This window comes from Pseudomonas sp. ANT_J12 (genome assembly GCF_008370045.1).
Classification (GTDB): Bacteria; Pseudomonadota; Gammaproteobacteria; order Pseudomonadales; family Pseudomonadaceae; genus Aquipseudomonas.
In genome coordinates this window covers 1-111,782 of record NZ_VOBN01000008.1, presented here as the reverse complement: position 1 = coordinate 111,782, position 111,782 = coordinate 1, and the positions used below count along the sequence as shown (strand labels likewise).

Sequence of the window (111,782 nt, the reverse complement as noted above, 5' to 3'; positions counted from 1 at the left end):
GTATTTCATGATGTTCTCCATAACCCATCAGCCACAAAGCCATCATGCACGACCGGTCGTTCGATCCTGGGCGACACGACGCACGGGCTCGGGCTGGTTACGTTGGCGATTGGCACGGGTGCGCCCAAGGCGCACGGGTGTCGACGTATTGCATGACAAAGCGATAACCAACTTAAGAGTATAGATCGGCCTGAGTGACTGGCCCGGACCGGTGACCATCGGTGCTGAAAATGCGCAGCTAGAATGATCGGGGTCAGTCTGAATGTTGGAGAACCGAAATGCTCAGCAAAAACATCATTTGCCTCTGGTACGACGGCGCCGCGCTGGAGGCCGCGACCTTCTACGCCAAAACCTTCCCGGACAGCACGGTGGACGCGGTGCATCGCGCGCCGGGCGACTATCCGGCGGGTAAGCAGGGCGATGTCCTGACCGTAGAATTCACCGTGATGGGCATCCCCTGTCTCGGGTTGAACGGCGGCTCCGGGGTCAAGCACAACGAGGCGTTTTCGTTCCAGGTCGCGACCGACGACCAGGCCGAAACGGACCGCTTGTGGCATGCGATTGTCAGCAACGGCGGCAAGGAAAACGTCTGCGGCTGGTGCCAGGACAAATGGGGACTGTCCTGGCAAATCACCCCGCGCATCCTGTCGGCCGCGATCACCGACCCCGATCAAGCGAAGGCCAAACGGGCATTCGACGCCATGATGACCATGGGCAAGATCGACATCGCGGCGATTGAGGCGGCGCTGAAACCCCTGTAGGAGCGAAGCTTGCTCGCGAAGGCGTCAGGCCTGACACACCGCGTCATCGTTCTTCGCGAGCAAGCTTTGCTCCTACGGCGAAGGTGTCGGCCTGACATACCGCGTCATCGTTCTTCGCGAGCAAGCTTTGCTCCTACGGCGAAGGCGTCGGACCTGACACACCGCGTCATCGTTCATCGCAAGCAAGCTTTGCTCCTACGGCGAAGGCGTCAGGCACGACTCGGTCGTAGCCATTGACGAGAAAACGGGTACGACGGGTTCAACCGGGCAGGTTGCGAGAGAGGACAACCCTGCAGTTAAAAACTGCAGGGAGAGTTGGCTTTTAGCCTTGACTGGAGACCGGCTAATGGGAGTCCCCATTATTTATGGGGAAACACCACTTCACTCCAAAGCCTCAATGCTCCATTCCCCTTGCCAATCCTTCGCGACGTACCGAACCGGCACGAACATGCCATACGCTTCCAGGTAGGCGTAAAAAGCGGTGCCCTGGCCGAGGTGGTAGTCATCACCCGTACAGCTGAACACCTTGGCAGTCCCTGTCAGGCTCGGGTAGTACGCGCTAGCGGGCTTTTGTGATTCGACGTCGCAAGTGAACCGGTCGTCGACCGGCACCAAACCTTTGCCATAGTGCTCTGTGGGGCGCTGCACGGTGTAGCTCAGGAGCGCGCCGACCGGCATATTTGCCCAATCGCCTTCGAAGCGCAGGTCCGAGAGGGCGCTGTCTTCAATTTCTATCAGATCGGCGACAGTCGTGAATTTACTGTCAGCCAGTTTTATCAAGCCGCGGAAACTAACGTTGGCCCGTTGCTCTCGTCCGCTTTTAAAGCGCTCAAGCAATTGATTAACCGACGCCTCTGGCAGGTATCTGGCGTCCCGTCCCTTGTACCGCACACCGACCTCTGAAAACTGTTTCGGCTCGGACATGTCCTTGAACACCAAGCGCAGGTGCTGAATGCTTTTTTCCGGTTTGGGCATCTTCAATGCCGCGATGGCTTTCAATACCGGGGCAGTAACGACGGGGACAGGTAGTTCAAAGGATGACTGCTCACGCCCTTCGAAATGTGCGTATTGATCCAGCGACTGCGGCGTACCACAGCCCAGCTCAAGCAACCGGCGCTCGTCAGCTGAGAGGCTTTGCAAGCGGATGGCTTCAGGATTTGTTTTCATCTCCCCCGCGATCACGCGACTGCGCTTATCCAGGTAGAAACTGCTCAGCGCCGTCAGTTCTTGCCGCGAGCAGTTGGCTGTCCACCGCTGGCGTACCTGCCCATACAGGCTGGTTTGGTCAGGTAGCAACAACTCGGCGGGCGGCACTCGAGCCGTCCAGAACGTCACTTCATCACCTTTTACCTTCAGGCTGGCGCGGTCGATCATCTGCCAATCCTGATGCTCCGGGGCCGAGAACACTCGCCATTCGGGCGATGCGGTCTGGGCGCAAACCTGCTTGAACTGAGCGCTTTGCAGGTATTGGCTCTTTTGTTCCGCCGGTAATTGCCAGGATTCCTCTGTGCGACCCCGCGGATCGATGGCAAACCGCGACATTCCGCCTTTGCTGCGGTAGGCCATTTGCGCATCAGGCTGCTTGCAGTCCGCGTCGAAACGCGCCAAATAGCGGTCTTCCGACCCCAGTGATGACACCACGACATAGGTGATTCGGTCTCGTTCGCGGATGATCGAATTAGGCTCGGGCGTTTCCACCAACACACTGTTGAACACCGCGAGGCCTGGTTGCGGGGTTTTAACAGGTGTGGGTTTTGTCGTCTGGCATCCAGAGAGGATCAGCGCAACGGTGAACAGTGAGAAACGGCGGAAGGGGTGGAGCGTGGCATCCATGCGGGCGTACTACATTGATTGAGTGATGGCATATTAGCATGAGCCTGTAGGAGCAAAGCTTGCTCGCGAAGGCGTCAGGCCTGACACACCGCGTCATCGTTCATCGCGAGCAAGCTTTGCTCCTACGGCGAAGGTGTCGGGCCTGACACACCGCGTTATCGTTCATCGCGAGCAAGCTTTGCTCCTACGGTGAGAGCGTCAGGCCTGGCATACCGCGTCATCGTTCTTCGCGGGCAAGCCTCGCTCCTACACAAAAATCAGCCCCGATTCCTTGTAGGAGCAAAGCTTGCTCGCGAAGGCGTCAGGCCTGACACACCGCGTTATCGTTCATCGCGAGCAAGCTTTGCTCCTACGGCGAAGGTGTCGGGCCTGACATACCGCGTTATCGTTCATCGCGAGCAAGCTTTGCTCCTACGGTGAGAGCGTCAGGCCTGGCATACCGCGTCATCGTTCTTCGCGGGCAAGCCTCGCTCCTACACATAAATCAGCCCCGATTCCTTGTAGGAGCAAAGCTTGCTCGCGAAGGCGTCAGGCCTGACACACCGCGTTATCGTTCATCGCGAGCAAGCTTTGCTCCTACGGTGAGAGCGTCAGGCCTGGAATACCGTGTCATCGTTCTTCGCGGGCAAGCCTCGCTCCTACACATGAATCAGCCCCGATCCCTTGTAGGAGCGAAGCTTGCTCGCGAAGGCGTCAGGCCTGACACACCGCGTCATCGTTCATCGCGAGCAAGCTTTGCTCCTACGGTGAGAGCGTCAGGCCTGGCATACCGTGTCATCGTTCATCGCGAGCAAGCTTTGCTCCTACGGCGAAGGTGTCAGGCCTGACACACCGCGTTATCGTTCATCGCGAGCAAGCTTTGCTCCTACAGGGTCATGGGATAAACCGATACCCAACCCCCGTCTCCGTCACCAGATGCCTTGGCTGCGAAGGATCCACCTCGACCTTCTTCCTCAACCCTCCCATAAACACCCGCAGATACGGCGTATCCGTCGTATGCGACGGCCCCCACACTGCTTTCAACAGTTGCAAATGGGTCAACACCCGATTCGGATGCGAGCAAAGGTGTACCAGCAGCCGATACTCCAGCGGCGTCAAATGCAGCGGTGCGCCGGAGCGTTCCACTACCCGGCGTTCGATGTCGATGCGCACGTCGCCAAAGCTCAGCACTGAACTGTTATCGGCCTCTTTCGCCTGCCGGCGTAGCAAGGCGCGCACTCGGGCGAGCAATTCGCCGGTGCCAAACGGCTTCACCAGGTAATCGTCAGCGCCGGTGTCGAGGGCGAGGATTTTGTCCGATTCGGCGCCTCGGGCGGACAGCACGATGATGGGGACCGGCGACCAGCTGCGCACGTCGCGGATCAGGTCGATGCCGTCGCCATCGGGCAGGCCGAGGTCGAGGATGATCAGGTCCGGGCGGCGGGTGCCGGCGTCGATGAGACCGCGGTGGAAGGTGTCGGCTTCATGTACGTCCAGGCCTTCGGCTTGCAGGGCCATGCGCACGAAGCGGCGGATTTCCTTTTCGTCCTCGATGATCAGGACGTGGGGCACAGAGTCGGTCATGGCTGTTCCTCGTCAGTCTGCGGGGCGAAGGATTCGATAACGGGCGGGGTTTCGCGGGGCAGGCGCAGCGTGAAGCGCGCGCCGCCTTCGGGCCGGGTGGCGCCGACGATGGTGCCGTCATGAGCCTGGGCGATGGCCCGGCAGATGGCCAAACCCAGGCCGACGCCGGGGATTGCGCTTTCCTTTTTGCCGCGCATGAATTTGCTGAAGATCGCTTCTTCGTGACCCTGGGGCAGGCCCGGGCCTTCGTCGGCGACCCACACTTCGATCGTATCGGGCGTGGCCGAGGCGCCCAGGTTGATAGTGGTGGCGGGCGGGGTGTATTTGACGGCGTTTTCGATCAGGTTGATCAGGATGCGCTCGATCAACACCGCGTCGATCCTTACCGGCGGCAAGTCATCCTCCAGGGCGACGTGCACGGTTCGCCCGCCGAGGATCGGCTGCACGGCACGCAAGGCACTGCCGACCACGTCTTCCACCGGTTGCCACTGCCGATTCAACACCACTTTGCCGGACTCCAGTCGCGCCATGTCCAGCAGATTGTTGACCAGGGTGTTCATGCGCAGCGCCGATTCACCCACCGCCGTGGCGATCTCGGCCGCTTCACCGGTCAGCGGTGGCTGGGTCAGTTTGAGCGCTTCGGCGAGGCCGACCATCACCGACAGCGGCGTGCGCAAATCATGGGAAATCGCCGACAGCAGCGAGTTGCGCAAGCGCTCGGATTCCATTTGCACGGTCGTGTCCTGGGCCACGTTGATGTAGTGAATCCGTTCGAGGGAAATGGCCAGCAACGACGCGCAGGTATCGAGTAAACGCCGCTGTTCCGGCACCACCAACCGCGTCGTGTCCCGGGGTTGCACGGCGAGGATGCCGCGCACGCGCATCGGCGCCGACAACGGCAGGTACAGCGTGGTGCTGGAGGGCAGGGTATCGGTGCCGTAACCGGCCGGTTCGGTTTTATCGAATGACCACTGCGCAATTGCCAGATCGACTTGCGGGGCATCGCCAGTGACCATCGGCGCCAGCAATTTGTTGTTGTCATCGGCCACCAGCAACGCCGAGCGGGCGCCGAATTCGGCGCTTAGAAATTGCGCGCTGATCTCGGCCACCTGTTCGGTAATCAGCGCGGCGGACAGCAGACGCGACATGTCATACAGCGCGCGCATGCGGTCTTCGCGCCGTTGCGCCACCCGTGCCTGGTACGTCAGGCCGGCGGTCATCTGCCCGATCACCAACGCCACCACCAGCATCACAACGAAGGTCACCAGGTACTGCACATCGGCAAACGCGAAGGAAAAACGCGGCGAGACAAAGAAAAAATCGAAGGCGCCAACGGACATGAACGCCGCCATCACCGCCGGGCCACGACCGAAGCGCACGGCGACGGCGACCACCGCCAGCAGGAACAGCATGACGATGTTGGCCTGTTCGAGAACGTTCGCCAGCGGCAAGGCGATCAGCGTTGTCGCCGCGCAGATCCCGGCGCTCCACAGATACGTCGACCACAGAATCGGACTTTCGCGGGTTTCAGGCTTGCTCTCCGGGCGCTGGCTGGAGGCAGGCAACGACACTTGAATCACATCCAGATCCGCGCCCAGCGCACCAATCCGATCCGCCAGCACCTGGCGCCAAAACTTACGCCGTGGACGTTCGTCACGTCCCAGCACCACCTTGGACAGATTGTGCATGCGCGCATATTTAACCAGCGTTTCGGCAATGTCCTGACCCGCCAGGGTCGAGATCTGCGCGCCCATGTCCTGGGCCAGTTTCAAAGTCGCCAGCACCCGACGACGCTTGGCCTCGGGCAGGCGCTGCAAGGCCGGGGTTTCGACAAACACCGCATGCCACGGCACGTTCAATTGCGCGGCCAGGCGCGCCGTCGAACGCACGGTTTTCTCCGCCTGTTCATGGGGCCCGATGCAGGCGAGTAGCGAGTCGCGGGTGCCCCACACCGGTTTCACCGCGCTGCTTTGGCGGTACTGCAACATGTCGCTGTCGACCCGGTCGGCGGTGCGCCGCAGCGCCAGTTCCCGCAGGGCGATCAGGGCCTTTGCGAAAGAAATTCTGCACCGCGCGCTCGGCCTGTTGCGCGAGGTAGACCTTGCCTTCCTTCAAGCGCTGCAACAGATCGTCGGGCGGCAAGTCGACGATCACCACCTCGTCGGCAGTATCGAATACATGGTCGGGCACGGTTTCCCACACCCGAATACCGGTGATGCCACCGACGATATCGTTGAGGCTTTCCAGGTGCTGGACGTTCATGGTCGACCAGACATCGATCCCGGCGCTGAGCAGTTCTTCCACGTCCTGCCAGCGTTTCGGATGCCGCGAGCCGACGGCATTGGAGTGGGCGAGTTCGTCGATCAGGATCAGCCCCGGCGCGCGGGCGAGGGCGGCGTCGAGGTCGAATTCGCTGACGGTGCGCTGCTTATCGATGACCCGTTTGAGCGGCAGCACTTCGAGGCCTTCGATCAGCGCCTGGGTTTCGGCGCGACCGTGGGTTTCGATCACACCGATCAGCACCTTGATGGCTTGCGACTGCGCGGTATGGGCGGCGGCGAGCATGGCGTAGGTCTTGCCGACCCCGGCACTGGCGCCAAAGAAAATCTTCAGCCGACCGCGTTTGGCTTGCGCTTCCTCTTCGCGAATCCGGGCCAGTAGCTGGTCCGGGTCAGGACGTTGTTCGGCCATCACCCTCACCGTGTGTGAGTTGCCGCTCAGTGGGCGGCGTCGAGCGCCAGGTTCAGGGCCAGCACGTTGACCCGAGGCTCGCCGAGGAACCCGAGCAGCGTGCCTTGAGCATACGCGCCGATCAGTTGCCGGACCTTCTCCACCGGCACGTTACGCACCCGCGCCACCCGCCCGGCCTGATACAACGCGGCGGCCACGCTGATCTGCGGATCAAGACCACTGGCGGAACTGTAGACCAGGTCAGCTGGCACCGTGGCGTTGTTGCCGGGATCGGCCGCGTGCAAGGCTTCGATCCGGCCCTTGACCGCGTCCATCAGCGCCGGGTTCAGCGGGCCGAGGTTCGAGCCACTGGAGGCTTGCGCGTTATAGGGCATGGGGCTGGTGGCAGACGGGCGGCTCCAGAAATACTTCGGATCACTGAAGCCTTGGCCGATCAACAGCGAACCGACGGTTTTGCCGTCGCGCTCGATCAGGCTGCCGGCCGCCTGATGGGGAAACACCAACCGCGCGATGCCGGTCGTCACCAACGGATAAGCCAGGCCGGTGAGCAGTGAAAAGACAATCAACAGGGTCAACGCCGGACGTAACTGAGTGCTCATGACAAAGCTCCCTCAAACCAGACCGACAGCGGCCAGGGCCATGTCGATGATTTTGATGCCGATGAATGGAACGATGACCCCGCCCAGCCCGTAGATCAGCAGGTTGCGCCGCAACAGCAGGGCGGCGCCGACCGGGCGGTATTTCACGCCTTTGAGTGCCAGCGGGATCAGGAAAATGATGATCAGCGCATTGAAAATCACCGCCGACAACACCGCCGAATTGGGGCTGGTCAGGCCCATGATGTTCAGCGCCGCAAGCGATGGATAGGTGGTGACGAACGCCGCCGGCACGATGGCGAAATACTTGGCCACGTCGTTGGCAATCGAGAACGTGGTCAGCGAGCCCCGGGTCATCAGCATTTGTTTACCGGTTTCCACCACTTCGATGAGCTTGGTCGGGTTGCTGTCCAGATCGACCATGTTCCCGGCTTCCTTCGCCGCTTGGGTTCCCGAGTTCATCGCCACCGCGACATCGGCCTGGGCCAGCGCCGGGGCGTCGTTGGTGCCGTCGCCGGTCATCGCCACCAGGCGACCTTCGGCCTGGTAGCGGCGGATCAGGTCGAGTTTCTGTTCCGGTGTGGCTTCGGCCAGAAAGTCATCAACCCCGGCTTCGGCGGCGATGGCGGCGGCAGTGACGCGGTTGTCGCCGGTGACCATCACGGTCTTGATCCCCATGCGGCGCAGTTCGACGAAACGTTCCTTGATCCCGCCCTTGACGATGTCCTTGAGCTCGATCACGCCCAGCACTTTGGCGCCATCAGCTACCACCAGCGGTGTGCTGCCCCGGCGCGCGACGTCTTCGACGATGGTTTGCACGGCGTCGGGGAAGTGACCGCCGAGACTTTGCACATGGCGCAGGATCGCTTCACCGGCGCCTTTGCGCAGTTGGCGCGTGCCCATGTCGACGCCACTCATGCGGGTCTGGGCGGAGAAGTGCACGAAGTGGGCGTCGAGTGCGCCGATGTCCCGTTCGCGCAGGTTGAAGCGTTGTTTAGCCAGCACCACGATGCTGCGGCCTTCGGGGGTTTCGTCGGCGAGGGAGGCGAGTTGCGCTACATCCACCAGATCCGCTTCCTTGATCCCCGGCGCCGGCAAAAACGCCGAGGCGTGGCGGTTGCCGAGGGTGATGGTGCCGGTCTTGTCCAGGAGCAGAACGTCGACGTCACCGGCCGCTTCCACGGCGCGGCCGGAGGTGGCGATGACATTGGCTTCCATCATGCGGCTCATGCCCGCCACGCCGACCGCCGACAGCAGGCCGGCGATGGTGGTGGGGATCAGGCACACCAGCAGCGAGATCAGCACGGTGATGGAAACCGGCGTCCCGGCCTGGGCCACCGAGACCCCGAACAGGGAGAAGGGCAGCAGCGTCACGGTCACGCCAAGGAAGACGATGGTCAGCGCCACCAACAGGATGGAGAGGGCGATTTCATTCGGGGTCTTTTGCCGCTTGGCGTTCTCGACCATGGCGATCATGCGGTCAACGAAGGTTTCGCCGGGGTTGGTGGTGACGCGCACGACGATCCAGTCCGACAGCACGCGGGTACCGCCGGTCACGGCCGAAAAGTCGCCGCCACATTCGCGAATCACCGGCGCCGACTCACCGGTGATCGCCGACTCGTCCACCGAGGCCGCGCCTTCGATCACTTCGCCATCGGCGGGGATGATCGAGTCGCCGAGGTCGCCGGCCTCGACCACCACCACATCGCCTTTGCACAGACCGCTCGATTGCGCCAGTTGCCACTCGGCGCCGTAGTGCGGTTCGCGCAGTTTTTTGGCCCAGGTTTCCTTTTTCAGGTCCCGCAACGAGGCCGCTTGAGCCTTGCTGCGACCTTCGGCCAGGGCTTCGGCAAAGTTGGCGAACAGCACGGTGAACCACAGCCACAGGGCAATCGCCAGGATAAACCCGGCGCTGGCCTCGCCCTGGCCGCGCAGGGCCTGGACCCACAGGGCGCTGGTGATGATCGCGCCGATGTAGACGACGAACATCACCGGGTTGCGCCACTGGATTCTGGGGCTGAGTTTGCGCACCGATTCGACGAGGGCCGGGGTAATGAGTTTAGGGTCGAACAAGGAGAACGCTTGGCGGGTCATGGTCGTGGTCTCACTTGATCAGGTTGAGGTGTTCGACGACGGGCCCGAGCGCGAGCGCCGGCACGTAGTTCAGCAAACCGACCAGCAACACCGTGCCGATCAGCAGCGCCACGAACAACATGCCGTGGGTCGGCATGGTGCCGCCGGTGACCGCCAGGCGTTTCTTCGCCGCCAGGCTGCCAGCGATGGCGAGCACCGGGACGATCACGCCGAAGCGGCCAAACCAGGCAACGATCGCCAGCATCGTGTTGTAGAACGGCGTGTTGGCCGACAACCCGGCGAAGGCGCTGCCGTTGTTGTTGGCGGCCGAGGAGAAGGCGTAGAGGATTTCCGAAAACCCGTGGGCACCCGGGTTGGCGATCCCCAGCCGGCCGGCCTCGGCCATGACCGCGATGGCGGTGCCGAACAGCACCAGCAACGGCGTCACCAGAATCGCGATGGCGACCATTTTCATCTCGTAGGCTTCGATCTTTTTGCCCAAATATTCAGGTGTGCGGCCAATCATCAAACCGGCGATAAACACCGCGAGAATTGCGAACACCAACATTCCGTACAGCCCCGAGCCGGTGCCGCCGAACACCACTTCACCCAGTTGCATCAGCACCAGCGGCACCGCGCCGCCCAGTGGGGTGAACGAGTCGTGCATGGCGTTGACCGCTCCACAGGACGCGGCGGTGGTCACGGCGGCGAACAGGCTGGAGGCGCTGATGCCGAAGCGCAGTTCCTTGCCCTCCATATTGCCCGCCGCTGTGTCGATGCCCAGCGCGGAAAACTGCGGATTGCCCAGTTGTTCGTAGTGGGTGACGGCGATCACCGCGACCACGAAGATGATCGTCATCGTCGCCAGCAACGCCCAGCCTTGGCGGATGTCACCGACGATGTGGCCGAACACGAAGCACAGCGCGGTCGGGATCAGGAAGATCGCGATCAGTTGCAGGAAATTGGTCAGCGCGGTGGGGTTCTCAAACGGATGCGCCGAGTTGGCATTGAAGAAGCCGCCGCCGTTGGTGCCGAGTATCTTGATCGCTTCTTGCGAGGCGACCGGGCCCATGGCGATGGTTTGCTTGTCGGTGCTGGCGGCCACGGTGACGGGGCTGCCCTGAGCGTCAAGTTTCGGTTGACCGGCGTCGTTGAGTACTGGCGCCTGGTACTGCATGACTTCCAGCGTCGAGACGTCCTTGTAGGGGTCAAGATTCTGGATCGCGCCTTGGCTGACCAAGAACAACGCGAAGATCAGCGACAGCGGCAGCAGCACCCACAATGTGATGCGGGTCAGGTCAGCCCAGGCATTGCCAATGCTGTTGGCGCTGTGGCGGGCGAAGCCGCGAATCAGCGCCACCGCCACGACGATGCCGGTGGCGGCGGAGAGGAAGTTCTGCACGGTCAGCGCGAGCATTTGGGTCAGGTAGCTCATCGTCGATTCGCCGCCATAACCTTGCCAGTCGGTGTTGGTGACGAAACTGGCGGCGGTGTTGAACGAAGAGTCTGGCGTCACGGCGCCGAAGCCTTGGGGGTTGAACGGCAGCACGCCTTGCAAGCGTTGCAGCGCGTAAACAACCAGCAATCCCAGGGCGTTGAACAGGATCAGGGCGAGGGCGTATTGCAGCCAGCTCATCTGCGCTTCGGGCGTGACCCCGGCCAGGCGATACAGCGGCGATTCAATACGCGCGCCGAGGGCAAACCGACCCTCCATCACCGTGGTCAGCCAGCGTCCGAGGGGCCAAGCCAACAGACCCAGCACCAGCAAAAAAGCCCCGAGGAGGATCCAGGCTTGCGTGGTCATAGGAAGTCCTCCGGAAAGAACAGCGCGGCGACCAGGTACACCAGCAACCCGGCCGCGATGATGCCGCCGAACAGATAGAAACCGGTCATGACCGCCTCCTGTTGAGCGCCGCGCAGCCACGGGCCAGACCGATCAGGCTGACGAAAAGCAGCGCACCGAGTACCACAAAGATAAAGTCCATGGCGTTTCCTCCTGCATTGAGGAAAAGCCTAGAGGGATGGCTGGTAAGTTGTTATCAGGATTGGGGGCGGGGGGATAAAGATCTTATAAAGACGTGCGGGAGGAGCTGTTTTTTGCAGGCTGGGGACGACTTTTGTGGTCAAGGAATGTGTTTGTGGCCAAGGGAGCCTTTTGTGGCTAGGGGGCTTGCCCCCGTTGGGTCGCGAAGCGGCCCCCTACTATTTTTCAGGCTAACCGAGTCGCCTGGTTATACGACTGCTTCGCAGCCGAACGGGGGCAAGCCCCCTCGCCACAAAAGCCGCTCGCCACAGAAGCTGTGTTGCGGGCTACAACAGCGGCTCGGCACACACCTCCCGAATACACCCCCGCAACCAGCGATGCGCCGGGTCGGCATCGAGCCGGGGGTGCCAGAGCAGGGACACGGTGATCGGCGGGATGGCAACCGGAAGGGCGAAACTGTGCAGGCCGGCACGCAGGCTGGCGGTATGGCGTTCCGGCACGCTGGCGATCAGGTCGCAGGAGCGAACCAGCGCCAGTGCGGTAGAGAAACCGCCGACGACGGTGACAATCTCGCGCTCCAGCCCGAGCGCAGCCAAGGCGTCATCAATCGCCGTCGGCCCTTTCTCCGGGCCCCGTCGCGACACGCCGATGTGCCGGCCAGCCGCATACCGGGCCGGGGTCATGTCGCCCTGGCTTAGCGGATGCTCCAGGCGTACCACGCCAATAAAACGGTCGCGGAACAACGCCTGCGCTCGCAGCTCCGGCGCCATCGACGTTCCGACCACGCCGGTCTCCATGTCCACCGTCCCATCGCGCAAGGGTGTGCTGTCCTTGTTCGGTTTCTGCACGAACAGCAACCGCACCCCCGGCGCTTCTTCGCTGATGCGAGCCAGCAGGTCCGGGCCGAACGTCTCCACAAAACCGTCACTGGTGCGCACGGTGAAGGTGCGCACCAATTGCTGCAGATTGAGCTGCTCGACGGGGCGCAGGATCGCTTCGGCGTCTTGCACCAGTTGACTGACTCGTTCGCGCAATTCGAGCGCGCGGGGCGTGGGCACGAGGCCGCGGCCGGCCCGGACCAGCAGCGGATCGCCGGTGGTTTCACGCAAGCGCGCCAGCGCCCGGCTCATCGCCGACGGGCTTAGCCGCAGTCGCTTGGCGGCGCGCGTGACGCTGCCTTCTGTGAGCAGAACATCCAGGGTGATAAGCAAGTTGAGATCGGGCATCGACATGTGGCGACGTTAGCACGGGATATGGCGTCTGGTGCACAAGTAATGTGCAAACGGTGCGTCTTCCGCCTTGTCAGGACGGGCCGTACGCTGTGGACAGCCAGCCAAGGAGCTCACCTTCATGACCCACCCCGATCAGACCCTCGCCGCCAGTGCACAACGGACACCTTCGGTGCGTTGGGTGCTCGCCAGCCTGTCGTTGTCGATGCTGTTGTCATCGCTGGGCACCAGCATCGCCAATGTTGGTTTGCCGGCGTTAGCCGAAGTGTTCGGCGCGTCCTTTCAGGCCGTGCAGTGGATCGTCCTCGCCTATCTGCTCGCCATTACCACCTTGATCGTCAGCGTCGGACGGCTCGGTGACCTCATCGGCCGCCGTCGCTTGCTGCTGACGGGCATCGCGTTGTTCACCCTGGCTTCAGCCTTGTGCGGCCTTGCGCCCTCGCTTTGGTTGCTGATCAGCGCCCGCGCCTTACAGGGCCTCGGCGCCGCGATCATGATGGCGCTGACCCTGGCGTTTATCGGCGAAACGGTGCCGAAGGAAAGGACCGGTAGTGCCATGGGCTTGCTGGGGACGATGTCGGCGATTGGCACCGCGCTTGGTCCATCCCTGGGCGGCGTGCTGATCGCCGGGTTCGGCTGGCAGGCGATATTCCTGATCAACGTGCCGCTGGGGATTCTGACGTTCTCGCTCGCCTGGCTGTATCTGCCAGCCGATCGTCGAGAGCCGAAGCGTGGTGGTTTCGACCCTGTGGGCACGTTGCTGCTGGCGTTGACGCTGGCTGCCTATTCCCTCGCCATGACCCTGGGCCGGGGCAGTTTTGGTGTGCTCAATGTGGCGCTGCTGTGCGTGGCTGTTTTGGGCACCGGCCTCTTCGTGTTCGTCGAGTCGACGGTGGATTCGCCGTTGATCCGTTTGGCGATGTTCCGCGATGCATCGCTGAGCGGGAGCCTCGCCACCAACGTGTTGGTGTCGACGGTGATGATGGCAACGCTGGTGGTCGGGCCGTTCTACCTTTCCCGTGGGCTTGGACTCAACCTGGCCGTGGTCGGTGTGGTGATGTCGATCGGTCCGGTCATCTCCGCGTTGAGTGGCTTGCCGGCGGGGCGGGTGGTTGACCGGTTCGGCGCGTCGGGCATGGTCATCCTCGGGCTGGTCGCCATGGCGGCGGGTTCAATTGCGCTGTCCGTGTTGCCGGCGTGGTTCGGTCTGGCAGGCTACGTGACGGCCATCGTCATCCTGACCCCGGGTTATCAGCTGTTCCAGGCCGCCAACAACACCGTGGTGATGCTGGACGTACCGTCGGAGCAGCGCGGCGTGATGTCCGGCCTGCTCAGCTTGTCGCGCAATCTCGGGTTGATCACCGGTGCCTCGGTGATCGGTGCCGTGTTTGCCTTCGCTTCGGCGACGACCGACCTGACGACGGCCGCCCCCGAAGCCGTCGCTGCCGGTCTGCGGATGACGTTTGCGGTGGCCGCCGCGCTGATGGTCGTCGCGCTCGCCATTGCATTGGCCAGTCGCGGACGCCGGGCCTGATCAGCCCCAGGTTTTGCCGAGCGCCTCCAGATCGGCCTTTTGCAGATCCTGCGGGCTCATGGCGATGCGGAATTTGCAGCTGGCCTGGAAGTTGAGAAAGAACGGTTCGGAGAAACGCGGGATGTCGGAGGCGTCCTGCACGTCGATCAGCAAAATCCCGCCGCGCTTGCCGTCCTGTTCAGTGAAGTAGACCGTTTCGGGTTTAAGGCTTTCCAGCACGCGCCCGATGATTTCACCGACTTTGCCGGCGCGCACCAGCGTGTTGAAAGGTTCAGGTGGGAACTCGACCGTCAGTAGCATTTTCATGATGGGGTACTCGGTTGAAGTGGCTGCTCCTTATCAAGATCCCGGCTCCGGATTGCTCTGTGTGGTTAAGGATAGTTAAGCCGCAGGGCGCCCTTGGGCAGGGTTACGGACGGTCATCACACCGCTCGCCTCGATTGACGGATATTTTGTTGTGCAATACAACTAAATAACTGTTTCCCAGGAGGTGTGCGCCGTGACCGATTCCAACCTGATCCACCACGTTCGTTCGGCGTCGCGCCTGATGGTGCGAGAGTTGGGTTTTATGCAGGCGACCCTGGCGGCGACCGACTATCCGCCGTCCTCCGTGCACACCCTCGTGGAACTGGGCAACCGCGAATCGCTGACCGCCGTGGAACTGGTGGCGCTGCTCGGCCTGGAAAAATCCAGCGTCAGCCGCATGGTGCGCAAGCTCATCGAGGCCGGCGAGATCGAAGAAGTGCCGAATGAGCAGGACGCACGTTCGAAAAAACTGCAACTCACGGACCAGGGCCGCCAGACCTTGCGCGCGGTGGATGCCTTCGCCAACCAACGGGTCGGTGCCGCCATGACGCACTTGAGCCCGGCGCAACAACAGGCCGTCAGTGAAGGCCTGGGCCATTACGCTGTAGCCCTGCAATCCCAACGCCTGGGCACCGAACCGCCCAAGGTGACGTTGCAGATTGCTCGGGGCTACCGTCCCGGCATCATCGGCCGCATCGTCGAAATGCATGCCTGCTACTACGCCAAAGTCGCGAACTTCGGTCAGCCGTTCGAAAGCCTGGTCGCCTCCGACATGGCCGAATTGATGGGGCGTCTGCACAACCCGCGCAATGAGGTGTGGGCGGCGCTGGACGGCGAACGCATCGTCGGTTCGATTGCCATCGATGGTGAAGGCGAAGAGGGGGGCGCGGTGCTGCGTTGTTTCATTCTGGATGACAGCGCGCGGGGCCAAGGCGCCGGGAAGCGCTTGCTGGCTGAAGCCATGCGGTTTTGTGACGAATGCGGTTTTACGGCAACGCGGCTGTGGACGTTCAAAGGTCTGGATGCGGCGCGCAAGCTGTATGAAGACGTGGGGTTCACGTTGGAGCAGGAGCAGGAAGGGGAGCACTGGGGTGGGCGGATTACCGGGCAATGGTTTGTTCGACCAGGGCCGGGCAATCCGCCAATCTGAATTAAACCCGGGAGCTAAACGCTCCCAGGCATGTCGGTGCAATCAGCGGCGATCCAGCCACACCGTCTGCGCGTTGCAGAACTCCCGCACACCGAAGTGCGACAGCTCACGGCCAAAGCCGCTTTTCTTCACGCCGCCGAAGGTGACGCGCGGGTCACTGGCGCAGTAGCCATTGATGAACACGCCGCCGGTTTCCAGCTCGTCGGCCATCTGTTTGGCGAGATCGAGATTGCGCGTGTAGATCGTCGACGCCAGGCCGAACTCGCTGTCATTGGCCAGCGCCACGGCATGCTCGGCATCCCGGGCGGTAATGATCGAGGCGACCGGGCCAAACAGTTCCTGTTTGAACGAGGTCATCTGGTCGGTGACGTTACTGAACACGGTCGGCTCATAAAAGTTGCCAGGGCCTTCAGCCTTTTGGCCGCCCAGCAGCAAGGTCGCGCCTTCTTCCAGGGTGTCGCGGACTTGCTGGTCCAGCTCATCGCGCAGATCAAAACGGGCCATGGGGCCGATGTAAGTGGCGCTGGACTGCGGATCGCCGACCACCAGTTGGCGCGTCGCCTCGACAAACTTGCGGGTGAATTCTTCGACAACGCCTTGCTCGACGATCAAGCGCTTGGCTGCCGCGCAGACTTGCCCGGTGTTCTGGTAGCGGCCAATCACGGCGGCTTTGACGGCGTCGTCGAGGTCAGCGTCGTTGAGCACAATAAACGGATCGGAACCGCCCAGTTCCAGCACACACTTCTTCAGGGCGGCACCGGCCTGGGCGCCGATGGCCATGCCGGCGCGCACGCTGCCGGTGAGGGTGACGGCGGCGATGCGTGGATCTTTGATCGCCGTGGAAACACCCTCCGGCGTGACGTTGATCACTTCAAACACACCGTCGGCGAAACCGGCGCGTTGGAACGCGTCGCGCAGCAGATAAGCGCTACCCATGACGTTGGGCGCGTGTTTCAGCACGTAGGTGTTACCGGCGATCAGCGCTGGAACGGCGCCACGCAGCACCTGCCAGATCGGGAAGTTCCACGGCATCACGGCCAGAATCGGCCCCAGCGGACGGTATTCAATGCGCGCCTTGCCACCTTCAACCAGCGTCGGCTCGGCACTGAGCATGGCGGGGCCGTGTTCGGCGTACCACTCGCACAATTGCGCACATTTTTCGATTTCACCCCGGGCCTGGGTGGTGGGCTTGCCCATTTCCAGGGTGATCATGTGTGCCAGGTTTTGCGCGTCATCTCGTAGGGCTTGAGCCAGGGCGATCAGCGATTGCGCGCGCTGTTCGACCGGCGTGCGGCGCCAGGCCTTGAACCCGGCGGCGGCGCGGGCAAGGGCGGCGTCCAGTGCCGCGGCGGATTCGAAAGGGTAGTGACCGATCTGCTCGCCCGTGGCGGGGTTGATCGAAATCGCATGGGTGTGACTGGAAACCTGGGTCATGGCACCGTCCTGCTGGGTGGGGATGCGCTCAGGTTACGGCGGTGGTAGTTTTCTGGAAACTGAATAATACTGAGCGCAACGTTCACGTTTGGAGAATGACTTGGATCTGGTCCAGCTCGAAATTTTCAAGGCCGTCGCCGAGCACGGCAGCATCAGCGCGGCGGCCCAGCACATCCACCGGGTGCCGTCGAACCTGACCACGCGGATCAAGCAACTGGAGCAGGATCTGGGGGTTGACCTGTTTATCCGCGAGAAAAGCCGCTTGCGCCTGTCGCCGGCCGGCTGGAGTTTTCTCGACTACGCCCGGCGCACCCTCGACCTGGTCCAGGAAGCCCGGGCCACGGTGGCCGGTGAAGAGCCGCAAGGGTCTTTCCCGCTGGGTTCGCTGGAGAGCACGGCGGCGGTGCGGATTCCCGAGCTGTTGGCCGCCTACAACCAGAAGCACGCCAAGGTTGAGCTGGACCTGTCCACTGGTCCTTCGGGGACCATGATCGACGGTGTGCTTTCGGGGCGATTGGCCGCCGCATTCGTCGATGGCCCGGTGCTGCACCCGGCGCTGGAAGGCGTGCCGGCGTTCGAGGAAGAGATGGTGGTGATCGCACCGCTCAACCATGCGCCGATCCACCGCGCGCGGGACGTCAACGGCGAAAACATCTATGCGTTTCGCTCCAATTGTTCGTACCGCCACCACTTCGAAAGCTGGTTCAACCAGGATGCCTCGGTGCCCGGCAAGATCTTCGAGATGGAGTCCTATCACGGCATGCTCGCCTGCGTCAGCGCCGGGGCCGGGCTGGCGCTGATGCCCCGCAGCATGCTCGACAGCATGCCCGGCTGCACCACCGTGAGTATCTGGCCGCTGTCGGAATCCTTCCGTTATTTGCGCACCTGGCTGGTGTGGCGTCGCGGCACGGTGTCGCAAAGCCTGACCATGTTTGTGCGTTTGCTGGAGGAGCGAGGTGTGGTCCAGTCAGCCATTTGAAAGGGAAGTTGCAGCGGCGATACCAATTTGCCACTACGTCCGTTAGAGTATGCGCCGCTCGGGAGACGGATCCCGGCTTCTTCTAATGGAGTTACACCGTGAATTACCTCAGTAAAGTGGTTGCCGTTGTTTTGTTCGGTCTGGTTTTGGCAGGTTGCACCGGCACCGCGATGAAGACCCAGCACTATGACAGCAGCCAATACACTGTCCTGGGCCACAGCGAAGCGACCGCCACTGGCATGCTGTTGCTCGGTTGCATCCCGATCAAGCAGAACAACCGTTTCGTTCGCGCACAAGACGCGGCGATCAAGGCCAAGGGCGGCGACGCCATGATCAACACCCAGGTGCAGGAAAACTGGTTCTGGGCCTACGTCCTGACCGGTTACACCACCAAGGTTTCGGGTGATGTGATCAAGCTGAACAACGTTCAGTAAGCACAGTGCCTCGCCGCTTGGCGAGGGTGCTTGAAACGTGAAAAAGCCCGGTTCAGCCGGGCTTTTTAGTCTGTGGCGTTTGGCGGGGCATGCCATCAAGGCCAGGATCGATACGCCATGAAAAAGCCCGCACAAGGCGGGCTTTGGAATGTGAGTAGGTGGCCGGTGCTGGTCTCCGGCTTACGAGATTTATCAGGCCTCTCACAGCAACGTTTTGTGCGTCACTGCCTCACACGGCATAAGGGCTGGATCTCAGCGCGGAGATCTTTCTAACCGTGTACCCTTCGGAGCGCGCCCCACGCGTTCTCGCTATCCTCTTGCGCATCAGTCTGCGTCTTCACCTACCACTTCAGAATAGCCCATCACCTGATGCCCGGCGCGGGCGTTTTAGATCGATTGTGCCCAAGCGAAAGCGCCGCAGGACAGAAAAACGCTAATCGGGGTTTGCGACATCCGTCTGGAGTCAAGTAGTATACGTTTCATATGCATTTCATATCGGGTGGATTTGTGGGAATCGTCAAAATTTCAGAAGACATGCATGAGAATCTGCGCGTCGCCAGCAATGCGCTGAGCCGCTCGATCAACGCTCAGGCCGAACACTGGATGCGCATCGGGATGCTCGCCGAGCTGCATCCCGATCTGGACCACAACGCCATCTGCCGTTTGCTGATCCGTGCCGAACAAGCCGGCGGCCTCGATTTGCAACAGGTATGCGCACTCGCCGAAGCGTCGCCCGCCGTCGCCGGAGCCGTGCAATGAACCGTGCAGTGAAAGCAGGCGTCCCGATCAATTCCCCGGCACAAATCGCCCAGTCCGGCATCGCCGGCAAACTCGCGGCCGAAGTGCTGGCGATGATCACGCCGCACATCAAGGCCGGGGTCACCACCGACGACATCGACCGGATGTGTCACGACTACATCGTCAACGTGCAAAAAGCCATTCCCGGCAACGTCGGCTATCACGGTTTTCCGAAAACCGTGTGTGCCTCGGTCAACGAAGTGGTGTGTCACGGCATCCCGTCGCCTCAGGTGCTGAAGGACGGCGACATCGTCAATATCGACATTGCCGTGGTCAAGGATGGCTGGTACGGCGACACCAGCCGCATGTACTTCGTCGGCGAACCGAGCCCGGAGGCGCGCCGCCTGGTGCAGACCACCTATGAAGCGATGTGTGCCGGTATCCGCGTGGTGCGCCCCGGCGCGACCCTGGGCGACATCGGCCACGCGATCCAGAGTGTCGCCGAGCGCGACGGTTACAGCGTGGTGCGCGAGTACTGCGGGCATGGCATCGGCAAGGTCTACCACGATGAACCGCAGGTCTTGCACTACGGCTATCCGGGCCAGGGCCTGAAGCTCAAAACCGGGATGATCTTCACCATCGAACCGATGCTCAACGCCGGCAAACGCCACGTGAAAACCCTGGCGGACGCCTGGACGGTGGTGACCAAGGATCTGTCGCTGTCGGCGCAGTGGGAGCACATGGTGGCGGTGACGGATGACGGCTTCGAAGTGCTGACCTCTTGGCCGGATCAGGTTGAAGGCTATCCGGCACCCTGAACAACAGGCAAAAAAAAGCCGCCGGTTAAGGCAGCCATAAAAAAAGCACGCGGTGTATGACCTGAGTATTGACGCCCTCAGGTTACAGAATGATGACGTTTAATAGACTTGCGGCACGATCAGTTCCGGTGGCGTCGGGTTGCGCGAGTAATCTTCCTGGCGCACCCGTTGCGGCAGCTGGATAGTCGGCTGTTCGACTTCTTCATAGGGCATTTGCCCGAGCAGGTGGTTGATGCAGTTGAGGCGGGCCTTTTTCTTGTCGTCGGCTTGCACCACCCACCACGGCGCCTCGCTGATGTGGGTGCGTTCAAGCATGATCTCCTTGGCCTTGGTATAGGCTTCCCAGCGCCGGCGGGACTCCAGGTCCATGGGGCTGAGTTTCCATTGCTTGAGCGGGTCGTGGATGCGGCTGAGAAAGCGCAGGTTCTGTTCCTGGTCGGAAATCGAAAACCAGTATTTGATCAACTGAATGCCGGAACGGGCGAGCATCCGTTCGAACTCCGGCACCGTGCGGAAAAACTCTTCGTACTGATCGTCATTGCAAAACCCCATGACTTTTTCGACCCCGGCGCGGTTGTACCAGCTGCGGTCGAACAGCACGATTTCGCCGGCTGCCGGCAGGTGCGAGACGTAGCGCTGAAAGTACCACTGGGTTTGTTCGCGATCATTCGGGGCGGGCAGGGCGGCGACACGGCAGACCCGAGGATTGAGGCGCTGGGTGATGCGCTTGATCACACCGCCCTTGCCGGCGGCATCGCGGCCTTCGAACAGAATCACCACCTTGGCCCCGGTCTTGACCACCCAGCTTTGCAGCTTCACCAGCTCGCCTTGCAGGCGGAACAATTCGCTGAAATAGCGGCGTCTCTCTTCCTTTTCGCTACCTTCGTCGACGTGACCGTCAAACAGCTCATCGAGGTTGTGGCCGTCCTCGAGCAGTTCCAGTTCCAGCTCTTCGTCGCTGTGATCGAGCAGCTCGCGGTGGATTCGCTGTATCAGGGTGTCGTTGTTCGCAAGCATGGTGGGACGCTCCCGTGGAAGATGGCGTGGGCGATGGTATTCCGGGAGATATGACGAAGTCGTGACGAAACAGCCGTAGGACTTTGCGCAGGCGCTGTCATCTTCGTGTCACCTAGGCCATGGCAAGCTCTTCACAAACCGTCTTCCAGGCTCCGATGGCGGGCCGATGAATCTGCCAGGAATTCCTACCATGAAAGGTGACGCCTCTCTGTTTGCGGCCATTGACCTGGGGTCGAATGCGTTTCGCATGATGATTGGCCAGTCGGTCAAACGGAACCAGCGGTTCGTCATCCAGGAAGTGAAAACCCTGCGTGAACCGGTGCGGCTGGCCGAGGGATTCCAGGGTGGGGCGCTCGATGAGCTGGCGCTGGATCGCGGTTGGCAGGCGCTCGCGCGATTTGGCAAGAAGCTGCGTGGCTTTGAGTCGTGCCGGGTACGGGCCGTGGCCACCAGCGCGGTGCGCGAAGCCGATAATGCGCAGCTGTTCCTGGCCAGCGCCGAGCGGCACCTGGGGTTTCGGATTGACGTGATCACCGGGCAGGAAGAGGCACAACTGGTGTACGCCGGTGTGGCCCACACGCTGCCGGGTGCAGAGAGTCAGCGGCTGGTGGTGGACATTGGCGGCGGCTCCACTGAGTTGATTCTGGGCCGGGGCACTCAGCCACTGATCACCGAGAGCATTGCCATCGGCAGCGGCACCTTCGGCTCGCGCTACTTTCATGGCGGTCGCATCACCGCCCAGGCTCTGCTGGAGGCCGAACGCGTGGCCTCGCTGCAATTCGAAAAAGTCGCCCGGCGTTATCGCGCATTGGGGTGGCAGCAGACCATCGGCTCGTCCGGCACCGCGCGGATGCTGGCCAAAGTGCTCAAGGCCAACGGCTTGAACGACGATGACCAGAGCGGCATCACCTACGGCGGATTGTTGCGCCTGTCGCTGCGTCTGCTCGAAGTCGGGCACGTCAAACAACTCAAGCTGGCCGGGCTGCAACCCCATCGGCTGAGCATCCTGCCCGGCGGCCTGGTGGTCATGCTGGCGGCGTTCAAGGTGTTTGGCATCTCGCACATGACACCGTCCGAGCCGGGGTTACGGTTCGGGGTGATGCATGGCTTGATGAGTCAGCATTGATCACGCGGGGCGAATCGAGCTCACTTCAGAGCCAGTCGAATAGTCCGTTCGCGTGTTGCCCAGGCGGTCGCGGAAGGTGAAGTGACTGAGGATCAGGCACAGCGCGAGGCCCAACATATCGGCGACAAAGTTCTGGTAGGCGGCGCTGAACGGGATGCCGTTCTCCCGCGGGTCAACGTACATCTCGTTGTACGCCGAGAGGAACACCACGATGATCAATCCGCCCCAGGGACTCCACGGGATGCCGGTTTTCAGCGCATGGAAATTGTCTCGCAGGGACTGCTTGAAAAACCGCGTCGGAATCGTCACGTAGCCCAACAGCAGTGCGGCGCACAAGCCGTACAGGAAATGGCAGAAGTTGTAGCTCCAGACGATGATGTTGAACGCGTTGAGCTGCACCAGCCAGAACGTGATGAAGATCGCCAGGCACAGCAGAAGCGGGGTGTGGGTCGAGCGTTGGGTGAACAGCATTGAAGCTTCCTTGAGGGGGGATTGATCCTTGGGGGCAATGCTACCGGAGTCTTGCTTCATTGATCGCGGCTAAATACAGCTGGCGGTATGCGTCCACCAGTTGATCCAGGGTGAACGCGAGGTTTCGTCCACTCGGATTCGGCAGAATCCACACCGCCGCGCCGCCAAAGGTCTTGGGCTGCAACCCCCAAGCAATCTCCCGTTGGCCAGTTAACGCGCCATACGCGGCCTTGCCGAGAAACGCCACGAAGCGCGGTGCATAACGCGTGATCTTCTGTTCGAAGTCCGCGGCGACAGCGCTGAATTCCTTTAATGACAGTTGATCGGCGCGCGCCGTGGGGCGATCAACCACGGCGGTTAATCCACACTGGTACTGCAAGATCGTCCGATCATTTTCCGGGCGCACTTCCTGCGGAGTAAAACCGGCGAGATGCAGCGTGCGCCAGAAGCGATTACTCCGGCCGGCAAAATGATGACCCTGGGCCGCCGCCATCATCCCCGGATTGATGCCGCAGAAAATCACGGCGAGTTGCTCGGCCAGAATGTCTTCGAGTCCCACCTTAAAAGCCCCTCATCCGCACATGACGCTGACCGCATTGCGCGCCAGTTCCGTCAATTCAGCCCGGGATTTGCCCGCTCGCGCGCGTATCGAAATGCTGTGCAGCAGGGATGACGCGAGGACCGCCAGGGCCGCCGGGTCGGCATCGGCTTTCAATTCGCCGGCAGTGACTGCCGTTTGCAGACGCGCCTCAAGATCGGCATCCAGCCGGCTCAGCCGATCGGACAGCACGTCGCGTATTTCCTGATCCTCGACCGCTTCGGTGGTGGCCGTGCCAATCGCAAAACAGCCTCGCGGTTGGCCCTCGCCGGAAAAGTAGATTGATAACTGGCCCTCATAAAAGCGCATCAACGCTTCGCGCAAGGTGAGTGAGGTGTCTGTCAGCGCCTCGTGCATGTCGGCGGCGGCAAATTCCCAATATTGCTCGAGCGCCTTGATGTACAGCGCGTGCTTGTCGCCGAACGCGGCATAGAGGCTGGGGCGATTCATGCCCGCCGCCGTGGCGATGCTGTCCAGGGACGCGCCGGAATAACCGGTATTCCAGAACACCCCGAGCGCCTGTTGCAGCGCAGTCTGCGGGTCATACGCGCGAGGGCGGCCGCGACCTTTTCCCTCGGTAATCTTTTTTTGTGCCATGTCGTATAAAACTCTTGATGAATGATGGGCTCGCCGATATTCTTACATCATCGCACAAAAATAAGGAACCAAAAATTCCTTGGCTTGAAGGTTTGTTGAAGCGGAGCTCGAACAGGGTGTTGCGGCGACGAAACAGGCGCGGTGGAGCGATCCTCCCGGCCGCGCACGGTATGGCTGTTGATGTGGATGCTGTCCCCAATTTCCCGGTTACAGGTGTATTCGATCATGACCAAACAGTTCGATCTCTCAGCGTCACCCGCCGTCGAGCATCCAGGGCCGGACGCGCCCATCAGCAAGCCGCTCAAAGAGAAACTGCGACCTTGGCTGATAATCGGTGTGCCGGTCATTTTCGCCGCCGTCGGCTATGCCCATTACGTCGCGGGCGAGTCCTTTGTTTCGACTGACAACGCTTATGCCCGGGTGGCCAAGGCCTCGATCAATGCGCGAATTTCCGGGCAAGTGGTGGACATCGCGGTCGAGGACAACCAGTCGGTTCGCAAGGGCCAGGTGCTGTTTCGGATCGACCCGAAACCCCTGCAGATCGCGGTTGACCGTGCCCAGGCACAGCTGAGCATGGCGCGGCTGCGCATCGATGGACTCAAGGCCAGTTACCGCCAGCAACAGGCTGAGCTGCAATCGGCCAAAGAGTCGGCGGATTTCGACCAAAAGGAATTTGCCCGCAAGAAAGCGCTGGTCGCGACCGAGTTCGTCTCTCGGGCCATTTACGAGCGCGCCGACACCGACCTCAAAGTGTCCCGGCAACGTATCGCGTCGATCGAACAACAGATCGCCAGTACCGTCGTCGCGCTGAACGGTGATCCCAACATCGATGCCGACAACCACCCGACAGTGCATGAAGCCAGGGCGCAGCTCGACGAAGCACAGCTCTACCTTTCCTACGCCACGGTGTATGCGCCGGACGATGGCATCGTTGCCAAGGTCGACGATTTGCAGGTGGGCAACTACGTCAACAACGGCGCGCCAGCCTTTGCGCTGCTGTCCGACCGCCAGGTCTGGGTCGAGGCCAATTTCCGCGAAACGGAGGTGACGCACATGCGCCCCGGCCAGGAAGCCACGATCCGTATCGATACCTACCCGGATCACCTGTTCAAAGCCCACGTCACCAGCATGAGCCCCGGCGCCGGCGCGGACTTCGCCTTGCTGCCGCCGGAAAACGCGACCGGCAACTGGGTCAAGGTCGTTCAGCGCGTACCGGTGCGACTGGAACTCGATGAGGTGGATCCGGCGCTGCCGCTGTTCTCCGGCACCAGCGCCACGGTCAAGGTCGATACCGGGTTTCGCACGCCTTGGTGGCATCCGCTCAAATCGTTGCTGACGGCGGGGTGATGGCTGATGAACACGGGAATCTTAAGGTTCGCCGCGCTGTTGGCGATCTATATGCAGTCGGCGAACCTGCCGCTGCCGAACTCGGCGCTGCGGTTTATTCAGGCCAGCCTGTCGATGACCGACGACCAGGCCGGCTGGATATTCACCGCGTACCTCGCTGCCAGCGCCATTACCTTGCCGGTTGCGCAGTGGCTCGCCGGGCGCTTTGGCTTGAAGCGTGTGTACCAGGCCGCGTTGGCGATTTTCGTCCTCGGCTTGCTGCTCGCCACAGCGGCGACCACCTCGCTGGAGTTCGTTGGCGCACGGATGGTTCAAGGCGTGGCGAGTGGCGTACTGGCACCGCTGTCGATGGCGATTGCCCTGGAGACATTGCCCGCAGCGCGGCGGGCAAAATTCGCCACGGTGTTCACCGCCATTGTGTTGTTGGGCATCGCCACCGGCCCGAGCATCGGCGGTTGGCTCAGCGAGTATCACGGCTGGCGTTCGCTGTTCTACGTCAGTGTTCCGTTGTCGGCGTGGATCTTTCTGGTGGTGACGCTGTTGCTGGCCAAGAAGAAAGCCGAGCAACGTCCAACGTTGGATTTCTTCGGCGTCGGCACCTTCACCCTGGGCATGATCGGCCTGCAAATGTTCCTCGATCGCGGTGAGCGCCTGGACTGGTTTGCCTCGCCCGAAATCTGGCTGGAAGCGGTGGCGGCGGCACTCGGGCTGTACCTGTTCGTCGTGCACGTACTGACCGCGAACACCCACTTTCTCAACAAGGGATTGTTCCGGGACCGCACCTTCGTGTGCTCGACGATCATCTTTTTCGCCCTCGGTTTCGTGCTGCTGTCGACCATGGCGCTGACGTCGCCGATGCTCGACGAGATTCTCGGCTACCCGCCAGTACTGACCGGCTGCCTGACGATCCCGCGCGGCGTGGGGCTGGTTGGGGCCTTCCTGCTGATGGGCCGTGTTCCCGCACACCTCGACCAACGATTCTTCGTGGCGGCGGGCATCGCGCTGGTGGTGTATGGCAACTGGCTGATGCTCGGCTATTCGCCGTTGATGGACTGGCCGCCGGTGGCGATGGCGGGTGCGATCCAGGGTGTCGGCCTCGGTGTGCTGATGCCGGCGATCAGCAAGGTGGCGTTCAACACACTCGACCCCAGGCTGCGCCCCGAAGGCAGCGGTTTTTTCAATCTGACCCGTGTCTACGGCAGCACGATTGGCGTGGCGGTGGTGCAAACATTCTTCTTCAACAACACCCAGGCGATGCACTTGGCGCTGGCCAGCCACATCACGCCATATCGCGGCCAAGCCCATGGGATGTCCCAGCAGGCACTGGGCGGGCTCAACGAAATGATCACCGGTCAGGCGGCGTTTATCGCGGTCATCGACCAGTTCAAGATTTTGATGGTGGCCATGCTGGTGGTGAGCCCGCTGGTTCTGTTTCTTCGCAAACCGGTTCCGACCTTCTAACTTGTCGTGGAGTCTGCCCAATGAAAACTCATGCGCTTTTCAGCAACAGACATCTGGTCGCGGCGATGTCGTTCCTGGTGTTCCTCTCCGCCTGCACCGTTGGCCCGGACTTTAAAACCCCAGCGCCGAGCGAGTCGCAGCACTATGACCAGCAGGCCGAGCAGCGACTGGCCCGGCAGATTGTCCTTGGTAAAAAACTCGACGGTGATTGGTGGACGGCGTTCCGTTCGCCCAAGCTCGATGCGCTGGTGCGGCGCGCCATCGACGGCAATCTTGAGCTGGTGGCGGCGGATGCAACGATTCGGCAAGCGGCGTCCTCGGTCGCGGCGGCGGAGGGCGCCTTGTATCCGCAAGTCGATTTTGCGGCGCAGGCCGGTCGCCAACGCACCCACAATGCCCCCGAGGCCTCGGTTTCCAACTTCTACGCAATCGGGCCGCGGGTCGGCTTCGACCTGGACGCTTTTGGCGGTAACAAGCGGCTGGTGGAACAGCAGCAAGCGTTCACCGAGCTGCAAAAACATCGCTTTGAGGCGGCGTACCTGACCCTGACCGGCGACGTCGCGAGCCAGGCACTGTTGCTGGCCTCTGCCAACGCACAGATGCAAGCGGTTGAAAAGCTGCTGGCCAATGACGCGAAGAACCTCGACCTCGTGCGCCGGGCAAACGTTAGTGGTGCCACCACCCAGATCGATGTGTCGCTGGCTGAAACCCGGCTCGCCCAGGACCGCACGCTGTTGCCGCCCCTCGCGCAGCAGCGTGATTCGGCGCGCCACGCGTTGTCGATCCTGACCGGCAAAGGTCCGGGTGACTGGATTGCGCCGGAGTTCGAACTGGCCGAATTTACCTTGCCGTCCAACGTGCCGGTCAGTCTGCCTTCTGAAATGGCCCACGACCGCCCGGATGTCCTGCAAGCCGAGGCCGAGCTGCACATGGCCAGCGCGGCGGTGGGCGTGGCGACCGCCAATCTCTATCCCCGCATACAACTTTCCGCGTCGCTGGCCCAGGCCGCTTCCGGCAATGGCGGCGCTGCACTCTGGGGTTTCGCGGCGGGGCTCACGGCGCCGATCTTCAATGGCGGCACGCTCAAGGCTGAACGCCAGGCCGCCGTCGATGGCTACCAGGCGTCCCTCGCGGGCTACCAGCAGACGGTCATCAAGTCGTTCGGCCAGGTCGCCGACACCCTGCAAGCGATCAACCATGACGCCGAGCAAAACCTCGCCCAGGAAGATGCCTTGCGCGCAGCCGACACCAGTTTTCGGCTGAACCAGCAAGCCTACGCCCAAGGCGAGAACAGCATCCTGCAAGTGCTGGAGGCAGAGCGCGCCTATGAGCAGGCGCTGCTGGGGCAAATCAGAGTGAAGACCGCGCAATACCTCGACACCGTGCGCCTGTATGTGGCGCTCGGCGGTAATTGCGTGGGTGTGTTCGAGCAGAAAGTGGCGTCTGGCGACGCACCGAAACGTTCGTATCAATAACGGCTGCGGCCTCAGGTAGTGGAGTAAAGACATGTCATATGAAGCCTTTCACGATGGACTTCGCGATACCCGATTCCCGCTGAATCACGGTTCCGGCCAGATGCCGGCCGTTGGATTTGGCACGCTGTTTCGCGATCTGAGCGTGACGACGCAAGCGGTCAAGGATGCGCTGGACGCCGGGTTTCGCCATTTCGATTGTGCGGAACGCTATCGCAACGAGGACCTGGTCGGCGTTGCTTTAAAGGAAGTGTTGGCGGCCGGTAAGGTCCGGCGCGAGGACGTGTTCATCACCACCAAACTGTGGAACACCAACCATCGCCCCGAGCGTGTCGAACCGGCCTTTGAGGCCAGTTGCCGACGGCTTCAGGTTGACTACATCGACTGCTATCTGATCCATACGCCGTTTGCCTTTGAGCCCGGTGATAACCAGGACCCGAGGGATGCGTTTGGGCATGTGATCTATGATCGCGGCGTGACCTTGATCGAGACGTGGCGCGCACTTGAACGCCTGGTGGACGAAGGCCGGTGCAAGTCCATCGGCTTGTCGGATATCACCTTGCCGGCCTTGAAAGAGATCGTGGCCCAAGCGCGGATCAAACCCGCCGTCGTGCAGGTTGAAGCCCATCCTTACTTGCCGGAATGGGAACTGCTGGAGTTTTGTCAGCAGCATGGAATCATCGTCCTGGCCTTTGCGCCGCTGGGGCATGGCATGGAGCCGAAAGTCCTGGAAGACGCGGTGATTACCGGGATTGCCCAGCGCTTGCAGAAAACCCCGGCGCAAGTGGCGTTGGCCTGGTCGGTACAGCGGGGCGTCGCGTTTTTAACGACCTCGGCAACACCCAGCCATATTCAGGAGAACATGGATATTGCTACCTTGCCGCAGCGGGCCATGCGTGAGATCAAGGAAGAGATTACAACGCGGGTGCGATTCAACTCGGTGGTGGAGACTGGCGTGCCCGGGTTTATCCCACGCAAGAAGCAGGCGTAACGCCGGATTCTCTGCCCTGACACTGACCTTGTGGTGAGGGAGCTTTTGTGGCGAGTGGGCTTGCCCCCTCACCACAAAAGCTCCCTCGCCACAGGTTTGGTGTTCGCCACTACTTTTTTTCTATCCTCCAGAGGTAAACGATGGACGTTTTCCAGACCATGCGTTTTTTCATGACGGTCGCTCAAAGCGGCAGCTTCACCGCGGCTGCCGAGATTCTGGACACCACCACCACCAACGTTTCCAAAGCCGTCTCCAGCCTTGAAGCGCGGCTGCAAACCCGCCTGATCAACCGCACCACCCGACGCCTGGCGCTGACCGAAGCCGGTACGCGCTACTTGCAACGCTGCGAGAAAATCCTCGACGAGGTCCGTGAGGCGGATGAAGAAGCGGGTACTGCTCAAGTCATGCCCGCTGGCCGGCTGAAGATTCACGCGATGGCCGCCATCGGCAATCACTACGTGATCGATGCCATCGCCAGGTACCGAGAGACGCAACCCTCGGTCATGTTCGATCTGTCCCTGACCAATCGGCTGCCGGACTTGCTGGAGGAGGGCTATGACATGTCGATTGTGCTGGCGCGGGATCTGCCCGATTCCGGGTTTGTCGCCCAGCGGCTGGGCATCACCTACAGCATCCTGTGCGCTTCGCCCGCGTACTTGAAAAAACGCGGAGCGCCGCAATCACCGGCGGCTCTTGCTTCACATGATTGTTTGAAGATCGTTAATACGGTGATGCCCGCAGAGAACTGGGCTTTCGAGGGGCCGGACGGCGTGGAGACGGTGACCGTTCCCTTGTCACCCTTTCATGTGAACACCGCAGACGCCATGACCGTCGCGCTGTTGAGCGGGATGGGCATCGGTATCCAGCCGATTGCTTCGGCCGTTGATGGCTTGAAAGCAGGCACGCTGGTGCGTGTACTGCCTGAGTATCATCTTGAAGAGTTGAATATCTTTGCCATCTACCCGTCACGCAAGTTCGTGGACGCAAAAATAAAGACCTGGGTGGAATTTCTTAAAACCTACATTCCAGGCTTGTTGGCTGCTGATGAAAAAATTGTCGGTTCAACAAAGTTACGATGACCGCAGGTATGGAGTGTCGACCCTCCATCGTCTGCACCGGCCTCAACCGTTAGAACAGCCGCTGCCCATCACTTGGTATTCCATGACGTGGCGTTTCCCCTCGGAATCTTCATAGGTCATTTGCGCCGGGACCGGGCCACACTCATTGCCAGTGTCGGTAATCGAAATGACTTTCTGGATGTCGGGTTTCATGCCGTAAGCGTAATTTTCAACCGGTGGCTGGCGGGTCGCGTTAGTTGAATCAGCCTCGTCTGCAAATGCGTGTGCGCCCACACCGACAAGCGCAAAAAACAGAGCAATGTTTGAGAGTTTCATGATGTTCACCGTCTCGTTCAAGGTTAGTTGTTTTGCCTGCCGGGCTATTTGCTCAGCGGGTAGAGACGATGCTAGGGGTTTGCCTTTCCCTCAAATAGCCGGCAATGGGACAAACACTGTTGCCGGATTTCGCATGAATAGCGCCGTCAGGCCGTTTCCAGCTGACTCAGCAACCACTCACTGAAACTTCGCGCGTTGGTTTCACTGTCGCGGTGGGTCAGCAGCGCCCAGTTCGGGCCACGAATGGTTTGCTCCACCAAGGGTTGCAACGACCCGTTGGCCCGTGCCTGACCACTGAGTAATTCGCTGACCAGGGCGATGCCCAGTCCGGCGCAGGCAGCGTCCAGCAGCAGGCCGGGATCGGAGAAGTTAAGCCCCTGATCCTGCTGGCCGACATCGATGCCGGACTCCACCGCCCAATGACTCCAATCCATCTCCCGCTCGCCATGCAGCGTGGTGCGTTGTGCCGGTGGCAGCGCCAATAGGCGCGGATGACACGCCGGGTAGAGGCGGTCGGCGTGCAGCACTTTGAAACTGCATTCGGCTTGGGAGCTGATGTCATCGCGCACCGCCACATCGATGGTCTGGGTGGTCATGTCCGGGACTTCATCGGTGCTGTAGATCCACAGATCCACCTCCGGATGCTGACTTCGAAAATCCCCCAGACGTGGCAGCAGCCAGTGACGGGCGAACGCCGGCGTGGTGTTGAGCACCAGTTGATTGGGCTTCTGGTATTGCCCGAGTCGACGAATGCCCACGGCCAATTGCTGAAGCAGCGCCTGGGTGGTGCTGAGCAGGTCGTGACCGGCATCCGTCAGGGTGACGCTGCGGCCACTGCGCAAAAACAGCGGCTGTTCCAGGTAGGCCTCAAGGCTGCGGATCTGCTGGCTGATCGCCGATTGGGTCAGGTTCAGCTCGGCGGCGGCCTTGTGGAAACTGCCCAGCCGAGCGGCGGCTTCAAAGCCGCGAAGGGTACTGAGCGGGGGCCAGTGCTTGAGCATATCGATAAGTTCCTCTAATCAGTTTTCCACTAAATCCATCGTTTGTTCGCCTGTTTTTACGGCCGTAGCATGCATGCCAAGACTTTCGAGACAGATTTCATTGAACACAATGTCTTAACTAAAAGGTACTGGTGATGCAACAGAACAACAATGGTTGGATGATGCCGGCAGAGTGGGTAAAGCATGCGGCGACCTGGATGGTGTGGCCCCACAACCAAGCGCTTTGGGAGTCCGGTTGGCGCGTCACCTTGGCGCAGGTGCAAGCGGATTTCTCCGGGGTGGCTAACGCCATCGCCCGTTTCGAACCGGTGAAAATGGTCGTTGATCCGTCGGCGCTCGCCAGTGCTAAAGCGCTGTGCGGCCGCAACATCGAATTGATCCCGCTGGCGGTGAACGACAGCTGGTTCCGCGATTCCGGCCCGAGCTTCGTCTGCCACCCGCAACAAGGCCTGGCCGGTGTGAGCTGGCGCTTCAACGCCTGGGGCGGCAAGTCGGCCCACGACCTCGACGAAAGCCTGGCGCGCCGCGCACTCAATCACCTCGGCCTGCCGTGTTTCGGCACACCGCTGAGCAACGAAGGCGGGGCGATTCATGTCGACGGCGAAGGCACGCTGATCACCACCGAATCGGTGTTGCTCAACGCCAATCGCAACCCGGACACCAGCAAGGCCGAGATGGAAGACATCTTCAGCCGTCTGCTGGGGGTGAAGAAAACCATCTGGCTACCGGGCGATCCGGACTACGTGACCGGCGACATGACCGATGGCCACGTCGATGGCGTCTGCGCCTTCGCCCGTCCTGGCGTATTGCTGGTGGACGCGACCCACGACAAGCAGTCGGTGTACGCCGAAGTGGCCCGCGAGAACCGCCGCGCCCTGGAGCTGGCCACCGATGCCCAGGGCCGCAAGTTCGAGCTGATCGAACTGTTCGAAGCCAGCGACGCCGTGGACACCGAAGCCGAAGTGTTTTGTGCCTCGTACACCAACTTCTACATCGCCAACGGCGCGATCATCATGCCGGCCTATGGCATCGACGCCGACCACGCGGCGGCCGAAGTCTTGGCGCAGGCGTTCCCGGGACGCGAAGTGGTGCCGGTGCGGATCAATCACCTGGCCCATGGCGGCGGCGGGGTGCATTGCATCACCCAGCAACAACCGGCCTGGCCAGTGGAGGGTTGAAGCCATGACCCTGTTGACGATTGCCACCACCCAGATGCCGTGCACCTGGGACTTGCCACACAACCTCGATCAAGCCGAACAGTTAGTGCGTGAGGCAGCGGCCAAAGGCGCGCAAGTCATCCTGCTACAAGAGCTGTTTGCCACGCCGTATTTCTGCATCGAGCAAAGCCATAAACATCTGGCACTCGCCGAAGAATATCGCGACAGCCACGTGCTCCAGCGCTTCGCCGCATTGGCCAAGGAATTGGGGGTGGTGCTGCCGCTGAGCTGGTTTGAAAAGGCCGGCAATGCCTACTTCAATTCCCTGAGCGTGGCCGATGCCGACGGGCGCCTGTTGGGGGTGTATCGCAAGACCCATATCCCCAACGCCATCGGCTATCAGGAGAAGGAATACTTCAGCCCCGGCGATACCGGGTTCCGGGTCTGGGACACGGCGTTCGGGCGCCTCGGCGTGGGGATCTGCTGGGATCAGTGGTTCCCCGAGACCGCGCGCTGCCTGGCATTAATGGGCGCCGAAGTGTTGCTGTTTCCCACCGCCATCGGCTCTGAACCGGGCTGCGCCACCCTCGATTCCCGCGACCACTGGCAGATGACCATGCGCGGCCATGCGGCGGCGAACATCCTGCCGGTGGTGGCGGCCAATCGGGTCGGCCGCGAAGTCGCGACCACCGATCCGGGCCTGCAAATGGACTTCTACGGCTCCTCGTTCATCTGCAACCACAAGGGCAAATTGCTCGCCGAGGCCGACCGTGACAGCACCGGCGTGCGGGTCCACACCCTCGACCTGGCCGCCATGCGCGAAGAGCGCCTGAGCTGGGGCATCTACCGCGACCGGCGCCCGGACATGTACGGCGCGCTGCTGAGCCAGGACGGTCGTCATCTTCATTCACGCTGGGCGACTCAAGGGGTTTGAACATGCGCATTGCCAACCAACTGCTGCTCGGTGCCCTGGCACTGGCGTGTGTCGCGCCGTCGCTGCACGCTGAAGAGAAAACCCTGCGGCTGTACAACTGGGCCGATTATTTTGCCGAAGACACGTTGAGTAAATTCACCGCTGAAACCGGGATCAAGGTGATCTACGACGTCATGGACGGCAGCGAAACCCTGGAGGCGAAAATGCTCGCCGGCGGCAGTGGTTACGACCTGATCTTCCCCGGTGACACCGTGGCCGAACGCTTAATGCGCGCCCACAGCTTGTTGCCGCTGGACCAAGCCAAACTCACCGCTGTGGGCGACATCGAGCCCGGCTTGAAAAAACTGCGTTCTCATTACGAGTTCTCGAGAACAGCCACCGTGCCCTACACCTGGGGCACCATCGGCCTGACCTACAACGCCGAGCAGATCAAACAACGCGCACCGGATGCGCCGGTTAACAGCCTGGACATGTTGTTCAAGCCGGAACTGGCGGCCAAATTCGCCGATTGCGGTATCTCGATGATCGACTCGCCCGACGAGGTGCTGGCGGTGGTGCTCAACTACCTCGGTCGCGAACCGCGCAGTGCCAAGCCGCAAGACCTGGCGGCGGCGAGTGAGCTACTGATGAAACTGCGGCCGTACATTCGCAAGTTCCAGTCGCAGCCAGTGACCGACCTGGTGAACGGTAACCTGTGCCTGTCCCTCGGCTACAGCGGCGACATGACCCAGGCGCAGCGGACGTCGGACAGCGCCGGCAAGCAGACTGCGTTCCAGTACCGCATCCCCCGCGAAGGCACCACGGTGTGGATGGACACCATGGCGATTCCGGTTGACGCGCAACACCCGGAATACGCCTACGCGTTCATCAACTTCGTCATGCGCCCGCAGAACATGGCGGCCATCAGTAACTTCACCGGCTATCCCACTTCCAATGCCAAGGCCCGGCCGGATGTCGATGCGACGATGCGCAACAACCCGGATATCTACCTTGATGAGGCCACCTATGCGCGGCTGATTCCCGGCCAAGACATTCCCCAGGCTGATATGCGAGCGCGCATGCGGACCTGGACTAAATTCAAGACGGCCACTGCGAAATGATCAGGGAGAACTACATGCCGACGCGTCGGGATTTCATCAAACAGGCGTCGGTTGTCGCCGGTGTGGGCATCGCCGCCTCCCTGGGGCTGACGCGCGTGCAAGCGGCGGTGGCTCAGGGCTGGCACATGCCGGACGAGGGCGACAAACACCAGCGGGCCTTCATCGCGTTCGGCGCGCAGGAGGCGATCTGGGCCGATTTCACCGCCGATGTGCAAGCCGCCCTGGGCCTGATTGCGCGCACCATCGCCCGCTATGAACCGGTAACCGTGTTCTGCCGTCAGCGTGAGCGGGCGTTGGCCGAGAAGCATTGCGGCACGCGCAATGTCATCTACGTCATCACCGAACTCGACGACATCTGGATGCGCGATATCGGCGCCAACTTTGTCATCGATGGGAAAGGCGGATTGGGTGCGGTGGATTTCAACTTCAATGGTTGGGGCAACAAGCAGCAGCATGGCAAGGATGCGCAATTGGCCGCTCGGGTGGCGAGCAACGCGCAGGCCGATTATGTGCGCAGCGAACTGGTGGGCGAGGGCGGTGCGATCGAAGTGGATGGCCATGGCACCGGGATCATGACCGAAAGCAGCTGGATCAATAGCAACCGCAACCCCGACTGGAGCAAGGCCGAGGTCGAAGAGGAACTGAAAGCCCAATTGGGCCTGCGCAAAATCATCTGGCTGCCGGGCATCAAGGGCAAGGACATCACCGATGCTCACGTGGATTTCTACGCGCGCTTTGCCAAACCTGGCGTGGTGATCGCCAACCTCGACAACGACCCTGCATCCTTCGATTACAAGGTCACCCGCGCGCATCTGGACATTCTCAAAAACGCCACGGACGCGCAGGGTCGCAAACTACAGGTCCACACCGTGTCGCCACCGCTCAAGCCGCGCAAGAGCAAATTCAACCGCAGCAACCCGGATTTTGCGGCCGGCTACATCAATTACTTCGTGATCAACGGGGCGATCATCGCGCCCGAATTTGGTGACAAGACAGCGGATGCAAAGGCTCTTGAGCTGTTGTCGCAGCTCTACCCGGAGCGTGAGGTGGTGCAGCTCAATATCGACGCGATCAGCGCCGGGGGCGGCGGTATTCACTGTGTCACCAGTCACCAACCATCGGTTTAATGGCAACTGGCTGTTTTAAAACAAATTTATTTATGAAGGGGGCTTCCCAGACGCGGCGAAAGTTGTTAAATTCCCGCCCGCTCTTGCAGGGGCGTCGCCAAGCGGTAAGGCAGCAGGTTTTGATCCTGCCATGCGTTGGTTCAAATCCAGCCGCCCCTGCCATATTCCCTAAAAAGGGGACGGATCTATTTTCCAGAAAATAGATCTGTCCCCTTTTTTTATTGCCTTTTTTTTGTGCCCGTCGCCCGACCATCGGTTCGACTAATAGTGACAATCACCAATGACAAGTTCTGCTTCGCCGGATAAACGTTGAGAATCGCCTCCATCGAAAACGCTGCTCAGGAATGTCACCGGTTTTCAACGAAGCTCCTTTGGTTGGCCGCAACCAACCAATTTTTTAACCCCGCGCCTCATGAGGTTGCGGGGTTTTTTTTGCTTATTGCGGTCTGAACCGCGCCGCATCTCGCCCCGGTGGCATCCCGAACAGGCGCGCATATTCACGACTGAATTGCGAGGCGCTTTCATAGCCCACGGTGAAGGCGATGGAAGCGGCATCGCGCGGATCGAACAGCAGCAACCAGCGTGCCCTGAGCAGGCGCAGGCGTTTCTGGTACTGAATGGGCGCCATGCCGGTGATGGCTTTGAAGTGACGATAGAACGCCGAGACGCTCATATCCGCCATCGCCGCGAGGGGTTCCACACGAAAGGGTTCGGCGTAGTGCTCGCGGATCCATAAAGTGGAACGCCGGATCTGCGCCAGTCGGCCATCGGGTCGCGCGATTTCCCGCAGCATCGCGCCGAACGGCCCTTGCAGGATTCGAAACAGAATCTCTCGCTCGATCATCGGCGCCAGTACCGCCGCCTCGTGTGGGCGATCCATCAGCCGCATCATCCGTAGCCAGGCGTCAATCAGGTCAGTCGGCGCCGTCACTGCAGCAAAGCCACTGTCGGTGGGCTGCTCGCCGGTTTTGACCTCATCCACCAGCAAGGTGGCAATGACGTTGGGGTCCAGGGTCAGGCTGATGGCGAGGTAGGGTTCGCCCGGGGCGCCAGGGTAGATCTCGCCGGTGGCGGGGACGTCCACGGGCACCAGGAAATAGCTGATTGGCGGGTACTGCAACACCTGATCGCCAATCGACAACGTCTTGGAGCCTTGAAGCACCAGGTGCAGCATCGGTTGATACACCTGATTCGCACACGCCTCGGCCCGGACCATCGACACGCGCGCAAGGCCCGTGTCCGTCCACTTGTCTTGCGCGCGCATCACGATGCTGCGCAGCTCATCCATTGCTTCATTCATGGGGTCGAACATGGCGCAGACCCGCGTGCAAAGCAAGGCGTGCGAGAAGAATAGGCAAGCATCGGGGAAGAACCGGCAACCGTTTGACCGGCGGTTGCGCGAATACTGGTGCGACACATCACTCCTGTTTAAAAGGTCATGACATGAAACTCGAAGGCAAAATTGCAGTGGTCACCGGCGCATCGAAAGGCATCGGTGCGGGGATCGCCAAGGCGCTCGGTGCCGCAGGCGCCACGGTGGTGGTGAACTATGCGACCAGCAAAAGCGACGCCGATGCGGTGGTGGCGCAGATCCAGGCATTGGGCGGCAACGCCGTCGTCATTCAGGCGGACATGAGCCAGTCTGCCGACGTGATTCGCTTGTTCGACACCGTCAGGAGCAACTACGGAACCCTGGATATTCTGGTGAACAATGCCGGCGTCGCGGTGTTTCAAATGCTCGAAGACTTCACCGAGGAAGCATTTCATCAGCAGTTCAACCTCAATGTGCTCGGCTATCTGTTGGCCGCTCGAGAAGCCGTCAAACTGTTTGGCCATGCGGGCAGCATCATCAACCTCAGCTCGATTCTCAGCACCGATCCCTATCTGGCATCCAGTGTGTATTCGGCCACCAAAGGCGCGGTCGACACATTGACCTTCGCCCTGGCCCGGGAGCTTGGGCCGCGCGGTATCCGGGTCAACGCGATCATGCCTGGCCACACCAATACACCTGCTACGGACGGTAACTTCGCCGGTGAGTTTGGCGAAAGGCTGATCGCGGGCACGCCGCTGGGCCGGTTTGGTGAGCCGGAAGATATTGCGCCGCTGGCCGTGTTTCTGGCCTCCGGTGACTCGCACTGGATCACCGGAGAATCGATCCGGGCATCGGGTGGCGTGCGCGGGGTGGGCTACTGATCACACCCGCCTAACCGACGCCGTTTTGAAACGCCTGAGCGAGTGTTCGGAATGGGCTTTGCCGAAACGATTGCCGGGACGACCATCACCGATTTTTAGGGTGGTATTCGAATGCTGGAAAATCGTGCATGCGGTTTTCAACGTCGCGCAGACAGTTGTTGCGGCGCCAGAAACGCATCGTGGAAGTAATTACGAAACGCCTGCATCGCCGGGCTGAATTCCCGCTCGCGATGCCACGCCAAACCGACGCTCATGGGCGTCACCTTGTCGGTGATTGTCAGGGTTTCGATGCGTTTGCCTTCCAGCGACCAGGGGCGGTGCACCAGGTCCGAGAGGATCGCCACGCCGCTGCCATTGGCGACCATGCTGCGCACCGCTTCCACTGAACTGGTGCGCACCCGCACATTGGGTTGCTGGCGTGCGTGTTCCCAGTAACGCATCGCACTTTGTTCGGCTTCGTCGACGGTCAGCAGGATGTAGGGTTCCTTCGCCACATCGGCGAGGCTGACCGCCGAACGTTCGCACAGCGGATGGTGGCTGGGCAGCCACAACCGGCGCTCGGAATTGAACAGGATTTCCGAGACGATGTCCGGGTGCGTGAGGTTCGCGGTGAGCACCACGGCCATGTCGAATCGACCTTCCAGCAGGCCTTCCTCGATGGCCGTGCGTTCCTGTTCGTGGACTTCGATGGCCACGTCCGGATGCCAATGTTCCAGCCGCTGCAAATGGTGCGGCAGGAAGTAGCCGATCACCGTGTAACTCGCCGCCAGACGCAGCAGGCCACTGGCGCGAATGTCCGGCAACGGGCTGTTCATCGCGTCATCGACGCTGCGCAGAATCACATACGCGCGATTCAGAAAATGCCGCCCGGCATCGGTCAGGCTCATGCCCTGGGCCGAGCGCTGGAACAACAGCGCGCCCAGCATTCCTTCCAGTTCCTTGATCGCCGTGGTGACCGCCGATTGCGAAATGTTGAGATGAATCGCGGCCTGGGAAATTTGCCCGATCTCGGCGGTGGCGACGAAATAGCGGACTTGGCGCAGGGTCAGTGACATGAGTTCTCCCGACGATGGGGTATCTGTTTTTCAGAAGATACCCTATCTGTTAATAGATCTTCCCAAGGGGTACGGAGGAATCTAACTTGGGCTGCATGAAGTCACAAGCGTCAGGAGCAAGCGTTATGCAAGCAGTAGATTTCAACTCGGACATGGGCGAAGGCTTCGGCCCATGGACCATCGGCGATGGCGTCGACAATGAGCTGATGGGCTTCATCAGCTCGGCCAATATCGCCACCGGTTTTCATGCCGGCGACCCCAGCACCATGCGCCGCACCATCGAGCAGGCCAAGCGCCTGGGTGTGGCCATCGGCGCGCATCCGGGGTTTCGCGACCTGGTCGGTTTCGGCCGTCGACACATCAATGCACCGGCCCAGGAACTGGTCGACGACATGCTCTACCAGTTGGGCGCCCTGCGTGAACTCGCCCGGGTTCAAGGCGTGGCCCTGCAACACATCAAGCCCCATGGCGCGCTCTACATGCACCTGGCCCGGGACGAAGAGGCCGCGCGTTTGCTGGTGGAAAATCTCCAGCGCCTGGAGCCAGAGTTGCTGCTGTATTGCATGCCCGACTCGGTGATCTGGCGAGTCGCCAAAGAGCTCGGCCAGCCGGTGATCCGCGAGTTCTACGCCGACCGCGAATACGACCTCACGGGCTCCATCGTCTTTACCCGCAACGTCCGCGCCTACGATCCGGCGCAAGTCGCCGCGCGAGTACTGCGTGCCTGTCAGCAAGGCGTGGTGCGCACGGTCGAGGGTGAAGACCTGGCGATCGAATTCGATTCCATCTGTTTACACAGCGATACCCCGGGCGCCCTGGCGTTGGTCGAAGCCACGCGCCGTGCCCTCGACAGCGCCGGGATCGAGGTCCGCGCACCGCGCTAAATCAGGACGAGACACCTGGCACACAGACGCCAGGGTTTGCACACCGATTCATTTTTGCCTGCCTTTCTACAACTATTCCAAGAGGAACAGACATGGCCGAACACACTGTAATCACCCCGTTGCCCGGGACCTTCTACCGCAAAGCCACCCCCGAATCGGCGAACTTCGTCGAGGTGGGCGCGCAGGTCAGTGCCGACACGGTGATTGGCCTGATCGAGGTCATGAAGCAGTTTTCCGAACTGACCGCCGGGACGGCGGGTCGCCTCAGCGCATTCCTGGTAGAAGACGGCGATCCGGTGGAACCGGGTCAGGTCGTCGCAACACTCGACGACGAGTGAGGGCGCGATCATGACGCAAGCCATTCATAAATTACTGATCGCCAACCGTGGCGAGATCGCCGTGCGGATTATCCGCGCTGCCAAAGCGCTGGGGATTCCCACCGTCGCGGCGTGCAGCGAGGCGGACGTCGACTCCCAGGCCGCGCGCATGGCCGATGAAATCCACGTCCTCGGCCCGGCCCGCGCGGATAAAAGTTACCTCAACGTCGAAGCCTTGCTCGGCGCCTTGAAAGCCACCGGCGCCAATGCCGTACACCCCGGTTATGGCTTTCTTTCGGAGAACGCCGATTTCGCCGAAGCGGTCCTCGCCGCCGGGGCGATTTTCGTCGGCCCGAGCCCGGAGACGATCCGGCGCATGGGCGACAAAGCCGAGGCCCGCCGCACCGCGCAAGAGGCCGGCGTGCCCGTGGTGCCGGGTTCCCCCGGTGAATTGTTTGACGTCGAGTCGGCGCTCACAGCCGCCGAAGCCGTTGGTTTTCCACTGCTGATCAAAGCCTCGGCCGGTGGTGGCGGACGCGGTATTCGCCTCGCCGAAAATGCCCAACAACTGGCAGAAGAATTTCCCCGTTCCCAGCGCGAAGCCCAGGCGGCGTTCGGCAATGGCGCGGTGTATCTGGAACGGTTTATCAGCAGGGCCCGGCACATCGAAGTGCAGGTCCTGGGCGACGGTCAGCACGCGGTGCATCTGTTCGAGCGCGAGTGTTCGCTGCAACGTCGACGCCAGAAAATCTTCGAAGAAGCGCCGTCGCCGGTCCTCAGCCAGCAGCAACGGGAGACGCTCTGCGCCAGTGCCGTGCGCCTGACCGAATCCCTGGGCTACAAGGGCGCCGGAACCCTGGAATACCTGTATGACGACGCCACTGGCGAGTTCTTCTTTATCGAGATGAATACGCGGATTCAGGTGGAGCACCCGGTCAGCGAATTGATCACCGGCATCGATCTGGTCCAGGCCATGTTGCGCATTGCCGGTGGTGAACCGCTGGGCTTCAAGCAAAGTGACATCCGACTCAACGGCGCCGCCCTGCAAATGCGCCTGAACGCTGAAGACCCGGCGCGGGATTTCTTCCCCAGCCCGGGGCTGGTCGAGGAACTGATCTGGCCGCAGGGCGAGGGCATTCGCGTCGACACGCACCTGTATCAAGGCTACCGCGTGCCGCCGTACTATGACTCGCTGTTAGCCAAGCTGATCGTGCACGGTGCGGATCGCGCCGAAGCCCTGGCCCGCGCGCGGGTGGCGGTCAGGCGGACCACGCTCACCGGCATGGCCAGCACCTTGGCGTTGCACGGCGAACTGCTGGAACAACCGTGGCTGCACAGCGCCGACTTCCACACCGGCACCCTGGAAACCTGGCTGGCCGAGCGCCGCAGCGGAGGTCAAGTATGAGCACGCCCATCCGCTACAGCTTTGGCGCCGATGAACATTTGTTCGCCGAAGTCAGCGACAGCATGTCCCTTGAAGCGTTCTTCAAAGGCCTGGCCGTCACCCGCGCGGTGGAACGGCTGGCACTGGATGGCGTGCTCGATATCTGCCTGGCCAACGCATCGTTCCAGATTCGTTTTGACCCGGATCGCATCGCCCCGCATACCTTGCTCGAAGCGGTCAAAATCGCCGAGGCCGGGGCCGTTGCCGAGCGTACGTTGCAGACCCGGATCATCGAGATTCCGGTGCTCTACAACGACCCCTGGACCCACGAAACCCTGATGCGTTTTCGCGACCGGCATCAGGACCCGAGCGCAACGGACCTGGAATACGCCGCACGCATCAACGGCCTGGCCGACGTCGAGGCATTCATTGCGGCCCACAGTGGTGCGCCGTGGTTTGTCTCGATGGTCGGCTTCGTCGCCGGGCTGCCGTTCATGTTCCAGATGGTCGAACGCGAGCGGCAGTTGCAGGTGCCCAAGTACCTGCGACCGCGCACCGACACGCCGAAACTGACCCTGGGTCACGGCGGCTGCTTCGGCTGCATCTACTCGGTACGCGGTGCCGGCGGGTATCAGATGTTCGGCGTCACGCCGGCACCGATTTACGACCCGCAGCAAAACCTGGCGTACCTGAAAGAGCACATGGTGTTTTTCCGTCCGGGCGACATCGTGCAGTTCAAACCGATGGACCGTGAAGCCTACGACCACGCGGTGGCCGAAGTCGAAGCCGGGCGCTTTGATCTGCGGATTCGTCCGGTGGAATTTTCGCTGGACGCGTTTCTGGCCGATCCCGTCGGCTATCCCAAGTCGCTGCAGGAGGTGTTGGCATGATCAAGGTCCTCAAACCCGGCCTCGCCACTTCGGTACAAGACCTGGGCCGCGAAGGGTATTACCACCTGGGCATTCCGCCCTCCGGCGCGCTCGATCAATACGCCTTGAGCGCAGCCAATCAACTGGTCGGCAATCCGGCGGGTGCAGCGGCATTGGAATGCACGTTGCTCGGGCCGGAGCTGGAATTTCAACAAGACGCATTGGTGGCCGTGTCCGGCGCGCACATGACGCCACGGGTCGATGGCGTGGAAATGCACCACGACACGGCGTTCGCAGTGAAGGCCGGGCAGGTGCTGCGCTTTGACTTTCCCAAGGCTGGCGCCCGTGCCTATCTGGCAGTGGCCGGTGGCATCGATGTGCCGGTGGTGCTCGGCAGTCGTTCGACCTATGCCCTCGGCGCACTCGGCGGTTTTCAAGGACGACGCTTGATCGCGGGCGACGAATTGCCAGTGGGCATGGCCAGCGGCAAGAGCCGCGTCGGCGCCAGTTTACCGATGGCGTTGCGGCAAGCGCTGGGCGGCGAAATCACCCTGCGGGTGGTGCCCGGTTTGTACTACCACCGCTTGACCGAATCGGCGGCGAAGAGCTTTTTCGCCGAGCCGTGGACGGTCGGCTCGGAAGCCGACCGCATTGGCTATCGCTTCAAGGGCGGCAGCGCGCTGAGCTTCCAGCCCAGGGAGCAACCGTTCGGTGCCGGTTCCGATCCGTCGAACATCGTCGACAGTTGCTACCCGATCGGCTCGATCCAGGTCCCGGCCGGGCTCGAGCCGATCGTGCTGCACCGCGATGCCGTGTCCGGCGGTGGCTACGCGATGATCGGCACGGTGATCAGCGCCGACCTCGACCTGATCGGCCAGATGCAACCCAACCAGAAGGCCCGCTTTGTCGCGGTGACCCTCGAAGAGGCGCTGGAAGCGCGACGTTCCTATAAGAAAAAACTCAGCTGCCTGAGCAAGCTGTTCCCTTCCTGATTCTGCCCGCCGCACAGCGCGGGCCATGCCAAACGGTAAGCCAACGCCGCACTTCGGTGCGGTGGCGGCTGCCCGCGCTTCAACCTTTGACTGGTTCTGGAGTTCACGCATATGGCTGCTTTATCGCAATCGAGTCAAACCGGGCAAGACCCGGCCAATCAACCCGTCCCCGCCGAAGCGCGCATGGGGCGACTGTCCCTGACCATGGCCTGGTGGGCGGTGTGCAGCGCGATGTTCTACATCGTGGTCGGCGCATCACTGGCGTTGTCGTACGGCGCCCGCAATGCGCTGATCGGCATGCTCCTGTCGGTGATCAGCTACGGCTTGGTCAACAGCGTGCTCAGTCGTTTCGCGATTCGCAGCGGCTTGTCGGTGGCGTTGTTTTCGCGGCTGTTGTTCGGCAGCACCGGGGCGTGCCTGGCGACCTTGATCTTCTTTTCCACGGCGATCTATTACGCGGTGTTCGAAGGCTCGGTAATCGCCGTCGCGCTCAATCACCTGTACCCGGAACTGGTGTATCCGCTGGCGGCGTTGGCGGTGGTGCTCTACAGCGTGCCGATGATCCTGGGCAGCGTGCAGCACTGGCTGGACAAGCTCAACGGCGTGCTGCTGCCGGTGTACCTGGGCGGCTTGCTGGTGGCGGTGGGGCTGTCGATCAGTCGTTATGGCTACCAGCCGCAATGGCTCGACTTCGGCCCGGCCACCCCCAGCGCCTTCGGCTGGTGGGACTGCTTCGTCGCCTACATGGGCGTCTGGGTGCTGATGCTGTTCACCTTCGACTACGCGCGTTTCGGCAAACCTGAAGACGCCGAGTACCACGGTCGCTGGAACTTCGGCATGCCGTTCTACGCCGTGACCTTCCTGCTCAACGGCGCGGCCGGCATCTACCTGGTCAGCAGCATTCCCCACGACGGCGCGCTGAACGAAGTCTCGGTGGTGATGGCGATTCTGCAACTGATGGGCCTGTGGGGATTGTTGTTTGTCTGGGCCACGCAAACCCGGATCAACACGGCCAACTACTACTTGGCGACGTTGAACATGCAGGCGTTCTTCGGGCGGTTTGGCATTCGTGGTTCGTACCTGATGTGGGCGTTGGTGGTCGGGGTCATTGTGTACGGCTTGATGCTTGCCGATGTGTTTGCGTACATCCTCAAGGCGTTGGCTTATCAGGGGATTTTCGTCGTGGCCTGGGTGGGCGTGGCGTTGGCGCAGATTCTCTATGGACGCAGTGATGTGGCGGCGCTGGAGCGGGTGGCCGCGTTCAACCCGGTGGGCTTGACGGCCTGGTTTGGCGCGACGGGATTGGGGCTGGCGTTGATGTTTTCTGGTGGTGATTTGGGGAGTTTTTCTGCGCCAGCCACGGTGATCACTGCGTTCGCGTTGCAGGTGGGGTTGTCTCATCGGAGCCGGTTGCGGTTGCCGCTGGCGGAGTAGGGGAGCAGGCATTGCTTTTGGTCGTTTTCAGCCGGTCGTGACGGGCGGGAAGCGGCCAGAAGTTGCCATGGCGCGTCGAGATTCAGGCACAAAGTCGGACCTCGCCTTGGACCGCGAGGATCAATTTAAATAGCCTATCGCTCCCAGAGCCTCAATCAAACGCAACATGGCTGGTTTTTCGGCCGGTTTTTCGCCGACGCAACACACGTCCGGGTCGCTGAGAGAGCACCAAACCGACACCGGGTCGCCTACCTTCAACCCGTAGGAGGCTTTACGGAGCGTTGCGGTTGACCAAGCGTCAATGGTTTCGTTGAGAGACTTGTGAAACCGCTTCCCATTGGCGCTATAGCTGAAGCTCATGAACGGTGCTCCAATCCACGATCCCTCACTTCCAACAAAGGTTACATAGCCTCGTACCACTTGCCCCACAGGCACGTCGCCAGCGCTCATAAGCTATCTCCTGAGAATGTGCCCGAAATGCAGGGACGGCGCGGTCAACCATGTTCCGCTGCCAACATTGATCTGAACTGAGAAATGATCTCTGAAGATAGCCCGGCACCTTCGAACACTGCGCAGGTGAAGCTAACGGGGGCGGTGCCTGGAGCCGTGATGATGCGGTCCGCAACCACAGCTGCTGGGCTGTTTCGATAAAGCGAGCGCCCTTCATAACCTACGGCCTTCTGTTGTAAGAAGTCAGCGCTGTTCGAGGTATGAGCAACCGTGTCGAGAATCCCGGCCCTCGCCAGTGCCAGCGTTCCCCCACAGATACCGGCAATTGTCGCTCCACTTGAACGACTGGCATGAAGAAAGTCTCGAATATCCGGTGCTTCTGCAGATTCCCAGACCATTCCTCCAATGACGACAACAACGTCCGGTTTCCAGTCCAGACATTGATGCAAACTGCTATCGACCGTTACAGCTAATCCACCCTGCGAGCGGAACTGCCCCGTGGCAGGAGCGAAAAACCTGACGTCGATCCCGTAAAACGGGGACGCAGTTCCGGCAATGAAAGCATATTCCCAGTCCGCAAAACCGGGTGTCAGTATCAATCCCACGCGTGCCATCAGCCAAAATCCTCCATGAATGCCAAAAACAAACATACATCAAGGACTGTTTTGGGTCGCAGTCCTTTGCGACAGTCCATTAAAAAGGAAAAACACATCAGTCCCTTTTTTAGCGTTTAGTTAACCATCACCTCGTCCAGTGCCTGCTCGAGGGTGCTGACCGTGCGCTCGATATTGTGCAGCTTTTCGAGTCCGAACAGACCGATGCGGAAGGTCTGGAAGTCGGCCGGCTCGTCGCACTGCAACGGCACTCCGGCGGCGATCTGTAGGCCGTGTTCGGCAAATTTCTTGCCGCTCTTGATGTCGGCATCATCGGTGTAGCTCACCACTACGCCAGGGGCCTGAAAACCGGCTGCGGCGACGCTTTTGATGCCTTTGCCGGTCAACATTGCGCGCACCCGATCGCCCAGAGCCTGTTGTTCGCCGCGGACCTTGTCGAAACCGTAGGCTTGCGTCTCTTTCATCACTTCGTTAAATCGCGCGAGGGAATCGCTGGGCATGGTCGCATGGTAGGCATGTCCGCCCTGTTCGTAGGCCTGCATGATCTGCAGCCACTTTTTCAGGTCGCAGGCGAAGCTGCTGCTTTGCGTCTGTTCGATGCGCTCGAGGGCCAAGGAACTGAGCATTACCAGTGCGCAGCAAGGGGAGGCGCTCCAGCCTTTCTGCGGTGCGCTGATCAGCAGGTCGACTGCGCATTTCTGCATATCAACCCAAAGCGTGCCTGAGGCGATGCAGTCCAGCACGAACAGGCCACCCACCGCATGCACGGCGTCGCCGACGGCCCGCAGGTACTCGTCGGGCAGGATAATCCCTGATGAGGTTTCAACGTGGGGGGCGAAGACAATCTGCGGCTTCTGCGCCGCAATGGCTGCCAGCACTTCGTCCAGAGGGGGTGGGGCGTAGGCAGCCTGGTGACCAGTCTCGACCGGTCGGGCTTTCAGCACCGTGGTGGCCGCCGGGATGTTGCCCATCTCCAGGATCTGGCTCCAGCGATAACTAAACCAGCCGTTGCGTATCACCAGGCATTGCTGGTCGGTGGCAAACTGTCGCGCCACCGCTTCCATGCCGAACGTACCGCTGCCCGGGACCACCGCAACCGCCTGGGCGTTGTAGACCTGCTTCAGGGTCCTGGAAATGTTCTTCATCACGCCTTGAAATGACTGCGACATGTGGTTGAGCGAGCGGTCGGTGTAGACCACTGAGTATTCGACCAGCCCCTCGGGATCGATATTGGGATATAGCTTTGACATGGCGTGACTCCTTTGGCAGAGATCTCAGTGGTATCGACCCTGCCCTAAGCCTTGGCAAATGACAAGATTGCTCAGGATGAATTGCGACTTCTGACGAGCGGCTGGCATCCTCAGGTCGATTACTGGACGTAGTAACGCTCGCAGGTGGCTGCTGAGTTGTGGGAGGGTGGGCTTTAAAAATTCCTACCTCCTTACGTTCGGTCGATAACGACCAGTTGCGAAGGGCAGCAGTCGACCCAAAGCTGACGTTCGTCGAAGAGGCATCGGTGCCGGAGGGGACAGATGACCGTGCATCCTACAGAGCTGCAGGGCGTCATCCGACATAAGCCTCGGACCATTCCTACAAAGTTGATCGACCATTTATAATCTAATCCCTTCCCAATGTATTTAGAGTGGAGGGCGTGCAGTGGTTCGCTTCGTTATTATCTTTTTTCTCATGTTTTATTATTCTGCGGGCGCGCGTGCTGCCGGCGCATCTCCAGCATGTTATTTTGATAATCTATATTCGCGTAGTGTCATGACCGGTGATTTCGCGTCCGCGAAGCTCCACGAGGTGGTGGGTTACTTCGAATATGGTTGGACTGTTAGCAATTGTGACAATGTACCAGGCGCGCCGTATGGGAGTGCGGCCTATGTTGGATATTACGGTCCTGGAGGTATTAGCGACCCTTATTGTACGTCGACGATCAGTGGCATCTATCTTGATGTGTCGCCTTCTTACTGTCGGGTAGATGCTCCATTCGGGTCTATGACGACAGTGATTAGAATTGATCAGCCGTTTCCGCAATCTGGATATATACGGAAAAATTTTGTTCGAAATCAATATCAACTTTCCGCGCCTGGCAATTACAAACTGGGACCTAAGCTGAACACTCTTTATTTAGGTTGGTATAGGGGGACTACAACCCCGACGAACCCTTACCTTCATGTATTGTTACACGCTGGCGATGAGGGGCCTGCCATTATTACCACCTGCTCCCTGGTAAACACAGATATCTTGGTCAACTTTGGCGAAGTTTCGGAGGCGAACGCGTCAGAGCCGTTTGATATTGAGTTCTCGGGATGCACCAATCAGGCTGACACCAAGCGCTTTAATGATTCGGTTTCCTTAAGCTTTGTATCTGACGATATTCGTGCTGACGGTTCAGCACTATTAAATAAGTCATGTGCCAACTGCGCTAAAGGACTTCAGATAGCATTGAAGGATGGCAAAGGAACACCGATTAATCTATCCAGGAGCTACAAGTTATCGAGCAATGGTTCGTCGACGATCAGTCCCACCGGTTTGAAATATGGTTTTATCGCGGATCTACAACGAAACCCAGATCAAGCACTTTCTGGTGGTAACATCAACACAAACCTAACCTTTGTCACGAGTATTGAATAAGTAGCGGTCTTGCTTAAGTTTAATATCATTGGATAATGAAAATGTGTAAATTTAAAGTTTGGCTTATGGGGTTGTTTGTTTTTCTGCTAGTCAACACGGCACTGGCCAATTCCAATACCGCAGAAACCGCTAGCAATTTGCTGTGGCGTTTGGGCCCAAGCGGTGAGAGTGTCGTTGTTCAAAACACGGGAGCCTTTCCCATTTCAATGTCGCAAGTGGTTACCCAACGAAGAAATGAAAAGGTATTGCTCGCCGAGCAGCTAACGTTGGCCGCCGGAGAGCGAAGGGTTATCCCTGTCACATCTATTTCATTCGGCACGTCGCTGTTCTTCAATATCCTCAACGACAGAGGCGATCAAGAACATTTCCAGGCGGCCTTGCAAAGTGCCGCAAGCACTCCTGCGGTGCTGGCATTCGATCCGCGCCCCGTTATCGATTGATTCCGCTTCTCTTCTCCGGCCGTATTGGAGCTACTTGCTGAGGTGGCTTCGTTCGCGGTGCGGGCACCTCCTATGTTTTTGACTTGGTTCCCGACGACGCTCGACGTCTGCGATTGGCCGAAATCGGTCCCTCAGCGGCTGAATAAACGAGGCCCAGCTTCAGTGAATACTTTCACCACATTGCTTCCTTCCGAGCGAAATTTCCGGGCAAGGTCTTCGGAAATTTCCTTCAAATTGTGGCGGTTTTGGTGAACTGGTACGCGGTGGATTCAATCGATAGGCTTTGGTGCTCGCTGCATATTCAGCGGCAGGGCGTAGGAACCCTTTAGTAGCATCGGTAATGCGTTAGCAATCGAAGTCAGATTTGCGGCCCGCCATGTGCGCCCGTAATATCCGTCGCGGCGGCTATGCGCGGGCACGTTTCGGCGTGGTCGAGTTTTCCGATGCTCGGTATTCCTACCCCGCGTATAGCTGCCACCCTAGCCTGTAGGAAGGCTGATGGCAGCTTCCATTTCTCATCGGAAGCTTAAAAATGCCAACACTACATCCTGATCCACCTTACAAAAAACCAACTCCCCACCCCGAAAGCCGCTTCATGGCGCTTACCAGCAACTGCGACGACATGCCCACCCTGTTCGTCGACACCCACGCGCCGCTCGATGTTTTGTATGACGCCGCCAATTACCGAATCCGCGCCGTAACCCAAGCGCTGGAAAACCTGTCCATGCGCGGCTCAATCGAATGTGAATCCTTCATCCTCAGCGACTTTGCCCTGCTGTGCGCCATTCCATTACGCGATGGGTGTGATGTGCTGGATGTGCTTGGGCGGCGGTTGCGGGCATTGCCGTCGGAATAGCGTCTAGCGCTGTTTTTGTGGCGAGGGGGCAAGTCCCCTCGCCGCAGGACAAGACACGCACTCGGGCTCCAGATCCTTGCTTTGCACCGCTGCCGGTAATGCCCGCAGGCTGTCCGCCAGAAGTGCCTCGCTGCGGCTTGTCGTAGCTACCACGCTGTTGTTCGCAGCTGATAGCGCCTGCTGCAAATATTGTTCACCCAGTTGCAGGTCTCCCTGCAAAAACGCCCGCAGCGCCGCACAGCGTGGACGCAGCCAAGGGTTAAACCAGTCAAGGTCGCTGTTCGCCCAATCGTCCCACAGGTGCCTCGCGTCCTGTTCTAGATAAGCGCGGACGAAAGCGAACTCAACGCGCAACAGAGTGATCAGCGTGCCCATGCCGTTGAGTGACTGCGCATATTCCTGCAACACCGCCTCCAGATTCTGCTCCAGCTGCGTCGCCGCCCGGAAATCGCCTCGGTCCAGCAAGGCGCCAAGGCGGTAGCCGATGGCAATCAAGGGTTGAGGCATGGCGCCTTGGGACAGCTGTGCAATGTCGGTTTCCGGCAGTTGCTCGCAGGTTACTCCTGCCACTGACATTGCCAGCAAGCGCACCTCGGCCAATTCGGCACGCTGGTCGTCGCGGTGCAGCCACCAGGCGATAAGGAGCATACCGTCGCTGTGCAGAATGCGGGAGGTTGGCACCAGATTAGCCAATGCCATGCTCAGGTTAAGCATGGCAAACGCCAGGAAAAATGCTGACATTAGCCCACCGGTGAGCCAGCCCAATCCCGCTGAGGCCAGGCCCATGAGCAGATTGGCCAAGGGCCCCATCAGCACAAACCACAGCATCTGCTGGCGCAGCGGAAGCTGACAGTTTGTCGCCGCCATTACGTAGCCGCCGAGTCGACGACCCTTGAGCTGTGGCGACCAGCGAATCTGCCAACTCCGGCGTCCTACCTGAACCTCCACGGCGGCGACTCGCATTATCAACACCGGCATGTGATGCAACCTGGCGCCCAGGTAATGACCGCCTTCATGCACGACCAAGGCAACGACACCTAACCCCGACGCCAAGATCATCGACAAAAACGGTTGTAACTCGGAGCGCAGGTGCAGCCCCAGAATCACCCCTGCGCCTATCCAGCCCGCCAAGCCCATGAGCACCTGCAGAAGGCGCAATAGGCTATTGAGAACGACCTGCGTCCTGCTGATTTTCACTACAGCCCTCCTTGAGCTTGCAACCGGCGCAATAGCTCCGGATTTTCCAGACGCTTGCGACAGTCAGCATCCTGCTATGGCAAAGCGTCGCGCTTGGCGAAGATGCTTGCCATTTGCGCCGCATTTTCGGTTCCCCAGGTGCACAGCGGCATGATCGCGTCAGCCAGGCTGCGACCCAGCGGGGTCAACGCGTAGTCCACGCGCGGCGGCACTTCTTTGTAGTCGGTCCGCACCAGTACGTGATCGGCCTCCAGATCCTTCAATTGCTGGATCAGCACCTTGTCACTGACGCCCGGGATCAAACGCTTGAGCTCGCCGTAACGTTTCGGGCCGTCGCGCAGGAAAAACAGGACCAGCGGTTTCCACTTGCCCGAGATGATGCGCAGCGTGGCGTTGAGCCCACAACCGGTGCCACAGATTTCAGAAGTCGTCGTCATTTTTTGATACTTACCTAAAGGTGCATACTTGTCCTTAGGTTATCAGCGCTGCATCCTCGTCTCAAGCAAGCAATTCCCTGCTTGGCACAACTCCAACGAAGGATGCACGACATGACCAGACTGAATGGAAAGACCGCCGTGATCACTGGCGGCGCTACCGGCATCGGCCGCGCCGCTGCAAAACGCTTCATCGAGGAGGGCGCCTTTGTCTTCATCTTTGGCCGCCGGCAGGAAGCGCTCGATGCCGCTGTCGCCGAACTCGGGCCCAATGCCCGTGCGGTGAAGGGCTCGGTGTCCGAGCTGGCCGACCTCGACCGACTCTACGCGGCGGTGAAGGCCGAGCGCGGAACCCTCGACATCGTCTTCGCCAACGCCGGGGCGGGAAGCCAGCTTGCGCTCGGCCAGATCACCGCCGAGCACATTGACGAAACCTTCGACACCAACGTGAAGGGGACGATTTTCACCGTCCAGAAGGCGCTGCCGCTGATGGGCAAAGGCGGTTCGATCATCCTGACCGGTTCGAGCGCCGGCACCACGGGCGCCCCGGGAATGAGCGCCTACAGCGCGAGCAAGGCGGCAGTGCGCAACCTCGCGCGGACCTGGGCCGAGGACCTGAAGGGCACCGGCATTCGGGTAAACGTGCTGTCGCCCGGGGCGACGGCGACCGAACTCGCGAAGGAAGCGCTGGGCGAGGAGGGCCAGAAAATCTACGCCGCGATGACGCCGCTTCAGCGCATGGCCGATCCGGCGGAGATCGGGGCCGTGGCCGCCTTTCTCGCGTCGCCGGACAGCAGCTTCATGACCGCCAGCGAAGTCGCCGTTGACGGCGGTCTTGCGCAACTCTGACGCCCTACGCCCAGGCGCTCCATTCGATGATTCGGAGCGCCTTAGAACGCTATAAACCTCAGGAGAATATATGAGCTACGCAATTATCGGCTTCGGCAATATCGGCCAGGCCCTGGCCAAGGCGTTTGCCCGCAATGGCATCGAAGTAGCCGTGGCAACCACGCGTGAACCGGAAAGCTTTGCCGCTGCCGCTGCCGCGATCGGCCCCCAAATCATTGCCAAAACACTGGCGGACGCGGTCAAGGCGGACATCATTTTTCTGGCTGTTCGTTTCGAGTCGCACCCGGACGTCGCGAAGGTGCTGCCGAGCTGGAAGGGGAAGACCATCATCGATGTGACCAATGCCTACGGCGTGTCCCCTGAAGAACTGGGAGGAGAGCCTTCTTCCCGAGTCGTCGCGCAGGCTTTTACGGGTGGACGACTGGTCAAGGGCTTCAACCATTTGGGCGCCGCCGTCCTTGGCCAGGATCCGGCCGTAAAGGGTGGCAGGAGAGTCGTGTTCCTGGCCAGCGACGATGACGGCGCCGCAGCGCAAGTGGGGGCGATTGCAGAAAATCTCGGTTTCTCGCCGATCAAGCTGGGTGGGCTTTCGGAAGGTGGGCTGCTGGTGCAGGCGCGCGGAAATACCTGGGGTCAACTGATCTTCAAGGACTTGGTCAAGTTCGACTGATAAATCTCGATCGCAAATGTTGAGGGCGGTCCTGGCCACCACTTATGTGGCCAGGTCAGTACTCAATAATGAAGGAGAGGAATGATGATGCTTGATAATGAAAAAATAGTCAGAGAGCTCTGCGCCGCCGCGGAAGGGCAAGGAACGGATATCGAGAAGTTTGTTTCCATGTTCTCTGAGGAAGGGTACATGTGGGATATGGCATCCGGCATGAAGTTTCGCGGGAAGGCCATTGGTGAGTCTATCGCGGGTATGGTCAGTGCGTTCCCCGATGTTCACCGTGAGATATTTAACATCCATGTTGCGGGAGACGTCGTCGTTGTCGAACTCGCGATTCGCGGCACGCACAAAGGTGATCTGCCTCTTCCTTCAGGGACGCTGGCTCCCACGGGCAAGAAGATAGATGTTCCGTCATGCGATGTTTTTCACCTCGAAGGCGGGAAGGTCATTTCTTTCCATTGCTACAACGAGGCTTCCGCGATGCAGCAACAACTTGGCCTCGTCCCCGGCTGAATGACCGCCACCACGCAATCCGATGCAAGCGCAATGGAGACGTCTTTATGAGCATTCAAGAGAATATCCAGGTTGTGAAGGACTTTTTTGCAGCAATGGGCGGCGGCGATAGGCAACGTCTGCTGGCGTTGTGTGCCGAAGATTTCGAGTGGATCATTCCGGGGGAGGATTGGCCGCTGGCCGGCACATACCGCGGGCACGTGGGATTGGCGGACGTGCTTCAGAAGGCATCCGCTGAACTGGAAACATCCATGGAGCCCCCCGAGTTTGTAGCGCAGGGCGACCGGGTTCTGGTTGTCGGCTTTGCGACGGGGAAAGTCAAAGCCACGAACCGGACGTTCGAGGACTATTTTGTCTTCGCCATCACTGTGCGCAATGGCCAGCTGGCGAACATCCGCGAGTATGTCGACACCCAGGCATTGGCGCGGGCCTCAGAAAGGGTCGCGAGCCCAAGGCCCTGAGTCATCAGGACCGATACCCACTCATTTACGCGCCGTGAAAAGGCGCGTTCGCCGCCTTGTTCATCTCCCACCCTCAGGAAAAAGGCACCCGCCATTGCGGACCAGCGCCTTCACTTCCTCGCTCGCCTGCATGGGGTTTTGACTGAATCGAGCAACCAGATCCTCCTGGCGTCGCACGTACGACTCCGAATCATGCTTCGCGCTCCAGAGCACAATGTTGATCACAATAGGAATGAGGTCCAGACCCTTCTCGGTCAAGGTGTAGAAGTCCTTGCGCCTGTCGTCGGGGCTGGGCGCCTTCGCGAGAACGCCTTGCTTCTCAAGAAAGGCCAGTCGGGAAGCAAGGACATTGGTCGCGATTCCCTCTTCCGATTTCAAGAAATCGCCATACGTTTTCTTTCCTACAAAAACGATGTCGCGAATGATCAAGAGCGACCATCGGTCGCCGAAAATCTCCACGCCGTAGTTCACCGCGCAGTGGGATCGAAAGTCTTCTTTAAGAGTTGTCTTCATGGCGGGATCTTAGCATTGCTTGCATGTCGCAAGTAAACCCGGCAGATCACTTGCGTTTTGCAAGTAAAGCGACCAGCATGGATCGTACGTTGAATGAGTGCCATCTCGGCTGAGCGTTCCCGGTGAACCACTTCTCGCATCACATCACGCATATGGAGTCGTAACATGCACGTTTTAGTCACTGGCGGAACCGGCCATATCGGTTCTTACATCATCCCCGAGCTCATCGCCGCCGGCCACGAAGTCACCGGCCTGGCCCGGTCCGACAAGTCCGCGGCTGCGCTGATCGCACTCGGCGCCAAGGTGCGTCGCGGGGATATTTCCGACCTCGAGGGGCTCAAGGCTGCGGCGGCGGACGCCGACGGCGTTATCCACGTCGCGCACCGGCAAGACCTGCTGCCCACTGGCGGGATCGACGCCGTCGCCGCTGCGGAACTCCAAATCATGCTCGCCTATGGCGAGGCACTGGCTGGAAGCGGCAAGCCGCTGATCGTCTCGGGGAGCATCGGCGCGCCTGGGTAGGAAAACCTGGGCCGACCCGCCACCGAGGAAGACCCATCACTTCCCGGCGGCGATGCGTACAAGGGGACCTTGCGGGTTCGCAACATCGTCGAAACCACCGTGATCGGCCTGGCTGAGCGGGGCGTGCGGTCGGCGATCGTGCGAATTCCTACGATTGCGCACAGCACGACCGACGTCGCCTTCCTTCCATTGTTGATCGGGCTGGCGAAGGAAAAGGGCGTCATCGGTTATCCGGGAGAAGGCGCGAACCTGTGGCCGGCCGTGCACGCCCGTGACCTCGCCGTCTTGTTCCGCCTGGCGCTGGAGAAGAGTGAGGCTGGCAAATATTGGCACGGGGTCGAGAGTGAGGGCTTCCGGTTCCGCGAGATCGCCGAGGCCATTGGTAGCCGACTGGGCGTGCCGGCCGTGAGCATTCCCGCGGACGTACTGATGCTGCCGGGATACTTTGGATTCCTCGCGAATCTGGTCACGCTGAACCTCCCGGCGTCCAACCTCATCACCCGCCAGACCCTCGGCTGGGAGCCTGTTCAGCCCGGCCTGCTCGAGGACCTCGACAACGGCCATTACTTCCCGGCCGGTTGAGTTCGGCAGGCTGCCGGGTCGCAACTGGCCCGGCGGACATCAATGAGCAATACCCTAATTCACGAGGAGACTGCACATGAGCACTATCAGCATTATCGGTTCAGGAGGCATGGCTGCGGCGATCGCCGGTCGTGCCGCCAGAGCTGGACATGCCGTTGAGGTGATGAGCCGTGACCCCGCCAAGGCGCAGGCGCTGGTCGATAAGCTTGCGGCCGGAGCGACCACAGGGACGTATGGGGCTGCGCCGGCCGGCGACATCGTCATCCTCGCCGTGCCATACACCGGTGCGGCGTCGGTGGTGGCTGAGTACGGAGACGCGCTCGACGGCAAGGTGATCATCGACATCACCAACACAGCCTCTCCGGACCTCACGGGCCTCGTCTCTCCCGCCGGCAGTTCGGGTGCGCAAGAGATCGCCAAGGTCGCTCCCGCCAGCGCGCATGTCGTGAAGGCATTCAACACCCTCTTCGGCCACGTCCTTGCCAAGGGAGGCCCCCTCGACGCGTTCATCGCGGCCGACGATCCGCAGGTCAAGGCGCGCGTCTCGACGTTCATCGAAAGTCTCGGGCTGCGTCCGTTGGATGTCGGTGGCCTGCACATGGCCCAGACGCTCGAGGCGCTCGGCCTGATGATGATCGGCCTGGCGAAAAACGGCGCCGGCACTTGGGACATCGCCTTGAACGTCGATATCGGCTGAATCGCCGACAGCCGCAACACGGCATTAGGAAGCTAGGGCGTAAAGCCCTAGCAGATAGCAGATGTCACTTTTTCTTTTTCGCCGGCTTATCGGCCTTCTCTGATTTCTTAGCCTTGTCTGGCTTGCTATCAGCTTTTTTTGCAGATTTCTTTGGTTCGGCATCTTTTTTCTTGTCTTTCTTGTCGGAAGATTTCGAAAGAGCCGACGCCGCAGCTGATTTCTTTGCTGGTGATGATTTTTTGTCCTTCAATTCCTTGCTGGCTTTTGAAGACTCACCTTTGCTTTTCTTCTCGTCTTTAGCCACGTTGACCACCTCTCGGAGTCTGTTGGTATTGGCAAATTGCCTGTGGGATTACCCACCTGCTGATCATTAGGCGAGCGCGTCCAAAAGCGGTTCAAATTTTTTGATGCAAGGTCTTCGGAAATTTTCTTCAAGTTGTGGTGGCACAGCGCCCCCTCATGTTCCCCTTCATCATTCTTAGGGGACGATGAGGTTTCGCTATTTACCAAGGAAGGTCATGAACATTCGTCTGACGGAAACAAAGGACTGGCGGCTATTGAAGCAAATCCGTCTTGCCGCGCTGTTGGACGCGCCGACAGCGTTTGGCGTGAGTTACCAAACGGCGGCCAATTACACGGACGACCAGTGGAAAGAGCGCGCTTCGTCCACGGGAACGCAATTCTGGCTGGCCCTCAAGGACGATCAACCCGTGGGCATGATCGGAGCCGGGGTCAGTCAGGCGAATCGCTTCAACCTGATTGGCATGTGGGTTGAACCCGCCGCACGCGGTTCTGGCGTGGCCGCTCGGCTGGTTGAGGCGGTGAAAACCCGGGCGATGGAAAAAGGTCATGACCGCGTTTACCTCGACGTCTCGCCGGACCTGGCGGCGGACGAGTGGGTCAGCCCGGACGTGAAGCAAGCCCCGGCTATCTACCCGCCGAAAACGGTCCTGAAAAAACTGTTCACCGTCGAAGACCTGCCGCCGGCCATCGCGCGGTTGACCACGCGTCTTTGGAACAAGCTGAAGACCAATACCTGAAACCGTTGGGCAATTTGTCGCGAGCAGATCCTGTGTAGGAGCGAAGCTTGCTCGCGAAAGCGGTGCGTCAGGCACCCTCAATCCTGGATGTGAAACCGCCATCGCGAGCAAGCTTTGCTCCTACGGGGGAGAGCGTGTCACCACCCATCCCTGTAGGAGCAAGGCTTGCCCGCGAAAAGGCCCTGTCAGCCACCACCCAATTCGACGATCAGCCCCGAGCCACCGCCCCTATAGCGGCACCACCAACGTCACCCAGGTGTTCTAGCCCTCGGCACGGTTCTCGGCATCGAACTCGTAATAACCCTTGAGATTGGCGTACCACAGCGCTTTGCCAACCTTGAAGAAATGCCCGGCCTGTGGCCCGACCGCACTGACCTTGGATTTGAAGTCACCCTGGGTGGCGCCACTGCCGCTGTCCCCCGTGACCTGGTGGTAAACGTAGCCGACCACGCCCAGGTGGGTCTGGCTGGTGATGAAGTGCGAAGCGCTCAAGTCGAGGTGGGCGTCGATGCCGTTTTTGTAATCGATATCGGTGTTTTCCCAGTTGTAAGTCATGCCTGCCACGGCGGAAAACTCGTTGGTTTTGTCGAAGTAGGTGTAGCCGCCCCCCGCATCCATCGAGGCATGGCCCAGCCCGGTATTGACCAGCCGATCCGGGTCGTAGGCGCCGACGGGAAGGTTGCCCATGCTGTACGCCATGAAATTGTGCACGCCGTGGTTCCACTTCAACGTGCCCAGCAGATAAAGGTCACTCGCGCCCTTGAGGCTATCGTCCGTGCCCCCCGGAAAAGGTCCGCCCGCGCGGGCCAGTCACGTGGCATCGACACTGGCCTCGGACCGGCCCACGGCGGCGACCATCGACACCGCCGCTTGGGCACCCAGCAGCGGTTCGGCGAAGGTGTAGGTGGGGCTGGCGAACAGCAAATCGGCTTTCGCATCCAGCCCCACGGTGGTGCGGCCGCCCCGTGGAAATGGCTTGCTCCCGCCCTCGCTGGCGCTGACATGGTAGTAAATCAGCGGCATGCTCCAGCCCGGCTCGGTCGGTGCCGCCGCCAGTGCACCGAACTGGCCGGGCAGCCAGAAACTGATGCCACCGTCATCCGCTTGCACGGTGATTGCCGGCAACATGGCCATTAGCCCAATCAGTGTTTTTGTTTTTGTCATCGGGGCCTCATTTGTCGACCGTTATTGGAGTCATCCATGCACGGGAAGCAAGTGTAGGCGAGGGTACGGATTTGGCATTGGCAGATAAGGCATTTTGCTGGCCCCCAAACCCTCGACTAATCGCCAGAATCGCCGCACTTTCAGATGGTTAGGTGACATTCAATTGCGCAATCTAGTGATCTCGCTGGCCCTGGCGAGCGTTGCCGTCGCGGTCGAGGCCAAAGAGCTGAAGCCCAATGATCGGTACATGTGCAGCTGGGGCGCGGGGACGGCGGCCAGGGCTCAGGAGCTGAAACTGCAAGGTGTTTCGCTGTATGCCGCCCGCCAGAAGATCCAGGTCTACAAGTTCAACAAACCGTGGATGCACATGATGGCCATGGGCATTACCGAGCAAACCTACGACAGCAAGTCGCGGTTCAAGCCGGAAGCGATCCGCAAGAGTTTTTATGAGGACTGCGTGCGCTACAAATTGGCGCGTAAATGATGCTTCGGTCCGGGCGCCGGTCGTGATGAAATAGCCGCTCGTTTTTTCGAGAGCCGCTATATGAACCAGGCTGGCGTACTGACTATCGCTTTATTGCTCACCACAGGATTGTTCGGCAACGGGGCTCACGCGGCCGGCGATGCCGAAGCGGGCGGGAAACTGTTCACCCGCACCTGCGGTGGCTGCCATCAAGTCGGCGAATCGGCGCGACCGGGTTTTGGCCCCGTGCTCAACGGTGTGATCGGCCGCACCGCTGGCAGCACCGAGGGCTATCAATATTCAGAGGCGATGAAATCCTCCGGTGTGGTCTGGACCCGCGAAACCCTGGCCAAGTACATCGAAGACCCCAAAAGCGTGGTGGCCGGGACCCGGATGATCTTCTGGGGCATCAGCGATCAGGAAAAGATCGAAAACCTGCTGGCTTACCTCGAGACTTTTCAGGCGCAGTGATCCTTGTGGCGAGGGGGCTTGCCCCCGTTCGGCTGCGGAGCAGTCGTAAACCATGGTACTTGGTAGCCCTGACACACCTCATTTTCAGGTTTTGGGGCCGCTCCGCAGCCCAACGGGGGCAAGCCCCCTCGCCACAGTTATTGTGTTAGCCGTACGGATCACCGGAACCGCAACGGTATCGCCTCCGCAAACGGATAAAACTGAAAATACGGCTTGGCTTCATCGATGACCCGCTGCACCGACGGCCTCTGCATCAACCGCTCAAAATAGGCGCTCAAGTGCCCGTAGTCATTGGGGAACGGCACCAGCGTACTGGCGTAGAACAACGCCGGGACCGCCGCGCAATCGGCCAGGCTGAACGCCTCGCTGGCGACCCAGATTCTCGACGCCATCCGCCGCTCCAGCATCTGGTACGCCGTGGTCAGCAGGGCGCGTTCCTTGGTCAAATCGCCATGGGCGGCGAACAGGCGGTCAGCCACGATCCGTTGCATGGGCCCCTGCACATAGTGATCGAAAAACCGGTCCCACAAACGCGCCTCCAGTGCGGTCTCCCACTCCTGCGGAACCAGGCGATGCGGGCCGGGATAACACTGGTCCACGTACTCGATGATGATCGTGGATTCCGGCACATCCTGCTCGCGCGCGTGATCATGGATGACGGGGAACTTGCCGATCGGCCACAGCGCCTGAAGCTCCGCCCGGTCGGCCTCGTCGGTCAGGTCAACGATCCTCTTCTCGAACTCGACGCCATTTTCGTACAGCGCCGTCAGCACTTTGTGGCAGAACGACGAGAGCGGATGGTAGTAAAGAGTCAGCGGCATCTTTCGGTCCTCGATGAACGTGTGCAGCCCACGACGTTGCAATTATCGGCCGAGGTTGCCGGATGCGCGAGGCGACAGGCCCAGCGGTCGTGGCGCCTGGAGAAAAATCTTGCGTCGGCAATACTCAACAGTCGGCAACCCACACGAGCGAGGCCCACCATGAACCAGGAAACGGACGCAGAGGAACGCGGCGCGGCCTCTTCGCAAATCGACGGGATCATCACTGGGCTGGGCGATTGGCGGGGCAAGACCCTGGCGCAGGTCCGCGCGCTCATCCACAAGGCCGACCCCGACGTGGTCGAGGAAGTGAAGTGGCGGGGCGTTCCGGTGTGGTCCCACGCCGGCATCATTTGCACCGGCGAGACGTACAAGTCCGTGGTGAAAATGACCTTCGCCAAGGGGGCGTCGCTGGAAGACCCTTCGGGCCTGTTCAACGCCAGCCTTGAAGGCAACACCCGGCGGGCCATCGATATTCGCGAGGGCGAAAAAATCAATGAAACCGCGTTGAAAGCGTTGATTCGCGAGGCGGTGAAGCTCAATACATCGAAACCGGTGAAGTGAGCAAAACAAGGGATATATGGCCGTCCACCGGACAGCCGTGAAATTAAATGAATGTTCCGAAGCGAGGTGAATCGTAAGAATTAGAGCGGCGAAATGCCGGGATTCCTTGAGATTTGACACTGCCAGGTGGACCTATGACCTCCCTTCAGACCCTTACAGGAACGCCAATAGGTCATCCTGCGGTAGCCGACGGCGATCCGGCAAAAACCGTCTATGACGCCTTGATGCAACCGAGCGAAAAATTACGCCAGGTCGACGTTACCGATTTTCTACAGCGAGAACTGGCCCGCGCCGACCACGCAAACGGTGAGGTGCCGACCACGCCGGAGCAACTTGAAGGCTGGATCGAGCAAGGTGTGGCGAGGGTTGCCGAGCAGTATTCGGCGTACCTGCAAGAGCGGCATGCGGGCGGCCCCCGGCGATTTTTCAGCGGCCGCAGTCATGCGATGTTTTTCCTGCAGCATGTCGCGCCGACCAAACGGGTGGACGGCGCCTGGCTTTACGGGCTGTTGCCGCATTGGGCGGACTATCGGTTTCATGGGTTGATTCGCACGTACCTGGAAGAGTTGGGCGACGGCGACCCCGCGCTCAATCATGTGGCGCTGTATCAAAAACTGATCGCCGATGTGGACTGCGACCCCGGCTATTCGCTGGCGGATGATTATTACGTGCAGGGCGCTATCCAATTGGCGCTGGGGCAGCATGGCGCGGCGTTTCTGCCTGAAGTAATCGGCTACAACCTGGGTTATGAACAGCTGCCGTTGCACTTGCTGATCACCTCGTTCGAGTTGAATGAACTGGGCATTGATCCGCACTATTTCACCTTGCACGTGACCATCGACAATGCCAGCACCGGCCATGCGCGCAAGGCAGCCCAGAGCGTGCTGTCGCTGATGCCGATGGGGGCCGAGCGTGATGAGTTTTATCGGCGTGTCGTGCAAGGCTACAAGCTCAATGAACTGGGGATTGGCTCGACGGCGGTCATCCAGTCTTTCGACCTGGAGCAGGAAGTCATCGCCATGCTCGAACGCAAAAGATCGTTCGGCCAGCACATGCACTCCGACTATTGCCGCCTCGAAGGTCGGACCATCAACCAGTGGTTGGCCACGCCGCATCAGATCCCGGCCTTTCTTGAGGCCTTGCTGAAAAAAGGCTGGATCAAGCGCGATGAAGACCCCGCCAATAGTCGCTTCTGGACCTTGATCGATGGCGCAGGCGCGCCGATGTTCGGGGTGTTTTCGGGCTATGAAAAACAGCTGCTTTGGGACTGGATTGCCGGCGAGCGGGTGGTCGAAGAAAGCGCGACCAACGCTTTTCGATTCCAGTTCAGAGGCAAGTCCTCCGGGGCACTGGAAGTCCCGACTTCGCTCGTGCAAACCGACCCGGACCTGCAAGGGTTGATCCGCGATCTCAAGCACTGTGCGCCCGGTGAAAAGATGTCGTTGCTCAAGGATTTCATGTGTCCCGCCATGCACGCGACACCGGCCGGGCTCTATGCCACCCGTGAGTTCGTCAAAGCGATGAGCGAGAACATCAAGGGGCTACCGGCATGAATGGACAGCAGGCAGTGTTGCAACTGGGCCATTGGTTGCGCGAAAGCAACTACAGGTTCGTGACGCCGACACCCGTCACTCATCAACGGGTCAACGAGCGGAAGGGCAACGCTATCGGCAAAACATTGCGTGATGCGTTTGGCTGGAACCGGCCCTTTGAACCGAGCTTGCTGCCCTCGAACGTTGAGCAGGAGTTGATCGAAGCTGGGCTGCTGGAACGCGACCACCTGCGACTCAAAAGCACGGTCAGATGGTCGTCGCTGGATAACCTGTTGCTGGTGCATTCTGCCTTTCCGACCACCCAGGAAGATTCGGTGTTCTTCGGCCCCGATACCTATCGTTTTGCGCAAACGATCGAACGGCATTTGCGCTCAACCGTTGGCGACATCCAGCGCGCGGTCGACATCGGCTGCGGGACCGGCGCCGGCGCGATGCTCATCGCCCGGGCGTGTCCCCAGGCTGAAGTCCTGGCGGTCGATATCAATCCCAAAGCGCTCGACTTCACCCGGATCAACGCTGAATTGGCAGGCTTGAAGAACCTGGCCTGTCACGCCAGCAATGTGCTCAACGAGGTAGAAGGGCGCTTCGACCTGATCGTCGCCAACCCGCCGTACATGAAGGATTCCCGGCAACGCGCCTATCGACATGGCGGTGATGCATTAGGCGCCGACCTGTCCGTGCGGATCGTCCGCGAATCGATTGAGCGGTTATCCATGGGCGGGTCGCTGGTGCTGTATACCGGCGTCGCCATTGTTGATGGCCAGGACCCGTTTCTCGCGTCAGTGCAAGCGACGCTGGACCGCCCGGCGCTGGACTGGCAGTACCGGGAACTCGACCCGGACGTGTTCGGAGAGGAATTGCTGGAGTCGGGTTACGAGCAGGTTGATCGAATTGCCGCCGTTGAGCTGATCGTCACGCGACGACTACCGGTGTAGTTCCTTTTGCAGGATACCGTCATGAAATCATTCAAAAACTTGCTGACCCTGGCTCAAGAACAGCGGCTCTACGCGCTGGATGCCTGGCATCGTGCACTCGACAACTGCGCGCTGCGCATGGAATGTCCCGATGCCTACCATGAAGAGCTGCTGCGCCAGGCCGATGAAATGGATCGCCAAGGCATCGTGAATTGGGAGGAGTGGCGTGACCTGCGGGTCGAGGCGGATGCGGCGTATTTGCGGGCAGTGGCGGGCGGGGATTACCACCCTGGGCTGAGCCGAGTCCGATTAATGTAAGCATATATGTCCTTTTGCCGACATCTACTGGCTTGTTGGCGTTAGTCGGTCATGGGACGGCGCGTTAGAGTGGCGACACTGTTCCTGGCGCCCGGATACCTGAAGATGACCCGTCCCCGTTTCTTGCCCGACAACTTCACCCTGACCCTGATCAGCGTGGTGATTCTCGCCAGTTTTCTGCCCGCCAGCGGCCAGGTCGCGGTCGGCTTTGGCTGGCTGACCAACCTTGCCATCGGCCTGCTGTTCTTCCTGCATGGCGCCAAACTCTCCCGCGAATCGATCATCGCCGGCGCCGGCCACTGGCGCCTGCATTTGCTGATCTTCAGCCTGACCTTTGTCCTGTTCCCCTTGATTGGTCTGGCGCTCAAACCGGTGCTGTCGCCGCTGATCGGCAAAGACCTGTACATGGGCATGCTCTACCTCTGCGCGCTGCCCGCCACCGTGCAATCGGCGATTGCCTTCACCTCGCTGGCGCGGGGTAACGTGCCGGCGGCGATTTGCAGTGCGGCGGCGTCCAGCCTGTTCGGGATCTTCCTTACGCCGCTGCTGGTGACGTTGCTGCTCAATGTGCACGGCGATGGCGGCTCGACCCTCGATGCAATCCTGAAAATCAGCGTGCAATTGTTACTGCCATTCGTGGCTGGGCAGATCGCTCGTCGCTGGGTCGGCAACTGGGTGGCGCGCAACAAGAGTTGGCTGAAATTCGTCGATCAGGGCTCGATCCTGCTGGTGGTCTACGGTGCGTTCAGCGAGGCGGTGAATGAAGGCATCTGGCACCAGATTCCGCTGTGGGAACTGGCCGGGCTGGTGGTCGCTTGCTGCATCGTCCTCGCGTTGGTACTGGTCGCAGCCACCGTGCTGGGCAAAGTCTTCGGCTTCAATCAGGAAGACCGCATCACCATTCTCTTCTGCGGTTCGAAGAAAAGCCTGGCGACCGGGGTGCCGATGGCCCAGGTGTTATTCGCGGGCAGCACCTTGGGTGTGCTGATTTTGCCGCTGATGCTGTTTCACCAGATTCAATTGATGGTGTGTGCAGTGTTGGCCCAGCGTTATGCCAATCGCCAGGAAACGGTCGCTGAAATGATGGGGCAGGTTGACCCTTGAGGGCTCGGCCTGTGATTGCTCAACGATGATTCATCAAGATGCCGACAACCTGTTTCAATTTGTTGCTGCGCCCACTGTTTGTTGTTAGATTGCGCGCCTCAAAAATGAATCAGGGAAGAGTGATGTTTATTATTTGGCAAGGATGGGGCGTTCTTTCGATCATTATCCCGTTGGTCTGCATGATTCCTTTTGTAGGGCTCTTCGGCGGGTTCGGTCTGGGTTTCGGTCTGTTGGTGGGCGCGGCCGTCAACGCCTTCGTTGGCCACAAACTGAATAACCAGCCGGGCAAAACCTACATTGATCCAGCCACCGGTGGCGAAGTCGTCTTTCGCAAGAAAAACACGTTGTTCTTTGTGCCTATGCAATATGTGTCGGTGTTGTGGGCATTGATTGCTGTCTTCGCGCTGCTTAATGCGCACTAAGCGCACTGCGTAGAACTGATGCACGTGGCATCTACTTTCGAAGTAGGCGCCACGCAGTTATTTGGGAACGTCTGAAGTCGCCGCGTTATTTCTTTGATCACGGCCCTTACTTCAAAAAGGCAGGGTGCAATAACGTGGTTATCCCTTCGCTCAAGACCTCCATATCCCCTCGGCCAGCGACACTTTTACGTTTGTTGTGCGCCTTCATCGTAGTGTTTACCTGTAGCCATCAAGCCTTGGCTGCGGACCTGCCGCCAGCCAGCGTCGACGTATTGGCATGGCCGCGCCTGTCTTCCAGCGAGTTTGGTTGCTACCTGGAGAAGACGCTGGGGCATCGTGACAAGCGCTTCAACTGCGCCTTGAAAGGCTACGAAAATCAGGGCGATCCGTGCACCAACGCTGCGGCCTACGCAGAAGGCCCCGAGTTTCCCGCACGCCTGGCTGCCCGGGTTCACCCGCTCGCGAAGGACGTGGAACTGAGCTGGGAGCATGGGGAGTTGCAACAGGTCACGCTCGTGCTCAAGGGCACGTTCAACGAGGTCGAGGTCCGAAGGGCGTTCAAGTTGCCGCGTGCCGAAGCCTATTCGTTATCCGAAGCGGAGCAGGGGGCCTTGCCGGAAAACATCATGGACACCAGTGTCCAGGCTGACTCCTCCAACGGGCTGACGTTGGTGATGTTGACTGGCTTCGATCACATGGGCGCAGGCGATGTCGATTGCAATGCCGATGAGTGAATCGCCGGTTCAAGGCTGGCCACTTTTTCGATAACCCCCCCGTTTGCCGCTACACGGCGGCCCCGAATTTACCGCAAGGAAGCGTTGTATGCGTTCGCTCGTCAGTGGTGTGCTCTTTTCCATGGTCCTAGCGGCCCCGGCCGTGGCCGAACCGCTGTCGTTTGCGGTCAACGATCCGACTGGGAAATACCTGGTCGACGTGCTGTTCCCCGAGCCGCCGAGCGAACCGCGTCAACTGATGCCAGCGCTCATCACGGTGCGCGACAAAAACACCCTCCAAACCCTGCAGCAATTGCAGACCCAGGCCGGCAATGTGCCCAGGGAACGCGACGGCAAAGCCGATCCCGAGTTGCTCGGCAATGGAGGCTTGTTGTACTTCGCCGACTTCGACTCCGATGGCCATCAGGATCTGGCGATTCGCAACGGCACCCATCCCGAAAAGGACTACGAGGCGCAGTTCGACATCTATCTGCAGGACCCGCAGCAAAACCAGTGGGTCCTCAACCGTGCGCTGACCGACATGGCGAAAGGCGTCAGCGGCGGGATGTTCTCGGTCACTCCGCAGGACGGCATTCTGCATACGCAAACCGACCGGGGCTGCTGCTGGATGCGCTTTACGAAATGGAAAATGCACGACGGCGAGCTGGCGCAGCTTTCTACGTACACCCAGGAAGACGTGCCAGCGACCGAGTTTGGCGAAAACTCCAGCATGCCTGGTGGCTATATGCTGCGTACCACCGGCGAATGGAAGGACGGCCAGTGGCACGAACAACCGAGCCTGGAAGGACCGGTCAACGACGATCCACAGATGCTCGCCGGGACCCTCAATGGCAAGATCCCGGTAGAACTCTGGTACCAGCAGCAGGGCGAGGTGATCATCGGCGAAGTGCGCTACACCAAGGGCGGCAATGGCGAACCGATCAAACTGGTGGGGGGTCGGGAAGACTCCAGCGACACCCACTTCGGCCTTCTCGAATACACCGACGAGGGTCGTCAGACGGGCATCTGGCGCCTTACCCAGGAAAAGGTCAAACCCTACAACTACATCGGCACTTGGGTCAGCGGCGCCAAGGGGGACGACCGCGAACTGGCGATTCAGCTGCACTATGAACAGCGTGAACCGGAATACACCAAACTCAGCGAAGTCGAGCGCGACCAGCGCAGCGGCCATTACCAAATGCGCCGGGACTTCCTCGGGCGTGATGGCGACCTGGACTTGAACATCCTGCCCGACCGCGATGCCCAGGGCCGAGAAGTGGCGGAATTTACCGTGACCTTGAAAGACGCCGCAACCTTGAAGGACATCGCGACCGAGCATCACATCGTACCGATGGAAGCCGACAACCTGATCATCGTGCGCGAGCCGCAAGCGTCCAAACTACATGGCCCGTATCACCTCCAACTGGTGAAAAACTTTGCGGTGATCAACTACAACGCCGCGCCGGATTCCCAGGACATGCTGACGGGGATGTATCGCAAGCAGCCTTGAGCGAAAGCTCTGGCAGATCAATACAAGGATTGCTGCCTTCAAACGTGCTCTTGGCTGTTGTCGTCCCGTAGCGAGCGTCCGAAATACGCCTTGTAGGCGCGGCTGATGCTTGATGTGGATCAGCCACGGCAATGCGAACAGCATGGCCTGGAAGCTGCTGGCATCGAACCAGAACCGGCAGATCACGAGCGACGCAGGTCCCTGGGAAGCGGTGATGGTCAACGATGACGGATCGTGGGGCAGCAGCAGGGTGTCGCCCTGTTCTCTGCGAAAAGACAGCGTTCGGATCATCTGAACGGCAACCAGGTTGCCTGGACAGCGCCAGCGCCGGCCTCACGTCGATACCTGCGCCCAGTTCAACGTCGCCGATTCCTTCCACTTGACCTCGGTCAGTCCGTATTTTTCTGCCATGGGCTTGGACACGACCTTGAGCGGCGGCCGTCCGGGTTTCGGTATCGGCGCGATCCCCGCATCACAACTCGCCCAATGCCAGGCCTGGGCATTGCTCATGGTCTGCGCGCGGATGATGAAGGACTTCGTCTGTCCGTGAAGCTTGTATTCGATGATGTACAGTCCAGTCTTCATGAGGCCCCCTCCATATGCTCATAGATAAAGGAGTGGTGGCGTCAGAAAAAAATTCAAAGCATTTTCGGTCGTTGTTACTTATTGATTTCTGAAGGGAAGATTGCGGGTTTCAGGACGCGCTGGACGGTGTCCATGGCGCGAGAGTTCAATGGTAATGACCGGCGGACAGACCCTTCAGCCATGTGGAGCCTCGCGCCAATTCTCGATCCATTGATGAATATTGCAGGCTGTGAGTTCTGCTGACGTTGTCGTACAACGACATTTCCCCTTCCATCGGCCACTCGCCCATGACATTACCCTGCTGATCTCGCCTGCATCCATCGTATTCCTTGAAAATCGAATGGACTGTGTCATGACGAACGGCCATCTTTCAGATTGACAGCCGGGTATCGGCCTCGATATAAAAGGCGCAGTTGTACGACGACAGACGATAGCTCGGCTGTTGAACCCTAAAAATAAAAAAGAGTGTCGACCCCATCATGAATCCAACCTGCGTTCTCGCCTCCCCGAATGCCGCTCCCCATGGTTCGATCCTGACTGTTTGCCTTAACGCAGCCGGTCCCTCCCAAACAACCGTCCCGCCCAACGCCTCATAGCAGTGCCCAGGTCCAACTCCAGCCGCCGGGCATGGAGAGCGTGCACCTGCACTCTCACAAGGTTGTCGAGAGTTCATCACCCTAATCCAATAATAAAGTGATGCCATGAATCTGAACGAGCCCATCAATGCGCAACGTGTCGGCCAAGCCGTAGGCAAATACCGCTGGACGATCTGCGCGCTGTTGTTCTTTGCGACTACCGTCAACTACCTCGACCGCCAGGTGCTCAGCCTGCTGGCGCCGGGCCTGTCGACGGAATTTGGCTGGAGTAATACCGATTACGCCAACATTGCGTCGGTGTTCCAGTTTGTCTATGCGATTTCCATGCTGTTCGCCGGTCGTGTGGTCGACAAGATCGGCACCAAAACCGCGTTTGTAGTGGCCATCGGCATCTGGTCGACGGGCGCGATCATGCATGCGTTTGCAGTACCGATGGGCGAGGGGATCGCGGCGGTGTGCAGCGCATTCGGCCTGGCGGTCATTCCGGTTTCGATTGCCGGTTTCATGCTGTCCCGGGCAGTGCTGGCGATTGGCGAGGCGGGTAACTTCCCGATCGCGATCAAGGCCACCGCCGAATATTTCCCGAAAAAAGAACGCTCATTCGCCACCGGCATCTTCAACTCCGGTGCCAACGTCGGCGCGATCCTGGCGCCGATCTGCGTGCCGTTGATTGCTGGCCTGTGGGGCTGGGAAGCGGCGTTTATCGTCATCGGTATGCTGGGCTTCGTTTGGGTGGCGGTGTGGATCACGCTGTACCAGAAACCGGAGCAGCAAAAACGCCTGTCGGCGGCGGAACTGGCTTACATCCGCAGCGATGAACCGGTGCAAGTGATTGCCACACCGGGTGAAGTGGTCAAGAAAGTCTCTTGGTTCAAGTTGCTGACCTACCGTCAGACCTGGGCGTTTGCCTTTGGCAAGTTCATGACCGATGGCGTGTGGTGGTTCTTCCTGTTCTGGCTGCCGACCTACCTGTCGGCGCAATACGGCATGAAAGGCCCGGACATCGTGGTCCCGCTGGCCGTGCTGTACAGCATGACCATGGTCGGCAGCATCGGCGGCGGCTGGTTCCCGAGCTACTTCATGGCGCGCGGCGACAAGCCGTACGACGGTCGCATGAAAGCCATGCTGGTGATCGCGCTGTTCCCGCTGGTGGTGTTGCTGGCGCAGCCGTTCGGCTACATCAGTTTCTGGGTGCCGGTGTTGCTGATCGGTGTGGGCGCCTCGGCGCACCAGGCGTGGTCGTGCAACATCTTCACCACCGTGTCCGACATGTTTCCGCAAAAAACCGTGGCCTCGGTGGTGGGAATCGGCGGCATGGCCGGCGGTTTGGGCGGTGTGGTGATGACCAAGATCGGCGGCTGGGTGTTCGACTACTACAAATCGATCAACGACATTCACACCGGTTACATGATCATGTTCGCCATCTGCGCATTGGCTTACCTGGTGGCGTGGAGCGTGATGAAAGCGCTGGTGCCGCAGCATAAGGAAATCACCGACCTGTAAACGCAATCTCGCCACCACCTGTAGGAGCAAAGCTTGCTCGCGATGGCGTCAGGTCTGACACGCCGCGTCATCGTTTTTCGCGGGCAAGCCTCGCTCCTACAACGCAAATCAGGCCCGACACCTGTAGGAGCAAAGCTTGCTCGCGATGGCGTCGGACCTGACACACCGCGTCATCGTTCATCGCGGGCAAGCTTTGCTCCTACGGGGAAGGCGTCAGGTCTGGCATACCGCGTTATCGTTCTTCGCGGGCAAGCCTCGCTCCTACAGGTGCTTTTGACGGCCGAATCATGTCTCCGATTGATGCGCCGCCCAATGCTTCATTTCTTCGGCAATGAAGTGGTGCACCAAATCGCTGTACATCTTTTCAATGGCATCCGGGCTCAGGCCTTCGGCAGCGGCCCATTCCCGACGTGTTTCCAGCATGGCTTTGAATCGCTCCGGGGCACGTACCGAGGTCGCGGATGTCTTGAACTTCGACGCCGCCAGCACATAGTTGAAACGCCTGCCCAACAACTTGATAACGGCCTGATCGAGGGCATCGATTTCGCGTCGGATGTCCACCATGTCTGCACACTCGGCGGGCTGCATCTGATTGATAACGTCCATGTCGCCAACTCCTTTTGTTGAACTGATCAGTCACATAATGACGAAGAGGGAAGGGCTTTTTATGCGGCTGGAGGTTAGCATGGCCTTTATCAACGCACCTGTTCGCTAATAACAACGAGTGACCCAGACCTTGATCGAACGACGCCAATTCAGCGGAGGCATGAAGGGGAAAAACCTTCGCTATCTGAATGAGCAACCCAGCGAGACCAGCCAATCGGTTCGCGCCGGTTTTTTGCTGCTCGAGCATTTCTCGCTACCCGCGTTTACCCAGGCGCTGGATACGATCATCACCGCGAATCTGCTGCGACCGAAGTTGTTCACTTCCCGCACATTCGGCTTGAACGAAGGCGAGGTCGTCAGCGATCTGGGCCTGGTTATTCGGCCCGATGCCCGGTTCGACGCTGCTGCGATTCAAGACCTGGACCTGCTGGTCATCTGCGGCGGCTACCGCACCGAACTCAAAGCCAACGATGAACTGATCCACTTGCTCAAAACCGCAGCCGACCATGACGTGATGCTGGCCGGATTGTGGAACGGTGCATGGTTTCTCGGCGCCGCAGGTTTGCTCGACGGTTATCGCTGCGCCATCCACCCGGAACATCGCCCGGCATTGGCGGAAATTGCCAAGGCCGCGCAGGTCACCAGCGAGCCCTTTGTGATTGATCGCGACCGGCTCACCGCGTCCAGTCCTTCCGGCGCCTTCCACATGGCGCTGGACTGGATCAAAGGCTTGTACGACAAAGCTCTTGTCGAGGGTATCGAAGACATTCTGGCGTTCGAAGAGTCGCGCTACCGGCGGATCAAACCGACGGAAAACATCTGCGTGAGCGCGCCGTTGCGTGAGGTGGTGAAGCTGATGGATGCCAACCTCGAAGAGCCGTTGGAGCTGGAGCAACTGGCGGTGTACGCCGGCCGTTCCCGCCGCCAACTGGAGCGGCTGTTCAAGGAACAACTGGGCACCACGCCGCAACGCTATTACATGGAACTGCGCATCACCGAAGCGCGGCGTTTGCTGCAACACACCGAACTGTCCCAGGTCGACGTGCTGGTGGCCTGCGGTTTTGTGTCGCCGAGTCATTTCAGCAAATGCTACAGCTCGTACTTTGGCTACCGACCTTCCAAGGAAAAGCGGCTGGTCAAATAACCTACCGGAGACCCAGCAATGTCTGAGCGTGAAATCATCATTCCCGAGGCCATGCGCCCCATCGTCGAACGCGCGGGTTACGCCCCGGCGGTCAAGGTCGGCGACACGTTGTTCTGCGCCGGCCAAGTGGGGCGCACGCCTGACTTGCAAGTAATCGAGGATCCCGAGCAGCAGTTCATCAGCGCCTGGGAAAACCTCGCGCAAGTGCTGGAGGCGGGCGGGTGCACGTTTGAGGATGTGGTGGACATGACCACTTACCACGTGGACATGTCCAGGCATATGGCGGTGTTTCGGGACGTGAAAAATCGGATGTTCCCCAAAGGACACTGCGCCTGGACGTGCATCGGCGTCAGCGAGTTGGCCCATCCGGGGTTGTTGGTGGAGATCAAGTGCGTGGCGGTGCGGCGCAAATGAGCGAAGCATCGAGAGACTAATAGCCTGCCAAGGACGTCATGGCTTTAAGTTAAGGAAAGGGTACGGCGAACATAAAACCTGTGGCGAGGGAGCTCCCTCGCCACAATTCCAGTGTTGGCCTAAAGAACTACCGGTTAAACCGCTCAACCAGCGAATACTGGGTTTTAGCGGTCTGAGTCAGTTCCTTACTCAATTCAGCCGAATGCCTGGCCTGTTCCGACGTTTGATCCGCCAGCGTCGCGATGGTGGTGATGTTGCGACTGATTTCCTCGGCCACCGCTGTTTGCTCTTCCGTCGCGGCGGCGATCTGGGTGGTCATGTCGGTGATGTTCGCCACGGCTTCACTGATACCGACCAGCGCCTTGTCGGCCTCCAGCACCCACGCCACGCCTTCTTCGGCCTGTCGGTGGCCGCTTTCCATGGTCTTCACCGCGTTGTTCGACGAAACCTGCAGCTTGGAAATCAGACTATGGATCTGCGTCGTGGACTCTGTCGTGCGTTGTGCCAACTGACGCACTTCATCGGCGACGACGGCGAAGCCTCGACCCATGTCACCCGCACGTGCGGCTTCGATGGCGGCGTTCAGTGCCAGCAGGTTGGTTTGATCGGCGATGCCTTTGATCACGTCGACCACCGTGCCGATTTCATTGCTGTCCTTGGCCAGTTGCGCGACCGTCAGCCCGGTCTCACCGACCACCACCGAGAGGCGCTGAATGGCTTCGCGGGTATCACGGGCCACATCGCGGCCACGCCCGGTCAGCACATTGGCTTCCTGGGTGGCGTCGGCGGTGCGTTGTACATGGCTGGCGACTTCTTGTGTGGTGGCGGCCATTTGATTGACCGCTGTCGACACCTGTTCGGTCTCGACGCGTTGGCGGTCCAGCCCACGAGCGCTGTCAGCGGCCAGGCCATCGGATCGGCCAGCCAGGCTGGTCAGTTGCTCAGCGGTATCTTGCAGCCGGGTGAGGCAGGTCTTGAGCCGCGATGCCTGGCTGACAAATGCCGTTTCGAGGCGTGCCTGAGGGCCGCGTTCATCGCTGTACATTTTGGCCAGCACCGCATCGGAGGTGGAGGCTTCAGCCATCGCCAGCAGATGCAACGCCCCACGATTTTGGCGACTCGACACCCAGAGCCCGAGCGGCACTGAAACCCCGACCGCGAGGATGATCGCCTCCGTCATGCCGAGGTACACGCCACCCAGCGCACCCACCAGGCCCATGGTCACCACCGGAAGCCAGGCGAATACGGCAGGCTGCCATTGATCACTGGCCGGGACGGCGGACTTGCCGAGGTTGATCCGTTTGTAGAGCGCTTCGGCGCGACGGATCTGTTCGGCGGTCGGCTTGACCCGGACCGACTCATAACCCACGACCTGGCTGCCTTCGAAAACCGGCGTGACGTAGGCGTTGACCCAGTAGTGGTCGCCGTTTTTCGAGCGATTCTTGACGATGCCCATCCATGGCTTGCCCTGCTTCAGCGCGCCCCACATATGGGCAAAGATCGCCGACGGTACATCGGGGTGACGCACAATGTTTTGCGGGGCGCCGATCAGGTCTGTCTTGTTGAAACCGCTGATCTCGACGAAGGCGTCATTGCAGTACGTGATGACGCCTCGTGCATCCGTGGTGGAGATGAGTTTTTGTTGAGGTCCAAGGGCAACCTCGCGCTGCGTAACTGGTTGATTGTTTCTCATCTGTATTGCTCCAATGCCCTAAGTTAGAGGCATCGGCTGCAATCGGCGAAAGGTTAACGCGTCAACCGGAAAGAACCTGCTGCGCGTCGGAAATAACATGACGCTAGCCATTTCATTGGCTGGAACCTGCCTGCCGCCAATCACTCAACGCCGACGCATCCAAGGCACGCCACGCGTCAGCCTCCGCCAGTTGATCTTCCGTCAGCCAGAGTCCCGCGTACGGGCACAGGGCTTCGGCGGGGAGTGCCAGCAGATCGCTCAACTTCATCACGTTGATCGAGCCTCGGTCTTTGTCATCCTCGGCTTCCCAGTCGCGCTGGAATAGCCGCACCTTCAAGACCTCCGCTTTAAAACTTTCAAACTGCGGACGGTTGTGCAACCGCTGTGTCGATTGCCTCAGGGTTCGCGCCTGGACATCCAGCAGCAGAACCTGCCATGCCAGTCGACCGTCGTGGTCGTCGTCGGCGTCGGTGTGCAGGCGAGTCAGGGCCAGATAACGGGCGTCTTCGGACCAGATCATCGAGGGCGCGAGATGGCTGATGGCGCAACCGGAGGCCGTCAGCAAATGCCCGCCCAGGCGTGGGCTCTGGACGCGCAGCCAGCTGTCGGCGTATTCGGTTTCACAGCCGAACAGCCAGGCGGCATCCTTGTCCGTCGGTGCGGGCTGGATGAAGTTGCCATCGGCGGTGGCAGACTGTGGCTGATTGACCAGACGCCAGTCGGGGAGGGCGGTCAGGCCTTGCGGGGTGACATTCAGCTCGCACCACTCATAGTAAAGTCGCGAGTCCGGTCGATGCTCACAGAAGGCTGCGCCTTCGTCCGCCGGAGGAGGCGATTGGTCGAAGCGCTGCAACGGCGTGCTTTGCGAATCCTGATCGAGGCGACCGCGAATCACCGCCACGCTGAGTGTCGGTCCACGGAAGTCCAACACCCGGGCGACCATCAGCGCGGGGCTGTTCAGCAACCGGCGTTCCTGGGCGTCGGCCACCACCACATGACCGGCAGTGGCGGGGGGCTGGGTGAACGGGATCAAGGCGATGTAGCGTCCGGTGTCGCACACCCGATGATCGAGTTGCCAAACCCCCGGCAAATCCCAGTCGCCAATCCGACAGCCATAGCCGCCGAGGCCCAGGCCGTTGTCTTGCTGCCAACTGAATTGAGCGCGGGTTTTACCGCTCAAGGGCGCGGACTCGACCTTCGTCGCGCCACGCTGTCCATCACCCGCCAGCGGCACAGCTAACTGCACGCGAGTCAGTTGTCGCTCCGCGACTTGCATCCGGCCGTTCGGCGCGTGGCCCACCTGCGTCTCACAGTCACTGTGAATGCTGTACAAGCCGTAACCATAACGACCGTGATCAGGCTGCGGGTAGTCGAAGTAGGACGACAACCGCAGGCAGTGGTCGTCCAGTTCCAGCGGTTCGCTCCAGCCCAGGGAGGGTTCGTTGTCAGCGGGTATCCACGGGCAGGGCAGTGCTTGCCAGCCTCGGTCCACGTGCCAGAGCCAGTAATCGAGGGCTTGCTCGGCACCCATCCGCGCATGGCACGCGAACGAGCGACTATCGGGATGCCAGATGATGGCGGTGTCGGCCATGATCAGCAGCGACGTGAGCTCGCCGTTGAGACTCACGCGGTATTGCGGGTACCTCAGCGGGTCGCAGGGTTGCGGCAAGTCGCGCAGACTGGCGGGCACGGCCGCACTCGCGTCCAGACGTTGCTGGCCATCGGGGGACGTATGGTGGAGCGTTTCGCGCGCCAGGTTGTGTTGCCAGGTTCCCGGTTCTAGCCAGAGGTCGGCCACCGGCACCAGGCTGATCCGCTCAGCCGTGGCCAGCAGTTGCTCCAGGCTGATCGCCCGCCCGCCGTTGTCGACCAAAGGGCTGTAACGCCCAGTCAGGGTGCCGTCGTTAAAGGCATCCAGTTCCCAGAATTCATCGCAGGCACATTGGTAGAGCACACGCTCCTGCCGATCCAGAATCACCAAACCCCAGGCCTGGCGCGAGGGCAAAGGCGCGGCGAAGTAACGCCCGTCATTGGAAAAACGCGCCGACGACCCAAGACTCTGGAGCAGCACGCCATCGGGGAACAGGTAATCGCACAGGACGGGGCCGCCCATGGCGATTTCGCTGTAGTTGAACACGCGGATGGGCTCACCCTCGGGTGTCTGTTGAGGCTCGCCGCCGCCCCAGGCACTGGCGCCGCCGCAAGACTGGCCCGACGCCAGGGGTGTCGACCTGGCCTTCGCCTTTGTCGGCTCGGCAAAGCCCAAACGTCGCTCCAGATGACTGACACAGGCCAGCCCGGCAAACATCACCACGGCGGCTCCCGCGATGTCCCAGTACGCCGGCAACGCCCGGCCCAGGTTAAAGCCCAGGCCGATGGCGGCGGAGGTCATGAACCGGGCAAGCCCTCGGCCGGCGCGTAGCCAACCCGCCCACGACGCCAGCCACATCAGGGCCGCACACGCCAGCACGACACCGAGGGCCCACAACAACGGGATGACTGTCACGAGGAAAATCGGGATCAGCAGCACGGCGAGTTGCCACAGCAGATCGAGCAATAATCGCGGCAGGCTTTTTTCGTCAGCAGATTGTTCGGAAGAGTGGGGCACCATTACCTCGATAACAGATGGGCGATTTCAAAGGGCTACTGGGTGTCGTTAGGACGATGGAACGCGCAGATAGAATGTAAAAGTGCCCAGCACTAAAGTGATTTATCACGGTCCATAAACCCCCACGACCGTCAGTGGTCATACTGCGCATCGGTATTTTGATCAAGGAAAGTGAACGCATGCTCCCCGCACTATAATCCGCCACCGCCGCCACTTGGTTCCGTCAACGGAACTCGCCTTGTGTTTGCCCCTCAATCCCATTCGAAGAATTAAAGCATGCACCTACGCAAAATTGCAGTTGGGCTGTCGGCCCTTGTTTTGCTCTCCACCGGCGCCGAAGCGCGCAGTCTGCTGGATCTGCTCAAGCCGCAAACCCAGCATCAAACGTCGCACTCGGGCTCGATCAACCAGAACGCCGCCCTGGACCTCTATTCGAACAAACAGAAACAGCCCTCGTTTGACGGTTGCGCAGACCTGTTCCCGGCCGCGAAGCCGATCAGCACCGCCACCGTGCCTGCCACCATGAAACCGATGGTCCTGTGTTCCGACAACTTCGCGGTGCTGTACTCGCAAACCAGCCGCACGCCGCTGTTAGTGGTCGAACGCCTGAATGCCGCCCAGTTACGGGACGCCAAAGGCGAGGAACGCACCAATCAGTTTTACCCGGACCCACGCATTCCCAAGAGTGGGCGCGCCGAGTTGAGCGACTACCGCAGCCAGCATCCGGCTGTGGACCGTGGGCATCAATCTCCGGCCGCCGATGCACCGAGTCCGAATGCCATGGCCCAGTCCTTCGCGTTGTCGAACATGGTGCCACAGGACCCCACCAACAACCGGAAGATCTGGAGCAAGGTCGAGGCGGATGTGCGCAAGTTTGCCAAGCGCGCCGATGGCAATTTGTTCGTCTTCACCGGCCCGCTGTTTGACGACGGCCACGGCACCATCGGCGCCAACAAGGTCTGGGTGCCGACGCGCCTGTTCAAGCTGGTATACGACACCTCGTCCCAGCGGGCCTGGGCCTACGTGCTGCCCAACGCTGAAACCCGCATCCAGAAACCGATGGACTACGACACCTTCGTGAAAAGCACCGGGCTCAAATTGCTCGGGAGTCTACCGGTGAGCGGTTCCGTCGGGCGCTCTTGATCGCCTGATGCACTACGCCCCGAGCAGCTCGGTGATCCACCGGGCCTGCCGGGCGATCTCTTGCAGTTTCTCCTCGGGCACGGCCTGCCGCGCCCGGGCGAAGTTGTCCAGGGTCTTATGCTTCTCTCGCAGTATGCGCTGCCACTTGGCCAGGAACGCCGGGCTGCGCGCCTGCATTTGCAGCGGTCCGAAGTACAGCTGCTCGTCGCTGTACATCACCGGCCCGGCGCGCTCGGCGACGATGATTTCGTAGTAGAAGCGGTTCTCCCGCAGCAACTCCTCGCAGAAGATGCGGTAGCCGTTGTCCATCAGCCATTGGCGCAGCGGCTGCTCGCCGCCGTTGGGTTGCAGGATCAGGCGCTCCTGGCCGTTCAGGCGCGCCTTGCCGTGGTCGAGGATGTCGCGGATCGTCTCGCCGCCCATGCCGCAGATGCTGACCGCCGTGATCCCGTCTTCCGGCTCGATCGCCGCCAGGCCACTGGCCAGGCGCACGCTGATCTGTTGTTCCAGGCCGCTCTCGCGCACCGTGCGTTCGGCCGAGCGGAACGGCGTCAATGCCACCTCGCCGGCCACCGCCGCCACGATGGCGCCACGGCGCATCAACGCCACTGGCAGGTAGCCGTGATCCGAGCCGATGTCGGCCAGGCGCGCGCCGGCGGGCACATGTGCCGCCACGCGCTCCAGGCGCATGGACAATGTCTGTTCGTTCAACTGCAACCCCTTTTCACCACGAACGCCCGGCACCTTTGGCCGGATCGGGGCGCGACTCTGGCGAGCAACGCCGTGCATGTCAAATCCCAGCGACCGCTACTTGGGCTTGAGGCCGTGCCTTGGTTGGCACTAAAGCGATAAAGCTATTGAAAAAAACGGCCATAAGCTTTAAACGGGAAGATCACTGGCGCAGTGCTAGCAAACAATAATTAAGTATCGCCAGTTTCTGGCTCAGGGAACGCTGATGAGTTTTCGCCCATTGACTGACTTCCCAGCGCAATCGAACGATTGCGGCGTTATCGCATCCCAACTGAAAGGGAATCTGGAAACAGTCGGCATGGCTTACGCTGGCAACAGGGACACCATCGAACACTTGCTGGACTCGGCGCGCAACTGGGCCCACACCACCGCGTGGGTGGTCTATCGCGCCGGTGAACAACTGCATCTGGTCGGGCAGGGCGATCCGCAGGTGCAGTGGCCGTCCAGCGTGGCCAATGACGAGTTCGAAGCCTTTTGCCGGAGTCGGCAGTTGCACCGCTGGCCGACCGGTCGCGGCGAAAGTGAGCTCGGTTGGCTACTCGCACCCATCAGCGATGCCGCGCAACCAGCGCTCGCCGAGTTTGCCCTGCGCCTGGGCATTCAGGTGCAGACCGACACCCTGGCCCGTGCGCAGATTACCCAACGCGTGCTGTATGAAATCACCTACCTGGCCAGTTCGACCCGCGACCGCGCCGTGTTCCTGGTGGGGGTTCACCAGTTGCTGGCCAGCCTGATCGACGCCGAGAACTTCTATCTCGCGCTGTATGACCCGCACACCGGCAAGATGGAATACCCGTACTACGTCGACATCATCGATGTCGAAGCCCTGGAATCCGAGAACTACGAATACCTCGACCCTGCGCACTTGTCGCTGACCGCCCAGGTGTTGACCTCGGGCCAACCGTTGCTGATCGACGCCGCCGGCATTCACGCGGCGGCGGCCGAAGGTCGCTTCTACTGCGTGGGCGACTGTCCGGAGTTCTGGATGGGTGCGCCGTTGAAAAACGCTTCGGACGACGTGTTTGGCATGCTGGCGATGCAGGTCTACGACGTGTCCCGGATCTACAGCGCTGAAGACCGCGCGCTGTTCCTGGTGGTGGCCCGCCACGTGGCCATGGCGCTGGACCGGATCCTGCACCGCGCCGATCTGGAAGAAACGGTAATGCGGCGTACCCTGGAGCTCTCGGAGCTCAACGACGCCTTGCGCCAGGAAGTGGCCGACCGCGAGCGCGCCGAACATCTGCAGAGCGCGCTGTTCCAAATCGCCGAACTGTCGAGCCAGCCCGGTGACATGGCCGAGCTGTTCCAAACCTTGCATGGCATCGTCGGTGATTTGCTGTTCGCGCAGAACTTCTACATCGCGCTGTTCGACGACGGCACCAGTGAAGTGACCTTCCCGTATTACGTCGATGAGCGCCAGACGGTTCGCCCGGAAGCTCGGCGCGGGAGTCGGGGCTTGACCGAGTACGTTATCCGTCAGCGCCGGGCATGTCTGATTGACGTCGACGAAGCCGAACGATTGACCGCAGAAGGCGAAATCGAAGTCGCCGATGTGTATTACCAAGCCTATTCCTGGCTGGGCATTCCGCTGTTCGATGGCGATGTGGTGCGCGGTGTGCTGGCAGTACAAAGCTACACCTCGAACGTGCGCTATACCTTGCGGGACCAGGAACTGCTGACGTTCGTCTCGCGGCACATCGACACTGCGTTGTCGCGCCGCACCGCCGCCGAGGCGATCCATGCCGCCAACCTCAAGCTCGAAGCCCGGGTACAGAACCGCACCCGTGAACTCGATCACGCCAATGCCAAGCTGCAACACGAAAACTCCCACGATGCGCTGACCGGGCTGCCGAATCGCACCTACTTGCAACAGCGCCTCAACCTGGCCTGGTCGCAATTCGGCAGCGACGGCGGGCATCTGGCGGTGATGTTCATCGACCTCGACCGTTTCAAAATGGTCAACGACAGCCTCGGCCACCATTTTGGCGACCTGCTGCTGATGCAGGCCGCCCAGCGTCTGCGCGGTTGCCTGCGCGACACCGACATGCTCGCGCGCCTGGGGGGCGATGAGTTTTCTGTGCTCGCACCCGAAGCGCCGCTGGAGGTGGTGGTCGACATCGCCGAACGGATCCTGGTGGCGTTCGACCTGCCGTTTGTGATCAACGGCCATCAGGTGTTTTCGTCCTGCAGCATCGGCATTGTCAGCGCCGACAGCCAGTTCCACCACGAACCCGCCGACCTGCTGCGCGATGCCGATGCGGCGATGTATCGGGTCAAAAGTGCAGGGCGCGACAGCTACGCGGTGTTCAACCAGGAAGTGCGCCGGGAAGTCTCGGACCAGGTCGAACGCGAAGGCGCGCTGCGCAATGCGCTCAAACGCACCGACGAACTGCTGCCGTATTTCCAGCCGATTGTCAGCGTCGACACCGGCGAACTGGTGGCCCTCGAAGCGCTGATCCGCTGGCATCAACCGGGTGGCCGAGTGATCGCGCCGGGCGAGTTTCTGCCGGATGTCGAGGGCTTGCGCCTGATCGGTCGCCTGGACCTGTACATGCTCACCAGCGTCGCCCTGATCCTCGCCCAACCCCAACACGCGAATTGGCCGCCAGTGCACCTCAACTGCTCCAGCTACAGCATGACCCGCCCGGACTTCGCCAGTGACGTGCTGGCCCTGTTGGCGCGGCACGGGGTCGCGCCGTCGCGGATCTGCCTGGAATTGACCGAAGGCGCGCTGGTGGCCGAACCGGCGATTGCCCGGCTGACCATGCAGCAGTTGGCCGACAACGGCATGTCGGTGGTGCTGGATGACTTCGGCGCCGGGTTTTCATCCCTGAGCTACGTGCACCAATACCGCTTCAGCGGCTTGAAGATCGACAAGTCGTTCATCCTCGAACTGACCGCCAGCCCCCGCAGCCGCGCAATCGTGCGGGCGATCGTGCGCATGGCCGAATCGCTGGATTTGAGCGTGGTGGCGGAAGGGGTTGAGGATCAAGCGACCCTGGACCTGCTGCGCGAAATGGGCGCGGGGCAGGCCCAGGGGTATTACTTTGCCAAGCCAATGGGGTTGGCGGCGTTGTTGGCGAGTGAGCTGATCGGTCGTCAGGGCTGACGACCGATCGGCCTGTCAGTCGATGCGCGGATGCTGTTGCACCAGGTTTTTGCGCTTGGCTTCCGGTGCGGACGACACGGTGGAAAACCTGGTGGTGCGTGCCGATGATGCGGACTATCAAGCCAAGCGAAATGGTCGCAATCAAGTCGTGTGATTGCTTCCACATGGCTACTTCGTCCGCAGTAAGGGAACTATTCTAAACAGTAGTGTCAATTTGACATGCGCCTTGCAGCGCGCGTCCTACAGAGCCAGACAGTGCCGGGCTGTTTCCCGGAAAACCAGGGAAGAGAGTGATGAGAATTATTGTTGCGATGCTGTTGATGCTTAGCGGTTATGCCTTTGCCGGCTGCAACAGCCTAAGTGACAGTGATCAGCGTGCTTACTGCGATGCCAGGGCGGATAGAGACAGCAGCAAATGCAATTCGATTTCCAACTCCGACCTGCGCGCCACCTGCAATGCAGAAAGCGGCGGCGGCCGCAGCAATTGCAACAGCATCAGCGACAGTGACCAACGCGCTTACTGCAATGCCAAGGCTGGTGGAGGCAGCAGTAATTGCAACTCGATCTCCGGCTCCGCCCTGCGCGCCACCTGCGACGCAGAATCGGGCGGCGGCCGCAGCAATTGCAACAGCATCAGCGACAGTGACCAGCGCGCTTACTGCAATGCCAAGGCAGGCGGAGGCAGAAGCAATTGCAACTCGATCTCCAACAGCGACCAGCGCACTGAATGTGAAGCCATCACGCATTGAGTGAGCAGTTCGTTGTATGAAGTAGGCGTGCGTTCAATTCACCTGGTGTGATTAAACGCGCGCCTACGCCCGCCGCCCCAGCCAACGCACCATTGCCGATAGAACACGTGCGGGTTGACCGGATGTCACTCAATGCGCGGATGCTGTTGCACCAGGTTCTTGCGCTTGGCTTCCAGTTCGGCGATCTGCGCGTCGATGTCTTCGATCTTCTGTTCGATATTGTCTTCATGCTCTTGCAGCAGTTCTTTCGCTTCCTCAAGGTCGGAGGCTGCCGGGGCCGCGCCGCGCAAGGGCATGTTGGCGGTTTCTTTCATGGTGAAGCCGGTCACCAGGCCCACGATGGCGATCACCATCAGGTAGTACGCCGGCATGTACAGGTTGTTGGTGCTCTCCACCAGCCAGGCCACCAGGGTCGGGGTCAGGCCCGCGATCAGCACCGACACGTTGAACGCACTGGCCAGGGCGCTGTAGCGGATGTGCGTGGGGAACATCGCCGGCAGGGTCGAGGCCATCACGCCGATGAAGAAGTTGAGCACCACGGCGATGATCAATAGCCCCGAGAAAATCAGCCCCAGCTTGCCGCTGTTGATCAGCATGAAGGCCGGAATGGCCAGGCAGAACAGCGCGATACTGCCGAAGAGGATGAAGGGGCGGCGGCCAATCTTGTCGCTCAAGAAGCCGATCAGGGGCTGCACGAACAACATGCCGACCATGATCGCGATGATGATCAGCACCCCATGGTTTTCGCTGTAGTGCAGGTTGTGCGCGAGGTAGCTCGGCATGTAGGTGAGCAGCATGTAGTAAGTGACGTTGGTCACGGCCACCACGCCGATGCAGGTCATCAGGCTGCGCCAGTGCTTGGTCGCGACTTCTCTGAACGACACTTTCGGGCCGCGCGCCAGGCCTTCGCGGTCGCCCTGTTCGAGTTTTTCCACGTGTTGCTGGAAGGCCGGGGTCTCTTCGAGTGCGTTACGCAAGTAGAGGCCGATCATGCCCAGGGGCAGGGCGAGGAAGAACGGCAGGCGCCAGCCCCACGATTCGAACTGCTGCTCGCCGATCACGGCGGAAATCAACACCACCAGGCCGGCACCCAGGACAAACCCGGCGATGGAGCCGAAGTCCAGCCAGCTGCCGAGGAAGCCGCGTTTGCGGTCCGGGGCATACTCGGCGACGAAGATCGAGGCGCCGGTGTATTCGCCGCCCACCGAGAAGCCTTGGGCCATCTTCGCCAGCAACAGCAGGATCGGCGCCCAGATACCAATCGTGTCATAGGACGGAATCAGCCCGATGGCGAAGGTGCTCAGGGACATGATGACGATGGTGGCGGCCAGGACTTTCTGCCGGCCATATTTGTCGCCCAAGGCGCCGAAGAACAGGCCACCCAAAGGACGGATCAGGAACGGTACCGAGAAGGTCGCCAGCGCGGCAATCATCTGCACGCTGGGCGAGGCGCCGGGGAAGAACACCTTGCCCAGCACATAGGCGACGAAGCCGTAAACGCCGAAGTCGAACCATTCCATGGCATTGCCCAGTGCGGCGGCGGTAATCGCTTTGCGCATCTTGGCGTCGTCGACAATGATGATGTCGTCCAGTCCGATCGGATTGACGGTTTTCTTGCTTGATTTCATACGAATTACTCTGTCCCTGATGGCTGTCGATGCCATTGTTCTAATGGCACGTGCTCTTGGTTCAGATACATCAGGACACGAAATAATTCACCACTCGCCGCATTTTTGTTAAATCACCGCCGGGCTGGGGTGGTGGAGGCGTTCGCCGCCCAGGGAATCGCGCTGCATGGAGTGCAGGTTTTTCTCTATGGTTTCGCACAAGGCTTCCATCTGGATCTGGTGCTCGCTGTCGCGAAACGGGCTTTGCAGATCGGTGCCGATGCGTTCGATGGCCAGCAGCATGAAGCCCACCACCGTCGAGGCCAGCGGGGTGTACCAGCCCAGGGACTCGACCAGCCCCACCGGCACAATCAGGCAGAACAGCGAAATAAACAGCCGTGGAAAATACACGTAAGGGTAGGGCAGCGGCGTATTCGCAATCCGCTCCATGCCGCCCTGGCTGTTGGACAGATCGACCAGGGTCGTCTCCAGCCGCGACAGGCGAATGCTGTCCAGATGCCCGGCCTTGTATTCCTGGGCCAACAGCGCCGCGGAACCGTTGAGGATATCGTTGGCGAAGTTATTGGTAGAACCACTGCGCGCGAACTCCCCGGCGGGAATAAACGCCTGTAATTCGGGCGGGCATGGCTGGCCCCGCAGATGCGCCGCCAGGCAATTCACATATGCCACGTGACGGCGCAGCAGGGTTGATTTCATCGGGTTGACTTCGTTATCCGGGTCATCCACCAGCGTCAGGACTTGCCGCGCAAAGCTGCGGGAGTTATTGACCATTGCCCCCCACAACGTGCGCGCCTCCCACCAGCGATTGTAGGCACTGCTGTTGCGAAAACTGATCAGCACCACCAACGCCGAGCCGAGCAATGTCAGCGGCATCAGCGGCAGGGTGATCTTGTTTTCCAGAAACAGCATGAAGTCCACGGTGACGGCAATATCCCAGAGCAGTAGCCAGAACAGGGCCCAGCCCACATAGCCCATGGTCTTGATGATCAGGCGGTATTTTTTGATGACGGCGGCTTTCAAGCGGCGACCTCGCGGCGAGTGGGGGGCATTAATGCTCTAACTCGGACGGTGGTTGTCGGGTAAAGGTTCGGTAGGGGGGCGATCAATGGTCATGAGAGGTGTAATCTTGCCCGCTCGCATACCCCGACAAGAAAAATAATCAGGAGTCATTGATGCAACCGATCCGTCTCGGTCTGGTGGGCTACGGCAAGATTGCCCAGGACCAACACGTCCCCGCTATCCACGCCAACCCCGCGTTCCAGTTGGTGTCCGTCGCCACCCAAGGGCAGCCCTGCGCCGGGGTCGAAAACTTCAAGTCCCTGGGCGAGTTGCTGGAAAACGGCCCGCCCGTCGATGCAATTGCGTTTTGCACACCGCCACAGGGCCGCTTCGCTCTGGTGCAACAAGCACTGGCCGCGGGCAAACACGTGCTGGTCGAAAAACCGCCGTGCGCCACCTTGGGCGAGGCGATGGCGTTGGTGGATCAGGTCGCGGAGCAGGGCGTCAGCGGCTTGTTCGCCTGGCATTCCCGCTACGCCCCCGGCATCCAGGCCGCCCGTGACTGGCTGGCTAGCCGCACCTTGCAAAGCGTGCAGATCGACTGGAAGGAAGACGTGCGCAAATGGCACCCCGGCCAGGCCTGGATCTGGCAACCCGGCGGCCTGGGCGTGTTCGATCCCGGCATCAACGCCTTGTCGATCGCCACCCACCTGCTGGCGCTGCCGCTGTTTGTCGAATCGGCCGAACTGCGCGTCCCCAGCAACTGCCAGTCGCCGATTGCCGCGTCGATCAAAATGTCCGACGCGCGCCACCTCGACGTGCGCGCCGAGTTCGATTTCGACCACGGTCACGACGAACTCTGGAGCATCGAAATTCGCTGCACCGAAGGCGTCCTGCGCCTGGACAACGGCGGCGCCTTGCTGAGCATCGACGGCGTGCGCCAGGCGGTCTCGGAGGAGGGCGAATACGCGGCGGTGTATCGGCATTTTCAGCAGTTGATTGGCGATAAGGCCAGTGACCTGGATCTTCAGCCGTTGCGGCTGGTGGCGGATAGTTTTTTTGTGGGGAGTCGGGCGTTGGTTGAGGCGTTTTACGACTAGCGGAGGTGGTATTTTCAGGGATGACTCAGTGATGAAGTGTATGCAACGGATCAAGGCGTACTTTGGGTGGAATTCGCATCGGGAGGCCGGCGCTTCAGAGGCGCAAGATGACAATCAAGCAGCGTCCCGCCTGGAACGGAATCTGGCGTGGATGCCGACATTCGAAGCGCCGAAGCCCCTTGATCTTCCGCCTCCCGCCTGTCCTTCATTAGGGCCGTCCACCGGCGAGTTGGTCAGTCGCTATCGGGCCTATATCGCGCAAGTGGAGACGCTCGATGCGCCCGTGGCCAACGCAGCGTTGCGCGACGCCGGGCGGCGCCTGGCCAGGGACCTGCTGGGAAAAGCGATTGACCTCAGCAGCTCCAAAGCCCAAGAGCTTTCGCCGGACATTTACTGGCTGATGCAAAGCGCGGTGCTCGCTTCGCTGTTCGCTGACGGTGCGCAGTCAGAGGCGTTCGTGGCCTATCGAAACCACGTTCACTCCTACAAGGATGCCGCTCTGATGACGGCTCAAGTCGGGGCGTTCGACCTGTACGTCACCTCGCGTAGCCCCGCACAGCCAGTGGACGAAAGCGAAATTCAATCCAGCTCACCGGACGGTCGCTATTGTGTTCGGGTGACGCCTTGGGAGGCACGCCACTCGCTTTGGGTCTATTCGCCGCGCATCATCGATACCCGGCGGGGCCTCTGCATTTTTCAATTCTCGGACGCTTGTTGGTCAGCGGATCAATCCACTTGGCTCACCCCGACGACCGTAGAACTCAAACTGCGCAAATTCCCTGGAGACCGGATGGGGCAGGGCGTGCGCGTCGTGGTCGATTGTGATGGGCGCGTTGCGCGTTGGGGGAGCGGAGAAACAGTGGAGTTATCGGATCTGGAAAGTGCGCTTGAAGCCCTTCTGAACGAGGCTTGAATAAAGGGACAGATCTATTTTTTTTCGGAAATAAATCTGTTCCCTTATCTCACTTTCAATCGCGAATAAACGCCAACAAATCCGCATTGATCTGATCCGCATTAGTCGTCGGCATACCATGCGGGAAGCCCGGGTAGGTTTTGAGCGTTGCATGCTTCAACAGTTTGGCCGACAGCGGCGCCGAGTCGGCAAAGGGCACAATCTGATCATCCTCGCCATGCATGACCAGCGTCGGCACTTCAATCGCCTTCAAATCTTCGGTGAAGTCAGTCTCGGAAAACGCCTTGATGCAGTCGTAATGCGCTTTGGCGCCGCCCATCATGCCTTGGCGCCACCAGTTGTCGATCACGCCTTGCGAGGACTTGGCCCCGGGCCGATTGAAGCCATAAAACGGCCCCGCCGGCACGTCCACGTAAAACTGCGCACGGCTGGCGACCAGGGCCGAGCGGAACCCGTCGAACACTTCCAGCGGCAACCCGCCGGGGTTCTTCTCCGACTTGACCATGATCGGCGGCACCGCGCTGATCAATACAGCCTTGGCCACGCGTCCAGGCTTGGCGCGCGCGGTGTAGCGTGCAACTTCACCGCCACCGGTGGAATGGCCGACATGAATCGCGCCCTTGAGGTCGAGGGCATCGGTCAACTCGATGACGTCGGCAGCGTAGGTGTCCATTTCATTGCCTTCCCACGTCTGCGTCGAGCGCCCGTGTCCGCGACGGTCGTGGGCGATCACCCGGTAGCCTTTGAGCAGGAAAAACATCATCTGGTTGTCCCAGTCATCCGCGCTCAATGGCCAGCCGTGGTGAAACACGATCGGCGTCGCGTCCTTCGGACCCCAATCCTTGTAGAAAATCCGCGTTCCGTCTTTGGTCGTGATGGTGTTCATGGCATGTGTCCCCTTGTGATCTGGTGGGTGTGGGGCGTGCAAAAGGTAGCGCGCTCGTGGTCGCGAACGACGGGGTACGAGCGGGCTTGGTCAGTGTAGAAGACGGGCGGGGAGGGACGCTTTCAAGCGATGGGTGGGGTTTGTTGGTTACTGGCAGCTATCGGCAAGGAGCAGTCACTCATTGACAACCTAATACGCCGAGTTGTGTTTACGATAGGTGCCGTTTCGACAGGAGCAATGCAATGGATCTGAAGTTCAGTCACGTAGATGTACTGGTCAAGAATCTTGAGGAAGCCTGTGCTTACTACGCACACATACTAAACGCCAGGATCTCCAAAACGCTTGTCTGGGAGCGGGGTGGTTTGCACGTCCACTACGCGATTGCAATGATCGGTCAAGAGCGTTTCATGCTGGTGCAACCGTTGGCGGGGAATCTGAAAGAACTTTTAGATTCTTCGGGTGAAGGGATGATTTACCGCCACTGCTACTCAACAACGGATATCGAAAAAGCCTATGACGAATTGATAGACGTCGGTGTTCAGCCTCAAGACGAAAATGGAGAACCATTGGCTCGTGCGAATCTGCAATCCCCGTCCGGCGCACGCGTCATCTGGTTACCAAAGCGCTTCGGGCACTTTTCTATCGAGATACTTGAAGAAAAGGCTCTGGAAGCGTTTATCGAGACTGCCTTTATCTAAAAACAATGTAGCAGCCGTTCACGACAGGCTACTTTTGGCAGAAGCGGACGTTCAACATCCGTCTTTTCGCCTGTTCTGAATGCTATACACCGAGAAAAAGGGACGGATTTATTTTTCCGTTCTACCCAGGAAAAAGGGGGGCATGTAAATAAGTCTGTCCCTTTTTCCCTAATCTTACTTTCGTGACGACTGTTGGGTAAGTTGAGTCGTCATTCATTTTATAAATAGTGTTCAGGGGGCTGAGTCTGTGTATTGATCGAGTTTTCCTTTCCTGAATATTTGTCTCTGTCGTGCTAAATACGGCCCAGTCAGATTTACTGACGGGAAGTGCCAGAGTCGAATTGGACGCTGATTGGCCGATTGCCGCCTCCCAAGAGGATCCCTACGCTTGGAAGAATCGATCGGGCCGGCAGGGGCAAAGGGCACTGGACGCCTTGTCATCGATGATCTCCTCGCTGGCAAGGCGTCCCACTACCGCCGCCAAAGTCACTCCAGGGTGCATTGCACAAACATAGACGCCGCCCACTTTTGGTAGATAACCGATAACGGGGATGCCATCGGCAGGCATGGGCCTAAGTCCGACACAAGCCCATTCCGGATTTATAGAAACAACACCACGGAGTTCGTTCTGGATGGTCTTGGCAGTTCGAAGCGCTATCGCTGCCGGCTGATTTTCCATGGAGTCGTCCACGTAATCTTCTGCCGCCAGCAACGCACCCTCCGGACTTTGCCTCACTTCCATTTCAGGGCTGGAGATGAGGGTGTGCACGAGGTTGGGTTGTGACTTGTAACGGATGAAAATGGCAGGCGAGGCCTCTATTGGCAGGGACACTTCAAGCATGTCTGCCAGTTTCGTAATGCCTGTCCCGGCCGCCAATACGACAATATCGGCATCGATGATGCCTATTGTTGTTTCGACTCCGGTCACCTTTGCACGCTGGGTTACAAAGCCGAGCACCCGCGTCTGAGTGAGAATCTTCGCCCCATGTGCCTGGGCACCTGCGATCAACACATGCGTAGCTGCCACTGCGTCCAGCGCCCCTTCTTCAGCCACATACACAGCAGACTGAGGAGGATTCTTGAGATTTGGTTCAAGGTCGAGAATCTGCGATCGAGACACCAGGTTTGCCGAAGCTTGGCTACCTGAGATCTGCAGCTCTCCACTTGCCATCACGCTGTAAGACAAGGCTCCTGTCCATCGTATCTTCAGACCAGGCAGCTGCGTTTCGAGTCGGCGGTACTCCTTGATTGCAGAACCGCGCAGTTGCGCAATTGGGTCGGGTTCGGGGTGTGAGGTATTGATCCAGGCGAATGAACTGCCAGTCACTCCCGAAGCTATTCCTTGAGCCTCGACCAAGATGACATTCGCGCCTTTACCTGCCAAGTGATACGCCAATGACGCGCCCACGATGCCTGCACCAATGACAACCACTCGTTTGCCCTGACCATTTCCCATATCAACCTCCGTTCTGTCGATGTGCCGATGGTACGACAGCTGGATGATTTCATGACATGAGAGCCTGATCGTTCAGGACGCTTTTTGAGTGTCTGCTTCTGGCCGAAAGCACCCCTCACCAAGCAGCGCCGATCATGACGCCCATCGCTGCCCGAACGTCCCCCTCAAACCTGATCCAACACCTCAACCACACCCTTATCCTCCCCCAGAAAACCCCCACTCTGATGCTGCCAAAGCCGCGCATACACCCCATTCTTCGCCAGCAATTCACTGTGCGTACCCTGTTCGATAATGCGTCCGTCATCCATGACGATGAGCCGGTCCATGGCCGCAATTGTGGACAGTCGATGGGCGATGGCGATGACGGTTTTGCCTTGCATCATTTCATCGAGGCTTTCCTGGATGGCGACTTCGACTTCCGAGTCCAGCGCGCTGGTGGCTTCGTCGAGCAGCAGGATCGGGGCGTTTTTGAGCATGACTCGGGCGATCGCGACGCGCTGGCGCTGGCCGCCTGACAGTTTGATGCCGCGTTCACCCACCAGGGTGTCGTAGCCGCTATGACCTTGCCGGTCGCTGAGTTGGCTGATGAATTCATCGGCCTGGGCGTTGGCGGCGGCGCGGCGGATTTGCGCGTCGGTCGCGTCGGGACGGCCGTAGGCGATGTTGTCGCGGATGGAACGGTGGAGCAGGGAGGTGTCCTGCGTGACCATGCCGATAGAGGCGCGCAGGCTGTCTTGCGTCACTTTGGCGATGTTCTGGCCGTCGATGCAAATCTCCCCGCTGTTGACGTCGTAGAAGCGCAGCAGCAGGTTGATCAGCGTGGATTTACCCGCGCCGGAACGGCCCACCAGGCCGATTTTTTCGCCCGGGCGGATGCTGAGGTTCAGGCCATTGAGCACTTGGCGTTCGCCGTTGTAGTTGAAACTCACATTGTTGAAGGTGACCGCGCCGCCGGTGGTCTGCAGCACGCCCGCATCCGGCGCGTCCTGCACTTGGGTGCCGAGGGTCAGCGTCGCCATGCCATCCTGGGCGGTACCGATGCTTTCGAACAGCGAGGTCATTTGCCACATGATCCAGTTCGACATGCCATTGATCCGCAATGCCATTGCAATGATTGCCGCCACGGCGCCGGCGCCGACCGCACCCTGGTGCCACAGCCACAGGGCATAACCGCCGGCGGCCATGATCAGCGCCACCACCAAGGCCTGGTTGACGATCTCGAACTGGCTGACCAGGCGCATCTGCCGGAACCCGGTTTGCTTGAAGTCTTCCATCGCGGCACGCGCGAAATGCGCTTCGCGATTGGAGTGGGAGAACAGCTTCACCGTTGTGATGTTGGTGTAGGCGTCCGAGATACGCCCGGTCATCATCGAGCGTGCGTTGGCCTGTTCCTGTCCGACTTTGCCCAGGCGGGGCACGAAGTACCACATGGCCAACCCGAACAGCACGAACCAGGCCACGAAGGGCAGGATCAGCTTCAGCGCGAAGCCGCCGGCCAGCGCGATGATCGCGATGAAGTAAACGCCAATCCCCGGGAGGATTTCGATCAGCGTGAACAGCACGTCGCGCACGGCCAGCGCCGTCTGCATCACCTTGGTGGTGACGCGCCCGGAAAACTCATCGGAAAAAAACGACAGGCTTTGGCGCAGCATCAGGCGATGGAAGTCCCAGCGCAGGCGCAACGGCAAATTGATCGCCAAGACCTGGTGCTGCACCATCGTGCGCAACGCCACCAGCCCGACGCTGGTCACCATGACAATGCCCATGCCCCACAACACGGAACTTTCCTGCGCCGCCGCTTCACCGCCGGCCTGCCAGGTCGAGAGCAGGTCCACGATCTGCCCAAGGAAGGAAAACAGCCAGGCTTCGTAAATCGACACACCGGCACTGAGCAGCGCCAGCGCCAGGATGTAACCGCGAGCGCCGCGGGTGCAGGCCCACAGAAATCGGGCCAGGCCGTCGGGCGGCGGGGGGACCTCGTCGGGGGGGAAGGGGTCGAGCCTTCGTTCAAACACACGAAGCATGGCGGTCTCCAAAACGATCAGTTGGGGGGAGTTTGCCATTGAACGGCGGCGTTGAGGGTTTGGAAGGTTCGCCTGCGCGATGGCGGCGTGCCAGTCGACATCCTCGTCATTGACCGATCGCCTTCGCGGGCAAGCCTTGCTCCTACATTTGTTTTGCGTCGTTCACAGAGTTGGCGGGCAACATCAATCCCTGTAGGAGCAATGCTTGCTCGCGAAAGCGGCGCGTCAGTCGATATCCTCGTCGCTGAGACACCGCCTTCGCGGGCAAGCCTCGCTCCTACATTTGTTTGCGTCGTTCACTGTGAATAGGGGAAAGATCTATTTTCTTGTTTTTCTTCGAAAATAAATCTGTCCCCCTTATCTTGTTTTACGAAAAGTCAGCTGCTCAACATGTCCGGCGGCGGTTCTATCCGGCTACTCGCCTCGCGCACTACCATCGTGAATAAAACATCCTCCAGTCACACCTGAAACTTTCTCAGAGGCTCCACAGGGTAATTCAGCTGCTTCAGCGACAATTCAAACTCACTGAGAAAATCATTCAACCGAGACTTCTGAATAGACAAAACAAAGCGAAACTGTGCGCCGTCATTTCTCTCAATGACAACGCCGCGATCCCGCGCGCCTAGCCATCCGCCCTGAACATAACCGGAAATTTTTTTGATGTCCGATCGAGGTATCACGCCAGAAAAATGCTCTGAACTCATCTGCTTTTCGACAGTGACGCCCGACGAATCAAAGCCCACGTGAAAACCGGCCTCGGCAGGACTTTCATTATCGACCTTAGCCTTGCTCTCCGACTTTTCTACCAGTTTGATGGTCACGATCACAAACACGACAATCGCCACCACACCGAGTATCAAATAAGCAACAGGATCGGAAAATGAAGGCCTTCCAAACACATTCGCAAACACGACACCGAACACAATAATGGCGTACATCCATTTTGTACTCGCTTCCATAAACCTCCAGGCCTTACCGAACGGCTTGATATACGCCTCGTGAGGATGAACATAAATCGCCTGAATAATATTCGCCGGAATTACCACACTCACTCCTGCCACTCCCTTTTCTTAAAATCCATTTCGGAACGCATGGTAACCGGTCTGTCGACATCCTCGCCATTGACACACCGCCTTCGCGGGCAAGCCTTGCTCCTACATTGTTTGCGTCGTTCGCAAAATGGGCGGGCAACATCAATCCCTGTAGGAGCGAAGCTTGCTCGCGAAAGCGGCGTGTCAGTCGACATCCTCATCATTGACACACCGCCTTCGCGGGCAAGCCTCGCTCCTACATTGTTTGCGTCGTTCACAAAATTGGCAGCCAACACCAATCCCTGTAGGAGCAAAGCTTGCTCGCGAAAGCGGCGCGTCAGTCGATATCCTCGTCGCTGAGACACCGCCTTCGCGGGCAAGCCTCGCTCCTACATTTGTTTGCGTCGTTCACAGAGTTGGCGGGCAACATCAATCCCTGTAGGAGCAAAGCTTGCTCGCGAAAGCGGCGTGTCAGTCGGAATCACCGTTATAGACACACCGCCTTCGCGGGCAAGCCTCGCTCCTACGGTTTCAATCAGATCAACGCCAATGCCTGCGCCAAATCCGCCCGCAAATCCTCCACATCCTCAACCCCCACCGACAACCGCACCAACCCATCCCCAATCCCTAACTGCGCACGCGTCGCCGCCGGAATGCTCGCATGGGTCATGATCGCCGGATGCTCAATCAAACTTTCCACGCCACCCAAACTCTCCGCCAGGGCGAAGATTTTTACGTTCTCAAGGAAGCGTGTGGCGCCGGCCAGATCGGTATTCAAATCAACCGAAATCATCCCGCCAAAACCTCGCATTTGCCGGCGCGCCAGTTCGTGCTGCGGATGTGACGGCAGCCCCGGATAGTAAACCCGTGACACTTGCGGCTGGGCTTCCAGCCATTTCGCCAGTTCCAGCGCATTGCTGCAGTGGCGTTCCATGCGCAGGGCCAACGTTTTCACGCCGCGCAGGGTGAGGAAGGCGTCGAATGGGCCGGAGATCGCGCCGACGGAGTTTTGCAGGAAGCCCAGGCGTTCGGCCAGTTCCGGGTTTTGCCCGACGACGGCGATGCCGCCGATGACGTCGGAGTGGCCGTTGAGGTATTTGGTGGTCGAGTGCACGACGATGTCGAAGCCCAGCTCCAGCGGACGTTGTATCCACGGGCTGGCGAAGGTGTTGTCGGCGACGCAGATGATGCCGCGGTCGCGGCAGGTGCGGGCGATGGCGCTGAGGTCGGTGAGGCTGAGCAGGGGATTGCTCGGCGTCTCGACCCAGACCATGCGCGTGTCGTCCTGCAGCGAGGCTTCGAAATTCGCCAGGCTGGTCAGGTCGACGTAGCTGAAGCGATGCCCGGCGCTGCGTTGGCGCACTTTGTCGAAGAGGCGGAAGGTGCCGCCGTACAGGTCATTGCCGGAGACGATGTGCGAGCCGGCGTCGAGCAGTTCGAGCACGGTGGAAATCGCCGCCAGCCCGGAGGCGAAGGCGAAGGCCTGGGTGCCGCCCTCAAGGTCGGCGACGCAACGTTCCAGGGCAAAGCGCGTCGGGTTATGCGAGCGGCCGTAGTCGAGGCCCTTGTGCACGCCGGGGCTCGATTGCAAGTAGGTGGAGTTGGCGTAGATCGGCGGCATCAGCGCCCCGGTGGACGGGTCCGGGACCTGGCCGGCGTGGATCACCCGCGTGGCGAAGGCACGTGGCGCACCGGTTTCATCGTGCTGACTCATGTAAGGGATCTCCGTAAATGATTGAGAAGGTCGACGCGGGTAATCAGGCCGTGAAAGCCCGAGGCGTCGGCGATGATCGCCACCAGTCCGCGATCGAGCTCGGCTTGCAGTTCAGGCAGGCTGGCGCCGGGCGACAGGGTTTGTACCTTGTCGGTCATCGCGCTGGCCACGGTCAAGCGAAAGTGCGAAGCGTCTTCCTGCATGCCGAGCAGAATATCGGACTCGTCGATCACGCCGACCAACTGCTTGCCATCCACCAGCACCGGCAGTTGCGACACATCCGCCAGGCGCATGCGCTGGAACGCAGTGAGCAGGGTGTCGTCCGGGCCAACGCTGATGACCCGGCCATCCTCGAAACGCCGGGAGATCAGGTCGCGCAGGTCGCCGTAGCGTTTGTATTGCAGCAAGCCCTGGTCGTTCATCCATTGGTCGTTGTAGACCTTCGACAGGTAGCGGGTGCCGGTGTCGCAGACGAAGGTGACCACGCGTTTCGGCTCGGTTTGTTCGCGGCAATAACGCAGGGCCGCGGCCAGCAAGGTGCCGGTGGACGAGCCGCCGAGAATCCCTTCGGCGCGCAGCAGTTGGCGGGCGTGGTCGAAGCTTTCTTCGTCACTGATCGAGTAGGCGTGGCGCACGCTGGAGAGGTCGGTAATCGACGGAATAAAGTCTTCGCCAATGCCTTCCACCGCCCACGAACCAGGCTTGCCGAGAATGCCGCTGCGGCTGTATTCGGCCATGACCGAACCGACCGGATCGGCCAGGACCATTTCCAGGTCCGGCTGTACGCGCTTGAAGAATCGGGTCAGCCCGGTCAGCGTGCCGGCGGAACCCACGCCGACCACAATCGCATCCAGATCATGCTGGGTCTGCGCCCAGATCTCCGGCGCGGTGCTGCACTCATGGGCCAGCGGGTTGGCCGGATTGTTGAATTGATCGGCGAAAAACGCGTCGGGAATTTCCTTGGCCAACCGCGCGGCCACGTCCTGGTAATACTCGGGATGGCCCTTGCCGACATCGGAGCGGGTGATGTGCACTTCGGCGCCCATGGCCTTCAAGTGCAAGACCTTCTCCGTGGACATTTTGTCCGGCACCACCAGCACCACCCGATAGCCTTTGGCACGCCCGACCAGCGCCAGGCCCAGGCCGGTATTGCCAGCGGTGGCTTCAACGATAGTGCCACCGGGTTTCAGGCGTCCATCGCGTTCGGCGGCGTCGATCATCGCCAGGCCGATACGGTCCTTGATCGAACCGCCGGGGTTCTGCGATTCGAGTTTGAGAAACAGCGTACATGGGCCGGTATCGAAGCGGCTGACGCGCACCAGCGGCGTGTTGCCAATCAGTTCGAGAACGGCGGGGCGGGAATTAGTTGGCATGTCGTCACCTCCTGTGGGGGGCAGCCACTGGCGACGGGATTTGTCGTCTACCAGTTGCAGGTAAATCACGCTTGGACCATAGGCCGGGTTGGCACCATCCGCAACCTTGCATCGTCACTCGGTATAACGGTTCGAAATATTAGATAAATAGTTACTGGATAGCGTTAACAATATTCAGTTGATATGGATTAGTCGGCAAAAGTTGGGGGCGGAACAATTCAATTGGGTCTTTGAGTGTTCATGTCTAATGGCGGATGATCGCACGCTCAATAGTATGACGTTTTTGAAGGGGGGGAGGTGTAAATGAGAGTTCGTCGCTATTGCACCTGTTTGATGCTGTACAGTAACTAGTGGATCCAATAGATAGTAGTCGCGCCCCTCTGTAATCAAGTAAGCCAGTTGCCATGGGCGTTGACGGTTAGTTGTCAGATTAGTGGGCGATTAAGACGGTGTTAAGTGGGGCTGCCGTTTGTCGGTAGTCTGCTCGAAAAATGAACATTTCTGGAGCATGGGCCTCTGATCCTTCAGCACGTCACCCCATGACCTGCTGCAGCTGTCGCAGAAAAAGAAGTGGAAATTGAACCTCATGTGCAGAGTATGCAAATGGGGATTTTTTTATCTGCAATTCAGGAGGTATCACATATGCCGGTCGTTGATTTGCCAGGCGAATCAATGGGCATTGCAGTGCCAAGTCTATGATTTGGCTTGTCTTGTATAAGTAAGGTCGCGCAGGATTTTTTTAGTGGACAAATATCCTGTTAAGTAGCTGATCTGTACTATCGAATAAGGTGGAGAACTGACCGTGGCGATAAATACAATTATGAGCCTGCTCGAAAATAAAGAATTCATGGAGCTTTTACGTCTAGGGGTTGTGTATGTTCATTTAGTGGCGTGTTGTGTGGCAATTGGCCTGGTGTTGACCAGTGATATCACAATGGTCAAAGATTTATTTAAACGAAAAACATTCACTGAACATGATAACGCTCACATGGAAGGCCTTCAGAAGTCTGTCATCGTGGCATTGATAGCGTTGTGGCTGACCGGTATCGGCATAGTCGGTATTGATTATCTGGACAAGGGGATGGATTACTTTATGAATCCAAAACTTCAAGCCAAAGTGATTATTGTCCTGTTGTTGAGTTATAACGGCATCCTGCTGCATCGCTTGGTGTTGCCGGCCCTGCAAAAGGCGGGCTCCTTGCTCAATCTCGGGTTCAGTGCACGGATGCTGGCGCTGTTCTGTGGCTCGTTATCAGCGGTGTCCTGGATGTATGCCGCGATGCTCGGTGTCGGGCGCCCGTTGGCCTGGAAATATTCGCTTTCTGAACTGTTGCTGGCCTATCCGGTGCTGATCGTGCTGGGCTTCCTGACGATGCTGGTGTTGACTTGGCGAGCGAAAAAAACCGACTCAGTCGTTACGCTACATCGTGCTGTGGCGAGCGCATGCTAAACCGGTTTAGCGTGTAAGCCCCGAGGACTTTTCCGCAGTCAGACAAAGGAAACGGCCTTCTTTGTGTCGGGTGGCAATCCGGGCCCCGCACAAGGAAGGTCGTTGTGGTTTTGAGTTACGCCTGTGCCTGTGGAAGCCTGGCAATCACCTTGATCTCGAAATCAAACCCATACAGCCACGTCACACCCACCCCCGTCAGCGTCGGGTGCGGTGCGTTGCCCCAGAACTCCGGCACGATCTTCCAGATGGTTTCGAACTTCTCCTCGGGATTGACGATAAACACCGTCACATCAACCACATCATCGAACGTGCAACCCGCCGCGACCAGGATCGCGTTGAGGTTGTTGAACGCGCGCCGCACTTGGGTTTCCAGATCGGGTTCGGGCGAGCCGTCTTCGGTGCTGCCGACTTGGCCCGAGACGAACAAAAAGCCATTGGACTTGATCGCCGGCGAATAACGATTGCGCTCGTAAAGTGCCTGGCGTCCAGGCGGAAAAACCACATCACGCTGAGTCATAAGTACCTCCATCGGCAGGTCAACACTGACCCGCAATTAACGATGAAGGAACTGTAGGCACTTGCGCCCGCCCGATAAACGAGCAACCTTGGCCATTACTGTTTGTAATACCCAAACAGTCCGGGGCAAAAATGGACCGTTTTGATGCAATGCAGGCCTTCGCCCGGGTGGTGGAAACCGGCAGCTTCACCAAGGCTGCCGAGACCCTGCACATGAGCAAGACCAGCGTGACGCAACTGGTGCAGCAGTTGGAGGCGCGCTTGCGGGTGAAATTGCTCAACCGCACCACGCGCAAGGTCAACGTCACCGCCGACGGCGCGGTTTTTTATGAGCGCGTGGTGCGGCTGCTGGCGGACATGGACGATGCCGAAACCAGCCTGTCCGGCGCCTCGGTGCAACCCAGGGGCCGCCTGCGGGTCGATGTGCCCAGCCCGCTGGCGCGGCTGATTCTGATGCCAGCATTGCCGGCGTTTCATGCGCGCTACCCGGACATCCAGATCGACATGGGCGTCAGTGATCGCATCGTCGACATCATCGGCGAGAACGTCGATTGCGTGGTGCGCGGCGGCGAGCTTACGGATCAATCGCTGATGGCCCGGCGAGTGGGCGAGCTTCAGCTGGGCGTGTTTGCCGCGCCGAGTTACCTGGAGCGGCTCGGTACGCCGACGCATCCGCGGGAGCTGGAAGACTCGGAGCATCGGATCGTCGGCTTCCTGTGGGCGCGTACGGGCAAGGCTTTGCCCTATGCCATGAGCAGCGGCCATGAGCAGCTTCAGGTCAAGGGGCGTTACGTGTTGGCAGTTGACGATGGCAATGCCTACCTCGCGGCGGGGCTGGCCGGGATGGGCGTGTTTTGGTTGCCGGACTACATGTCCAAAGGCCCCGAAGCCCGGGGTGAACTGGTGCGCCTGTTCGCGGATTGGCGCCTGGAGCCGATGCCGCTTTCTGTGGCTTTTCCGCCCAACCGGCACATCAGCATCAAGGTGCGGGTGTTCATCGATTGGGTCGCGGAGTTGATGGCGCAGCACGCGCCGATCACTGGCCCATAGAAGACGCCGGATCCACTGTAGTGTGCAAAACCTGTCGCGCGGCGGGCATGGCGATATTGGGCGATGCCGCCACGCCGCTGCGGATTCTGTGCATCGCGTTGATCCTGGGCGGCGTGATCGGGTTGAAGTGGGTGTCGGCGGATTGATTGGGTTCAACGTTCGTCGTTAACGATCAGCGCGCCATTCAACCATTCCTGATTCATCGTCTCGGCATCCCCCAAATAATCCAGCAACCAGGCCATGGCCGGTGAATGCTTGTTTTGATTCCACGCCACGCACGACGGACTGGCGGCGAACGGCCGTTGCAGGTTCAGCGCGACCAGTTCGCCTTGCTCGATCAGTGGCAGCATCAAGTGCGCCGGCGCCATGCCCACGCACAAACCTTCGCGCAAGCAATCCAGGGCCGAAGCCCAGTTCGGCACCACCAGCCGCCGCTGATTATCCAGCGACCAGGTATCGCGTTTCGGCAGATGGCGCGAGGTGTCGTTCATGCACAGCGCGGGGTAGGGGCGCAGTTGATCGTCGTCCAGTGGTCCGTCCAATGCCGCCAACGGATGCCGGGCGCTGGCCACGCACAACCAGTTCAACAGGCCCATGTCGCGGAAGCTGTAGTGACTGGCCACCGGCACGGCACTGGTGGCGCCGATCACGATGTCGGTGCGCTCATCGGCGAGGGCGTCCCACACGCCGTTAAACACCTCGTAGCTGAGCAGCAATTCCACGTCAGGAAACTGTTTATAGAAATCCAATACCAGTTGCCGACAGCGTTCGTGTTTGACGATGGCATCCACTGCCACCTTCAACTGTCCACTCCAGCCATTGGCCACTTGCTGGCACAGGCGCCGGGTGTCGAGCATGCTTTTCATCACCCCTCGGGACTGCTCGATAAACAACTTGCCGGCCGGCGTCAGCTCGACGTCGCGATGACGCCGCACAAACAACGGCACCGCCAGCCATTGTTCCAATTGGCGCACGGTGTAGCTCACCGCTGACGGCACGCGGTGCAACTCCTGCGCCGCCGCGCTGAAGCTGCCGTGCCGGGCCACGGCATCGACCACATCCAGGGAATATTCAGACCACATTCAGTTGCCTTCAAAAATATTGATCACAGTGTTCAATTATTAGCGCTTCACACGAAATGCTCACCACCCATAATGGCACGCTGCTAACAAATTATTTGATTGAAGATTCCGTTAGGGCGTTGATGAAAAACTCGTTTGGCTTCACCTGTTACCTGATTGGGCTGAGTGTGCTTGGCTACCTGGGCATGGACATGTACCTGCCGGCGTTCGGCGTCATCGGCGACGAACTGCATCTGTCGGCCGGCGCGGTCGGCGCAAGCCTGAGCATTTTCCTCGCCGGATTTGCCGTCGGCCAATTACTGTGGGGCCCGATGTCCGACCGCATCGGCCGCAAACCCGTGTTGCTGATGGGCTTGAGCCTGTTCGCCCTGGGCTGCCTCGGCATGTTCTGGGTCGAAACCGACGTGCAACTCTGGGCGCTGCGCTTTATCCAGGCTGTCGGCGTGTGCTCGGCGGCGGTCAGTTGGCAAGCGCTGGTGATCGACCGCTACCCGCCAGAACAAGCCAATCGCCTGTTCGCCGGGATCATCCCGCTGATGTCCCTGTCACCCGCACTCGCGCCGCTGCTGGGCGCGCTGCTGCTGAATCACTTGGGCTGGCTGTCGATTTTTGCCGTGCTGCTGGGCGTCAGTGTTCTGTTGCTGGTGCCCACGGTGTTGCTCAAAACTACAGCGAAACGCCTGACCGCCAACGGCGAACGCTCGCGCATCAGTTTCGGACAACTCCTCAAAACCCCGGCCTTCAGCGGCAACGTCCTGATCTACGCCGCCTGCTCAGCCGCGTTCTTCGCCTGGCTCACCGCCTCACCGTTCATCCTCGGCGGCATGGGCTACAGCCCCAGCGACATCGGCCTGAGCTACGCATTGCCGACCCTCGGCTTCCTGATCGGCGGCTTCAGCTGCCGCAGTTTGCTGCAACGCATCAGCGGTAACGTCATGCTGCCCTGGCTGATCCTCGCCTACTGCGTGAGCATGGTCGCGCTGTACCTGGTCGCGACATTGACCACGCCGACCCTCACCACACTGCTGATCCCGTTCTGTCTGATGGGATTGGTCAACGGCGCCAGTTTCCCGATCATCATTACCAACGCACTGACACCCTTTACGGAAAACTCCGGCAAAGCGGCGGCGTTGCAAAACGCGTTGCAACTGGGGGCGTGTTTTGGCGCGAGTTTGCTGGTGTCGACGTGGATCGAGCAGCCTTTGCAGATTGCCGTGGTGGTGATGCTCGGGACGGTGCCGCTGGCGGCGTTGGGGTATTGGATTCAGGGGCGCAAGAGGGCGCAAGTGGCGCGGTTTGGGCGAGCCGAGATAGATCAGTAACCTCGATTTATCTGATGTCGCAACCTCTGCGGATTGGCGCTAATTCACCTCTTTCCCAAGGGGAAGGGAAATACTCAGCTAGCCTCTTGGAGAGTATTGAAACGGCGTCGTGAAAAGCGAGGTTACTCACCCTTCTGTTAACGCAGCCGATAGCGTTATATGCGACCGACTCGCCTCCAAGACAAGCGGGAAATTATGCCGAGCAATCTCGCTTCTATCGTCCAAACCCTCACCATTCGCTCAAGCCTGTCGCTGGCACGCGGTTCTCTGTTCAAGTTTGTGGGGCTGTTAGCCGCCGTATTTGTACTGGCCAGCCTCTCCCTTATTTATCTGGCCCATGATCTCGACCGCACGGAAGAGGTCGAAAGTGCGTTCTACACCAAGAAGGCCGTGCAATCGCTGGAAAAGTCCATGCGTTCGACCGTCAAGGACTACGCATTTTGGGGCGATGCCTACAAGCACCTGCACACGGAAGTGGACACTGACTGGGCTTACGTTCGGCAGAACATTGGTTCAACGCTTTATACGGACTTCGGAATGCAGGGCGTGTTTGTCGTCAACGACGTTAATCGCACCGTTTACTCTGTGATCAAGGGTGAGTTGAAACCTGTAGAAGCCGCCGATTGGCTCGGCCAGTCCATTGTCGGCATTCTCGATAAAGCGCGTGCCGGTGCGGAAACGGAAACGCCGATCACGACCTTTATCAATGTCAGGGGCACCCCCGTGCTTGTCGCCGCGGCCGCGATCACCCCGGGCACTGACCCCACGGTGGCGCTCGATGACCGGTCGCCTTCGGTGCTGGTTTTCGTGGACATGCTGAACAGCACCAAACTTGAACTAATCGGCAGCGATTTTGGGGTCGATCATTTGCACGTCGCCACCCCCGACGAAAAGGACGCAGGTTCTTTGCTTGCATTGGGCGATAACGGTGCGGCCGGCAGCCTGCATTGGAAGTCGTCACAGCCAGGCCTGCGTTTGTTGGGTATCGGCTTGCCATTGATCGGCGTCGCCGCGCTGCTGGTGTGGTTGATGACCTGGGCCATCTTGCGTCGCACGACCGCTGGCGCACTGGCACTCGACGCCAGCTATGCGTCGCTACAGAGCAGTCAAGATGCGCTGGCCATCAGCGAAGCGCGGTTTCGCGACGTGGTGGAAGCCAGCTCGGACTGGGTATGGGAAATCGATGCTGACTGGCGCCTGACCTTTTTGTCCGAGCGATTTGAAGTCGTCACGGGGCTTTCCAGGGACGCTTGGATCGGTGCGCGTATAGACGATCTGTTGTGCACCGAATTAGGCACGTTATCCCAATGGCTCAGCATCCCGAATCGCCGTCCGGATATCAGCGTCCAGTGCCGATACGTCGACACCAAGGGCCGGGAGCGCATCACTCGCCTATCGGCTCGACAAATGGCCCGGGAAGGATTCCGGGGCACCGCGACCGATGTGACGGAGGAGGTTGAATCCCGCCGGCGCATCGAATTCCTCTCACAGCATGATGCCTTGACCGGCTTACCCAACAGGACGCGTCTGCAGGAGTTTCTTGATGGCAAACTCAAAGCGCTGCCGACGGTAGAGCAGCCGCTGATCATGCTGAGCCTGGACCTGGACCGGTTCAAACCGGTCAATGACTTGCTGGGGCATGCCGCCGGTGATTTGGTCCTCAATGAAGTCTCCAGTCGCCTGGCGGCCTGCGTGCGCGATGGCGACCTTGTCGCCCGTATCGGTGGGGACGAATTCGTATTGATCCTCACCGACGTGAGCTCCCAGGACGAAGTCGAGGCACTCTGTCATCGCTTGATCGAGTCCATCGAGCGGCCTATCGCCATCGAGGAGCAGGAAGTGTTCGTCAGCGCCAGCATCGGCATCGCGATGGCGCCAACCGACGCTTTCGAGGCCGCCGAGTTGCTGCGCTACGCGGATATTGCGCTGTACGAAGCCAAGTCCGCCGGTCGCAACACCTGGCGCTTTTATGCCGGTGATATGAACGCCCGAATCATTGAGCGCCGCCGCCTGGAAAGCGACCTGCGTTACGCCATCAAACACGGTGAACTGCGCCTGCATTTCCAGCCCCGTTACCGCATCGCCGACGGGCAAATGGTCGGCGCCGAAGCGCTGGTGCGCTGGCAACACCCCGAGCGCGGTCTGATACCACCCGACACGTTTATCCCGATTGCCGAAGAGTCCGGGCTGATTCTCGCCTTGAGCAACTGGGTGCTCAATACCGCTTGCCGCTGCGCCGCACAATGGCCGGAAAAACTGTTCGTGTCTGTCAACCTTTCACCCATCGAATTCAAGCGCGGCGACCTGGTCGAGCGCATCCAGAATGCGCTCCATGACTCCGGCATAGACCCCACCCGACTCGAGCTGGAAATCACCGAAAGCGTCATGCTCGACGATGCCGCCGGCGCACTTGAGCTGATGCATACGCTCAAACGCCTCGGTGTGCGGATATCCATGGACGATTTCGGCACCGGATACTCTTCGCTGAGCTACCTGCGCGCCTTCCCATTCGATGGCTTGAAAATCGACCGTAGCTTTTTGAGCCGACTGGTCGAAAGCGAAGGCGACAAAGCCATTGTCCAGGCCATCGTGGGCCTGGGGCGCGCGTTATCCCTCACCGTGACGGCTGAAGGCGTTGAAACCGCCGAACATCTCAGATTGCTCAAAGCCGTGGCGTGCGACGAAGGCCAAGGCTACTTCCTGAGCCGGCCGCTGGATAATGCGGCGTTTGATGCTTTGCTCGACGTCAGCGAGCGGGCAGGTAGCCGAAGCAACGTATGAATCGCAGCGCCTGAATAGGACTGAATTATTTCAGGCATGAAAAAGCCCGGCTGATCAGGCCGGGCTTTTTGTTGGTTACCGCTTTAAAGCCAATCATTTATGCGACGCGGTTTTGGATCAGACGATCCGAGCCACCTTCAGCAACGCGATTCTGTTGCAGACGATCGGAGCCACCTTCAGCTACACGATTCTGTTGCAGACGATCCGAACCACCTTCGGCAACGCGGTTCTGTTGCAGACGATCCGAGCCACCTTCGGCAACGCGATTCTGTTGCAGACGATCGGAGCCACCTTCGGCAACGCGATTCTGTTGCAGACGATCCGAGCCGCCTTCAGCTACGCGATTCTGTTGCAGACGATCCGAGCCACCTTCAGCAACGCGGTTCTCGATCAAACGATCCGAACCACCTTCGGCAACACGATTCTGTTGCAGACGATCCGAACCACCCTCAGCCACACGGCTTTCAATCAGTCGATCCGAACCGCCTTCGGCGATCATGGTGTGGGAAGCGGCAAAAGCGTTAACTGCAAAAACCGAGAAAGCGATGCTGAGAAGGATTTGGCGTTTCATGAGGGTGTGCTCCGGGGTGTTTATTGGTTGGTATGGAGCGGATGTTACGCCGGGGATTTTTTATGAGAACTTCATTGACGTGATGGTGACCATCGACGCCAATGATGGTTGGCAGAATGGGCTATCGGCGAAGTTGATAATCCGCCATCGACCCGATCCCCTGTGGCGAGGGGGCTTGCCCCCGTTGGGCTGCGAAGCAGCCCCAAAACCTGCAATCGCCACGACATCCGCACTACCAAAAGCGCAGTTCCCCACCGAGCATCAAGAAAATCAACGCCACTCCAAAATTGCCTGCCAGCAGCGGTGCGAGCGTAATCAAGCCTTGAAACACGACAGCAACCTTCAAGCCATCGGACAAGCCATAACGCCGCCAATACAGCACATGCAGGACAAACGTCAGACCGTTCGCTACCCAGGCGGCGCCAATCGCCATCAGGTAATTCTCCTGTGCAATTCGCAACAACATAATCAACAAACCGAAGATTACGACGAGCGCGGAGCCTACGGTCAGTGGCGAGTAATCCCGCTTTATCGGGTCAGAGACAGGTGGTTGCATTGCGTTTCCATCCATTTAAGCGCAAAGAAAAACTAATCCATTCAATGAATTAGCCGTGACTAAAATTTATCAATCCTGAGGCCACTGATCCCCAATCTCAAACCACGAGGCCTTCTCGGACACACACGTATGCCGCTGCTTCTGCGCATGAAACGGCGTATCCAGCGTCCCCACCGCAATCGAAATCCAATCCGCAAACTCGCCATTCGAATCCGACCAAAACAACGAAGTCCCACAGATCGAACAAAACTGTCGCGTAACCCCCGCCGACGACTGAAAACGCCTGAGCGCCTCCACGCTGCTCGCAATGGAAACCGCCGACCTCGGCGCACTGGCATACGTCGCAAACGCCGCCCCATGGGCCTTCCGGCAAATGGCGCAATGACAGTGCGACACCGCTTTCAACTGACCCGAAACCTCATACGTCACGGCCCCGCACAAACAACTGCCTTGATGAAACTCATCCATGTTCATCGGTTACTCAAATAAAAAAGAGGAGGGTAAAGGCACAGCGGACGCCGGATAAGTGTTCGCCGATCAATCCTGAGCCCGTTTAATCGCATAAGCGAGCGTGGCGGCTTCATCCCTGAGCGCATCGAACCTTTCATTCAACTCAACATGCCCAGGTTTCCACGCAAACACACCCGCGACAAAGCTTTGACCAAGCACAAGATCATTGAGCGAACTCATCCCGCCGTAGGCCGACAACAGATACTCAACCCCATAGGCATCCCCGTTCAACAAGTGCGCCCGCGCTTTGCGCATCCACTGACCCCAGTGAACAGCGCCATCGCTCTCAAGCACCACGGCAAGTTGCTCAAGCACGCCAATAAGCTGCTTAGTCTTCGGCCCCATTATTGAAAAGCCCCAAACTGCGGAACGATGGACTTGCCCAGATAATTCACCGCCGCCACGTACTGCCGGCCAGTCACGCTGACCAACCGCGCATGGCACTCACAGCAATAGTCGTCGCTACCGTCTTCAAAGTTAAACAACACCGTCGCCTCTTGCAGCGCCGAAAGCGCAAAACCTTCCGCCGCCAGCATCTCCTCGAAACGCGTTTTCAACGCATTAAGCCCGTTAGACAAATAGGGATGACTTCTCAGCGCGGGAGGGCAGACGTCTTCTTTCGTCAAATCAACCGCTGCCACCCTGCCACCCTGACACCCAACGGCCGCAACGCCTCACTTAAATGGGGATGAACCCAGGACAGCGAACTGCCGGCGTGGTGAGCGAGGCTATGACACACGCTGCTGAGGAGTTTATGGGAAGGCATTCACAATCCTTGCGAAGTCGGGGCGAGGCGAGCGACGGATTCTATGCCTCCACGCGTCCCCCCGACAAAACAAAACGGGTGCCTGCCCGGCACCCGTCTTCACTTACTCCTTAACCTGCGCCCGCAAACGCCGACCGATCACATCCATCAAATCACAGCCATCGCGCAACGGAATGACCAACAACTTGGAAAAGTCCGCCAACACCACCGTGTCACAACCGATCTCGGCGCGGTAAGCGATGTTCTCCAACACCTGCGTGACCGTGCGGATGCGGTAATCGGCCATGGCTTGCAGGACGTCGAGGGGGGCTTGGGTGTCGATGAGGAGGGAAGCCGGGACCAGGTCGATTCCCGTTAGGGGCATGTATCTTTCCATAAGGTGAAACTCCGAATCAGATTTAAGTAAAGGACTGATCCGATCTGCAGGTCGCCAAACCTGGTCGCTTTTTGGGGGACGGGGTAACAGTAAGTTTTGTCGCCGCATGGGGATAGGCGTAATTTCCGAGGTTTTTGTAGGACGGTTATGGATAGCAGGCAGGAGCTTGGAGTAGGCAGGTCCGGAGCGTAGGATCGGTAATCCGTGTTCGATCCTAATCGGTCGCTCGGCAACGACTGCTTTCGGCCCAGAGTGTGTAAAAACGCTTTCGCGAACCCTTGCTATGATTTCTGAGGATTTCATCGCAAGGATCGCCCATGAAGCGCTTTATCCAAGGTGAACATCGAGGCCAAAGCACCTTCCTTCCAGAGAGCCTCGACGATTACGTCACGGATACCAATCCGGTGCGCGTAGTCGACGTTTTTGTCGACGAACTTGACCTGGTCAAACTGGGTTTTGAAGGCGCCATACCGGCAGATACTGGCAGGCCGGCTTACCATCCCGCTGTCCTGCTGAAGATCTACATCTACGGCTATCTGAACCGCATTCAGTCGAGCCGGCGCCTGGAACGAGAAGCCCAACGCAACGTCGAGCTGATGTGGCTGACCGGGCGTTTGATGCCCGATTTCAAGTCCATCGCCAACTTCCGAAAAGACAACAGCAAGGCCATCCGAGGCGTCTGCCGCCAGTTCGTGGTGCTGTGCCAGCAGTTGGGATTATTTGGAGAAAATCTGGTTGCCATCGACGGCAGTAAATTCAAGGCCGTCAACAACCGCGACCGCAATTTCACCAGCGCCAAGCTGAAGCGGCGAATGGAAGAAATTGAATCGAGTATCAATCGGTATCTGACTGCGCTCGACGAAGCCGATCAGCAAGAACCCTCAATCGCTCAGCCCAAGGCTACTCGTCTGCAAGAGAAAATCGACAAGCTCAAAGCTCAGATGAAAGAGTTACAGGTCATTGAAATTCAGCTCAACGAATCGCCGGATAAACAGGTCTCACTGACCGATCCAGACGCCCGCTCCATGATGACTCGCGGCACGGGAATCGTCGGTTACAACGTGCAGACAGCGGTCGATACCCAGCACCATTTGATCGTTGCGCATGAGGTTACCAACGTCGGTTCCGACCGCGATCAACTCAGCTCGATGGCCAAGCAGGCCCGCGAGGCGATGGCGTCAGAAACGCTGTCGGTAGTGGCTGACCGAGGTTACTTCAAAAGCGAAGAGATCCTGGCTTGTCACGATGCAGACATCACCGCCTATGTGCCCAAGCCGATGACCTCTGGAGCCAAAGCGGACGGGCGTTTCAATAACGATGCCTTCATCTATGACGCGGCAAAGAACGAATACATTTGTCCGGCTGGAGAGACGCTGATCTGGCGCTATACCAACGTTGAAAAAGGCCTGACATTGCACCGTTACTGGAGTTCGAAATGCCGGGGCTGCGCAATGAAACCGCAGTGCACACCGAGCACGGAACGGCGGGTTCGACGCTGGGAGCATGAAGCAGTACTGGAGGAAATGCAGAACAGGCTGAGCAACGCGCCGGAAATGATGCGGATCCGAAAACGGACGGTTGAGCATCCCTTCGGGACGCTCAAGCAATGGATGGGCGCGACACACTTCCTGACCCGAAAGCTTAACGGGGTAAGCGCCGAGATGAGCCTGAATGTGCTCGCCTACAACCTGAAACGGGTCATGAAAATTCTCGGTACCAGCGGTTTAATGAAGGCGCTGTCGGCCTGAAGAGGTCTGTATTTTGGCCACCCAGCAAGGTAGAAGCGGCGCTAGGGACTCCCAGGCCCTAGTGATGATCCGCAGGACTTGTTGCGAGCAATTACTCAGCTAACAACCGTCGGCGCTGCGCGCCGACAGTGCATCAGCGCGTTTTTACACACTCTGGGCCAAAAGCAGACGTTCGGAAAGTAGGGGGGTTCCATCCCTGTACGCGCTAGCCTCGATGCTGTTTTAAGCCTGCACATCCAAATGCGTGTCGCCCGGGCTGCGCAAGCACGACTATGCGCAGCCTTTCATCTATTCACTTATTGTGCCGAGAAAAGTAGATTTTCGGCGTTAGCCCTAGCCCGCTTACAAGTTTTTGCCAAGATTCCACTGCAAGAAGAAACTGGATTGAGTTGAACTCGGTAATCCTTTGAACCTCTTCTTCAAACACGAACCACAAAGCAGCCGTATCAAACTCCTGATCAAAAGCAATCTCTCCCCGCTTGATAAGTTCAACCGAGTCCTTTGATTGCTCGATGTTATAAATAAGATCAGGCCCAGTCTCAGAAATTTTTACAGATATAATCTCCCTATCTTTGTATAAATCGGCAACTTCAACCTTGTAGTTTTTTTTGCCAGCCTCAAGTGACCGTATTAGCGTCAACTGACGATCAAGTAGTAGATAGCCATTTTCATCACGCTGTTTCTTATTAAAATAAGATTCACGGTATGTGATATTGTCGTCAACAGGTTCGCCAGCTTCGATTTTACGTTGCTTCTCTTCTTTCCATACGATGTAGTCAGCCTCCTCAAGCGGCTCTTTCACAACAGTAACTATTTTATCCAAGGAACGTTTTAGGTAATCCATGAACGTATCATTGAATTTATACCAATCACCATTTCTTAAAAAATACTGATACCCTTCAAAAGCTACGGGGAGGTCTAGTAATTCCTTCAGATCTTTTGTAAACAGACCTTGTTCATCACTTTTAAATTGCACGCTGAGGGAGCTTACACATTCGACATCCTCATGTTCCTCTAAAAAATCACTGATGTGCTCAACCGTCAGCGAGTTACCAATGTCTTTTCTGTAGTAACCAGAACTTCCTGGCTTCTTAGCGGACAAACGATAATCATAATTATGAAAATTAAAGCAGATCGCAACACCATAAACATGAAATTCTTCTATCGCAATATTACCTTGGCGATTTTTAAGCGAAATGAAGAGAAGTTTATCCAACTCCTCCGAAAGCTCGTCATTGACAGCCTCCAACTTTGGCAACCTAATTACTTCATTACCCATTAGGCCTTCTTTGATTTGATCGAATATCTGAGCGAGATCGATCGGATCGCGATTCATCTCCAATTGGATCGAGTCTGCAAAAATTATATTCTTTTCACCCCACAGCTCCTTATCAGAAGCTCTTAACTTCAAATGATCTACAGACTCTCCTGGATCATAGCTGTTCGGCTGAAATTTTTGATACGACGAAACATCTTGCCTTTTGGTTCCGGTGAAATATCGGCTTTTCTTCAGCAGAATCGTATGTTCGTCGGCCATTCGCACTGCTAGGTCGATGCCGAAATCATATTGTATGAATCGCGAAAGGTAGAAATGAGCCTTTCCTAGGCTCACTGCATATATCTGGTTTGGATCATCCAACTGTATACACAATAGCAGTCCGAAGTGAAAAATATTTTGGGGCTTTGCAACCTCATTGTTAAAAAAATTCTGATAAGTTTCCCACCACCAAATGTCGTTCCCCTTAATTTTCTCCGAAAAATAAAAGGTCATGGAGTAGTTGTCAGCTTGATGGGTCTTTTGTTCGACCAACCCAACCCCGGCAAGCTTCTCTTTAAGCTGGTCTAATTTAGACGGTTTAACTTTATAAATATTATAAGGATTATTCATGGCACATTCCCTTTGAGCGCCAAGCGTTGGCGAATTAAAAATGCCACGTTAAAGGATTGTTCGCAACAGTCGAGCGTATACCCGGATATCTGCATCTCACATAACAAACCCTGATCAACGAGACCCCTTAGCTATTATGCGATGCTTTGAACCATCACTATAGACATGTCGATAGTACCTGCCGCACCGCACGAGATCTTGGATTCGATACAGTGCTGATCGCCGATGGTCATACCTGCACCGACACTCCTGCCTTGAAGGCTGAAAGTATCCTCGCTCATCACAATGCAACCCTGGTGGGCGCATTCTGTTGTGTCGTTCACGCTGAGGACTGGCATTTCTAACCGGAATTGACAGATCGACTCAGGTTCTGGGTCGATCTATCTGCTTCGTGTGACTGCGGCCCCTACGGCAGGCAGAAATCGGCCATAAGCAGTCAGTCGGAAATGCCCACGAAACCATGGGCGATTCATCACAATTTTGAACGTCATCAAGCTTGCCTAAGCACTAGATATAAAGCCTTCAACCCTGCTAAAAATAGAAGGGCTATAGGTCTCATAAATTTCTCTTAGAAACTAATCAATTATACAAACGAAATGGCAGGTCTTCTGCGACGGCTTGCCCAGGAGTGCAGAGCCACTGCCATACTTGTTGTTGTGTTAAGCTTCCCTCGCACAATCGCAATAGAGCCTCACCCAAATCCCCGCTTTCAACTACGCTTAACCGGCCACAGGATGCAATTTGTTGTGGAACACTCGGATCTACTCCGGGATGGCAAAGAGTCGTAAACGCTCCATGAACCCCACACTCAAAGTCACCACCTGATCCCAGACGCGGTGCCCCATATTTCTATACCTGTGGCACATAAATAGCTCACCTACCATTTTGCTGGCATAAAAATGCCACTGTTT

Annotated in this window: 112 protein-coding genes, 1 tRNA gene and 1 pseudogene; 63 read left to right on the top strand and 51 right to left on the bottom strand. The window is 59.4% G+C overall.

Annotated features, from left to right (window positions below; all coding sequences use genetic code 11):
* The first annotated feature begins 278 nt into the window (after window positions 1-278).
* Window positions 279-761, top strand: coding sequence for a VOC family protein (locus FQ192_RS18345; RefSeq protein ID WP_149659833.1), 483 nt, complete (start codon window positions 279-281; stop codon window positions 759-761).
* 381 nt (window positions 762-1,142) lie between these two features.
* On the opposite strand, the gene FQ192_RS18340 is transcribed toward FQ192_RS18345, so the two are convergent.
* The 9 genes from FQ192_RS18340 to FQ192_RS18300 all read right to left on the bottom strand — a co-directional run bounded on the left by FQ192_RS18340 (window position 1,143) and on the right by FQ192_RS18300 (window position 12,733).
* Window positions 1,143-2,594, bottom strand: coding sequence for a hypothetical protein (locus FQ192_RS18340; RefSeq protein WP_149659832.1), 1,452 nt, complete (start codon window positions 2,592-2,594; stop codon window positions 1,143-1,145).
* Between the two features lie 873 nt (window positions 2,595-3,467).
* Window positions 3,468-4,157, bottom strand: coding sequence for a response regulator (locus FQ192_RS18335; protein WP_149659831.1), 690 nt, complete (start codon window positions 4,155-4,157; stop codon window positions 3,468-3,470).
* Entirely contained in the window at window positions 4,154-6,145 is a 1,992-nt protein-coding gene (locus tag FQ192_RS18330) for a DUF4118 domain-containing protein (RefSeq protein WP_256672311.1), read from the bottom strand. Before FQ192_RS18330 ends, FQ192_RS18335 begins: the two co-directional genes overlap by 4 nt.
* On the bottom strand, window positions 6,063-6,848 hold the full coding sequence (locus tag FQ192_RS34480) for a hypothetical protein (protein ID WP_256672310.1): 786 nt from the start codon (window positions 6,846-6,848) through the stop codon (window positions 6,063-6,065). Before FQ192_RS34480 ends, FQ192_RS18330 begins: the two co-directional genes overlap by 83 nt.
* 26 nt (window positions 6,849-6,874) lie before the next feature.
* The gene (kdpC, locus tag FQ192_RS18325) at window positions 6,875-7,447 is read right to left on the bottom strand and encodes a potassium-transporting ATPase subunit KdpC (protein WP_149659830.1); all 573 of its coding nucleotides are present in this window, start codon (window positions 7,445-7,447) and stop codon (window positions 6,875-6,877) included.
* Window positions 7,448-7,459: 12 nt separating this feature from the next.
* A complete protein-coding gene (gene kdpB, locus FQ192_RS18320) occupies window positions 7,460-9,538 on the bottom strand; it encodes a potassium-transporting ATPase subunit KdpB (protein WP_149659829.1) in 2,079 nt (692 codons plus the stop codon).
* Between the two features lie 10 nt (window positions 9,539-9,548).
* Window positions 9,549-11,321, bottom strand: a complete 1,773-nt coding sequence (kdpA, locus tag FQ192_RS18315; protein WP_149659828.1) for a potassium-transporting ATPase subunit KdpA — start codon at window positions 11,319-11,321, stop codon at window positions 9,549-9,551.
* Complete coding sequence (gene kdpF / locus FQ192_RS18310; RefSeq protein WP_123402870.1) at window positions 11,318-11,410, bottom strand: K(+)-transporting ATPase subunit F; 93 nt, start codon at window positions 11,408-11,410, stop codon at window positions 11,318-11,320. Before kdpF ends, kdpA begins: the two co-directional genes overlap by 4 nt.
* A 417-nt stretch (window positions 11,411-11,827) precedes the next feature.
* Window positions 11,828-12,733, bottom strand: coding sequence for a LysR family transcriptional regulator (locus tag FQ192_RS18300; protein WP_149659827.1), 906 nt, complete (start codon window positions 12,731-12,733; stop codon window positions 11,828-11,830).
* Between the two features lie 118 nt (window positions 12,734-12,851).
* Between FQ192_RS18300 and FQ192_RS18295 the strand changes: the two genes are divergently transcribed.
* Window positions 12,852-14,264, top strand: coding sequence for an MFS transporter (locus tag FQ192_RS18295; protein ID WP_149659826.1), 1,413 nt, complete (start codon window positions 12,852-12,854; stop codon window positions 14,262-14,264).
* Here the strand turns inward: FQ192_RS18295 and FQ192_RS18290 are convergent, their stop codons facing one another.
* Window positions 14,265-14,570, bottom strand: a complete 306-nt coding sequence (locus tag FQ192_RS18290; protein ID WP_149659825.1) for a panthothenate synthetase — start codon at window positions 14,568-14,570, stop codon at window positions 14,265-14,267.
* A 241-nt stretch (window positions 14,571-14,811) separates the two neighbouring features.
* On the opposite strand from FQ192_RS18290, the gene FQ192_RS18285 reads away from it, so the two are divergent.
* Window positions 14,812-15,720 carry a bifunctional helix-turn-helix transcriptional regulator/GNAT family N-acetyltransferase gene (locus FQ192_RS18285; protein ID WP_149659950.1) on the top strand — a complete coding sequence of 303 codons (909 nt, stop codon included), beginning with the start codon at window positions 14,812-14,814 and terminating at the stop codon, window positions 15,718-15,720.
* Between the two features lie 42 nt (window positions 15,721-15,762).
* On the opposite strand, the gene FQ192_RS18280 is transcribed toward FQ192_RS18285, so the two are convergent.
* Window positions 15,763-17,154, bottom strand: a complete 1,392-nt coding sequence (locus tag FQ192_RS18280) for an aldehyde dehydrogenase family protein (protein ID WP_149659824.1) — start codon at window positions 17,152-17,154, stop codon at window positions 15,763-15,765.
* 100 nt (window positions 17,155-17,254) lie between these two features.
* Between FQ192_RS18280 and FQ192_RS18275 the strand changes: the two genes are divergently transcribed.
* From FQ192_RS18275 to map, 4 genes are all read left to right on the top strand, one after another.
* On the top strand, window positions 17,255-18,133 hold the full coding sequence (locus FQ192_RS18275; RefSeq protein WP_149659823.1) for a LysR family transcriptional regulator: 879 nt from the start codon (window positions 17,255-17,257) through the stop codon (window positions 18,131-18,133).
* 98 nt (window positions 18,134-18,231) lie between these two features.
* Window positions 18,232-18,567, top strand: coding sequence for a hypothetical protein (locus FQ192_RS18270; RefSeq protein ID WP_149659822.1), 336 nt, complete (start codon window positions 18,232-18,234; stop codon window positions 18,565-18,567).
* A gap of 507 nt (window positions 18,568-19,074) precedes the next feature.
* A complete protein-coding gene (locus tag FQ192_RS18265) occupies window positions 19,075-19,326 on the top strand; it encodes a ParD-like family protein (RefSeq protein ID WP_149659821.1) in 252 nt (83 codons plus the stop codon).
* Window positions 19,323-20,123, top strand: a complete 801-nt coding sequence (map, locus tag FQ192_RS18260; RefSeq protein ID WP_372242350.1) for a type I methionyl aminopeptidase — start codon at window positions 19,323-19,325, stop codon at window positions 20,121-20,123. The genes FQ192_RS18265 and map overlap by 4 nt, the downstream gene beginning before the upstream one ends.
* Window positions 20,124-20,222: 99 nt before the next feature.
* On the opposite strand, the gene ppk2 is transcribed toward map, so the two are convergent.
* Window positions 20,223-21,140 (bottom strand): polyphosphate kinase 2, encoded by a 918-nt coding sequence (ppk2, locus tag FQ192_RS18255; RefSeq protein WP_149659820.1) that lies wholly within the window; start codon window positions 21,138-21,140, stop codon window positions 20,223-20,225.
* 190 nt (window positions 21,141-21,330) lie between these two features.
* Between ppk2 and FQ192_RS18250 the strand changes: the two genes are divergently transcribed.
* A complete protein-coding gene (locus FQ192_RS18250; protein WP_149659819.1) occupies window positions 21,331-22,266 on the top strand; it encodes a Ppx/GppA family phosphatase in 936 nt (311 codons plus the stop codon).
* On the opposite strand, the gene FQ192_RS18245 is transcribed toward FQ192_RS18250, so the two are convergent.
* From FQ192_RS18245 to FQ192_RS18235, 3 genes are read right to left on the bottom strand one after another with little or no spacing between them, the layout of a single operon-like run.
* Window positions 22,267-22,737: a hypothetical protein gene (locus tag FQ192_RS18245; RefSeq protein ID WP_149659818.1), complete on the bottom strand. Its 471-nt coding sequence runs from the start codon at window positions 22,735-22,737 to the stop codon at window positions 22,267-22,269.
* Between the two features lie 40 nt (window positions 22,738-22,777).
* Complete coding sequence (gene mug, locus FQ192_RS18240; RefSeq protein ID WP_149659817.1) at window positions 22,778-23,296, bottom strand: G/U mismatch-specific DNA glycosylase; 519 nt, start codon at window positions 23,294-23,296, stop codon at window positions 22,778-22,780.
* A 12-nt stretch (window positions 23,297-23,308) separates the two neighbouring features.
* A complete protein-coding gene (locus FQ192_RS18235) occupies window positions 23,309-23,932 on the bottom strand; it encodes a TetR/AcrR family transcriptional regulator (RefSeq protein ID WP_149659816.1) in 624 nt (207 codons plus the stop codon).
* Between the two features lie 225 nt (window positions 23,933-24,157).
* Between FQ192_RS18235 and FQ192_RS18230 the strand changes: the two genes are divergently transcribed.
* From FQ192_RS18230 to FQ192_RS18210, 5 genes are all read left to right on the top strand, one after another.
* On the top strand, window positions 24,158-25,279 hold the full coding sequence (locus FQ192_RS18230; RefSeq protein WP_149659815.1) for an HlyD family secretion protein: 1,122 nt from the start codon (window positions 24,158-24,160) through the stop codon (window positions 25,277-25,279).
* A 6-nt stretch (window positions 25,280-25,285) separates the two neighbouring features.
* Window positions 25,286-26,740 carry a DHA2 family efflux MFS transporter permease subunit gene (locus tag FQ192_RS18225; RefSeq protein WP_149659814.1) on the top strand — a complete coding sequence of 485 codons (1,455 nt, stop codon included), beginning with the start codon at window positions 25,286-25,288 and terminating at the stop codon, window positions 26,738-26,740.
* Between the two features lie 20 nt (window positions 26,741-26,760).
* Window positions 26,761-28,215, top strand: a complete 1,455-nt coding sequence (locus tag FQ192_RS18220) for an efflux transporter outer membrane subunit (protein ID WP_149659813.1) — start codon at window positions 26,761-26,763, stop codon at window positions 28,213-28,215.
* Between the two features lie 31 nt (window positions 28,216-28,246).
* Window positions 28,247-29,203: an aldo/keto reductase gene (locus tag FQ192_RS18215; protein ID WP_149659812.1), complete on the top strand. Its 957-nt coding sequence runs from the start codon at window positions 28,247-28,249 to the stop codon at window positions 29,201-29,203.
* Window positions 29,204-29,343: 140 nt separating this feature from the next.
* Window positions 29,344-30,282: a LysR family transcriptional regulator gene (locus FQ192_RS18210; protein WP_149659811.1), complete on the top strand. Its 939-nt coding sequence runs from the start codon at window positions 29,344-29,346 to the stop codon at window positions 30,280-30,282.
* A gap of 42 nt (window positions 30,283-30,324) precedes the next feature.
* Here FQ192_RS18210 and FQ192_RS18205 read toward each other — a convergent pair whose 3' ends face one another.
* Together FQ192_RS18205 and FQ192_RS18200 are read right to left on the bottom strand one after the other, a co-directional pair.
* Entirely contained in the window at window positions 30,325-30,597 is a 273-nt protein-coding gene (locus FQ192_RS18205; RefSeq protein WP_149659810.1) for a DUF2790 domain-containing protein, read from the bottom strand.
* Window positions 30,598-30,743: 146 nt separating this feature from the next.
* The gene (locus FQ192_RS18200; RefSeq protein ID WP_149659809.1) at window positions 30,744-31,598 is read right to left on the bottom strand and encodes a LysR family transcriptional regulator; all 855 of its coding nucleotides are present in this window, start codon (window positions 31,596-31,598) and stop codon (window positions 30,744-30,746) included.
* Window positions 31,599-31,732: 134 nt separating this feature from the next.
* Between FQ192_RS18200 and FQ192_RS18195 the strand changes: the two genes are divergently transcribed.
* From FQ192_RS18195 to FQ192_RS18175, 5 genes are all read left to right on the top strand, one after another.
* Complete coding sequence (locus FQ192_RS18195; RefSeq protein ID WP_149659808.1) at window positions 31,733-32,776, top strand: agmatine/peptidylarginine deiminase; 1,044 nt, start codon at window positions 31,733-31,735, stop codon at window positions 32,774-32,776.
* Window positions 32,777-32,780: 4 nt separating this feature from the next.
* The gene (gene aguB / locus FQ192_RS18190; RefSeq protein WP_149659807.1) at window positions 32,781-33,689 is read left to right on the top strand and encodes an N-carbamoylputrescine amidase; all 909 of its coding nucleotides are present in this window, start codon (window positions 32,781-32,783) and stop codon (window positions 33,687-33,689) included.
* A 2-nt stretch (window positions 33,690-33,691) separates the two neighbouring features.
* On the top strand, window positions 33,692-34,789 hold the full coding sequence (locus tag FQ192_RS18185) for an extracellular solute-binding protein (RefSeq protein ID WP_149659806.1): 1,098 nt from the start codon (window positions 33,692-33,694) through the stop codon (window positions 34,787-34,789).
* A 14-nt stretch (window positions 34,790-34,803) separates the two neighbouring features.
* Window positions 34,804-35,916, top strand: coding sequence for an agmatine/peptidylarginine deiminase (locus tag FQ192_RS18180; RefSeq protein WP_149659805.1), 1,113 nt, complete (start codon window positions 34,804-34,806; stop codon window positions 35,914-35,916).
* An 87-nt stretch (window positions 35,917-36,003) separates the two neighbouring features.
* Window positions 36,004-36,078, top strand: a tRNA-Gln gene (locus tag FQ192_RS18175).
* Between the two features lie 274 nt (window positions 36,079-36,352).
* Here the strand turns inward: FQ192_RS18175 and FQ192_RS18170 are convergent.
* Entirely contained in the window at window positions 36,353-37,216 is an 864-nt protein-coding gene (locus FQ192_RS18170; RefSeq protein WP_149659804.1) for an AraC family transcriptional regulator, read from the bottom strand.
* A gap of 143 nt (window positions 37,217-37,359) precedes the next feature.
* On the opposite strand from FQ192_RS18170, the gene FQ192_RS18165 reads away from it, so the two are divergent.
* Window positions 37,360-38,109 carry an SDR family NAD(P)-dependent oxidoreductase gene (locus FQ192_RS18165; RefSeq protein WP_149659803.1) on the top strand — a complete coding sequence of 250 codons (750 nt, stop codon included), beginning with the start codon at window positions 37,360-37,362 and terminating at the stop codon, window positions 38,107-38,109.
* Window positions 38,110-38,246: 137 nt separating this feature from the next.
* Here FQ192_RS18165 and FQ192_RS18160 read toward each other — a convergent pair whose 3' ends face one another.
* Window positions 38,247-39,164 carry a LysR family transcriptional regulator gene (locus tag FQ192_RS18160; RefSeq protein WP_149659802.1) on the bottom strand — a complete coding sequence of 306 codons (918 nt, stop codon included), beginning with the start codon at window positions 39,162-39,164 and terminating at the stop codon, window positions 38,247-38,249.
* A 125-nt stretch (window positions 39,165-39,289) separates the two neighbouring features.
* Between FQ192_RS18160 and FQ192_RS18155 the strand changes: the two genes are divergently transcribed.
* The 6 genes from FQ192_RS18155 (at window position 39,290) to FQ192_RS18130 (ending at window position 45,044) form a co-directional block, all read left to right on the top strand.
* The gene (locus FQ192_RS18155) at window positions 39,290-40,048 is read left to right on the top strand and encodes a 5-oxoprolinase subunit PxpA (RefSeq protein WP_149659801.1); all 759 of its coding nucleotides are present in this window, start codon (window positions 39,290-39,292) and stop codon (window positions 40,046-40,048) included.
* Between the two features lie 92 nt (window positions 40,049-40,140).
* Window positions 40,141-40,386 (top strand): acetyl-CoA carboxylase, encoded by a 246-nt coding sequence (locus FQ192_RS18150; RefSeq protein WP_095079351.1) that lies wholly within the window; start codon window positions 40,141-40,143, stop codon window positions 40,384-40,386.
* Window positions 40,387-40,396: 10 nt separating this feature from the next.
* Window positions 40,397-41,770 (top strand): acetyl-CoA carboxylase biotin carboxylase subunit, encoded by a 1,374-nt coding sequence (locus FQ192_RS18145; protein ID WP_149659800.1) that lies wholly within the window; start codon window positions 40,397-40,399, stop codon window positions 41,768-41,770.
* On the top strand, window positions 41,767-42,639 hold the full coding sequence (locus tag FQ192_RS18140; protein ID WP_149659799.1) for an allophanate hydrolase subunit 1: 873 nt from the start codon (window positions 41,767-41,769) through the stop codon (window positions 42,637-42,639). Before FQ192_RS18145 ends, FQ192_RS18140 begins: the two co-directional genes overlap by 4 nt.
* On the top strand, window positions 42,636-43,610 hold the full coding sequence (locus FQ192_RS18135) for a biotin-dependent carboxyltransferase family protein (protein ID WP_149659798.1): 975 nt from the start codon (window positions 42,636-42,638) through the stop codon (window positions 43,608-43,610). The genes FQ192_RS18140 and FQ192_RS18135 overlap by 4 nt, the downstream gene beginning before the upstream one ends.
* A 111-nt stretch (window positions 43,611-43,721) precedes the next feature.
* Window positions 43,722-45,044, top strand: coding sequence for a cytosine permease (locus FQ192_RS18130; protein ID WP_149659797.1), 1,323 nt, complete (start codon window positions 43,722-43,724; stop codon window positions 45,042-45,044).
* A 120-nt stretch (window positions 45,045-45,164) separates the two neighbouring features.
* On the opposite strand, the gene FQ192_RS18125 is transcribed toward FQ192_RS18130, so the two are convergent.
* The 3 genes from FQ192_RS18125 to FQ192_RS18115 form a co-directional block, all read right to left on the bottom strand.
* Complete coding sequence (locus FQ192_RS18125; RefSeq protein WP_149659796.1) at window positions 45,165-45,494, bottom strand: hypothetical protein; 330 nt, start codon at window positions 45,492-45,494, stop codon at window positions 45,165-45,167.
* A gap of 44 nt (window positions 45,495-45,538) precedes the next feature.
* Window positions 45,539-46,108 carry a DJ-1/PfpI family protein gene (locus FQ192_RS18120; protein ID WP_149659948.1) on the bottom strand — a complete coding sequence of 190 codons (570 nt, stop codon included), beginning with the start codon at window positions 46,106-46,108 and terminating at the stop codon, window positions 45,539-45,541.
* Between the two features lie 116 nt (window positions 46,109-46,224).
* Complete coding sequence (locus FQ192_RS18115) at window positions 46,225-47,358, bottom strand: aminotransferase class V-fold PLP-dependent enzyme (RefSeq protein ID WP_149659795.1); 1,134 nt, start codon at window positions 47,356-47,358, stop codon at window positions 46,225-46,227.
* A gap of 406 nt (window positions 47,359-47,764) precedes the next feature.
* On the opposite strand from FQ192_RS18115, the gene FQ192_RS18110 reads away from it, so the two are divergent.
* From FQ192_RS18110 to FQ192_RS18100, 3 genes are all read left to right on the top strand, one after another.
* Window positions 47,765-48,745, top strand: a complete 981-nt coding sequence (locus FQ192_RS18110) for a fimbrial protein (protein ID WP_149659794.1) — start codon at window positions 47,765-47,767, stop codon at window positions 48,743-48,745.
* 41 nt (window positions 48,746-48,786) lie between these two features.
* On the top strand, window positions 48,787-49,185 hold the full coding sequence (locus FQ192_RS18105) for a hypothetical protein (protein ID WP_149659793.1): 399 nt from the start codon (window positions 48,787-48,789) through the stop codon (window positions 49,183-49,185).
* Window positions 49,186-49,717: 532 nt separating this feature from the next.
* Complete coding sequence (locus FQ192_RS18100) at window positions 49,718-50,041, top strand: hypothetical protein (protein ID WP_149659792.1); 324 nt, start codon at window positions 49,718-49,720, stop codon at window positions 50,039-50,041.
* Window positions 50,042-50,044: 3 nt separating this feature from the next.
* Here FQ192_RS18100 and FQ192_RS18095 read toward each other — a convergent pair whose 3' ends face one another.
* Both FQ192_RS18095 and FQ192_RS18090 read right to left on the bottom strand, forming a co-directional pair.
* The gene (locus FQ192_RS18095; protein WP_178129157.1) at window positions 50,045-51,238 is read right to left on the bottom strand and encodes a M50 family metallopeptidase; all 1,194 of its coding nucleotides are present in this window, start codon (window positions 51,236-51,238) and stop codon (window positions 50,045-50,047) included.
* A 74-nt stretch (window positions 51,239-51,312) separates the two neighbouring features.
* A complete protein-coding gene (locus FQ192_RS18090; RefSeq protein ID WP_149659791.1) occupies window positions 51,313-51,675 on the bottom strand; it encodes a helix-turn-helix domain-containing protein in 363 nt (120 codons plus the stop codon).
* A gap of 111 nt (window positions 51,676-51,786) precedes the next feature.
* Between FQ192_RS18090 and FQ192_RS18085 the strand changes: the two genes are divergently transcribed.
* The 4 genes from FQ192_RS18085 to FQ192_RS18070 all read left to right on the top strand — a co-directional run bounded on the left by FQ192_RS18085 (window position 51,787) and on the right by FQ192_RS18070 (window position 54,165).
* Entirely contained in the window at window positions 51,787-52,521 is a 735-nt protein-coding gene (locus tag FQ192_RS18085) for an SDR family NAD(P)-dependent oxidoreductase (RefSeq protein ID WP_149659790.1), read from the top strand.
* 70 nt (window positions 52,522-52,591) lie between these two features.
* Complete coding sequence (locus FQ192_RS18080) at window positions 52,592-53,191, top strand: NADPH-dependent F420 reductase (RefSeq protein WP_149659789.1); 600 nt, start codon at window positions 52,592-52,594, stop codon at window positions 53,189-53,191.
* 84 nt (window positions 53,192-53,275) lie between these two features.
* The gene (locus tag FQ192_RS18075) at window positions 53,276-53,704 is read left to right on the top strand and encodes a nuclear transport factor 2 family protein (RefSeq protein WP_256672308.1); all 429 of its coding nucleotides are present in this window, start codon (window positions 53,276-53,278) and stop codon (window positions 53,702-53,704) included.
* A gap of 47 nt (window positions 53,705-53,751) precedes the next feature.
* A complete protein-coding gene (locus tag FQ192_RS18070; protein ID WP_149659788.1) occupies window positions 53,752-54,165 on the top strand; it encodes a nuclear transport factor 2 family protein in 414 nt (137 codons plus the stop codon).
* Window positions 54,166-54,225: 60 nt separating this feature from the next.
* Here the strand turns inward: FQ192_RS18070 and FQ192_RS18065 are convergent, their stop codons facing one another.
* Entirely contained in the window at window positions 54,226-54,678 is a 453-nt protein-coding gene (locus FQ192_RS18065; RefSeq protein ID WP_149659787.1) for a helix-turn-helix domain-containing protein, read from the bottom strand.
* A 165-nt stretch (window positions 54,679-54,843) separates the two neighbouring features.
* Here FQ192_RS18065 and FQ192_RS34475 point away from each other — a divergent pair, with 165 nt between their 5' ends.
* From FQ192_RS34475 to FQ192_RS18055, 3 genes are all read left to right on the top strand, one after another.
* On the top strand, window positions 54,844-55,200 hold the full coding sequence (locus FQ192_RS34475; protein ID WP_256672307.1) for an NAD(P)H-binding protein: 357 nt from the start codon (window positions 54,844-54,846) through the stop codon (window positions 55,198-55,200).
* A gap of 69 nt (window positions 55,201-55,269) precedes the next feature.
* The gene (locus tag FQ192_RS34470; protein WP_256672306.1) at window positions 55,270-55,782 is read left to right on the top strand and encodes a hypothetical protein; all 513 of its coding nucleotides are present in this window, start codon (window positions 55,270-55,272) and stop codon (window positions 55,780-55,782) included.
* A 76-nt stretch (window positions 55,783-55,858) separates the two neighbouring features.
* Entirely contained in the window at window positions 55,859-56,479 is a 621-nt protein-coding gene (locus FQ192_RS18055) for an NADPH-dependent F420 reductase (protein ID WP_149659786.1), read from the top strand.
* 64 nt (window positions 56,480-56,543) lie between these two features.
* Here the strand turns inward: FQ192_RS18055 and FQ192_RS18050 are convergent, their stop codons facing one another.
* Complete coding sequence (locus FQ192_RS18050) at window positions 56,544-56,792, bottom strand: hypothetical protein (protein WP_149659785.1); 249 nt, start codon at window positions 56,790-56,792, stop codon at window positions 56,544-56,546.
* 205 nt (window positions 56,793-56,997) lie between these two features.
* On the opposite strand from FQ192_RS18050, the gene FQ192_RS18045 reads away from it, so the two are divergent.
* Window positions 56,998-57,519: a GNAT family N-acetyltransferase gene (locus FQ192_RS18045; RefSeq protein WP_149659784.1), complete on the top strand. Its 522-nt coding sequence runs from the start codon at window positions 56,998-57,000 to the stop codon at window positions 57,517-57,519.
* A gap of 261 nt (window positions 57,520-57,780) precedes the next feature.
* On the opposite strand, the gene FQ192_RS34465 is transcribed toward FQ192_RS18045, so the two are convergent.
* A complete protein-coding gene (locus tag FQ192_RS34465) occupies window positions 57,781-58,329 on the bottom strand; it encodes a transporter (RefSeq protein WP_256672314.1) in 549 nt (182 codons plus the stop codon).
* Entirely contained in the window at window positions 58,330-58,683 is a 354-nt protein-coding gene (locus FQ192_RS34460; protein ID WP_256672304.1) for a hypothetical protein, read from the bottom strand.
* A 157-nt stretch (window positions 58,684-58,840) separates the two neighbouring features.
* Between FQ192_RS34460 and FQ192_RS18035 the strand changes: the two genes are divergently transcribed.
* Both FQ192_RS18035 and FQ192_RS18030 read left to right on the top strand, forming a co-directional pair.
* A complete protein-coding gene (locus FQ192_RS18035; protein WP_372242351.1) occupies window positions 58,841-59,167 on the top strand; it encodes a hypothetical protein in 327 nt (108 codons plus the stop codon).
* A 60-nt stretch (window positions 59,168-59,227) separates the two neighbouring features.
* Complete coding sequence (locus FQ192_RS18030) at window positions 59,228-59,617, top strand: cytochrome c family protein (protein WP_149659782.1); 390 nt, start codon at window positions 59,228-59,230, stop codon at window positions 59,615-59,617.
* A 158-nt stretch (window positions 59,618-59,775) separates the two neighbouring features.
* Here FQ192_RS18030 and FQ192_RS18025 read toward each other — a convergent pair whose 3' ends face one another.
* Window positions 59,776-60,438 carry a glutathione S-transferase family protein gene (locus tag FQ192_RS18025; protein WP_149659781.1) on the bottom strand — a complete coding sequence of 221 codons (663 nt, stop codon included), beginning with the start codon at window positions 60,436-60,438 and terminating at the stop codon, window positions 59,776-59,778.
* A gap of 159 nt (window positions 60,439-60,597) precedes the next feature.
* On the opposite strand from FQ192_RS18025, the gene FQ192_RS18020 reads away from it, so the two are divergent.
* From FQ192_RS18020 to FQ192_RS34060, 9 genes are all read left to right on the top strand, one after another.
* The gene (locus tag FQ192_RS18020) at window positions 60,598-60,999 is read left to right on the top strand and encodes a DUF1801 domain-containing protein (RefSeq protein WP_149659780.1); all 402 of its coding nucleotides are present in this window, start codon (window positions 60,598-60,600) and stop codon (window positions 60,997-60,999) included.
* Between the two features lie 134 nt (window positions 61,000-61,133).
* Entirely contained in the window at window positions 61,134-62,552 is a 1,419-nt protein-coding gene (locus FQ192_RS18015; RefSeq protein ID WP_149659779.1) for an iron-containing redox enzyme family protein, read from the top strand.
* Entirely contained in the window at window positions 62,549-63,487 is a 939-nt protein-coding gene (locus FQ192_RS18010; RefSeq protein ID WP_149659778.1) for a class I SAM-dependent methyltransferase, read from the top strand. The genes FQ192_RS18015 and FQ192_RS18010 overlap by 4 nt, the downstream gene beginning before the upstream one ends.
* Before the next feature lie 21 nt (window positions 63,488-63,508).
* On the top strand, window positions 63,509-63,784 hold the full coding sequence (locus FQ192_RS18005) for a hypothetical protein (protein WP_149659777.1): 276 nt from the start codon (window positions 63,509-63,511) through the stop codon (window positions 63,782-63,784).
* A gap of 105 nt (window positions 63,785-63,889) precedes the next feature.
* A complete protein-coding gene (locus FQ192_RS18000; protein WP_149659776.1) occupies window positions 63,890-64,888 on the top strand; it encodes a bile acid:sodium symporter family protein in 999 nt (332 codons plus the stop codon).
* Between the two features lie 122 nt (window positions 64,889-65,010).
* Window positions 65,011-65,310 carry a hypothetical protein gene (locus FQ192_RS17995; RefSeq protein WP_149659775.1) on the top strand — a complete coding sequence of 100 codons (300 nt, stop codon included), beginning with the start codon at window positions 65,011-65,013 and terminating at the stop codon, window positions 65,308-65,310.
* Window positions 65,311-65,546: 236 nt separating this feature from the next.
* Window positions 65,547-66,044: a hypothetical protein gene (locus FQ192_RS17990; protein WP_149659774.1), complete on the top strand. Its 498-nt coding sequence runs from the start codon at window positions 65,547-65,549 to the stop codon at window positions 66,042-66,044.
* Window positions 66,045-66,132: 88 nt separating this feature from the next.
* Complete coding sequence (locus FQ192_RS17985) at window positions 66,133-67,533, top strand: hypothetical protein (protein WP_149659773.1); 1,401 nt, start codon at window positions 66,133-66,135, stop codon at window positions 67,531-67,533.
* A gap of 142 nt (window positions 67,534-67,675) precedes the next feature.
* Window positions 67,676-67,828, top strand: coding sequence for a hypothetical protein (locus tag FQ192_RS34060; protein ID WP_178129155.1), 153 nt, complete (start codon window positions 67,676-67,678; stop codon window positions 67,826-67,828).
* A gap of 38 nt (window positions 67,829-67,866) precedes the next feature.
* Here the strand turns inward: FQ192_RS34060 and FQ192_RS17975 are convergent, their stop codons facing one another.
* Window positions 67,867-68,118 (bottom strand): DUF6555 family protein, encoded by a 252-nt coding sequence (locus tag FQ192_RS17975; RefSeq protein WP_149659771.1) that lies wholly within the window; start codon window positions 68,116-68,118, stop codon window positions 67,867-67,869.
* Between the two features lie 701 nt (window positions 68,119-68,819).
* Between FQ192_RS17975 and FQ192_RS17970 the strand changes: the two genes are divergently transcribed.
* Window positions 68,820-70,217: an MFS transporter gene (locus FQ192_RS17970; protein WP_149659770.1), complete on the top strand. Its 1,398-nt coding sequence runs from the start codon at window positions 68,820-68,822 to the stop codon at window positions 70,215-70,217.
* A 285-nt stretch (window positions 70,218-70,502) separates the two neighbouring features.
* On the opposite strand, the gene FQ192_RS17965 is transcribed toward FQ192_RS17970, so the two are convergent.
* Window positions 70,503-70,823, bottom strand: a complete 321-nt coding sequence (locus tag FQ192_RS17965) for an isochorismate lyase (protein WP_149659769.1) — start codon at window positions 70,821-70,823, stop codon at window positions 70,503-70,505.
* A 130-nt stretch (window positions 70,824-70,953) separates the two neighbouring features.
* On the opposite strand from FQ192_RS17965, the gene FQ192_RS17960 reads away from it, so the two are divergent.
* Both FQ192_RS17960 and FQ192_RS17955 read left to right on the top strand, forming a co-directional pair.
* Window positions 70,954-71,967, top strand: a complete 1,014-nt coding sequence (locus FQ192_RS17960; RefSeq protein ID WP_178129154.1) for a GlxA family transcriptional regulator — start codon at window positions 70,954-70,956, stop codon at window positions 71,965-71,967.
* A gap of 18 nt (window positions 71,968-71,985) precedes the next feature.
* Window positions 71,986-72,381 (top strand): RidA family protein, encoded by a 396-nt coding sequence (locus FQ192_RS17955; protein WP_149659767.1) that lies wholly within the window; start codon window positions 71,986-71,988, stop codon window positions 72,379-72,381.
* Window positions 72,382-72,508: 127 nt separating this feature from the next.
* Here the strand turns inward: FQ192_RS17955 and FQ192_RS17950 are convergent, their stop codons facing one another.
* The gene (locus FQ192_RS17950) at window positions 72,509-74,074 is read right to left on the bottom strand and encodes a PAS domain-containing methyl-accepting chemotaxis protein (protein ID WP_149659766.1); all 1,566 of its coding nucleotides are present in this window, start codon (window positions 74,072-74,074) and stop codon (window positions 72,509-72,511) included.
* Window positions 74,075-74,186: 112 nt separating this feature from the next.
* Entirely contained in the window at window positions 74,187-76,685 is a 2,499-nt protein-coding gene (locus FQ192_RS17945; RefSeq protein ID WP_149659765.1) for a hypothetical protein, read from the bottom strand.
* Window positions 76,686-76,958: 273 nt separating this feature from the next.
* Between FQ192_RS17945 and FQ192_RS17940 the strand changes: the two genes are divergently transcribed.
* Window positions 76,959-77,825 carry a DNA/RNA non-specific endonuclease gene (locus FQ192_RS17940; protein ID WP_149659764.1) on the top strand — a complete coding sequence of 289 codons (867 nt, stop codon included), beginning with the start codon at window positions 76,959-76,961 and terminating at the stop codon, window positions 77,823-77,825.
* A gap of 12 nt (window positions 77,826-77,837) precedes the next feature.
* Here the strand turns inward: FQ192_RS17940 and FQ192_RS17935 are convergent, their stop codons facing one another.
* On the bottom strand, window positions 77,838-78,536 hold the full coding sequence (locus FQ192_RS17935) for a tRNA (adenine(22)-N(1))-methyltransferase TrmK (RefSeq protein WP_306108895.1): 699 nt from the start codon (window positions 78,534-78,536) through the stop codon (window positions 77,838-77,840).
* A gap of 244 nt (window positions 78,537-78,780) precedes the next feature.
* On the opposite strand from FQ192_RS17935, the gene FQ192_RS17930 reads away from it, so the two are divergent.
* Complete coding sequence (locus tag FQ192_RS17930; RefSeq protein WP_149659762.1) at window positions 78,781-81,684, top strand: EAL domain-containing protein; 2,904 nt, start codon at window positions 78,781-78,783, stop codon at window positions 81,682-81,684.
* Window positions 81,685-81,977: 293 nt separating this feature from the next.
* Window positions 81,978-82,433, top strand: coding sequence for a hypothetical protein (locus FQ192_RS17925; protein ID WP_149659761.1), 456 nt, complete (start codon window positions 81,978-81,980; stop codon window positions 82,431-82,433).
* A gap of 125 nt (window positions 82,434-82,558) precedes the next feature.
* On the opposite strand, the gene proP is transcribed toward FQ192_RS17925, so the two are convergent.
* Complete coding sequence (gene proP / locus FQ192_RS17920) at window positions 82,559-84,061, bottom strand: glycine betaine/L-proline transporter ProP (RefSeq protein ID WP_149659760.1); 1,503 nt, start codon at window positions 84,059-84,061, stop codon at window positions 82,559-82,561.
* Window positions 84,062-84,169: 108 nt separating this feature from the next.
* The gene (locus FQ192_RS17915; protein ID WP_149659759.1) at window positions 84,170-85,081 is read right to left on the bottom strand and encodes a bestrophin family protein; all 912 of its coding nucleotides are present in this window, start codon (window positions 85,079-85,081) and stop codon (window positions 84,170-84,172) included.
* Window positions 85,082-85,233: 152 nt separating this feature from the next.
* Here FQ192_RS17915 and FQ192_RS17910 point away from each other — a divergent pair, with 152 nt between their 5' ends.
* Window positions 85,234-86,160, top strand: a complete 927-nt coding sequence (locus tag FQ192_RS17910) for a Gfo/Idh/MocA family protein (RefSeq protein ID WP_149659758.1) — start codon at window positions 85,234-85,236, stop codon at window positions 86,158-86,160.
* 40 nt (window positions 86,161-86,200) lie between these two features.
* Window positions 86,201-87,073, top strand: coding sequence for a hypothetical protein (locus FQ192_RS34055; protein WP_178129152.1), 873 nt, complete (start codon window positions 86,201-86,203; stop codon window positions 87,071-87,073).
* Window positions 87,074-87,128: 55 nt separating this feature from the next.
* Here the strand turns inward: FQ192_RS34055 and FQ192_RS17900 are convergent, their stop codons facing one another.
* Window positions 87,129-87,959, bottom strand: coding sequence for an alpha/beta fold hydrolase (locus tag FQ192_RS17900; RefSeq protein ID WP_149659757.1), 831 nt, complete (start codon window positions 87,957-87,959; stop codon window positions 87,129-87,131).
* A gap of 242 nt (window positions 87,960-88,201) precedes the next feature.
* Between FQ192_RS17900 and FQ192_RS17895 the strand changes: the two genes are divergently transcribed.
* Window positions 88,202-88,657, top strand: coding sequence for a VOC family protein (locus FQ192_RS17895; RefSeq protein WP_149659756.1), 456 nt, complete (start codon window positions 88,202-88,204; stop codon window positions 88,655-88,657).
* Between the two features lie 382 nt (window positions 88,658-89,039).
* On the opposite strand, the gene FQ192_RS17890 is transcribed toward FQ192_RS17895, so the two are convergent.
* From FQ192_RS17890 to FQ192_RS17870, 5 genes are all read right to left on the bottom strand, one after another.
* Complete coding sequence (locus tag FQ192_RS17890) at window positions 89,040-90,113, bottom strand: FAD-binding oxidoreductase (RefSeq protein WP_149659755.1); 1,074 nt, start codon at window positions 90,111-90,113, stop codon at window positions 89,040-89,042.
* Window positions 90,114-90,277: 164 nt separating this feature from the next.
* Entirely contained in the window at window positions 90,278-92,137 is a 1,860-nt protein-coding gene (locus FQ192_RS17885; RefSeq protein WP_149659754.1) for an ABC transporter ATP-binding protein, read from the bottom strand.
* A 458-nt stretch (window positions 92,138-92,595) separates the two neighbouring features.
* Window positions 92,596-93,189, bottom strand: a complete 594-nt coding sequence (locus tag FQ192_RS17880; protein ID WP_149659753.1) for a hypothetical protein — start codon at window positions 93,187-93,189, stop codon at window positions 92,596-92,598.
* Between the two features lie 514 nt (window positions 93,190-93,703).
* Window positions 93,704-94,882, bottom strand: coding sequence for a PLP-dependent aspartate aminotransferase family protein (locus tag FQ192_RS17875; protein WP_149659752.1), 1,179 nt, complete (start codon window positions 94,880-94,882; stop codon window positions 93,704-93,706).
* Window positions 94,879-96,255 (bottom strand): cystathionine beta-synthase, encoded by a 1,377-nt coding sequence (locus tag FQ192_RS17870; protein ID WP_149659751.1) that lies wholly within the window; start codon window positions 96,253-96,255, stop codon window positions 94,879-94,881. The genes FQ192_RS17875 and FQ192_RS17870 overlap by 4 nt, the downstream gene beginning before the upstream one ends.
* Before the next feature lie 802 nt (window positions 96,256-97,057).
* Between FQ192_RS17870 and FQ192_RS17865 the strand changes: the two genes are divergently transcribed.
* Window positions 97,058-97,705 (top strand): hypothetical protein, encoded by a 648-nt coding sequence (locus FQ192_RS17865; RefSeq protein ID WP_149659750.1) that lies wholly within the window; start codon window positions 97,058-97,060, stop codon window positions 97,703-97,705.
* Between the two features lie 115 nt (window positions 97,706-97,820).
* Here FQ192_RS17865 and FQ192_RS17860 read toward each other — a convergent pair whose 3' ends face one another.
* Window positions 97,821-98,222: a RidA family protein gene (locus FQ192_RS17860; protein WP_149659749.1), complete on the bottom strand. Its 402-nt coding sequence runs from the start codon at window positions 98,220-98,222 to the stop codon at window positions 97,821-97,823.
* Window positions 98,223-98,353: 131 nt separating this feature from the next.
* Between FQ192_RS17860 and FQ192_RS17855 the strand changes: the two genes are divergently transcribed.
* Both FQ192_RS17855 and FQ192_RS17850 read left to right on the top strand, forming a co-directional pair.
* Window positions 98,354-99,271, top strand: a complete 918-nt coding sequence (locus tag FQ192_RS17855) for a LysR family transcriptional regulator (RefSeq protein WP_149659748.1) — start codon at window positions 98,354-98,356, stop codon at window positions 99,269-99,271.
* Between the two features lie 20 nt (window positions 99,272-99,291).
* Window positions 99,292-99,417 (top strand): hypothetical protein, encoded by a 126-nt coding sequence (locus FQ192_RS17850; RefSeq protein WP_256672303.1) that lies wholly within the window; start codon window positions 99,292-99,294, stop codon window positions 99,415-99,417.
* A 6-nt stretch (window positions 99,418-99,423) separates the two neighbouring features.
* On the opposite strand, the gene punR is transcribed toward FQ192_RS17850, so the two are convergent.
* Entirely contained in the window at window positions 99,424-100,353 is a 930-nt protein-coding gene (punR, locus tag FQ192_RS17845) for a DNA-binding transcriptional activator PunR (RefSeq protein WP_149659747.1), read from the bottom strand.
* A gap of 122 nt (window positions 100,354-100,475) precedes the next feature.
* Between punR and punC the strand changes: the two genes are divergently transcribed.
* Together punC and FQ192_RS17835 are read left to right on the top strand one after the other, a co-directional pair.
* Complete coding sequence (punC, locus tag FQ192_RS17840; RefSeq protein WP_149659746.1) at window positions 100,476-101,675, top strand: purine nucleoside transporter PunC; 1,200 nt, start codon at window positions 100,476-100,478, stop codon at window positions 101,673-101,675.
* 195 nt (window positions 101,676-101,870) lie between these two features.
* Window positions 101,871-104,456 carry an EAL domain-containing protein gene (locus FQ192_RS17835; protein ID WP_149659745.1) on the top strand — a complete coding sequence of 862 codons (2,586 nt, stop codon included), beginning with the start codon at window positions 101,871-101,873 and terminating at the stop codon, window positions 104,454-104,456.
* Window positions 104,457-104,553: 97 nt separating this feature from the next.
* Here the strand turns inward: FQ192_RS17835 and FQ192_RS17830 are convergent, their stop codons facing one another.
* The 6 genes from FQ192_RS17830 to FQ192_RS17805 all read right to left on the bottom strand — a co-directional run bounded on the left by FQ192_RS17830 (window position 104,554) and on the right by FQ192_RS17805 (window position 107,235).
* Window positions 104,554-105,027 (bottom strand): phage infection protein, encoded by a 474-nt coding sequence (locus FQ192_RS17830; protein ID WP_149659744.1) that lies wholly within the window; start codon window positions 105,025-105,027, stop codon window positions 104,554-104,556.
* 232 nt (window positions 105,028-105,259) lie between these two features.
* Complete coding sequence (locus FQ192_RS17825; RefSeq protein WP_149659743.1) at window positions 105,260-105,583, bottom strand: hypothetical protein; 324 nt, start codon at window positions 105,581-105,583, stop codon at window positions 105,260-105,262.
* Window positions 105,584-105,652: 69 nt separating this feature from the next.
* The gene (locus FQ192_RS17820; protein WP_149659945.1) at window positions 105,653-106,051 is read right to left on the bottom strand and encodes a GFA family protein; all 399 of its coding nucleotides are present in this window, start codon (window positions 106,049-106,051) and stop codon (window positions 105,653-105,655) included.
* A gap of 69 nt (window positions 106,052-106,120) precedes the next feature.
* Window positions 106,121-106,408, bottom strand: a complete 288-nt coding sequence (locus tag FQ192_RS17815; protein ID WP_306108893.1) for a hypothetical protein — start codon at window positions 106,406-106,408, stop codon at window positions 106,121-106,123.
* Window positions 106,409-106,437: 29 nt separating this feature from the next.
* On the bottom strand, window positions 106,438-106,734 hold the full coding sequence (locus tag FQ192_RS17810; RefSeq protein WP_149659741.1) for a hypothetical protein: 297 nt from the start codon (window positions 106,732-106,734) through the stop codon (window positions 106,438-106,440).
* Window positions 106,735-106,962: 228 nt separating this feature from the next.
* Window positions 106,963-107,235 (bottom strand): hypothetical protein, encoded by a 273-nt coding sequence (locus FQ192_RS17805; RefSeq protein ID WP_149659740.1) that lies wholly within the window; start codon window positions 107,233-107,235, stop codon window positions 106,963-106,965.
* Window positions 107,236-107,552: 317 nt separating this feature from the next.
* On the opposite strand from FQ192_RS17805, the gene FQ192_RS17800 reads away from it, so the two are divergent.
* On the top strand, window positions 107,553-108,983 hold the full coding sequence (locus tag FQ192_RS17800) for an IS1182 family transposase (protein ID WP_149659739.1): 1,431 nt from the start codon (window positions 107,553-107,555) through the stop codon (window positions 108,981-108,983).
* 292 nt (window positions 108,984-109,275) lie between these two features.
* Here FQ192_RS17800 and FQ192_RS17795 read toward each other — a convergent pair whose 3' ends face one another.
* On the bottom strand, window positions 109,276-110,871 hold the full coding sequence (locus tag FQ192_RS17795) for a DUF6119 family protein (RefSeq protein ID WP_149659738.1): 1,596 nt from the start codon (window positions 110,869-110,871) through the stop codon (window positions 109,276-109,278).
* A gap of 167 nt (window positions 110,872-111,038) precedes the next feature.
* Here FQ192_RS17795 and FQ192_RS17790 point away from each other — a divergent pair.
* Window positions 111,039-111,215 (top strand): annotated as a pseudogene (locus tag FQ192_RS17790) (cysteine hydrolase); the annotation flags it as partial.
* Window positions 111,216-111,782: the final 567 nt, after the last annotated feature.

Excerpts from the sequence above, each read along its gene's own strand:
- FQ192_RS17930 (WP_149659762.1), top strand. The coding sequence starts at position 78,781 with ATGAGTTTTCGCCCATTGACTGACTTCCCAGCGCAATCGAACGATTGC.
- aguB (WP_149659807.1), top strand. The coding sequence starts at position 32,781 with ATGACCCTGTTGACGATTGCCACCACCCAGATGCCGTGCACCTGGGAC.
- FQ192_RS17800 (WP_149659739.1), top strand. The coding sequence starts at position 107,553 with ATGAAGCGCTTTATCCAAGGTGAACATCGAGGCCAAAGCACCTTCCTT.
- FQ192_RS18155 (WP_149659801.1), top strand. The coding sequence starts at position 39,290 with ATGCAAGCAGTAGATTTCAACTCGGACATGGGCGAAGGCTTCGGCCCA.
- FQ192_RS18125 (WP_149659796.1), bottom strand. The coding sequence starts at position 45,494 with ATGAGCGCTGGCGACGTGCCTGTGGGGCAAGTGGTACGAGGCTATGTA.
- FQ192_RS18250 (WP_149659819.1), top strand. The coding sequence starts at position 21,331 with ATGAAAGGTGACGCCTCTCTGTTTGCGGCCATTGACCTGGGGTCGAAT.
- FQ192_RS18080 (WP_149659789.1), top strand. The coding sequence starts at position 52,592 with ATGAGCTACGCAATTATCGGCTTCGGCAATATCGGCCAGGCCCTGGCC.
- FQ192_RS18205 (WP_149659810.1), bottom strand. The coding sequence starts at position 30,597 with ATGAAACTCTCAAACATTGCTCTGTTTTTTGCGCTTGTCGGTGTGGGC.
- FQ192_RS18165 (WP_149659803.1), top strand. The coding sequence starts at position 37,360 with ATGAAACTCGAAGGCAAAATTGCAGTGGTCACCGGCGCATCGAAAGGC.
- FQ192_RS18195 (WP_149659808.1), top strand. The coding sequence starts at position 31,733 with ATGCAACAGAACAACAATGGTTGGATGATGCCGGCAGAGTGGGTAAAG.
- FQ192_RS18015 (WP_149659779.1), top strand. The coding sequence starts at position 61,134 with ATGACCTCCCTTCAGACCCTTACAGGAACGCCAATAGGTCATCCTGCG.
- FQ192_RS34475 (WP_256672307.1), top strand. The coding sequence starts at position 54,844 with ATGCACGTTTTAGTCACTGGCGGAACCGGCCATATCGGTTCTTACATC.
- FQ192_RS17805 (WP_149659740.1), bottom strand. The coding sequence starts at position 107,235 with ATGGAAAGATACATGCCCCTAACGGGAATCGACCTGGTCCCGGCTTCC.
- FQ192_RS18090 (WP_149659791.1), bottom strand. The coding sequence starts at position 51,675 with ATGACGACGACTTCTGAAATCTGTGGCACCGGTTGTGGGCTCAACGCC.
- FQ192_RS18030 (WP_149659782.1), top strand. The coding sequence starts at position 59,228 with ATGAACCAGGCTGGCGTACTGACTATCGCTTTATTGCTCACCACAGGA.
- FQ192_RS17860 (WP_149659749.1), bottom strand. The coding sequence starts at position 98,222 with ATGACTCAGCGTGATGTGGTTTTTCCGCCTGGACGCCAGGCACTTTAC.
- FQ192_RS18075 (WP_256672308.1), top strand. The coding sequence starts at position 53,276 with ATGATGCTTGATAATGAAAAAATAGTCAGAGAGCTCTGCGCCGCCGCG.
- FQ192_RS18215 (WP_149659812.1), top strand. The coding sequence starts at position 28,247 with ATGTCATATGAAGCCTTTCACGATGGACTTCGCGATACCCGATTCCCG.
- FQ192_RS18225 (WP_149659814.1), top strand. The coding sequence starts at position 25,286 with ATGAACACGGGAATCTTAAGGTTCGCCGCGCTGTTGGCGATCTATATG.
- FQ192_RS18025 (WP_149659781.1), bottom strand. The coding sequence starts at position 60,438 with ATGCCGCTGACTCTTTACTACCATCCGCTCTCGTCGTTCTGCCACAAA.
- FQ192_RS18335 (WP_149659831.1), bottom strand. The coding sequence starts at position 4,157 with ATGACCGACTCTGTGCCCCACGTCCTGATCATCGAGGACGAAAAGGAA.
- FQ192_RS18295 (WP_149659826.1), top strand. The coding sequence starts at position 12,852 with ATGACCCACCCCGATCAGACCCTCGCCGCCAGTGCACAACGGACACCT.
- proP (WP_149659760.1), bottom strand. The coding sequence starts at position 84,061 with ATGAAATCAAGCAAGAAAACCGTCAATCCGATCGGACTGGACGACATC.
- FQ192_RS18005 (WP_149659777.1), top strand. The coding sequence starts at position 63,509 with ATGAAATCATTCAAAAACTTGCTGACCCTGGCTCAAGAACAGCGGCTC.
- FQ192_RS17890 (WP_149659755.1), bottom strand. The coding sequence starts at position 90,113 with ATGGGAAATGGTCAGGGCAAACGAGTGGTTGTCATTGGTGCAGGCATC.
- FQ192_RS17950 (WP_149659766.1), bottom strand. The coding sequence starts at position 74,074 with ATGAGAAACAATCAACCAGTTACGCAGCGCGAGGTTGCCCTTGGACCT.
- FQ192_RS17820 (WP_149659945.1), bottom strand. The coding sequence starts at position 106,051 with ATGGATGAGTTTCATCAAGGCAGTTGTTTGTGCGGGGCCGTGACGTAT.
- FQ192_RS18245 (WP_149659818.1), bottom strand. The coding sequence starts at position 22,737 with ATGCTGTTCACCCAACGCTCGACCCACACCCCGCTTCTGCTGTGCCTG.
- FQ192_RS17855 (WP_149659748.1), top strand. The coding sequence starts at position 98,354 with ATGGACCGTTTTGATGCAATGCAGGCCTTCGCCCGGGTGGTGGAAACC.
- FQ192_RS17830 (WP_149659744.1), bottom strand. The coding sequence starts at position 105,027 with ATGAAACGCCAAATCCTTCTCAGCATCGCTTTCTCGGTTTTTGCAGTT.
- punC (WP_149659746.1), top strand. The coding sequence starts at position 100,476 with ATGAAAAACTCGTTTGGCTTCACCTGTTACCTGATTGGGCTGAGTGTG.
- FQ192_RS34055 (WP_178129152.1), top strand. The coding sequence starts at position 86,201 with ATGCAACGGATCAAGGCGTACTTTGGGTGGAATTCGCATCGGGAGGCC.
- FQ192_RS18345 (WP_149659833.1), top strand. The coding sequence starts at position 279 with ATGCTCAGCAAAAACATCATTTGCCTCTGGTACGACGGCGCCGCGCTG.
- FQ192_RS17870 (WP_149659751.1), bottom strand. The coding sequence starts at position 96,255 with ATGCCAACTAATTCCCGCCCCGCCGTTCTCGAACTGATTGGCAACACG.
- FQ192_RS18135 (WP_149659798.1), top strand. The coding sequence starts at position 42,636 with ATGATCAAGGTCCTCAAACCCGGCCTCGCCACTTCGGTACAAGACCTG.
- FQ192_RS18085 (WP_149659790.1), top strand. The coding sequence starts at position 51,787 with ATGACCAGACTGAATGGAAAGACCGCCGTGATCACTGGCGGCGCTACC.
- FQ192_RS18340 (WP_149659832.1), bottom strand. The coding sequence starts at position 2,594 with ATGGATGCCACGCTCCACCCCTTCCGCCGTTTCTCACTGTTCACCGTT.
- FQ192_RS17925 (WP_149659761.1), top strand. The coding sequence starts at position 81,978 with ATGAGAATTATTGTTGCGATGCTGTTGATGCTTAGCGGTTATGCCTTT.
- FQ192_RS34480 (WP_256672310.1), bottom strand. The coding sequence starts at position 6,848 with ATGGCCGAACAACGTCCTGACCCGGACCAGCTACTGGCCCGGATTCGC.
- FQ192_RS17995 (WP_149659775.1), top strand. The coding sequence starts at position 65,011 with ATGTTTATTATTTGGCAAGGATGGGGCGTTCTTTCGATCATTATCCCG.
- FQ192_RS17900 (WP_149659757.1), bottom strand. The coding sequence starts at position 87,959 with ATGAACACCATCACGACCAAAGACGGAACGCGGATTTTCTACAAGGAT.
- FQ192_RS17795 (WP_149659738.1), bottom strand. The coding sequence starts at position 110,871 with ATGAATAATCCTTATAATATTTATAAAGTTAAACCGTCTAAATTAGAC.
- FQ192_RS17965 (WP_149659769.1), bottom strand. The coding sequence starts at position 70,823 with ATGGACGTTATCAATCAGATGCAGCCCGCCGAGTGTGCAGACATGGTG.
- FQ192_RS17885 (WP_149659754.1), bottom strand. The coding sequence starts at position 92,137 with ATGCTTCGTGTGTTTGAACGAAGGCTCGACCCCTTCCCCCCCGACGAG.
- FQ192_RS17910 (WP_149659758.1), top strand. The coding sequence starts at position 85,234 with ATGCAACCGATCCGTCTCGGTCTGGTGGGCTACGGCAAGATTGCCCAG.
- FQ192_RS18000 (WP_149659776.1), top strand. The coding sequence starts at position 63,890 with ATGACCCGTCCCCGTTTCTTGCCCGACAACTTCACCCTGACCCTGATC.
- kdpC (WP_149659830.1), bottom strand. The coding sequence starts at position 7,447 with ATGAGCACTCAGTTACGTCCGGCGTTGACCCTGTTGATTGTCTTTTCA.
- punR (WP_149659747.1), bottom strand. The coding sequence starts at position 100,353 with ATGTGGTCTGAATATTCCCTGGATGTGGTCGATGCCGTGGCCCGGCAC.
- FQ192_RS17835 (WP_149659745.1), top strand. The coding sequence starts at position 101,871 with ATGCCGAGCAATCTCGCTTCTATCGTCCAAACCCTCACCATTCGCTCA.
- FQ192_RS18150 (WP_095079351.1), top strand. The coding sequence starts at position 40,141 with ATGGCCGAACACACTGTAATCACCCCGTTGCCCGGGACCTTCTACCGC.
- FQ192_RS17945 (WP_149659765.1), bottom strand. The coding sequence starts at position 76,685 with ATGGTGCCCCACTCTTCCGAACAATCTGCTGACGAAAAAAGCCTGCCG.
- FQ192_RS17940 (WP_149659764.1), top strand. The coding sequence starts at position 76,959 with ATGCACCTACGCAAAATTGCAGTTGGGCTGTCGGCCCTTGTTTTGCTC.
- FQ192_RS18290 (WP_149659825.1), bottom strand. The coding sequence starts at position 14,570 with ATGAAAATGCTACTGACGGTCGAGTTCCCACCTGAACCTTTCAACACG.
- FQ192_RS18120 (WP_149659948.1), bottom strand. The coding sequence starts at position 46,108 with ATGGCACGCGTGGGATTGATACTGACACCCGGTTTTGCGGACTGGGAA.
- kdpF (WP_123402870.1), bottom strand. The coding sequence starts at position 11,410 with ATGACCGGTTTCTATCTGTTCGGCGGCATCATCGCGGCCGGGTTGCTG.
- FQ192_RS18210 (WP_149659811.1), top strand. The coding sequence starts at position 29,344 with ATGGACGTTTTCCAGACCATGCGTTTTTTCATGACGGTCGCTCAAAGC.
- FQ192_RS18055 (WP_149659786.1), top strand. The coding sequence starts at position 55,859 with ATGAGCACTATCAGCATTATCGGTTCAGGAGGCATGGCTGCGGCGATC.
- FQ192_RS18140 (WP_149659799.1), top strand. The coding sequence starts at position 41,767 with ATGAGCACGCCCATCCGCTACAGCTTTGGCGCCGATGAACATTTGTTC.
- FQ192_RS18230 (WP_149659815.1), top strand. The coding sequence starts at position 24,158 with ATGACCAAACAGTTCGATCTCTCAGCGTCACCCGCCGTCGAGCATCCA.
- FQ192_RS17970 (WP_149659770.1), top strand. The coding sequence starts at position 68,820 with ATGAATCTGAACGAGCCCATCAATGCGCAACGTGTCGGCCAAGCCGTA.
- FQ192_RS18070 (WP_149659788.1), top strand. The coding sequence starts at position 53,752 with ATGAGCATTCAAGAGAATATCCAGGTTGTGAAGGACTTTTTTGCAGCA.
- FQ192_RS18300 (WP_149659827.1), bottom strand. The coding sequence starts at position 12,733 with ATGTCGATGCCCGATCTCAACTTGCTTATCACCCTGGATGTTCTGCTC.
- FQ192_RS34460 (WP_256672304.1), bottom strand. The coding sequence starts at position 58,683 with ATGACAAAAACAAAAACACTGATTGGGCTAATGGCCATGTTGCCGGCA.
- ppk2 (WP_149659820.1), bottom strand. The coding sequence starts at position 21,140 with ATGCTTGCGAACAACGACACCCTGATACAGCGAATCCACCGCGAGCTG.
- kdpA (WP_149659828.1), bottom strand. The coding sequence starts at position 11,321 with ATGACCACGCAAGCCTGGATCCTCCTCGGGGCTTTTTTGCTGGTGCTG.
- FQ192_RS17875 (WP_149659752.1), bottom strand. The coding sequence starts at position 94,882 with ATGAGTCAGCACGATGAAACCGGTGCGCCACGTGCCTTCGCCACGCGG.
- FQ192_RS18285 (WP_149659950.1), top strand. The coding sequence starts at position 14,812 with ATGGTGCGAGAGTTGGGTTTTATGCAGGCGACCCTGGCGGCGACCGAC.
- FQ192_RS18115 (WP_149659795.1), bottom strand. The coding sequence starts at position 47,358 with ATGTCAAAGCTATATCCCAATATCGATCCCGAGGGGCTGGTCGAATAC.
- FQ192_RS17955 (WP_149659767.1), top strand. The coding sequence starts at position 71,986 with ATGTCTGAGCGTGAAATCATCATTCCCGAGGCCATGCGCCCCATCGTC.
- map (WP_372242350.1), top strand. The coding sequence starts at position 19,323 with ATGAACCGTGCAGTGAAAGCAGGCGTCCCGATCAATTCCCCGGCACAA.
- FQ192_RS18185 (WP_149659806.1), top strand. The coding sequence starts at position 33,692 with ATGCGCATTGCCAACCAACTGCTGCTCGGTGCCCTGGCACTGGCGTGT.
- FQ192_RS34060 (WP_178129155.1), top strand. The coding sequence starts at position 67,676 with ATGGCCTGGAAGCTGCTGGCATCGAACCAGAACCGGCAGATCACGAGC.
- FQ192_RS17975 (WP_149659771.1), bottom strand. The coding sequence starts at position 68,118 with ATGAAGACTGGACTGTACATCATCGAATACAAGCTTCACGGACAGACG.
- FQ192_RS18105 (WP_149659793.1), top strand. The coding sequence starts at position 48,787 with ATGTGTAAATTTAAAGTTTGGCTTATGGGGTTGTTTGTTTTTCTGCTA.
- FQ192_RS18045 (WP_149659784.1), top strand. The coding sequence starts at position 56,998 with ATGAACATTCGTCTGACGGAAACAAAGGACTGGCGGCTATTGAAGCAA.
- FQ192_RS17825 (WP_149659743.1), bottom strand. The coding sequence starts at position 105,583 with ATGCAACCACCTGTCTCTGACCCGATAAAGCGGGATTACTCGCCACTG.
- FQ192_RS18180 (WP_149659805.1), top strand. The coding sequence starts at position 34,804 with ATGCCGACGCGTCGGGATTTCATCAAACAGGCGTCGGTTGTCGCCGGT.
- FQ192_RS18235 (WP_149659816.1), bottom strand. The coding sequence starts at position 23,932 with ATGGCACAAAAAAAGATTACCGAGGGAAAAGGTCGCGGCCGCCCTCGC.
- FQ192_RS18160 (WP_149659802.1), bottom strand. The coding sequence starts at position 39,164 with ATGTCACTGACCCTGCGCCAAGTCCGCTATTTCGTCGCCACCGCCGAG.
- FQ192_RS18100 (WP_149659792.1), top strand. The coding sequence starts at position 49,718 with ATGCCAACACTACATCCTGATCCACCTTACAAAAAACCAACTCCCCAC.
- FQ192_RS17985 (WP_149659773.1), top strand. The coding sequence starts at position 66,133 with ATGCGTTCGCTCGTCAGTGGTGTGCTCTTTTCCATGGTCCTAGCGGCC.
- FQ192_RS18020 (WP_149659780.1), top strand. The coding sequence starts at position 60,598 with ATGAACCAGGAAACGGACGCAGAGGAACGCGGCGCGGCCTCTTCGCAA.
- FQ192_RS18170 (WP_149659804.1), bottom strand. The coding sequence starts at position 37,216 with ATGAATGAAGCAATGGATGAGCTGCGCAGCATCGTGATGCGCGCGCAA.
- FQ192_RS18010 (WP_149659778.1), top strand. The coding sequence starts at position 62,549 with ATGAATGGACAGCAGGCAGTGTTGCAACTGGGCCATTGGTTGCGCGAA.
- FQ192_RS18130 (WP_149659797.1), top strand. The coding sequence starts at position 43,722 with ATGGCTGCTTTATCGCAATCGAGTCAAACCGGGCAAGACCCGGCCAAT.
- FQ192_RS18280 (WP_149659824.1), bottom strand. The coding sequence starts at position 17,154 with ATGACCCAGGTTTCCAGTCACACCCATGCGATTTCGATCAACCCCGCC.
- FQ192_RS18065 (WP_149659787.1), bottom strand. The coding sequence starts at position 54,678 with ATGAAGACAACTCTTAAAGAAGACTTTCGATCCCACTGCGCGGTGAAC.
- FQ192_RS18200 (WP_149659809.1), bottom strand. The coding sequence starts at position 31,598 with ATGCTCAAGCACTGGCCCCCGCTCAGTACCCTTCGCGGCTTTGAAGCC.
- FQ192_RS18145 (WP_149659800.1), top strand. The coding sequence starts at position 40,397 with ATGACGCAAGCCATTCATAAATTACTGATCGCCAACCGTGGCGAGATC.
- FQ192_RS18330 (WP_256672311.1), bottom strand. The coding sequence starts at position 6,145 with ATGTTGCAGTACCGCCAAAGCAGCGCGGTGAAACCGGTGTGGGGCACC.
- FQ192_RS17895 (WP_149659756.1), top strand. The coding sequence starts at position 88,202 with ATGGATCTGAAGTTCAGTCACGTAGATGTACTGGTCAAGAATCTTGAG.
- kdpB (WP_149659829.1), bottom strand. The coding sequence starts at position 9,538 with ATGACCCGCCAAGCGTTCTCCTTGTTCGACCCTAAACTCATTACCCCG.
- FQ192_RS18220 (WP_149659813.1), top strand. The coding sequence starts at position 26,761 with ATGAAAACTCATGCGCTTTTCAGCAACAGACATCTGGTCGCGGCGATG.